The organism is Neoalteromonas facilis (assembly GCF_002807665.1).
Classification (GTDB): Bacteria; Pseudomonadota; Gammaproteobacteria; order Enterobacterales; family Alteromonadaceae; genus Alteromonas_E; species Alteromonas_E facilis.
On sequence record NZ_PEAY01000008.1, the window covers coordinates 1 to 112,351 of the forward strand.

Annotated in this window: 96 protein-coding genes, 1 tRNA gene and 1 rRNA gene; 39 read left to right on the forward strand and 59 right to left on the reverse strand. The window is 44.3% G+C overall.

Going from position 1 to position 112,351, the window contains the following annotated elements; all coding sequences use genetic code 11:
* On the forward strand, positions 1 to 257 hold a 257-nt coding region (locus tag CSH93_RS16650; protein WP_124748995.1), incomplete at its 5' end, for a DUF3718 domain-containing protein.
* Between the two features lie 99 nt (positions 258 to 356).
* On the opposite strand, the gene CSH93_RS16655 is transcribed toward CSH93_RS16650, so the two are convergent.
* The 7 genes from CSH93_RS16655 to arcB all read right to left on the reverse strand — a co-directional run bounded on the left by CSH93_RS16655 (position 357) and on the right by arcB (position 11,662).
* Positions 357 to 3,461 carry a ligand-binding sensor domain-containing diguanylate cyclase gene (locus CSH93_RS16655; protein WP_100644503.1) on the reverse strand — a complete coding sequence of 1,035 codons (3,105 nt, stop codon included), beginning with the start codon at positions 3,459 to 3,461 and terminating at the stop codon, positions 357 to 359.
* A gap of 191 nt (positions 3,462 to 3,652) precedes the next feature.
* Positions 3,653 to 4,990 (reverse strand): S41 family peptidase, encoded by a 1,338-nt coding sequence (locus CSH93_RS16660; RefSeq protein WP_100644504.1) that lies wholly within the window; start codon positions 4,988 to 4,990, stop codon positions 3,653 to 3,655.
* Positions 4,991 to 5,194: 204 nt separating this feature from the next.
* Positions 5,195 to 6,322 (reverse strand): M14 family metallopeptidase, encoded by a 1,128-nt coding sequence (locus CSH93_RS16665; RefSeq protein ID WP_100644505.1) that lies wholly within the window; start codon positions 6,320 to 6,322, stop codon positions 5,195 to 5,197.
* A gap of 7 nt (positions 6,323 to 6,329) precedes the next feature.
* Positions 6,330 to 7,289, reverse strand: coding sequence for a permease (locus tag CSH93_RS16670; RefSeq protein WP_240615640.1), 960 nt, complete (start codon positions 7,287 to 7,289; stop codon positions 6,330 to 6,332).
* A 58-nt stretch (positions 7,290 to 7,347) separates the two neighbouring features.
* The gene (locus tag CSH93_RS16675) at positions 7,348 to 7,638 is read right to left on the reverse strand and encodes an ArsR/SmtB family transcription factor (RefSeq protein WP_100644506.1); all 291 of its coding nucleotides are present in this window, start codon (positions 7,636 to 7,638) and stop codon (positions 7,348 to 7,350) included.
* Positions 7,639 to 7,866: 228 nt separating this feature from the next.
* The gene (gene trpS / locus CSH93_RS16680) at positions 7,867 to 8,889 is read right to left on the reverse strand and encodes a tryptophan--tRNA ligase (protein ID WP_100644507.1); all 1,023 of its coding nucleotides are present in this window, start codon (positions 8,887 to 8,889) and stop codon (positions 7,867 to 7,869) included.
* Positions 8,890 to 9,313: 424 nt separating this feature from the next.
* A complete protein-coding gene (gene arcB, locus CSH93_RS16685; protein ID WP_100644508.1) occupies positions 9,314 to 11,662 on the reverse strand; it encodes an aerobic respiration two-component sensor histidine kinase ArcB in 2,349 nt (782 codons plus the stop codon).
* 642 nt (positions 11,663 to 12,304) lie between these two features.
* Between arcB and gltB the strand changes: the two genes are divergently transcribed.
* Both gltB and CSH93_RS16695 read left to right on the forward strand, forming a co-directional pair.
* Positions 12,305 to 16,771, forward strand: a complete 4,467-nt coding sequence (gltB, locus tag CSH93_RS16690; RefSeq protein ID WP_100644509.1) for a glutamate synthase large subunit — start codon at positions 12,305 to 12,307, stop codon at positions 16,769 to 16,771.
* Positions 16,772 to 16,789: 18 nt separating this feature from the next.
* Entirely contained in the window at positions 16,790 to 18,205 is a 1,416-nt protein-coding gene (locus CSH93_RS16695) for an FAD-dependent oxidoreductase (RefSeq protein WP_100644510.1), read from the forward strand.
* Between the two features lie 17 nt (positions 18,206 to 18,222).
* Here CSH93_RS16695 and CSH93_RS16700 read toward each other — a convergent pair whose 3' ends face one another.
* From CSH93_RS16700 to CSH93_RS16755, 12 genes are all read right to left on the reverse strand, one after another.
* Entirely contained in the window at positions 18,223 to 21,501 is a 3,279-nt protein-coding gene (locus CSH93_RS16700) for a ligand-binding sensor domain-containing protein (protein ID WP_100644511.1), read from the reverse strand.
* Between the two features lie 168 nt (positions 21,502 to 21,669).
* The gene (locus CSH93_RS16705) at positions 21,670 to 21,945 is read right to left on the reverse strand and encodes an HPr family phosphocarrier protein (RefSeq protein WP_100644512.1); all 276 of its coding nucleotides are present in this window, start codon (positions 21,943 to 21,945) and stop codon (positions 21,670 to 21,672) included.
* A 9-nt stretch (positions 21,946 to 21,954) separates the two neighbouring features.
* Positions 21,955 to 22,800, reverse strand: a complete 846-nt coding sequence (rapZ, locus tag CSH93_RS16710) for an RNase adapter RapZ (protein WP_100644513.1) — start codon at positions 22,798 to 22,800, stop codon at positions 21,955 to 21,957.
* A 42-nt stretch (positions 22,801 to 22,842) separates the two neighbouring features.
* On the reverse strand, positions 22,843 to 23,286 hold the full coding sequence (gene ptsN, locus CSH93_RS16715) for a PTS IIA-like nitrogen regulatory protein PtsN (protein ID WP_100644514.1): 444 nt from the start codon (positions 23,284 to 23,286) through the stop codon (positions 22,843 to 22,845).
* Positions 23,287 to 23,329: 43 nt separating this feature from the next.
* Complete coding sequence (hpf, locus tag CSH93_RS16720) at positions 23,330 to 23,617, reverse strand: ribosome hibernation promoting factor (RefSeq protein WP_100644515.1); 288 nt, start codon at positions 23,615 to 23,617, stop codon at positions 23,330 to 23,332.
* Positions 23,618 to 23,643: 26 nt separating this feature from the next.
* On the reverse strand, positions 23,644 to 25,128 hold the full coding sequence (locus tag CSH93_RS16725) for an RNA polymerase factor sigma-54 (protein ID WP_100644516.1): 1,485 nt from the start codon (positions 25,126 to 25,128) through the stop codon (positions 23,644 to 23,646).
* 75 nt (positions 25,129 to 25,203) lie between these two features.
* Positions 25,204 to 25,929: an LPS export ABC transporter ATP-binding protein gene (lptB, locus tag CSH93_RS16730; protein ID WP_100644517.1), complete on the reverse strand. Its 726-nt coding sequence runs from the start codon at positions 25,927 to 25,929 to the stop codon at positions 25,204 to 25,206.
* On the reverse strand, positions 25,929 to 26,453 hold the full coding sequence (gene lptA, locus CSH93_RS16735) for a lipopolysaccharide transport periplasmic protein LptA (protein WP_420807269.1): 525 nt from the start codon (positions 26,451 to 26,453) through the stop codon (positions 25,929 to 25,931). The genes lptB and lptA overlap by 1 nt, the downstream gene beginning before the upstream one ends.
* A 79-nt stretch (positions 26,454 to 26,532) precedes the next feature.
* Positions 26,533 to 27,105 carry an LPS export ABC transporter periplasmic protein LptC gene (lptC, locus tag CSH93_RS16740; protein WP_100644519.1) on the reverse strand — a complete coding sequence of 191 codons (573 nt, stop codon included), beginning with the start codon at positions 27,103 to 27,105 and terminating at the stop codon, positions 26,533 to 26,535.
* Complete coding sequence (gene kdsC, locus CSH93_RS16745) at positions 27,102 to 27,647, reverse strand: 3-deoxy-manno-octulosonate-8-phosphatase KdsC (RefSeq protein WP_100644520.1); 546 nt, start codon at positions 27,645 to 27,647, stop codon at positions 27,102 to 27,104. The genes lptC and kdsC overlap by 4 nt, the downstream gene beginning before the upstream one ends.
* Positions 27,647 to 28,612 (reverse strand): KpsF/GutQ family sugar-phosphate isomerase, encoded by a 966-nt coding sequence (locus CSH93_RS16750; protein WP_276307710.1) that lies wholly within the window; start codon positions 28,610 to 28,612, stop codon positions 27,647 to 27,649. The genes kdsC and CSH93_RS16750 overlap by 1 nt, the downstream gene beginning before the upstream one ends.
* A 2-nt stretch (positions 28,613 to 28,614) precedes the next feature.
* Positions 28,615 to 29,571 carry a calcium/sodium antiporter gene (locus CSH93_RS16755; protein WP_100644521.1) on the reverse strand — a complete coding sequence of 319 codons (957 nt, stop codon included), beginning with the start codon at positions 29,569 to 29,571 and terminating at the stop codon, positions 28,615 to 28,617.
* A 337-nt stretch (positions 29,572 to 29,908) separates the two neighbouring features.
* On the opposite strand from CSH93_RS16755, the gene CSH93_RS16760 reads away from it, so the two are divergent.
* The 7 genes from CSH93_RS16760 to murA are packed head-to-tail and all read left to right on the forward strand — an operon-like array spanning position 29,909 to position 34,504.
* Entirely contained in the window at positions 29,909 to 30,709 is an 801-nt protein-coding gene (locus tag CSH93_RS16760; protein WP_100644522.1) for an ATP-binding cassette domain-containing protein, read from the forward strand.
* The gene (mlaE, locus tag CSH93_RS16765) at positions 30,709 to 31,485 is read left to right on the forward strand and encodes a lipid asymmetry maintenance ABC transporter permease subunit MlaE (protein ID WP_100644588.1); all 777 of its coding nucleotides are present in this window, start codon (positions 30,709 to 30,711) and stop codon (positions 31,483 to 31,485) included. The genes CSH93_RS16760 and mlaE overlap by 1 nt, the downstream gene beginning before the upstream one ends.
* An 8-nt stretch (positions 31,486 to 31,493) precedes the next feature.
* A complete protein-coding gene (gene mlaD, locus CSH93_RS16770; RefSeq protein ID WP_100644523.1) occupies positions 31,494 to 31,961 on the forward strand; it encodes an outer membrane lipid asymmetry maintenance protein MlaD in 468 nt (155 codons plus the stop codon).
* A 24-nt stretch (positions 31,962 to 31,985) separates the two neighbouring features.
* Positions 31,986 to 32,624: an MlaC/ttg2D family ABC transporter substrate-binding protein gene (locus CSH93_RS16775; RefSeq protein WP_240615641.1), complete on the forward strand. Its 639-nt coding sequence runs from the start codon at positions 31,986 to 31,988 to the stop codon at positions 32,622 to 32,624.
* 3 nt (positions 32,625 to 32,627) lie between these two features.
* Positions 32,628 to 32,942, forward strand: a complete 315-nt coding sequence (locus tag CSH93_RS16780; RefSeq protein WP_100644524.1) for an STAS domain-containing protein — start codon at positions 32,628 to 32,630, stop codon at positions 32,940 to 32,942.
* Between the two features lie 29 nt (positions 32,943 to 32,971).
* On the forward strand, positions 32,972 to 33,229 hold the full coding sequence (locus CSH93_RS16785; RefSeq protein ID WP_100644525.1) for a BolA family protein: 258 nt from the start codon (positions 32,972 to 32,974) through the stop codon (positions 33,227 to 33,229).
* A 12-nt stretch (positions 33,230 to 33,241) separates the two neighbouring features.
* Positions 33,242 to 34,504 (forward strand): UDP-N-acetylglucosamine 1-carboxyvinyltransferase, encoded by a 1,263-nt coding sequence (murA, locus tag CSH93_RS16790; RefSeq protein ID WP_100644526.1) that lies wholly within the window; start codon positions 33,242 to 33,244, stop codon positions 34,502 to 34,504.
* A 10-nt stretch (positions 34,505 to 34,514) separates the two neighbouring features.
* Here murA and CSH93_RS16795 read toward each other — a convergent pair whose 3' ends face one another.
* On the reverse strand, positions 34,515 to 35,648 hold the full coding sequence (locus CSH93_RS16795) for an HD domain-containing phosphohydrolase (RefSeq protein WP_100644527.1): 1,134 nt from the start codon (positions 35,646 to 35,648) through the stop codon (positions 34,515 to 34,517).
* Between the two features lie 176 nt (positions 35,649 to 35,824).
* Here CSH93_RS16795 and CSH93_RS16800 point away from each other — a divergent pair, with 176 nt between their 5' ends.
* The 3 genes from CSH93_RS16800 (at position 35,825) to CSH93_RS16810 (ending at position 37,904) form a co-directional block, all read left to right on the forward strand.
* Positions 35,825 to 36,550: a 1-acylglycerol-3-phosphate O-acyltransferase gene (locus CSH93_RS16800; RefSeq protein WP_100644590.1), complete on the forward strand. Its 726-nt coding sequence runs from the start codon at positions 35,825 to 35,827 to the stop codon at positions 36,548 to 36,550.
* 34 nt (positions 36,551 to 36,584) lie between these two features.
* A complete protein-coding gene (gene rraB, locus CSH93_RS16805) occupies positions 36,585 to 36,971 on the forward strand; it encodes a ribonuclease E inhibitor RraB (protein ID WP_100644591.1) in 387 nt (128 codons plus the stop codon).
* A 159-nt stretch (positions 36,972 to 37,130) separates the two neighbouring features.
* Complete coding sequence (locus CSH93_RS16810; protein WP_100644528.1) at positions 37,131 to 37,904, forward strand: choice-of-anchor H family protein; 774 nt, start codon at positions 37,131 to 37,133, stop codon at positions 37,902 to 37,904.
* 34 nt (positions 37,905 to 37,938) lie between these two features.
* Here CSH93_RS16810 and CSH93_RS16815 read toward each other — a convergent pair whose 3' ends face one another.
* From CSH93_RS16815 to pepA, 5 genes are all read right to left on the reverse strand, one after another.
* Positions 37,939 to 38,139 (reverse strand): type II toxin-antitoxin system antitoxin, encoded by a 201-nt coding sequence (locus tag CSH93_RS16815; protein ID WP_100644529.1) that lies wholly within the window; start codon positions 38,137 to 38,139, stop codon positions 37,939 to 37,941.
* Positions 38,136 to 39,008, reverse strand: coding sequence for an SPFH domain-containing protein (locus CSH93_RS16820; protein ID WP_100644530.1), 873 nt, complete (start codon positions 39,006 to 39,008; stop codon positions 38,136 to 38,138). The genes CSH93_RS16815 and CSH93_RS16820 overlap by 4 nt, the downstream gene beginning before the upstream one ends.
* 182 nt (positions 39,009 to 39,190) lie before the next feature.
* Complete coding sequence (locus tag CSH93_RS16825) at positions 39,191 to 41,971, reverse strand: valine--tRNA ligase (protein WP_100644531.1); 2,781 nt, start codon at positions 41,969 to 41,971, stop codon at positions 39,191 to 39,193.
* Positions 41,964 to 42,401 (reverse strand): DNA polymerase III subunit chi, encoded by a 438-nt coding sequence (locus CSH93_RS16830; protein WP_100644532.1) that lies wholly within the window; start codon positions 42,399 to 42,401, stop codon positions 41,964 to 41,966. The genes CSH93_RS16825 and CSH93_RS16830 overlap by 8 nt, the downstream gene beginning before the upstream one ends.
* Positions 42,402 to 42,404: 3 nt before the next feature.
* Entirely contained in the window at positions 42,405 to 43,910 is a 1,506-nt protein-coding gene (gene pepA, locus CSH93_RS16835; protein WP_100644533.1) for a leucyl aminopeptidase, read from the reverse strand.
* Between the two features lie 213 nt (positions 43,911 to 44,123).
* Here pepA and lptF point away from each other — a divergent pair, with 213 nt between their 5' ends.
* The gene (lptF, locus tag CSH93_RS16840; protein ID WP_100644534.1) at positions 44,124 to 45,233 is read left to right on the forward strand and encodes an LPS export ABC transporter permease LptF; all 1,110 of its coding nucleotides are present in this window, start codon (positions 44,124 to 44,126) and stop codon (positions 45,231 to 45,233) included.
* Complete coding sequence (gene lptG / locus CSH93_RS16845; RefSeq protein ID WP_100644535.1) at positions 45,233 to 46,294, forward strand: LPS export ABC transporter permease LptG; 1,062 nt, start codon at positions 45,233 to 45,235, stop codon at positions 46,292 to 46,294. The genes lptF and lptG overlap by 1 nt, the downstream gene beginning before the upstream one ends.
* A gap of 5 nt (positions 46,295 to 46,299) precedes the next feature.
* Here the strand turns inward: lptG and CSH93_RS16850 are convergent, their stop codons facing one another.
* Entirely contained in the window at positions 46,300 to 46,806 is a 507-nt protein-coding gene (locus CSH93_RS16850) for an RDD family protein (RefSeq protein ID WP_100644536.1), read from the reverse strand.
* Positions 46,807 to 47,017: 211 nt separating this feature from the next.
* Between CSH93_RS16850 and CSH93_RS16855 the strand changes: the two genes are divergently transcribed.
* From CSH93_RS16855 to CSH93_RS16900, 9 genes are all read left to right on the forward strand, one after another.
* Complete coding sequence (locus CSH93_RS16855; RefSeq protein WP_100644537.1) at positions 47,018 to 47,794, forward strand: type 2 periplasmic-binding domain-containing protein; 777 nt, start codon at positions 47,018 to 47,020, stop codon at positions 47,792 to 47,794.
* Between the two features lie 136 nt (positions 47,795 to 47,930).
* A tRNA-Leu gene (locus tag CSH93_RS16860) sits at positions 47,931 to 48,017 on the forward strand.
* An 835-nt stretch (positions 48,018 to 48,852) separates the two neighbouring features.
* A complete protein-coding gene (gene nhaA, locus CSH93_RS16870) occupies positions 48,853 to 50,229 on the forward strand; it encodes a Na+/H+ antiporter NhaA (protein WP_100644539.1) in 1,377 nt (458 codons plus the stop codon).
* Positions 50,230 to 50,568: 339 nt separating this feature from the next.
* Positions 50,569 to 51,276, forward strand: coding sequence for a Crp/Fnr family transcriptional regulator (locus CSH93_RS16875; RefSeq protein ID WP_100644592.1), 708 nt, complete (start codon positions 50,569 to 50,571; stop codon positions 51,274 to 51,276).
* A gap of 185 nt (positions 51,277 to 51,461) precedes the next feature.
* The gene (locus CSH93_RS16880) at positions 51,462 to 60,095 is read left to right on the forward strand and encodes a glycoside hydrolase family 94 protein (RefSeq protein ID WP_100644540.1); all 8,634 of its coding nucleotides are present in this window, start codon (positions 51,462 to 51,464) and stop codon (positions 60,093 to 60,095) included.
* Positions 60,096 to 60,172: 77 nt separating this feature from the next.
* Positions 60,173 to 60,532: a BON domain-containing protein gene (locus tag CSH93_RS16885; protein WP_124748997.1), complete on the forward strand. Its 360-nt coding sequence runs from the start codon at positions 60,173 to 60,175 to the stop codon at positions 60,530 to 60,532.
* A 41-nt stretch (positions 60,533 to 60,573) separates the two neighbouring features.
* Positions 60,574 to 61,656: an FtsH protease activity modulator HflK gene (gene hflK / locus CSH93_RS16890; RefSeq protein WP_100644542.1), complete on the forward strand. Its 1,083-nt coding sequence runs from the start codon at positions 60,574 to 60,576 to the stop codon at positions 61,654 to 61,656.
* A complete protein-coding gene (hflC, locus tag CSH93_RS16895; RefSeq protein WP_100644543.1) occupies positions 61,653 to 62,675 on the forward strand; it encodes a protease modulator HflC in 1,023 nt (340 codons plus the stop codon). Before hflK ends, hflC begins: the two co-directional genes overlap by 4 nt.
* Positions 62,659 to 63,510, forward strand: a complete 852-nt coding sequence (locus CSH93_RS16900) for a GGDEF domain-containing protein (protein WP_100644544.1) — start codon at positions 62,659 to 62,661, stop codon at positions 63,508 to 63,510. The genes hflC and CSH93_RS16900 overlap by 17 nt, the downstream gene beginning before the upstream one ends.
* Positions 63,511 to 63,868: 358 nt before the next feature.
* On the opposite strand, the gene CSH93_RS16905 is transcribed toward CSH93_RS16900, so the two are convergent.
* From CSH93_RS16905 to CSH93_RS16995, 20 genes are all read right to left on the reverse strand, one after another.
* On the reverse strand, positions 63,869 to 64,771 hold the full coding sequence (locus CSH93_RS16905) for a F0F1 ATP synthase subunit gamma (RefSeq protein ID WP_100644545.1): 903 nt from the start codon (positions 64,769 to 64,771) through the stop codon (positions 63,869 to 63,871).
* Positions 64,768 to 66,363 carry an alternate F1F0 ATPase, F1 subunit alpha gene (locus CSH93_RS16910; RefSeq protein WP_100644546.1) on the reverse strand — a complete coding sequence of 532 codons (1,596 nt, stop codon included), beginning with the start codon at positions 66,361 to 66,363 and terminating at the stop codon, positions 64,768 to 64,770. The genes CSH93_RS16905 and CSH93_RS16910 overlap by 4 nt, the downstream gene beginning before the upstream one ends.
* Complete coding sequence (locus CSH93_RS16915; protein ID WP_100644547.1) at positions 66,360 to 67,163, reverse strand: F0F1 ATP synthase subunit B family protein; 804 nt, start codon at positions 67,161 to 67,163, stop codon at positions 66,360 to 66,362. The genes CSH93_RS16910 and CSH93_RS16915 overlap by 4 nt, the downstream gene beginning before the upstream one ends.
* A gap of 3 nt (positions 67,164 to 67,166) precedes the next feature.
* The gene (locus CSH93_RS16920) at positions 67,167 to 67,448 is read right to left on the reverse strand and encodes a F0F1 ATP synthase subunit C (RefSeq protein WP_100644548.1); all 282 of its coding nucleotides are present in this window, start codon (positions 67,446 to 67,448) and stop codon (positions 67,167 to 67,169) included.
* A gap of 36 nt (positions 67,449 to 67,484) precedes the next feature.
* Complete coding sequence (locus CSH93_RS16925; RefSeq protein WP_100644549.1) at positions 67,485 to 68,189, reverse strand: F0F1 ATP synthase subunit A; 705 nt, start codon at positions 68,187 to 68,189, stop codon at positions 67,485 to 67,487.
* Positions 68,179 to 68,520, reverse strand: coding sequence for an ATP synthase subunit I (locus CSH93_RS16930; protein ID WP_240615642.1), 342 nt, complete (start codon positions 68,518 to 68,520; stop codon positions 68,179 to 68,181). The genes CSH93_RS16925 and CSH93_RS16930 overlap by 11 nt, the downstream gene beginning before the upstream one ends.
* Positions 68,504 to 68,902 (reverse strand): AtpZ/AtpI family protein, encoded by a 399-nt coding sequence (locus tag CSH93_RS16935; RefSeq protein ID WP_100644551.1) that lies wholly within the window; start codon positions 68,900 to 68,902, stop codon positions 68,504 to 68,506. Before CSH93_RS16935 ends, CSH93_RS16930 begins: the two co-directional genes overlap by 17 nt.
* 26 nt (positions 68,903 to 68,928) lie before the next feature.
* Complete coding sequence (locus CSH93_RS16940; RefSeq protein ID WP_100644552.1) at positions 68,929 to 69,318, reverse strand: F0F1 ATP synthase subunit epsilon; 390 nt, start codon at positions 69,316 to 69,318, stop codon at positions 68,929 to 68,931.
* Complete coding sequence (gene atpD, locus CSH93_RS16945) at positions 69,308 to 70,744, reverse strand: F0F1 ATP synthase subunit beta (RefSeq protein WP_100644553.1); 1,437 nt, start codon at positions 70,742 to 70,744, stop codon at positions 69,308 to 69,310. The genes CSH93_RS16940 and atpD overlap by 11 nt, the downstream gene beginning before the upstream one ends.
* Positions 70,744 to 70,935 (reverse strand): hypothetical protein, encoded by a 192-nt coding sequence (locus tag CSH93_RS17850; protein ID WP_124748998.1) that lies wholly within the window; start codon positions 70,933 to 70,935, stop codon positions 70,744 to 70,746. The genes atpD and CSH93_RS17850 overlap by 1 nt, the downstream gene beginning before the upstream one ends.
* Before the next feature lie 5 nt (positions 70,936 to 70,940).
* Positions 70,941 to 71,186, reverse strand: a complete 246-nt coding sequence (locus CSH93_RS16950) for an SHOCT domain-containing protein (protein WP_100644554.1) — start codon at positions 71,184 to 71,186, stop codon at positions 70,941 to 70,943.
* Between the two features lie 269 nt (positions 71,187 to 71,455).
* Entirely contained in the window at positions 71,456 to 72,454 is a 999-nt protein-coding gene (locus tag CSH93_RS18175; RefSeq protein ID WP_240615643.1) for a putative PEP-binding protein, read from the reverse strand.
* Positions 72,394 to 73,866: a phosphoenolpyruvate synthase gene (gene ppsA, locus CSH93_RS18180; RefSeq protein ID WP_240615644.1), complete on the reverse strand. Its 1,473-nt coding sequence runs from the start codon at positions 73,864 to 73,866 to the stop codon at positions 72,394 to 72,396. The genes CSH93_RS18175 and ppsA overlap by 61 nt, the downstream gene beginning before the upstream one ends.
* 87 nt (positions 73,867 to 73,953) lie before the next feature.
* The gene (locus CSH93_RS16960) at positions 73,954 to 74,952 is read right to left on the reverse strand and encodes an NAD(P)/FAD-dependent oxidoreductase (RefSeq protein WP_240615645.1); all 999 of its coding nucleotides are present in this window, start codon (positions 74,950 to 74,952) and stop codon (positions 73,954 to 73,956) included.
* A gap of 186 nt (positions 74,953 to 75,138) precedes the next feature.
* Complete coding sequence (locus CSH93_RS16965) at positions 75,139 to 76,131, reverse strand: efflux RND transporter periplasmic adaptor subunit (RefSeq protein ID WP_100644555.1); 993 nt, start codon at positions 76,129 to 76,131, stop codon at positions 75,139 to 75,141.
* An 87-nt stretch (positions 76,132 to 76,218) separates the two neighbouring features.
* On the reverse strand, positions 76,219 to 76,422 hold the full coding sequence (locus CSH93_RS16970; protein ID WP_100644593.1) for a YgaP family membrane protein: 204 nt from the start codon (positions 76,420 to 76,422) through the stop codon (positions 76,219 to 76,221).
* Between the two features lie 69 nt (positions 76,423 to 76,491).
* Complete coding sequence (locus CSH93_RS16975; protein WP_100644556.1) at positions 76,492 to 77,040, reverse strand: cytochrome b; 549 nt, start codon at positions 77,038 to 77,040, stop codon at positions 76,492 to 76,494.
* A gap of 627 nt (positions 77,041 to 77,667) precedes the next feature.
* Positions 77,668 to 77,982, reverse strand: a complete 315-nt coding sequence (locus CSH93_RS16985; protein WP_100644558.1) for a chaperone modulator CbpM — start codon at positions 77,980 to 77,982, stop codon at positions 77,668 to 77,670.
* 4 nt (positions 77,983 to 77,986) lie between these two features.
* On the reverse strand, positions 77,987 to 78,940 hold the full coding sequence (locus tag CSH93_RS16990; RefSeq protein WP_100644559.1) for a DnaJ C-terminal domain-containing protein: 954 nt from the start codon (positions 78,938 to 78,940) through the stop codon (positions 77,987 to 77,989).
* A gap of 30 nt (positions 78,941 to 78,970) precedes the next feature.
* Complete coding sequence (locus tag CSH93_RS16995) at positions 78,971 to 79,285, reverse strand: DUF1840 domain-containing protein (protein ID WP_100644560.1); 315 nt, start codon at positions 79,283 to 79,285, stop codon at positions 78,971 to 78,973.
* A gap of 498 nt (positions 79,286 to 79,783) precedes the next feature.
* Here CSH93_RS16995 and CSH93_RS17000 point away from each other — a divergent pair, with 498 nt between their 5' ends.
* Positions 79,784 to 80,242, forward strand: a complete 459-nt coding sequence (locus CSH93_RS17000) for a Na+/H+ antiporter NhaA (protein ID WP_164078400.1) — start codon at positions 79,784 to 79,786, stop codon at positions 80,240 to 80,242.
* 26 nt (positions 80,243 to 80,268) lie between these two features.
* On the opposite strand, the gene CSH93_RS17005 is transcribed toward CSH93_RS17000, so the two are convergent.
* Both CSH93_RS17005 and CSH93_RS17010 read right to left on the reverse strand, forming a co-directional pair.
* Positions 80,269 to 80,463 carry a GIY-YIG nuclease family protein gene (locus tag CSH93_RS17005; protein ID WP_164078401.1) on the reverse strand — a complete coding sequence of 65 codons (195 nt, stop codon included), beginning with the start codon at positions 80,461 to 80,463 and terminating at the stop codon, positions 80,269 to 80,271.
* A gap of 244 nt (positions 80,464 to 80,707) precedes the next feature.
* Positions 80,708 to 80,905, reverse strand: coding sequence for a hypothetical protein (locus tag CSH93_RS17010; RefSeq protein WP_124749000.1), 198 nt, complete (start codon positions 80,903 to 80,905; stop codon positions 80,708 to 80,710).
* A 231-nt stretch (positions 80,906 to 81,136) separates the two neighbouring features.
* Between CSH93_RS17010 and CSH93_RS17015 the strand changes: the two genes are divergently transcribed.
* From CSH93_RS17015 to CSH93_RS17040, 6 genes are all read left to right on the forward strand, one after another.
* Positions 81,137 to 82,284 (forward strand): IS3 family transposase gene (locus CSH93_RS17015; RefSeq protein ID WP_100644564.1). Its coding sequence is split into 2 segments (ribosomal slippage): positions 81,137 to 81,383 and positions 81,383 to 82,284, totalling 1,149 coding nucleotides; the frame shifts between segments, so codons are not numbered across the junction.
* A gap of 177 nt (positions 82,285 to 82,461) precedes the next feature.
* On the forward strand, positions 82,462 to 83,172 hold the full coding sequence (locus CSH93_RS17020) for a hypothetical protein (protein WP_124749001.1): 711 nt from the start codon (positions 82,462 to 82,464) through the stop codon (positions 83,170 to 83,172).
* A 138-nt stretch (positions 83,173 to 83,310) separates the two neighbouring features.
* Positions 83,311 to 83,880 carry a hypothetical protein gene (locus tag CSH93_RS17025; protein WP_164078402.1) on the forward strand — a complete coding sequence of 190 codons (570 nt, stop codon included), beginning with the start codon at positions 83,311 to 83,313 and terminating at the stop codon, positions 83,878 to 83,880.
* 427 nt (positions 83,881 to 84,307) lie between these two features.
* Complete coding sequence (locus CSH93_RS17030) at positions 84,308 to 84,799, forward strand: hypothetical protein (protein ID WP_100644567.1); 492 nt, start codon at positions 84,308 to 84,310, stop codon at positions 84,797 to 84,799.
* Between the two features lie 230 nt (positions 84,800 to 85,029).
* Positions 85,030 to 85,653 carry a TetR/AcrR family transcriptional regulator gene (locus CSH93_RS17035; RefSeq protein WP_100644568.1) on the forward strand — a complete coding sequence of 208 codons (624 nt, stop codon included), beginning with the start codon at positions 85,030 to 85,032 and terminating at the stop codon, positions 85,651 to 85,653.
* A gap of 3 nt (positions 85,654 to 85,656) precedes the next feature.
* The gene (locus tag CSH93_RS17040) at positions 85,657 to 87,681 is read left to right on the forward strand and encodes an alpha/beta hydrolase family protein (RefSeq protein WP_100644569.1); all 2,025 of its coding nucleotides are present in this window, start codon (positions 85,657 to 85,659) and stop codon (positions 87,679 to 87,681) included.
* A gap of 50 nt (positions 87,682 to 87,731) precedes the next feature.
* Here CSH93_RS17040 and CSH93_RS17045 read toward each other — a convergent pair whose 3' ends face one another.
* Genes CSH93_RS17045 through CSH93_RS17055 form a run of 3 tightly spaced genes read right to left on the reverse strand, consistent with a single transcriptional unit; the run spans position 87,732 to position 91,434 of the window.
* Complete coding sequence (locus tag CSH93_RS17045; protein WP_100644570.1) at positions 87,732 to 88,733, reverse strand: phosphatase PAP2 family protein; 1,002 nt, start codon at positions 88,731 to 88,733, stop codon at positions 87,732 to 87,734.
* Entirely contained in the window at positions 88,730 to 90,841 is a 2,112-nt protein-coding gene (locus CSH93_RS17050) for a S41 family peptidase (protein WP_100644571.1), read from the reverse strand. The genes CSH93_RS17045 and CSH93_RS17050 overlap by 4 nt, the downstream gene beginning before the upstream one ends.
* A 2-nt stretch (positions 90,842 to 90,843) precedes the next feature.
* Complete coding sequence (locus CSH93_RS17055) at positions 90,844 to 91,434, reverse strand: TetR/AcrR family transcriptional regulator (protein WP_100644572.1); 591 nt, start codon at positions 91,432 to 91,434, stop codon at positions 90,844 to 90,846.
* 455 nt (positions 91,435 to 91,889) lie between these two features.
* On the opposite strand from CSH93_RS17055, the gene CSH93_RS17060 reads away from it, so the two are divergent.
* The 4 genes from CSH93_RS17060 to CSH93_RS17075 all read left to right on the forward strand — a co-directional run bounded on the left by CSH93_RS17060 (position 91,890) and on the right by CSH93_RS17075 (position 96,782).
* A complete protein-coding gene (locus tag CSH93_RS17060; RefSeq protein WP_100644573.1) occupies positions 91,890 to 94,382 on the forward strand; it encodes a bifunctional diguanylate cyclase/phosphodiesterase in 2,493 nt (830 codons plus the stop codon).
* A gap of 122 nt (positions 94,383 to 94,504) precedes the next feature.
* Positions 94,505 to 95,293 carry a lipase family protein gene (locus CSH93_RS17065; RefSeq protein ID WP_100644574.1) on the forward strand — a complete coding sequence of 263 codons (789 nt, stop codon included), beginning with the start codon at positions 94,505 to 94,507 and terminating at the stop codon, positions 95,291 to 95,293.
* Positions 95,294 to 95,420: 127 nt separating this feature from the next.
* A complete protein-coding gene (locus tag CSH93_RS17070) occupies positions 95,421 to 95,885 on the forward strand; it encodes a hypothetical protein (protein WP_100644575.1) in 465 nt (154 codons plus the stop codon).
* A 27-nt stretch (positions 95,886 to 95,912) separates the two neighbouring features.
* Positions 95,913 to 96,782, forward strand: a complete 870-nt coding sequence (locus tag CSH93_RS17075; protein ID WP_100644576.1) for a LysR family transcriptional regulator — start codon at positions 95,913 to 95,915, stop codon at positions 96,780 to 96,782.
* A 55-nt stretch (positions 96,783 to 96,837) separates the two neighbouring features.
* Here CSH93_RS17075 and CSH93_RS17080 read toward each other — a convergent pair whose 3' ends face one another.
* The 4 genes from CSH93_RS17080 to CSH93_RS17095 form a co-directional block, all read right to left on the reverse strand.
* Complete coding sequence (locus CSH93_RS17080) at positions 96,838 to 97,782, reverse strand: substrate-binding periplasmic protein (protein ID WP_100644577.1); 945 nt, start codon at positions 97,780 to 97,782, stop codon at positions 96,838 to 96,840.
* Positions 97,783 to 97,981: 199 nt separating this feature from the next.
* Entirely contained in the window at positions 97,982 to 98,533 is a 552-nt protein-coding gene (locus CSH93_RS17085) for a YkvA family protein (RefSeq protein ID WP_100644578.1), read from the reverse strand.
* A gap of 133 nt (positions 98,534 to 98,666) precedes the next feature.
* Positions 98,667 to 100,625: a tetratricopeptide repeat-containing sulfotransferase family protein gene (locus tag CSH93_RS17090; RefSeq protein ID WP_420807268.1), complete on the reverse strand. Its 1,959-nt coding sequence runs from the start codon at positions 100,623 to 100,625 to the stop codon at positions 98,667 to 98,669.
* A gap of 105 nt (positions 100,626 to 100,730) precedes the next feature.
* On the reverse strand, positions 100,731 to 103,388 hold the full coding sequence (locus CSH93_RS17095; RefSeq protein ID WP_100644580.1) for a TonB-dependent receptor: 2,658 nt from the start codon (positions 103,386 to 103,388) through the stop codon (positions 100,731 to 100,733).
* 297 nt (positions 103,389 to 103,685) lie between these two features.
* Here CSH93_RS17095 and CSH93_RS17100 point away from each other — a divergent pair, with 297 nt between their 5' ends.
* Both CSH93_RS17100 and CSH93_RS17105 read left to right on the forward strand, forming a co-directional pair.
* The gene (locus CSH93_RS17100) at positions 103,686 to 105,653 is read left to right on the forward strand and encodes a BCCT family transporter (RefSeq protein ID WP_100644581.1); all 1,968 of its coding nucleotides are present in this window, start codon (positions 103,686 to 103,688) and stop codon (positions 105,651 to 105,653) included.
* 47 nt (positions 105,654 to 105,700) lie between these two features.
* Positions 105,701 to 106,183, forward strand: coding sequence for a MarR family winged helix-turn-helix transcriptional regulator (locus tag CSH93_RS17105; protein WP_100644582.1), 483 nt, complete (start codon positions 105,701 to 105,703; stop codon positions 106,181 to 106,183).
* Between the two features lie 22 nt (positions 106,184 to 106,205).
* Here the strand turns inward: CSH93_RS17105 and CSH93_RS17110 are convergent, their stop codons facing one another.
* The 3 genes from CSH93_RS17110 to CSH93_RS17120 form a co-directional block, all read right to left on the reverse strand.
* The gene (locus CSH93_RS17110; RefSeq protein ID WP_240615646.1) at positions 106,206 to 106,667 is read right to left on the reverse strand and encodes a hypothetical protein; all 462 of its coding nucleotides are present in this window, start codon (positions 106,665 to 106,667) and stop codon (positions 106,206 to 106,208) included.
* The gene (locus tag CSH93_RS17115; protein WP_100644583.1) at positions 106,654 to 107,679 is read right to left on the reverse strand and encodes a patatin-like phospholipase family protein; all 1,026 of its coding nucleotides are present in this window, start codon (positions 107,677 to 107,679) and stop codon (positions 106,654 to 106,656) included. The genes CSH93_RS17110 and CSH93_RS17115 overlap by 14 nt, the downstream gene beginning before the upstream one ends.
* A 94-nt stretch (positions 107,680 to 107,773) precedes the next feature.
* Positions 107,774 to 108,802 (reverse strand): MBL fold metallo-hydrolase, encoded by a 1,029-nt coding sequence (locus CSH93_RS17120; protein WP_240615647.1) that lies wholly within the window; start codon positions 108,800 to 108,802, stop codon positions 107,774 to 107,776.
* A gap of 229 nt (positions 108,803 to 109,031) precedes the next feature.
* Here CSH93_RS17120 and CSH93_RS17125 point away from each other — a divergent pair, with 229 nt between their 5' ends.
* Positions 109,032 to 110,870, forward strand: coding sequence for a tetratricopeptide repeat-containing diguanylate cyclase (locus tag CSH93_RS17125; protein WP_100644584.1), 1,839 nt, complete (start codon positions 109,032 to 109,034; stop codon positions 110,868 to 110,870).
* A gap of 225 nt (positions 110,871 to 111,095) precedes the next feature.
* Positions 111,096 to 111,797 (forward strand): 2OG-Fe(II) oxygenase family protein, encoded by a 702-nt coding sequence (locus tag CSH93_RS17130; protein WP_164078403.1) that lies wholly within the window; start codon positions 111,096 to 111,098, stop codon positions 111,795 to 111,797.
* 431 nt (positions 111,798 to 112,228) lie between these two features.
* Here CSH93_RS17130 and rrf read toward each other — a convergent pair.
* A 5S ribosomal RNA gene (rrf, locus tag CSH93_RS17135) occupies positions 112,229 to 112,344 on the reverse strand.
* Positions 112,345 to 112,351: the final 7 nt, after the last annotated feature.

Genomic DNA, 112,351 nt, shown 5'->3' on the forward strand with positions numbered 1-112,351 from the left:
AGAAAATGAAAATGGTTCAGTCTGATTACAACCTTCGTTTATCTGACTACTACACAGGTGTTTCTTGTGGCGGTAACAGCCTTATCCGTACGGCTATCCTTAACAACGCGGTTGAAGCCGGTGAGTTGTTAGTGAAGAAAATGCCTAAGAGCGCGTTAAACGAGCCAGAAGCTGACGGTAAAACACTTCAGGCGTGGATCACTGAGCAAGGCCTTGCTGCTAACCCAGTAGCGTCTGTTCTAGCTGAGCGTATCTAAGAACTCATATTGGTGACCTAACGACACCAAACAAAAGGGCTCCTTCGGGAGCCCTTTTTTGTTTCTAATGTCATCGATTCGGCAATCATAAAGACACATTTATTTCATGCGTTTTTCTATTTTTGCATATCCAAAGACAAGCGTTTGGTCTTGTTGAATTCGCGTTAATACATCGGCATCTGCGTCACGCGTCAACGCGGTAACACCTATCCATGTATCACGATTGTTATTCTTTGCCGCATATAATGCTGCATCAGCAACACCAATCGTATCTTCCCAATTGAGAGCGAGATAGTCATGCTGCGCCAGTGGATAAGCACTATAGCCGATGGAACACGTTACACTTTTTACTTCACCACCTTTAATAGGGTAACGTTCGCCTCCAATCGCGTCGATGACACGTTCAGCAAGGATCGTCGCCTCATGACGAGATGTGTTGTGCACTACAACAAGAAACTCTTCTCCGCCCCAGCGAATAAGATAGTCAATTTCTCTAAACACTCGTCTCAAGCGGTTGCTGGTTTCTATGAGAACTTGATCACCAATTTGATGCCCATAGGTGTCATTGATGGACTTAAAGTGATCGATGTCGATTAAGAAAAATAATATATCGGCACTGTTATCAGGCTGAATATCATTCTTTGTACAATCCGCATAGTAACGATCTAACTTAGCGATATCTCGCTCAATATGTTGTGATAAAAAGCGGCGATTGTGTAACCCCGTCAATGCATCCGTCAAACTCGCCTCTCGCAATGCTTCAGCCTGTTGGTTCAGGGTTTTATTGGCTTTTACCAATTCAGCAGTACGATCAGCGACACGCTGCTCGAGTATCAACTGACGTTGTCTTAGCTGTTTGACCAAGAACCTATGCACAAACAAAGCAGCCATGATGATTAGAATAAGCCCAATGCCCTTAGCCAACCATGTTTGATGCCATGCAGGCGGTATCATTAATCGTCTTTCAAGCCCGTTTTCCTGCCAAGTTAAGCCATCATCGGAATACTGAACTTCAAATGTATAGGCACCCGGTGATAATTGCGTAAAGGTTGCTACCCGATGCTCTGCATCTGTTATTGACCAGTTGTTATCAAAGCCTTTCAGTCGGTAGCGATATTTCAACTTTTTGGGGGACAAATAATCCAGCGCTGTAAACTCAATTGATACGCGTTTAACTAAAGCCGGTAAGGGGATGCCTTGGATTAGTAATGATAGTGACTGGTGTGCTTGTTCATCTGTGCTGATATTCACATTGGTCAGTATGATTGGCACTGCTGCAGGCGCCATCGCAAGACTATCTGCATCAATTAGCGTGAGGCCATTTGCGCCACCAAATACCATCACCCCTTCTAGCGTTTTCGTCCCAGCGCCTCGGCGGAATGGTCGATTGATGGCACTAGCCTCATCAACGACATATTCGACATCTAGCGTGTCTATGTTAACCGCGATAATGTTCTTAGACGTACTGGCAAATACATAACCCTGGGTTTCACCCGCTATCGCTTCCACCCTGCCACCCGATTGGTCAACGCTGACATCGATATGTTGCCAACCTTGGGCACCACGATAAACGAATAAACCAGCGTCACTCGTACCTACCCATACTTGAGACTGGCTGTCGATAAACAAGGTTGCGACAAATTGCTCGTTCAATAATGCTGGCGCATTGGGGGCTGGCTCGACAACGGTTTTGGCAGTGATTGGAAGTTCAACCGCATATAACCCACGCCAAGTGCCCACCCACAATCTATCGTCAGTCGCCAACAACGATGCAACCCGCCTTTCATGAGGTGCCGTCGAAAGTAGGTTTCTAGCCGTTTGGCTTGTCGTATTAAACGCCCATAAACCATCGGTCCCCCCCACCCAAACCGTATCACCCGTTTGCGCAAATGCACTTGAATATTTGGCGACAGGGCGACCTGGAATTTCTACCGGCCGATGTTCGCCAGAGTCTGTGTTAACCATTACAGAGCTAAAATTACTAGACGCAAACACGCTAGCGTCACCTGATGCGACTAGGGTTTCGATAGGATCACTGCCATCATCCCATAATTGAACGCTCTGACCCGTTGTCGGTAACAATCGCTCTACACCACTACTGCCAGTTCCAACAATTAAATTACTACCTATTGCCCGCACAGAATTGACTTGACGCTTCGCCAGACCAGTATCAGTTCCTAACCCGCCTAAAATGCGTTTAATACCTTTATTCCTGATGTCGTACAACTGCAATGCCGTATTAACGCCCATCCATACCAAACCGCGAGAATCGGTCATCAATGCCCATACATTGTCGTGCGCCAAACCAGACGGATGTAGTGCATTAAAGCGCGACTGTCTGAATGATTTTGTATTCAAATCAAGCTTAATCAAGCCTTTGCCAAATGTGCCAAGCAGAACTGTTGAACTATCCACTTGAGTGATGGAATAAATCCACGGCTGCGAGCCGCTCGCCAAACTAATGTGCTCAAAGCTGCCTCGCTTGGTTTGCTCAAAGAGCCCCTGACTTGCCGTACCTACCAATAAAGATTGAGGATCGCTTGAGGTAATAGCGCTGATCCGAACATTTGGCGGGAATCCTTCAGCTGCAACTAACGCTGCGCTAGAGGTTGTAACATCGAGTTGCAGCAGCCCTTTCCCTGTACCAACCCAAAGTGTGCCATCCTTGACAAAAAGCGCATGGATCCTCGCATCAAAAGGCAACACTAATGCCTGCAGTGAGTTTTGCTCATGCGAGTATTGATAGAGCTCACGGTCTGTAGCAATGAACACGGTTTGCTCTGTCGTCGAAATTTCCTGCACAGATAAGTGCGACGAGGTACCGTCGATCACGGGTATCAATTGACGAGTTCCGGCCTTAAGCGTATACAACCCCCTACTCGTGCCAACCCACAATTGCCCTTGATGATCAGCATGAACGCGTTGTATCTGTGGGCTTGGGTTTTCATCGGCATCCGCATCGAATGACGCGCGAACCGCTGTGTGCGAATCCCACCGCCACAGGCCATTGTCTGAGACAAACCAGATAAACCCTTGGCCATCTTCTGCAAGCGACACGATATCTCCATCGACGCCTACCGTATTTTTGAGCGGAGAATGATAAATAGGGTGTTCAAATAGTGAAGAGGCGTGAACAGTATTATCTAGGAATAAACCGTTTAGCGTAAAACACACTAGGAGTGTGAATAGCGATAAGATCCTCATGCTCTTCTCATAGTTAAAGTGTTCTTAATCGGGTCGAACGCCGATAACAATTAGGGAGCGTAGAGTATAGTTTTGCGCCGATTGATGCAATCTAAATGGCCTTTTGAGGGTCACTCCAAATGAGTGGACCCACAATGTGAAAGGCTAATTGATCAAGGGGTTTTCACGCCGTTATGCTAGTGATTCGGTGATTAATCACTACTTCGCGCATTCTGACTATACCTTCCATCATCGGAAACCCCTTGAATAGCGACCACTTTGCCATTTTCAGTGATTATTTTAATGCGGAAATCATCCTTTCCTTCAAGCCCAAACAACTGTTCATTGATAGGGAACAATGGATATTTTTTATTCCCATTGCGCTGATAGTATAGTTCGCCACTCTCATAAGTAAGTGTTCTTACACCATACTGCCCAGCGTATTGCTGCAGCAAATTTTCAGCAATCGCCGGTCTTTTAGATTTCGCTTTTATTAAGCCTAAATACCACTCGTTTATAGCGTTATCGCCTCTACCTTGAGCTATTTGCGCTTCTAAAGCCATGATATGTGCGGTCTGAAGTGCTGTATCAGCATCCTGCTCTATATGCGGCTTAACACCTACCGCCTCCCAATTACTTCCCGTAATCGGGTTTATAGAACGGGCCGTAGGGACCCAAACCAAAAATCTATCGTTCGCGATTTCCCGGCCGCCAGGGTGGGCTCCACCACCTGTAGTTTCACCAATGATGGTTGCACGCTGTAAATGCTTGAGGGTGTATGCGAAGTCTTCAGCTGCGGAAAACGAACTTCTGCTGGTTAGTACGAAGACGTCAATATCTGGCCGTCTTTTTCCAGGCACCATGGGCAAACTCCAATACTGCTTAATAGAGTCTAATTCCCGTTTATAGATATCGTTCAAGTGAACCGGCTCCTCATCCAACAAGTAGCTTATTAGAAACTGGACCATCGAAGGTGAGCCGCCACCATTGTTTCGCACATCAAAAATAAGACTGTCAGTGTTTTCAACAAATGACATTGCTGCTATGGCTGCACTTTTAGCATCTTCGGGGAAATCAAAACGCCGAAGATCAATGTAACCAACATTTCCATCTAAGATTGAGACTTGCCTGAAACCATGGTTTTTAGCACGTCTATTTAACTTTTCTTTCTTTTCTAATTCAGGGTCAATGATTTGAAACTCCTGCGCCCTGAGTTGTTCGACGCGTTGAGGATCAAAATAGACTCTAAGATGGCGGTCATGACTTACGGACTGAATATCATGCGTAAATTGCTGTGCTAATTCTTTCGCGTTGTCGAACCTATTGTATGCCCCTTCTTGCAGTTTAGTGGTTAGAACGTTGCGGATTTGTTTCGATACATCAGGAAATACATACTTTGCTTCCAATAGCTCACTGACCGCATCGACAAGCAAAGCAGGCTCATTTTCTTGCAGATTTTCGTCATAAACAGAAGCCCTACTTTCTGTACTCGAAGTTAATAGAAAGCCTATTAATAATAAACACTTAAGAATGTTGACTGGTGAATGCATTGTCACGTTGTCTTTCCTTTTGCGACTTTTATAGTGGAGGTTTTAGGGTTCGATATTGCCTATTCAAACAGGTTTTGCGTGTAGCCTTTTGGGCTTGGCATGGAGCTAGAGCCTGTTGTGCGATAAACGCATCATAATCCATCATTTGTGAAGCTGATGTCGTCACCAGTACAGGCTAGGTTACTCTCACCAAAGCAAACTATTTCAATTGCTATTGCGTTTGAAGTGATCAGCAAGAGATTGCACCAAGTTTTGACCGAGCTCACGGCACGCGTGGTGATCCCAAGCTTCGCCTTGCGGTCTATTCTGTAGTGGCTTGAATGACGCTTCTAACAACAAAGACACCGCATCAAACGCTTGCGCAACATAAGTAGTGGCGGTTTTACCTTGGCTACAGCTAGATGTACCACAGCCACTTGTGCATGAATTGGCGTAGGTCGCATAGTCATACGCCAACTGAAAGTGAGGTTCGAGCTTGGCCAAGCGCTGTTTAAAGACCTCGCCCTCATCACCTGAACCAAACGACATAATGAAGTTATACGGTATTGATTCGTCTCCATGAATATCAACGAAGAAATCTACTCCATATTCGCTCATCGCTTGTTGGACAGCAAATACTTCGGGACACGACTCAACAGAGGGCTCTGACCAACACCGATTTAGGTTCTTACCTAGCGCGTTGGTTCTATGATTGCCTATTTGGCTCCCATCGGGGTTCATGTTCATGACCACGAACACATTCGCAACGTCGAAGAGTGACGCAAATTGCCCCTTGTTGCTCAGAGCATGTGTAATTCCCTCCGATATCCACTGTGCCATCGACTCGCCTGGATGCTGCCGCGCGATTAACCACACATTCTTTTTGTGCGGTGCAATGTCTCCAATAGTAAGCAAATTAAGGTTATTGCCACTGGCAGTAGTAACCAAACTATTCATATGGATATGCGATTGCTCTAACAATCGCTTTTCCTGCTGCGCCTGGCGATTCAGTGGATAAGGAACAAAATACGCGTAATAAGTCGTCGTTGATGTTGCATCGTGCTCAATGGAAAGTGACTCACCATCGAACCTAGTAGCTACAGTGAACCAATGTTCATTGTCGTAGGAGACGAATACCTCATAACCATCCCAAGCATTCTGAAAACTCACTTGCCCTGCATTCAGGAGCGCAATATGGTGAGCTGTTGGTTGGCTGGTTTCTAATGAGAAATAAAACCATTGCCGAGTACACGATTGATTGTCTTTAGGGATCTTCAGCTTAATATTGCTGGCGATCTCTGCTTGCACCACCTCAATAGCACCACCACAAAATTCACTATTAATTCTCATCATTATTCCCCTAGACCAGAAGCTCAATCACAAAGCCACTGATACATGCAGTTGCGAAAACGGTAAAAACAAAAGCACCGAGTAACTGCCAGTGGAATAGCCGCTTTAACATGATCATTTCGGGTAAGCTCGCTCCCGCGCCGGCAATAGTAAGCGACATGACTGACCCCAAACTCATGCCTTTACCGACCAAAGAAGCAGCTATCGGTAACATCGTCGACGCTCTGACATAGAGAAAAACGCCAATCAGTGCAGACAGTGGGATAAGGACAACAACACTGAAGGTTGTTAGAGCGGAGAAAAACGCCGTTGGGACAAACCCATGTAAGGCTGCACCTACAGCCACACCTAGGATCATGTAAGGCAACATGGACCTTAACTGAGTAAAGGTTTCCATACTGAGTTGCTTGAATACCCTAGCTTTGTTTTTGCTTGGCGTTGGAGTACAGCAAGATGACGGCTGAATATTCGCCTCTTCTTTTTTCACCACATCACCACAAGAAGCTCCTTGGCACGTGTCGGCATTATCAAATAGCTCCTGTTTTACATACTTATCGAAACGAAGATGCTGTAACACATTGCCGGCCAGCGCGGCCATGCCGATGGCAAAAAAGGAATAAATTAGAGTAACTTTTATGCCAAAGGTCACCCAAAACAAACTCACAATAAATGGATTTATCAACGGTGAAGTAAACAAAAAGGCCATCACAGGTCCAAATTGAGCTTTTGCTTTTAACAGTCCAATAAGCATTGGAATTGTCGAGCAGCTACAAAACGGCGTGACCGCTCCGAGCGAAATTGCAGTTGTATAGCCTTTATTGCCAGACAATAACTGCTTAACCTTTTGAGCCGGTAAAAAGTAATTGACGATGCTGACAACAAAACTGATCAGCACAAATAAAACTGCCAGCTCGGCTAAGGTACTTATGAAGAAGCTCAACGCTTCCTCGAATTGGTTTGACACATTCATAAAACCACCATTTAAAACCATAATTCTAGATATATCGAAATATAAAATCCAAAAAAAACTAATCACCTTCTTTGCAGCATTCTTCCGTAAGAAAAGCGACTAGATTATCTAATTCCTTATATTGTGCGTTACAACGAAGCACTCGACCCTCTCTGGTCTGTGTTAATAGGCCCACTCTCACCAACCGAGATATGTGGTGGGAAAGTGTGGAAGCAGGCACTGACAACTTCTCTTGAATAGCGGACACAGGCAAACCAGCACTACCGGCCTTGACTAAGGTACGATAGATTTCCAATCGAGTAACATGTCCTAACTCAGCGAGCTGAGCTGCTGCTTTATCTATTTTCATAGTGCGGCACTATATGCGGAAGAATACGCACTGTCAACAATATTTCTAGAATCATGGAATTGTTTTACACTCTAAGCAAAAACGTCGAGTCTTACAGTGGAGCGCGCATTTGCCATAACCAGATCGTTTCGACTGTACTTGCGTGGTTTAAACCGAATCCATTTATAGCAACGGCTACTAGAGATTCGGCACAGAACCTCTAGAAACTAGCTGTTGAACGCAAGCAATTCAAAACACATTCAAACCAAAAACATCTTTAACATTAAGCAGTACTTGCGCTGTCTTTTCTCTTGAGATTTGGCTTCCCTTGATCAAAACATCCACTAGCTGAGCTTTATCATTGAGAAACTCTGCTCTCTTCTCTCTTATTGGTCGAAGCATGTCCTGCAAACACTCTTCCAGCACTTTTTTCGTTGTACCGTCACCAAGACCTCCACGCTGATAATGCTCTTTTAATTGACGGATATAGCCATCATCAGGATGAAAAGCATCAAGATAGGTAAAGACAACATTTCCTTCGATTTTACCGGGGTCGTCAACCCTCAGGTGATTTGGATCGGTATACATTGATTTTACCGCAGCAGAGATCTCCTTTTCAGTCGCTCCTAGGTTAATGGTGTTGCCCATTGACTTAGACATCTTACTTTTTCCATCCGTACTCGGAAGCCGCGATGCATTACTCAGCATCGGCCTGCACTCATTCAGAACTGTACGTCCTGCTAACGAGTTGACCTTTCTTACTATCTCATTGGTTTGTTCAAGCATCGGGAACTGGTCTTCCCCAACAGGCACCAGAGAAGCATTAAAGCCTGTAATATCAGCAGCTTGAGATATGGGGTATGTTAAAAAGCCGGCGGGGATGGATCGTTCCAATCCTTTGTTTTGGATTTCACTTTTAACCGTCGGGTTGCGTTCTAACCGACTGATGGTAACCAGATTACTGTAATACATCGTCAACTCTGCAAGGGCGGGAAGTTGTGATTGAAGGCAAATCGTTGTTTCCGATGGATCGATACCAACAGCAAGGTAATCAGCAACAACATTTAAAATGTTGGATGATACCTTTTTCGGATTGTGAGCATTATCGGTAAGCCCCTGCATATCAGCGACAAGAACGGTCTGCTCGTGAATTGTTTGTAAAGCTACGCGTTGCTTCAAAGAACCAACATAATGACCGAGATGTAATGGGCCTGTTGCCCTATCGCCGGTCAAAATAACCTCTGCTTTTTCAGCATTTTGCTTTGTGTTCATGGGTGTATCTCCTAGTTAAAATAGATCGCTACTGGAGATACAAAAAGAAATTACAGTCTTAGCTACCGTCCAGCAGCTTAAGAATGTAAGAATTCCGTGCCGCTCTAAACAGAGCGCCACCAGAAGAATGATGATGTAGGCGTTGAAATGTATTTCATGCGGGTAATCTAACGATAATCCTTTAGAAACTCAACTCTCAACAACGGATTACCACTAGAAAATCTTTTGTAAAACATGGCTGTTAGACGACTGAGTGAACAATCAAGCAAGGTGCTAAACACCAAAACGCCGAATCAGTGATTTAAATCCACCGATTGAACTGACAGTCATACGTCGCTTATCGACTCCTTGAGTTAGGAAGCTGAGCAATAGCCTTTAAGAAGTCAGAACACTATTGCTCAGAACGCTTTTTGAGCTTCAGGCGTTAATCCTCGATCGTCTGCTCGTTCAGCCAATCAGTAAGCATCACCATATCTTTCTGCACGGCTTCCTGTAATTCTTCAACCCAGTCCTGAACATTCTGCCACCATGCTGGATGGTCGCCTTGTTGGATTTGATTGGCAATGCGCTGAACGCGCGCTAAACCAACAGAACCTGCAGCGCCTTTGATTTTGTGAGCTTGCGCACACACTTCAGACTTTTCGTCCGCACTCAAACTTAATTGCAAAATTTCCATGTACTCAGGCATTTTCTCCTGAAAGACTTTCACACTGGTTCTAACCATGTCTTCACCAATGGTATCAACCAACATTTGCAACAAGTCGAGATCCAATACGTTGCCCAGATCTTTGCTGGGTTTGGCTGGCGCTGATTCTTTTTGTGGAGCCGACGGTGAATAGTCAAACAGCGCATTAAAGACTTCAATAACCCGGCTTTTCTTCAATGGCTTGGCAATGATGTCGTCCATGCCGTTTTCCAGATATTCTTCACGCTTTTTAATCACGTTTGCGGTTAACGCTACGATGGGCGTTTGCATCACCAAATCTTCATCATGCAGGGTTTTAGCGACTTCAAAACCATTCATATCAGGCAATTGAATATCCAACAATATAAGGTCATAAGTATTCGCGCGCGCTTTATCTATCGCTTCTTGCCCGGTCATCGCAACATCCACATGCTGACCTAACTTTTCAAGTAAGGCTTTGGCGACCATAACATTCAACTCGATGTCTTCAACCAGCAGGATTTTGAGGTTATTTACTTTTAACGATTCTAATTGCACAGGACGCGTGGAGATTGCCACTGGCAACTCAACTTCAAAGCGAGAGCCCTTACCTACTTCTGAGCTAACAGTGATTTTACCTTTCATTAAATCAACCATTTGCTTACAAATGGCTAAGCCAATACCGGTTCCTGTTGCGGTTTGGTGATCGGGGTGGTCAACTTGATAATACATCGCAAAGATCTTATCGAGCTCTTCTTGCGGTATTCCGACGCCCGTATCTTTCACCACAAATTTAACTAGTGACACACCTTCTTCTGGTCGTGTGGCAGATACCGTTAAGCTGACCTGTCCACGAGGGGTGAATTTTACTGCGTTGAACATGATGTTCCATAATACTTGCCTTAACCGCGTGCCATCCACTTCAATAAGCGAAGGCAAAGGTTCCACGATATCCCACACAAAATCTAAACCTTTATCAGCGGCGAGTAACCGAATGATACTGCCTAACTCATCAGTGAATTCATGCAGCGAAACCGTCTTTAGCGACAGTTCAAGTTTATCGCGGTCTAATCTGTCGAGATCAATAATGTCGTTAAAAATATTGCCTAACGTAATGGCGCTGGCGTAGATAGTACTGACCCAGTTGAACTGCTCTTTACTCAATTCAGTGTCACGCAACATGCGACTCAAACCCACAATCCCGTTCAATGGTGTACGCAGTTCATGGCTGATTGTCGCGATAAAACGTGTTTTATCCTTACTGGCTTTCGCCGCCTTGCTCTCGGCTTGTTTACGCTCGGTCATGTCGCGACCAAATGCCAGCAGGCCCAAACGGTTGCCGTCGTTATCGAAAAACGGCACTTTACGCATTTCGAAATAGCGATGGCGACCATCGGCGAAACGCAGCCACAGTTCTTCGGTAATACTCGCATTACTCTCAAGTACTTCATGATCACTGGCGACAACCTGTCGTGCGAGATCTTCTTCGTAAACATCGTGAGGCGTTAAGCCAAGCAATTCATCTTGGGTTTTGCCGGTGAGTTGTTCTGCAACTCGGTTACAGCCAGCAAAACGTCCCTCTTCGTTGCGGTAGTAAATCAAATCCGGCGACGCATCTATAATAGAGCGCAATAGCGTAGATAAGCGGCGAGCTTGTAATTCTTGCTCTGACTTATCTTTGATCTCTTTTTCCAATTCTACGAATACACTTTCACGTTCTAACTGAGCTGCTTTGCGTTGCTCAATTTCGTGATTCAATTTGCGGATATTGTGTTGCAGCTCGCGATTAAGAAATACATCTTCTTCGCGTAACTTTTCCATTTGCTCTACTAACTCTTTCAAGTGGGTTCTGGAATGCTCTAAGTGTTTAACCAACTCGCTGAAGAAATAGAGCACCCACGGCGCACTTAACATGGTAAGAATAATGGCACTAATAAAGTCATCTGGCTCTATTGAACTATTTAAGCTCACGCGAATGATATACGAGCCGCCGAGAGTAAAAGCGAGGCTGGCTAAGACGAAAAGTACACTTAATTTAATGGTGCCAATACGCTCTACAAATTGGGCAAAACGAATGGCCCAGGCATCTTTTGGTGATTCTTCTTGCATGTCGGTTAATGTTGCCGATTAACGATGCACGCATATTAGCAGTTTGATCGCTAAGTTGTGCAATATTCGTCTGTGAATTGTTGTTTTTACCGTCATGCTGGAAATATTTGCGCAGTAGAAAGGCGTGGTCATAGTGAGTGACAACAGCGCTGTTGACCAAAAGAATAAATATTTGAATAAACCTACCCAAAGTGAATATTTATTCACAATTAAAAACAAATTTGAAATTCACCACAAGTTTGTAAACAGTTTGTTAATAGAGATTTTACCGGTCTAAATTTTCACCAATTCAAGCTAAATTAGTTGCAGTAGCAACTGTTTAAAAATAGCAATAACCCATTGTTATTAATAATGATTAATAAACAAAACAGACTATAAGCCGTGTATTTGAGAATCTCCAATTGATTTTCATGGCTGACACGGGTATTTTGTTTCGTCCGCAAATAATAAAAATGAATAAAAATGCGGATCGGTAGGGCCTGTATCCTCATAAGAACAACGACAGTTACGAAATAATAAGCACGCAGTTGAGCCTCAGCCACTATATTTGGAGTAGTGTCCAATAGTGTGCTGTGGTGTTTCGCTGTATCTGCCACCTTGCATTGCCTGATATACGCAAGGAACAGCAATAGGAGTTTAGGAATGAGTTTATATAATCCTGCTGACTCACGGGATAACTGTGGTTTTGGCCTTATCGCTCACGTTGAAGGTGAAGCCAGTCATCGCTTAATAACCACGGCCATTGAAGGTCTTGATCGCATGCAACACCGCGGCGGTATCGCTGCGGATGGGAAAACGGGAGACGGTTGCGGCCTTTTATTACAGAAGCCTGACTCCTTTTTCCAAGCTATCGCGAAAGACAATGATTGGCGACTAAGCAAAAAATACGGTGTTGGCACTATCTTCTTCAGCCAAGATGCCGACAAGCAAGCAAAAGCCCGTAGCGTTATTGAACAAGAACTGATTAAAGAAACGCTGGCCGTTGTCGGCTGGCGAGTTGTGCCAGTTGATCACAGTGTACTAGGTGATCTGGCGAAAACCGGTGTGCCACATATTGAGCAAGTATTTGTGAATGCTCCTCCGGGCTGGCGTAAGCGTGATTTAGAAAGACGCTTATTTATGGTGCGCCGTCGCGTTGAAAAACAACTTGTCGATGATCCCGATTTTTACGTCGCCTGTTTATCTGCATTGGTTACCATCTATAAAGGCTTGGTTATGCCGTGTGATTTGCCAAAGTTCTATTTGGATTTGGCCGATCCGCGTATGGAAAGTGCAATTTGCGTTTTCCACCAGCGTTTTTCAACCAATACCCTGCCAAAGTGGCCACTTGCTCAACCATTTCGCTTCCTCGCTCACAACGGTGAAATCAATACCATTAAGGGTAACCGTGACTGGGCCAGAGCGCGTACGGCCAAATTTGCTACTCCACTCATTCCAGACTTAAATGATGCTGCGCCTTTCGTTAATACAGAGGGCTCAGACTCAAGTTCATTGGATAACATGCTTGAACTGTTTCTTGCGGGCGGGATGGATTTATTCCGTGCCATGCGCTTGTTGGTGCCGCCGGCCTATCAAAACAACAAAACCATGGATCCAGAGCTGCGCGCTTTTTACGAGTTTAACTCAATGCATATGGAGCCTTGGGATGGTCCTGCGGGCATCGTATTAACCAACGGGCGTCACGTTGCCTGTAATCTTGATAGAAACGGTTTACGCCCTGCACGCTATGTCATCACTGATGATGGTTTTATTACGCTTGCCTCTGAAGTCGGTATTTGGGATTACGCCCCAGAGTCGGTGTTAGAGAAAGGCCGTGTAGGTCCCGGCGAAATGCTCGCGGTCGATACTTATACCGGCAAGATCATGCGCTCAAATGAAATCGATGAAGACCTTAAAGGCCGTCATCCTTATCAAGAATGGCTTAACAAACATATTCGCCGCTTAACCCCCATTGAACAAATGGATTCAGGGCTAATCGGTAAGCGTGTTTTTGATGATGAAGCGATTGCGACCTATCACAAACTGTTCAATTACAGTTATGAAGAAATCCAGCAGGTTATTAAGGTTCTCGCGAAAGATGGTCAAGAAGCCGTAGGCTCGATGGGAGATGACACGCCAATGGCCGTCATGTCTTCCAAACACCGCACGTTATATGACTATTTCCGGCAACAATTTGCGCAAGTCACGAACCCACCGATTGATTCGTTACGTGAAAACCACGTTATGTCATTGGCGACCTGTATTGGCCGAGAGCAAAACGTGTTCAGCGAAACCAGCGGTTATGCTGATCGGGTTCTGTTTGAATCACCGGTACTGATGTATACGGATTTAAAACAGCTACGGGAATTTAACCCAGAGCACTATTACTCTGAAATTGTCGACCTTAACTACGCTCCTGAAGAAGGCTTAAGACAAGCGATAGAACGCGTTTGCGGCGAAGTCGAATACCTTGTAAAACAGAAACATGCGGCGTTTGTGATCTTGTCCGACAGACACATTAAGCCAAACCGTATTCCTATCCCTGCAGCCATGGCTGTAGGCGCGGTGCACCAGCGTCTCGTTGCAAAGCAATTACGTTGTGATGCGAATATCGTCGTTGAAACCGCCAGTGCACGCGACCCCCACCATTTTGCCGTGCTGATTGGATTGGGTGCCACAGCCATTTATCCGTTCCTTGCCTATGAGACCATTGAGCAAATGGCGGAGTTTGAGGAATTCAATATACCGGTGCTAGAAGCCGTATTGAATTACCGCAAAGGGATCAATAAAGGCCTCTATAAGATCATGTCGAAAATGGGCATCAGCACTGTCGCCAGCTACCGAAGCTCCAAGTTGTTTGAAGCGGTGGGTATCAATCGTAATGTTATGGACATGTGCTTTAAAGGCGTGACCAGCCGTATTCAAGGCGCAAGTTTTGAAGACTTTGAGCAAGACACGCTCAACTTAAGTCGTATTGCATGGCTTAAACGTAAGAAGCTGTCTCATGGCGGTTTGCTCAAATATGTTCATGATGGCGAATACCATGCCTACAACCCGGACGTTGTGCAGTCTCTACAAAAAGCGGTTAAAACCGGCAGTTATGAAGACTATAAGGTGTATTCTGGCCTAGTAAATGAGAGAGCGCCGGCGCATTTGCGCGATCTACTTGGGTTAACCAGCGACCTTCCTCCTGTTGATATTGACACCGTAGAACCAGCCGAAAACCTTTACCCTCGCTTTGACTCAGCGGCGATGTCTATTGGGGCATTAAGCCCTGAAGCACATGAAGCACTCGCGATTGCAATGAACCGCTTGGGCGGCAATTCAAACTCGGGCGAAGGCGGTGAAGATCCCGCACGTTTCAACACCGAACGAAACTCAAGAATAAAACAGGTCGCTTCAGGTCGCTTTGGCGTTACCCCCCATTACTTGGTAAATGCCAGCGTTATCCAAATCAAAGTTGCACAAGGGGCAAAACCGGGAGAAGGCGGCCAATTGCCTGGAGATAAAGTCAATCAATACATCGCAGAGCTAAGATACTCCGTGCCGGGTGTGACGCTTATTTCGCCACCACCCCATCATGACATTTACTCTATTGAGGATTTAGCGCAGCTTATTTTTGACTTAAAACAGGTCAATCCAGACGCGTTAATATCCGTTAAGTTGGTATCTGAACCAGGAGTAGGCACTATTGCCACTGGCGTAGCAAAGGCGTACGCAGATCTGATCACAATATCAGGCTATGACGGCGGTACAGGCGCAAGCCCACTGACTTCGGTTAAGTACGCTGGCAGTCCTTTTGAATTGGGCTTGTCTGAGTCGCAGCAAGCACTCGTCGAGAATGGCTTACGGCATAAAGTGCGTGTGCAAACTGACGGCGGTTTGAAAACCGGATTAGACGTTGTCAAAGGGGCTATTTTAGGTGCTGAAAGTTTCGGTTTCGGCACTGGTCCTATGGTCGCGTTAGGGTGCAAGTACCTGCGTATATGTCACCTAAACAATTGTGCGACCGGTGTTGCGACGCAAGATGAAAAGTTACGTGACAACTATTTCATCGGCTTGCCTGAGATGGTGATGAATTACTTTAAATTTGTCGCTCAAGAAGTACGTGAGATCCTTGCTCAACTGGGGGTCACTAAACTCGATGATGTGATCGGGCGTACCGAATTCTTAAAAGTTCTTGATGGCCATACTGCCAAGCAGAATAAGCTCGATTTACAGCCCCTGTTGGCCAAGCCATCGGCAGGTGAACATACGCGCCTATTTTGTTCTGAAACAACCAATGCGCCATTAGATAAAGGACTGCTCAATCAACAAATATTGAGCGATTGCCAAAAAGCGATCGAAACACGCTCCGGCGTGAATCTAGAATACGCTATTCGCAATACCGACCGCAGTGTGGGCGCAACCCTATCGGGTGCGATTGCGCGCGTTTATGGCAACGACGGACTATCGGATTCCCCCATAAAAATAACCTTACGCGGCACCAGTGGCCAAAGCTTTGGTGTGTGGAATGCGGGAGGCGTGCATATGCACCTGATTGGTGACGCCAATGACTATGTCGGTAAAGGTATGGCCGGCGGTAAGCTGGTGATCAATCCTCCTCGCGGTATCAAATTCAATCCATTTGAAAGTGCCATTATGGGAAATACCTGCTTATACGGTGCGACCGGCGGTAAGCTTTTCGCAGCGGGTCGTGCAGGCGAACGTTTTGGCGTGCGAAATTCAGGCGCGATAGCGGTTGTGGAAGGTATTGGTGACAACGGTTGTGAATATATGACCGGCGGGATTGTTGCTGTATTAGGTAGTATTGGTGTTAACTTTGGCGCCGGTATGACCGGTGGGTTTGCCTACTTATATGATGCTCATAACGATATTAATGCGCGTCTTAACAGCGAACTAGTTGAAGCACTTCCGGTCGAGCAAAAAGGGATCCTAACTGAACACTTGCGTGGTCTTATCGATCAACACTATGAGGAAACAGGCAGTGAACATGCACTTCACCTGTTAACCAACTTCAGCGAAGAAGTGGCTAAGTTCCGCCTTGTTAAACCGAAAACCAGTGATGTGAAGAATCTACTCGGGCACATAAGCCGCTCGACGTCAGAACTTCAATTGCAAGCGCAGTAGTGTAAGGAAGTATTAGATATGGCAAAAAACGTATATCAATTTGTAGACGTCGAAAGAATTGATCCACCGAAAAAGCCGATACTGGTGCGCAAAGAAGACTTTGGTGAGATATATCAACCATTGACCCAGTCGCAAACCGAAGGTCAGGCCGATCGTTGTCTTGATTGTGGTAACCCTTATTGTGAGTGGAAGTGTCCAGTACACAACTACATTCCACAATGGCTTAGTTTAGCCAATGAAGGCCGTATTTTAGAGGCTGCCGAGCTGTCGCACAAAACCAACAGCTTACCCGAAGTCTGTGGACGCGTGTGCCCTCAGGATAGACTTTGCGAGGGCGCGTGTACGCTTAACGATGACTTTGGTGCCGTCACCATCGGCAGTATTGAAAAATACATCACTGACACCGCGTTTAAAATGGGTTGGCGCCCCGATATGTCGGGTGTTACATGGACCGACAAAAAGGTCGCTATTGTTGGCGCAGGTCCTGCTGGATTAGCCTGTGCGGACATCCTTGTGCGTAACGGCGTGAAGCCTATTGTGTTTGACAAGTACCCTGAAATTGGCGGTTTATTAACGTTTGGTATCCCATCCTTCAAGTTGGAAAAGGATGTGGTTAAGTTGCGCCGTGAAATCTTTACCGAGATGGGTGTGGAGTTTGTCCTCAATACTGAAATTGGCAAAGACATTCCATTTCAACAACTGATCGATGAATACGATGCAGTGTTCCTTGGCATGGGCACTTACAAAGCAATGGAAGGTGGCTTCGACAATGAAGAAGCGCCAGGCGTTTACAAAGCACTGCCGTTCTTAATTGCCAATATCAATCGCCTCATGGGGCTAGAAAAAAGCCCTGATGAATTTATTGATATGAAAGGTAAACACGTCGTCGTACTCGGTGGTGGTGATACTACGATGGACTGTGTACGCACCTCTATTCGTCAAGGCGCTAGTAAGGTTACTTGTGCATATCGCCGTGATGAAGACAGCATGCCAGGCTCTCGACGCGAGGTAGTTAACGCCAAAGAAGAAGGCGTTGAATTCCAGTTTAATTTACAGCCACTGGATATAGCGGTTGACGAACACGGTAACACCATTGGCGTTAAAGTCGTTCGTACTGAAATGGGCCCAGCAGACGCGCAAGGAAGACGCCGTCCAGTCGAAGTTGAAGGTTCAGAACATATTCTGGAAGCTGATGCGGTCATCATTGCCTTTGGTTTCCAACCCAGTCCAGCCAGCTGGTTTGCCGATTTTGGCATTATCTTAGATGAAAAAGGACGCGTTCGAGCTCCCGCGAATGGACAGTTCCCATTCCAAACCTCTAACCCTCACGTGTTTTCAGGCGGAGACATGGTTAGAGGAAGTGATCTTGTGGTCACCGCAATTGATGAAGGCCGCAAGGCTGCTGAAGGCATTCTAGACTATATCGGCGTTTAGTAGTCGACGAGGCGCCTCTAGCGGGGCGCCTCTTCATCAATATTGGCGGCAAATTCACACACGAATAATGTTCCCCTCGGGCGGTTATCCAGTATTTGAATACTCCCCCCAAGACGAATTGTGACAACATTCGCCACAATCTGTAAACCAAGCCCTATATTTCCAGCTTGCCGACGCGTAGTGAAGAATGGTTTAAAAACTTTTTCTTTCATTTCATCACTTACGCCAATGCCATTGTCACTAAATTGCAATTGCACCGTGTTCCCTTGCGTTAGCACTTCAATCGCAACCTCAGGTGATGCTATACCATCAAATGCATGCTCTATGGCGTTGAGCGCAAACTGGGTAATTAACTGGGCGATCGCCCCGGGGTAGGTTGTCACTAACAAAGATTTATCACAACGAATAGACCACTTCACACCCGCTCGTTCCAGAGTTGGGGCTAAATTGATCATCACTTCATGCAAGTAGTTTGACAAATTGATAGCGCGTTTGGTTTGTGAAATTTGATCGGTTGATAAGTTCTTAAAGCTGTTAATCAAATTACCGGCTTTTTCCAAATTGGTCGATATCAGAGAAGCCCCTTCAACGATGCTTCTGAGTGTCCGCTCAAAATGCGTACGGGTGATGCTGTTTTGCTGAAATTGTCGAATTAACGCTTCGCTGTCATCATGGATCAAAGACGACGCTGTAACCGCTATACCAACCGGCGTATTGATCTCATGCGCCACGCCCACAACAAGTGACGTTAGAGACGCATTCTTCTCAGACTCAATTAGCTTTGTTTCCGCATTAATCAGCGCCTCACTGCGCCGCTTAACTTCTTGCTCAAGTAATTCATTGCTAGCTTGTAGTGCCGCTAACCGCCATCGACTCCACGCGCCAAAAAGAGCGACCATTACCAACACATAGCTCACAAGGGCGGTCACACTGAGCCACCAAGGTCGCTCGATAGTAAACGCAAAGGAGGCAACGTTTTCGCCGCTAATGCCTTTCCCCACACTCATAACCTGAAACTCATAATCCCCCGGCGATAAACCAGAGTAACTGACGCGAGATTGTTCAGAAGGCTCGAACCAGTTGTCCTTATGGCCTAGTAGTCGATATGAGTATTCCGCGTTAATGTTTGAGAGTAAATTTAGGTCGGCAAACTGGAAGGTAATATCCTTGACTGAATGCGGATAAATATAATCACTTTGTTCTGCATTTGATGAAAATAATATGTCATCTTCATCAATGGTCACATGACTTATCATAATTTTTGATTCGACTTGGGTATCTGATAAGGCCGATGTTCTTATGCGAGAGAATCCGCTAATACCACCAAAATACAGATCGCCATCGTTCCCGGAAAAACCAGACTTCATTACAAACTGAGCGCCGTGCAAGCCATGCTTGGTTGTATAATGTTCAAGCGCAGTGCGTTGGACATTGAGCTGATAGATACCGTTTGCCGTGCTAAACCATATATTATTATTTTTGTCAGCCAGCACACGCTTCACAGCGAGATTAGCGAGTCGCTCATCTTGGGGGAAATAGCGAAATGTATTAGAAATATCGTCCAGTTCATTCAGCTTATTATCTGTTGCGACCCAAAGTGTACTGTCATTGTCCAACGTGATATCAACAATATTGCTACTGTTGAGATCGCCGTCACCACCTGCCCGGTAATGCAAATGCTTTTCACTGTCTAAACGAAACCGGACAACCCCAACGCCCATCACCCCAATGGTGACAAAGTTATGCTGATCTTCTGCAATAGCTGAAACAGCGGATTCAGGCAATTGTGGCACATGCTCTTCCAGATAGACGGGCTGTGTCGTTCTGCCATCAAACACAAAAAGCCCATTGTGCGATGTCCCAATCCATATGTAGCCATCGGTGCTTTGGTACAGGGATTCAACCAAGTAACGTTGCTCCGAAGGAAACGTGCTTTGCATATCTTCAAACGAGTTGGAATACAGCGGCCGTCGGAACAACCCTTTATTACTGGCTACCCATAAGTGTCCCCCCTTGTCTTCAATCATGGCGATAACTAAGCCAATATCAGGATCAACCATTTTGGGCCTACTATCGTCGGGTGCCATTTTTAACAACCCCTGCGTCGACCCTATCCATAGATTTCGTTTGGAATCCTCAAGAAGCGCATGGACTCGCCCAATCGGCTGCGCCACATCATCAGGATGCCCAAACTCTTTGAACCCTGTAATGGATTCACCGATAAAAGAAATTTTGATGAGCCCTGATGGACGGGAGGCAACCCAAAGCACACCATTTTCGTCAAAGAGAATATCGCGAATGTCATCATGTGGCAGCAATGCGGTGCGACCGCCATTCACAAGGGGCACAAACTCCCGCTTCACCACATCAAATAGATACAGTCCTGATAGAGTGCCTATCCACAATTGATCGTTATGCCCTCTCACCAAGCTCGTAACGCGCGTATCGGTTTGATTGGTGGTGTTAAAGCTCTCTACCATTTCGCATCGCTCACGCGATTGTGTGAATTCACAGATACCACTTTCCGTACCAACCCAGAATTCGCCTCTAGGTGTAACTAACAACCGCCTGACGCGCTGTTGATACAATAAACTATCGCGCGGGAGGATCGTGTTATATCGAGTAACCTCAACGTCATTGTTAACCCTAATTCGGTCCAAACCAAACCCAGTCGCCAACCAAATGCTGCCATCGGTTTCCTCGGCGAAATGCCAGACACGATTATGACTAATTGTGGCCTTATCACTTGCACTGTGAACAAAGGTTGTGATCTGCTGGGAGACAGGATCGAACATCGATGCCCCGCCACCATTGGTGCCAATCCAAACTCTCCCTGAACTATCCTCAAAGAAAACTTGTACCATGTCACTATTAATTCGCTGGCTAGGCTCTGATGTTGTTGCAAAATGATGTTCTAGACGGAGCTGATTGTCGTAAACATAAACACCAAAACCCCAAGTTCCAACCCAGATCCGTTGTCGGCTATCAATGAAGATATTGCTGTTGTTGCGCGTCGCAACTTCTGTTCCTTGCGGGTCGCGGTCGGAAAAGTTATCGAAAATAATGCCATTAAAACGGGATAAACCATTTGGCGTACCCAACCATAGATAGCCTTGCTGATCTCTAGCAATGCTAAACACGGTGCTATCAGGCAGACCTGATTTTATGGAGTAACGCTCGACATCAAAGAAAAAGGGATTGGCAAGTACTAATGATGGCTTAATGACAATTGCTGTGCACAGCAGTAGAAAGCGCCACGCCTTGTTAAGCGTATTGTACAAACAACTGGCTGCCATGAAATGAACCACCTCACGCGTTATTTAGTTAAAGCTAAAAACTGAATAAGTGCACTAGTAGTTCCGTTGAGAGTGCCGCGAACGTCTCCGGTCTCTTGTTTAGGATAGATCAACTATGGGAATTTGAATAGTAATTCCAATTACATAGGTTAATGCGCGAAAAAAATATTACTCTTGCTCATTAAACTTACCATCGATGAGATCTTTAATGGCAACAAAAGCGGCTTCCGCATCTTCGCCTTCACACACGATTGTGACCGTTTCGCCTTGATGACTCTCTAACATCATCAGTCCGAGTACGCTGTTTGCATCAGCACTTTTATCATCTTTGTGTAACGTTATTGAGGCGTCAAATTGATTGGCTAAGGTGACTAGCTGCGTCGCTGCTCTAGCATGCAGTCCTAGTTTATTCACAATCGTGACTTGTTGCTCTACTCTCGCCATGTCGATTCCTTAGCGATTTAATTCACGGTGGCGAATTTGCACATCGGGATGAATATCTTGGAAGGTTTTAGCCAAACATTCAGTGACATAAACCGAACGATGCTGCCCGCCGGTACAGCCAATGGCTACGGTTACATAACTGCGATTATTTCGCTCTAAATGCGGTAACCAAGTAGATATCAAATTTTGAATCTGCCAGACAAACTTTGTCACGATTGGCTGTGAACCTAAAAACTGCTCTACTGCTGAATCTAACCCTGTTAGATGTTTAAGGTCTGGCTCCCAATGCGGATTCGGTAAGAAGCGTGCATCAAAAACATAATCAGCATCCTTGGGGATACCATACTTAAAACCAAAGCTTTCAAACACCAAAACCAAACGAGAACTCTTTTTACCCAGCACTCGCTCTCTGATTAATTCCGCCAATTGGTGCACTGATAATTTATCGGTGTCTAGATATAAGTCTGCGCGCTCAGCAACAGGTGCTAATAGTTGTTTCTCAGCCGTGATGGCATCGGCTAGCGAGCGATTTTCTTTTGACAAGGGGTGCAATCTACGCGTTTCACTGAAACGTTTTATGAGTTCATCATCACTGGCATCGAGATAAATGATGTTCATGTCCCATGCATCGGGCAAGTAATTTAATATTTCGACCAATTCAGTCGGATCTTTGGGCAGGTTACGCACATCAATGCTGACGGCAACCAGATCATAATCGTCGACGACAGCATGTGTAAGCGTAGGCAAAAGATTAACGGGTATGTTGTCTACGCAGTAATATCCCAAATCTTCCAAAGCGCGAAGCGCAATCGATTTACCTGAACCGCTGCGTCCACTGACGATTATCAATTTCATACGAGTTGTCTTGTTTTTGAGCTTGGTCGAGTGATATCCATTCTAGGACAATGCCTGAAGAATCTCATCACTTGTTTGTGCTTTTCTAATAAGCTTCACACGATCTTTATCCGCCAGCTTGCCGGCAACACTCGCTAATGTCTGTAGGTGCCCTTCAGCTTGCTCTTCCGGTACCAGTAGTGCGAAGAAAATATCAACCGGCTTGTCATCAATGGCATCAAAGTCAATTGCCGGTTCGCTGGTAACAACGATCGCCATGACCTTATGCAAACCTGCAAGTCTGCCATGTGGGATAGCAATGCCGTTGCCAATACCTGTGCTGCCCATACGCTCTCTCTGCATCAGAGCCGCCAGCACCGTATCTTGTTTAATGTCGGGAATATTATCAGCAGCCAATTGACTGATGATTTCTAAAATTCGCTTTTTGCTATTGCACTGAACCGCACATTGCGTGCGGTTCGTGCTCAGAATTGTTTCAAGATTCATAGAATACTAAATACCTATTTGCTCCTTAGGAGCGGTACGTCATTTAGTGCTTTTTAAGCTTTTCCTTGTGACGTATAACCTGACGATCAAGCTTATCAATCATGCTGTCAATCGCTGCATACATATCTGTATCTTCAGAAGAAGCAAAGATCTCGGCACCACTGAGATGAACCGTGGCTTCTGCTTTCTGATTCAGTTTTTCGACATTTAAGATAACGTGTACATTGGAAATATGATCAAAGTGCCTTTCTAACTTTGAAAACTTGGTATCAACATAATTACGCAAAGAATCAGTGATATCGACGTGATGACCAGTTAAGTTAATTTGCATATATCGTCTTCCTTCTTGTTAGAGCTCTACAATAAACTCTTACGTTGATTTGACGGGGGAATCGCTAGCGATTCACGGTATTTTGCTATTGTCCGACGGGCCACTTGTATACCTTGGTCCGCCAACAATTGAGCAATCTTGCTATCACTCAGTGGTTTGCTGGGTTTCTCAGCCGCCACGAGTTTTTTAATCAGTGCTCGAATGGCCGTTGACGAGCACTCACCACCACCATCGGTGGCTACGTGACTGGAGAAAAAGTATTTCAATTCAAAAATCCCTCTAGGGGTATGCATATACTTCTGTGTTGTCACGCGAGAAATTGTCGATTCGTGCATGTCTACCATTTCAGCAACATCATTCAACACCATTGGCTTCATCATTTCAGGGCCATGCTCAAAAAAACCAATCTGTTGTTGCACAATACAGTTTGCCACTTTCAGCAAGGTGTCGTTACGACTTTCCAAACTTTTAATAAACCACTTCGCTTCTTGCATGTGAGAACGAATAAACTGCGAATCACTGCTGTTTCGGGCATTTCGACTCATCGCTGCATACTGCTGATTAATACTTAGTTTGGGCAAACTGTCAGGATTCAACTCCACATGCCAGCGTCCATTCTTTTTCGCCACCGAAACATCGGGAATAACGTACTCTGGTTCCTTCGTGATCAGAGCACTACCTGGGCGCGGATTTAATGTTTGCAACAAACGTAATGCTTCACGCAGTTCGTCTTCTTTTAGTCTGCTTTTGCGCATTAAAGTTCGGTAATCTTTACTGCTAATCAGATCAGAAAATTCGATTAATATCTGTTTCGCTTCTTCAATCCAAGGCGTCTCTGGCGCAAACTGGTTTAATTGCACAAGTAAACATTCTTGCGGCGTTCTGGAGCCTGAACCGATGGGATCGAACATTTGTATGCGCTTAAGCACACATAGCACTTCATCTTCTTCGATTTGCTCTTCACTGATATCGTCGTCATTAACACTGGCGAGAATATCTTCGATAGTACAGGTCAGATAGCCCGATTCATCGATCGAATCAATAATGGCAATCGCTATCGCCCTATCTACCTCACTGAAAGGTGTCAGGTCCATCTGCCACAGCAAATGGTCTTGGATATTGTCGGTTGTCTCACCTTGAAAAACTTGGTCATCATCGTTACTCGATGACATAGGAGCAGGTGCAGACGATGCACTGTAGTATTCATCCCAAGTGCTGTCGATCGGCAGTTCATCGGGCAGGTCATTCTTTTCTAGCGCATCACCACTTTCGATAGAGTCATCGCTGGTTAAGCTGGATAATTCATCTTTTTCTTTTGTATTGGTTTGAAGATCGCTGTTGCTATCCGGTTCATGGCCTTCTTCAAGTTCCAACAGAGGGTTTGAATCTAACGCTTCTTGAATTTCAGTTTGCAGATCTAAGGTCGACAGTTGCAACAACTTAATTGCCTGCTGCAATTGAGGTGTCATTGTAAGTTGTTGACTGAATTTAAGCTGTAACGAGGGCTTCATTTATTGCTCTTTACTTCCCGCATCTATTTTTATTGTTTAACGCTTCGTTAATGACAGTGGTGACCTTTAGTTTAACTATAGCCTGAATTGCTCACCGAGGTATACATCTCTCACTTTTTGATTCGACAAAACTTCATCTGCTGTACCAGAAGCAATCAGCTCTCCATGGCTCACTATGTAAGCTTTTTCACATACATCAAGGGTTTCACGCACGTTGTGATCAGTGATCAATACGCCTATTCCGCGCTCGCACAAATGCTGAATAATTTTCTTTATATCATTCACAGAAATCGGATCGACGCCGGCAAAAGGCTCATCCAGTAAGATAAATTGAGGGTTTGCTGCCAACGCTCGCGCTATCTCGACGCGCCTACGTTCACCACCAGAGAGACTCATGCCTAAACTATTACGGATATGATTAATGTTAAACTCATCCAACAGCGCATCAGCTTCTTGTTCACGCTGTAAGGTCGACAATTCTTTACGCGTTTGCAAGATCGCCATGATATTTTCGAGCACCGTCAGCTTTCGGAAAATAGACGCTTCTTGCGGCAAGTAGCCAATGCCTTGTCGCGCTCTTTCATGCATAGGTAGCAAGGTCAGTTCGGACTGATCGATAAAGATCCGGCCATGGTCAAGCGGTACTAATCCAACGATCATGTAAAATGTAGTTGTTTTTCCTGCACCATTTGGGCCCAATAGACCAACGATTTGCCCGCTGTCTACCGTTAAACTAACGTCTCTAACGACCTGTCTTGATTTATATGACTTAGCTAAATGCTGCGCTGTCAAAGTAGCCATTAACGCGGTTCATCCTGTTCTTGTTGCTCTGATTCGTCTGATGAATCGTCCTGTAAATCCTTAAAGGCCTCTGGTCGGAAAACCGTTGTTACGCGACGCTCTTCGTCACCCTCATTGCTCTGCGCTAACAACTGCTCTTTCTCCATATCAAATTGGATAAGATCACCTTGCACCATACTACTATCTCTTATCAGTTGAGCGTCACCGTCAAGGGTAATCGCGCGTGATATCACAGCATATGTAATCGTATTGGCACGAGCGGTTACGCGGCTACCATCATCCATACTTTGTGAATAAACTGCTGGCGTGCCGCGCGCAATAAAGACTTCTCGCCCCTCACCGTCGGTTGCAATCACTTCGACTTCCTGCGCATGAATTTCCATCGAGCCTTGTGTGATGTGCACATCTTCTTTAAAAATTGAGGTCTTGTTTTTTCCATCGACAAACTGTGACTTCGCATCTACGGTGATGGGCTGATTAAAGTCAGATTCACCTGCCAACACAGCCCCACTGCTAAGCAACATTACGCACACGCCGATTTGCTTTAAGTAGGTCTTAATAGAATGCCCAGCAAGGCTATAAAATAGATGTTTACACGGCATGTTAGTTAGCCTTATTCGATGGAGAGTAAATAGTTTGCACATGTTGCTGCAATTCATAGGTCTTTAAGTTCAGGTCAGCTTCGAGACCATCACTTTCTATTTGATAGTCTTCGCCGACAATAGTGACCGCCTGATCGGATGTCATTATTTTAGTCTCTAAGTTTATTTGAAGGAACTCTGTCGAGATTGTTTTTACAAACTCTTCCTGACTCAGACTTTGAATTATCACGTTTCGTTCCAGCTGAATACGATTATCATCATACAAGGTGCCTTCATCAGCCGTTACACGCCATGGTGTCTGATCATCTTCCATGTAAATGGTATATTGCGGCTGCTTGAAATAGACAAACCCAAGCTGTTCATAGTGTTCCATTTCTTGTGCGAATATTCTGTGGCTCAGCTGACCATCATTGTCATATAACGCACTGCGTAAATTTTTAGCTTGATAGGTGGGTTGGTAAATATCTTCTTCAGACCCCACGGTTTCCGGTGACTCATCTTTAAGCCAAGTTGGAATATACGTCGCTAACGCAAGAATAAATAGGGCCGATATGCTGTACCCCAGTCGATTCATATGCTGGCCCCAGCAATATTGTCCAGCGCATCATGCACTTGCAAGAACACATCACACACTTCTCTTACAGCACCAAACCCACCCCGTTGGGTTGTTATCCAATCCGCCTTTTGTAAGACGAGTGGATGAGCATCTTGTACGGCAATAGAAGTACCCGCTAACGAGAACATACCCAAATCAGGTACATCATCACCTATCGTGGCGACAGATTCGGGTGCTAGATTGATTTCATCCAGCAATGCGGATAGTGCGCTGTACTTATCTTCTTTACCTTGCAGAATATAATTGGTCTTTAGCGCCGTCATGCGATCCTGAACAATAGCCGAGTTGCGCCCCGTTATTACTGCCGTTTGGAGCCCTATTGATTGAAGGGCCTTAAACCCAAATCCATCACGCGTATGAAATGCTTTTAGTTCTTCCCCTGCGTTACCGAGATAAATACGCCCATCAGAAAAAACACCGTCTATATCACACACCAATAGTTTGATTTTACTTAACGCAGTATAGAGTGATTCCGGCATATCGCCGTAAAGTGTTTGCATTACAGCACTCCTGCAAGCAGAAGCATGTGCATGTTAAATGCTCCCACCGGTTTACGCGCTTCATCCACCACAAACATAGCGCTTATCTTGTGCTGTTCCATGAGGTTCAAAGCGTTCACCGCCAATGTATGGGGTGACACCGTGATGCTGTCTTTGGTCATCACCTCACCCACATGAGTGCTGTGAATATCAATACGTGCATCTAAAATACGCCGTAAGTCACCGTCGGTAAAAATACCAATAAGCGCGCCGCTTTCATCCTGAACACCCGTCATGCCCAACCCCTTTTGCGATATTTCAAGTAAAGCAGCTGAAATACTTTGTTGAGGATCAACCAACGGCAATTGAGACGCTGTGGCCATAATATCACTGACACCCAACAGCAATTTTCTGCCTAAACTGCCGCCGGGATGTGATAGAGCGAAATCATCTGAAGTAAAACCTTTAGCATCGAGCAAGGCAACCGCCAACGCGTCGCCCATCACCAATGTTACGGTTGTACTCGTTGTGGGGGCTAAACCGAGTGAACATGCTTCTTCACTAACACTGATATCCAACACTACATCTGCGTGTTTGGCTAACGTACTTTCACGATTATTTGTCATTGCAATAATCGGAATCTGAAGACGCTTAACGACCGGCAAAATACTGATCAGCTCGGTCGATTCACCGGAATTCGAAATGGCCAATAACACATCGTTTTTAGCCAACATCCCCAAGTCGCCATGATTCGCTTCGCCCGGGTGCATAAAAAATGATGGTGTACCTGTACTTGACAACGTCGCGGCGATCTTGTGGCCTATATGGCCGGATTTACCCATGCCGCTTACCACAACTTTGCCTGTACACGCCATGCATAACTCACACGCTTGCACAAATTCCTGATCAATGCGCTGACTTAAAGCACTCATCTCTCGTTGTTCAATCGCGACGACCCGTTTTCCGGATCCAATAAAATCAGCCATGTTTATCCAAATAACACCCATTGATAGGCAAAGAAAGCAGCAACAAACGATAAGGCTTCTAATCGATTAATGCGGCGTCGCCCGAGTAAATCAAAACTGTACACGATCAGTAAAACCGTCAATCCGAGCATGACATATATGTCTCGATTCGCTGCTGCAGGATCCAACATACCGGGTGCAAGTAAACCTGGCATTGCCAACACGCCAAGTAAGTTAAATATGTTTGAACCAACGATGTTGCCCATTGCCAAGTCATGTTCATTTTTCATCACGCCGGCCACGCTAGCCGCAAGTTCAGGCAAACTAGTACCAAGCGCTATAACCGTCAAACCAATAACCAATTGACTGACCCCAAGGTACTCCGCAATGCTGGTTGCTGACGCGATAATAAAGTGTGCACTGGCTGGTAACAAGGCCATGCCGAGAATAATCCACAGCCAAGCAACTAAATTAGGTACCCCCTTGGGAATTTCATCCTCTGTTTCGTGATGAATAGGGTCGCTCTTTTTGGTCATGAGCGATAGATAGGCCATGCCAAGTAACACGATGACTAAACCGATCGAAAGGCTTATCCCTTCTACCCGAGTCAGTTCTCCGTCATATATGAACCATGACGCGAGCAAGCATATTGCCAATAATATCGGCATTTCACGTTTTACGGTCAGAGAACTTACGATAATTGGCTTGATCAACGCTGTAACCCCTAACACCAAGGCGATGTTAGTGATATTTGAACCTAACGCATTGCCTACTGCTGTATCTCGGTTGCCACTTAGCGATGCAATAACAGACACAACGATTTCAGGTGCAGATGAGCCCATCGCGACAATCGTTAGACCAATCATCATAGGCGAAACCCCACTATTTCTTGCTAATGCTGATGCTCCGTAGACAAAACGGTCTGCAGCCCAGCTTAAAACAGCAATACCAATGATAAAAATAACGACGTTGGTTAACATTAATGCCCAATGCGGTCTTTAAGAATACCGCACATGATCGCAAAAATTTAACGGGCTGCCTAGACCGTGTTGATTAAGACCAATTATTTTTTCGATAAAACGCAACTCTTTTCAGTTTTCTGCGGTCAGTATGGGTATAATGCATCCCAGACTTAGTCTGGCTTAAAAGGAATCGCCAGCACTATTGATACAGTTCGAATTTTTTGGATATAAGTTGTTACTTTTTAACTTTGCGCTGACAACTTGAAAATCGGTAAAATATCACAACATTGTCGAATCACCTTTTTCACAGAACGACAATCGCAACACAATAGCCATTCAAATGACCAAGGCGGATATGGAAAATTTAGTCTCGATCGACAATATGACATTCAAACGTGGTGATAGAACCATTTATGATGGCATAACGTTGCAAGTGCCTCGTGGTAAAATAACTGCTGTCATGGGGCCCAGCGGGATCGGTAAAACCACATTATTAAAACTGATAGGCGGACAACTGACGCCTGCGTCAGGTACCGTTGAGTTCGACGGTAAGAACGTACACGCATTATCGCGCAGTAAACTGTTCGAGTTACGCCGTGATATGAGTATGTTGTTTCAAAGCGGCGCATTGTTCACCAATATTTCGGTATTCGACAATGTGGCATTTCCGTTGCGAGAACATACCCATCTGTCTGAATCAGTAATCGAAACACTCGTCGCACTCAAATTACAGGCGGTAGGATTGCGCGGTGCCGCGCATTTAATGCCAGCTGAATTATCTGGCGGAATGGCGCGCAGAGCTGCATTAGCAAGAGCTATTGCACTGGATCCCAAATTAATCATGTTCGACGAACCGTTCGCAGGACAAGATCCGATATCCATGGGCGTTTTGGTTAAGTTGATCCGCGCATTGAATGACTCGTTAGGTGTCACCAGTATCGTTGTTACACACGATGTTACTGAAGTGCTTACCATTGCTGACTATGTCTACATTCTTGCGGAACAACGCATCATAGGTGAAGGCACTCCCGAACAAATCCGTCAGAGTGATTCTGATTTAGTACAACAGTTTTTGCAGGGTAAAGCTGACGGACCTGTACCGTTTCACTTTAAGGCGCAAAGTTTGGAAGAACAATTATTCGGAGGCCACGCGTGATCAACTGGATCGCCGGCGTTGGCGGCAACACGATTTCAAAGGCGGCTGCAATTGGTCGCGCTGGATTGATGTTATTTGGTGCGATTGTCGCCCTACCTCAATTCAAAAATATTCGTCTGACCATCCAGCAAATATACGTTGTGGGTGTTCAGTCTTTGTTAATTATTATTGTGTCAGGATTATTTATCGGCATGGTAATGGCGCTGCAAGGTTATACCATTTTGGTTGATTATGGTGCCGAAGGTAGTTTAGGACCCATGGTCGCGCTTTCACTACTGCGTGAACTTGGGCCTGTCGTAACAGCGCTCTTGTTTGCTGGACGAGCGGGTTCGGCTTTAACAGCCGAAATCGGCCTGATGAAAGCTACCGAACAGCTCAGTAGCTTAGAGATGATGGCGGTAGATCCATTGCGACGCGTCGTAGCACCTCGATTCTGGGCGGGTATTATTTCCATGCCGATGCTGGCGCTGATTTTCAGTGCTGTTGGCATTTTGGGCGGGCATGCTGTCGGGGTCGATTGGTTAGGTGTGGATGCAGGCAGTTATTGGTCAATTATGCAATCGACCGTTGAATGGGGCGAAGATGTTGTAAACGGCATCATCAAGAGTCTGGTATTTGCATTGGTTGTGACGTGGATTGCAATCTTTAAAGGTTACGATGCAGTTCCGACGTCAGAAGGAATTAGTAAGGCAACAACAGAAACGGTCGTTTTTAGTTCGTTGGCCGTATTAGGTTTAGATTTTGTGCTAACTGCACTGATGTTTGGCATTGAGTAGGAGAAAAAATGACAACGCGCAAAACAGAAATACTTGTTGGACTGTTTGTATTGTTGACTATTGCAGCATTGTTGTTGTTGGGGTTAAAAGTCGCCAATCAGGGCATGCAAGCCAGTGGTGAAACGTACGTATTAAAAGCTAAATTTGATAATATTGGTGGCTTGAAAGAGCGTTCAGCCGTCAAGGTGGGAGGCGTCACTATTGGTCGTGTCGAATCGATTAATTTAGATTCCGAAGACTTCACCCCAGTGGTAACGCTGACCATTAGTAAAGATTACAGCAACTTCCCTGAAACCAGCTCAGTAGCGATTCTGACGTCGGGGCTTTTAGGTGAACAATATGTTGGTTTGCAGCCAGGCTTTTCGTTTGGCGATATTGAAAACCTTGAAGACGGTGACTTTATTGAAGACACCAAGTCAGCACTGGTACTCGAAGACCTTATCGGACAATTTTTATTCAGTCGAGACAGTGAATAGTCATTTAAATTAGGAGAAATTATTGTGAGAAATTGGTTATTGGGACTATTCGCCGCTAGCCTACTTTGTGTATCAACCGCGCGTGCTGAGATTGAGTCTACAGACCCTTACGTCATGGTTCAAAGTGTAGCGGTAAAAACTTTTGACCGCATCAAGCGCGAGCAAAGTGAAATAGAGCAAGAGCCTGAGAAGCTGCGCGTGATCATGAAAGAAGAGTTGGTGCCTTACATCGATTACAAATATGCAGCGTTTATGGTGTTAGGCAAGCATTTCCGCTCAGTACCGAAAGAGAAGCTAAATGAATACGTTTCAGTGTTTAGAGAGTATTTGATCACCAGCTACGCCATTGCAATGGGCTATTACGACAATCAAGAAGTGATTTTTGAACCGTCAAGCGATTGGAAAGACAAAAAGACGGTAACGGTAAGAGCTGTTATTAAAGATGACGTGCGTCCAGATATCAATGTTGCATTTAAAGTTACCAAGAACAAAAACACTAACGAATGGCGAGCATACGATATGATCGCAGAGGGTATCAGTGTGGTTGACAGCAAACGCAGCGAATTTGAAGGCATTTTACGTCAAGACGGCATCGATAAAGTGATTGAGATCATGCGCAATTCCATCGATAAACCGATTGTTTTACAAACAAAAGAAAGTTAATTAATGACGCCTTTTAGCACTTCTCTTAATGATAGTGGCAGCATGAATGTGACGGGTGACTTGACCATGTACACCATTGAAAAAGATTGGTGGAAAAGCGCCAGCCGTCACGACCTTGATGCATTGAAAAAACAGTCAAATTTAACTATTTGCTTATCCGATATAGCGCGCATAGACAGCGCAGGCCTTGCTTGGCTTCTTAATCTCATTCGAGATGCCAAGCGTGCAGGTTTGTCGATTAAATTGCAAAATCCTCCCAAAGAATTGCTAAATCTGGCAAAAATCAGCGACGCATCATCGCTTTTGCCGTTAGAATAGCGTTACTGAAAATCGTGCACTGAGATCGAATGACAAACGAACAAATCGAACTTTTACTGAAATCAGCACTCAACCTTTCTGAAGTACATGTGCAAAGCGATGGATCTCACGTGAGAGTTATTGCTGTCAGCGATGTATTCGACGATATGTCGAGGGTAAAGAAACAACAATATGTTTATGCCCCATTGAAAGATATGATTGCTGACGGTAGCCTTCACGCGGTAACAATTAAAACATTCAATACGGAACAGTGGCGACGCGAGCGTATGCTCCATATGCCCGGCTAAGAAAAATATTCGATGGATAAATTGGTAATTAAAAAGAGCCCTCCGCTACAAGGCGAAGTGGTTATATCTGGCGCCAAAAACGCCGCTCTCCCACTCCTTATCACCTGTCTGTTAACTGACGAAGCATGCACCTTCACCAATGTGCCTGATTTACGCGACATTAATACCAGTTTAGCCTTGCTGGCTGAGTTGGGCGTGACAGTGAATCGAGGCTCTGGCAGTGTTGAGTTAAACGCAAGCACTTTGAGTTCAATAACAGCATCATATGAATTGGTTCGTACTATGCGAGCGTCAATTCTCGTGTTAGGGCCATTGCTGGCGAAGCACGGCAAAGCCAATGTATCGTTACCCGGTGGTTGTGCCATCGGTGCTCGCCCAGTCAATCTGCACTTAGCCGGCCTAGAAAAAATGGGAGCCAACATCGTTGTTGACGAAGGTTATATTCGCGCAACCGTTGATGGACGCTTAAAAGGCGCACGTATCTTTATGGATATCGTAAGTGTCGGTGCGACTGAAAACCTTATGATGGCAGCAGCATTAGCCGATGGTGAAACTATTCTAGAAAATGCTGCACGCGAACCAGAAATCGTAGATTTGGCCGTATGCCTCAATCGCATGGGAGCGAAAATTGAAGGCGCCGGTACCGATAACATTCGAATACAAGGTGTAGAAACATTACACGGTGGCACTCATCGAGTACTGCCCGACCGTATCGAAACCGGAACATTTTTGGTCGCAGCGGCGGCAAGTGGCGGTAAAGTTCGTTGTTTGAATGCGGCGCCTGATACGCTTGACGCGGTTATCGATAAGCTAGAACAGGCAGGCGCTAACATTACGATAGGTGATGATTGGATTGAATTGGACATGTCTGGGAAACACCCCAAAGCGGTAAGCCTCAAAACGGCACCACACCCGGGCTTCCCTACCGATATGCAAGCACAATTCGTGACTTTGAATTGCATCGCTGAAGGCACAGGCGTGATCAGTGAAACCATTTTCGAAAATCGTTTTATGCATGTACCCGAATTGCACCGCATGGGTGCCGATATTTCGTTAGAAGGTAACAGCGCAGTATCCAAAGGTAATTCACAATTGCGCGGCGCGCCGGTGATGGCAACCGATTTACGCGCATCAGCAAGTCTTGTTATTGCAGGGTTGCTAGCAGAAGGTGAAACTACCGTTAATCGTATTTACCATCTCGACAGAGGCTATGAATCGATTGAAAAGAAACTACGCGGATTAGGTGCAAATATAGAGCGCGTTACTGCAGAGTAACGCGCAACCATTATTTAGTCAGTAGCGCTGTCATCGCCTGGTTGAAGATGCGCAACCATTTAACGCTAAATTGCCCTTTTGCCTGACGATTAATTTCTATCACGGCTTCCTTTTTTGACAAATGATCCGTGCCGTTGTGCGCACGGGAGTGGGTCATCGCATCATAAGTGTCAAGGATTGCGAGTAACTTGGCACCATCGCACATATCCGCTTCTTTGATGCCCAGAGGGTAACCACTGCCATCCACCCGCTCGTGATGCTGCATAACAATTTTACGCGCACCATCCCACAATTCTAAATGTTCGAGCAAACGTGAGCTCTTGTAGACGTGAGAGCGCATTAAATTAAATTCTATATCGCTATATTTCTCGGTTTTATGCAGCAACTTCAGCGGCATAAAAGCCATGCCGAAATCATGTACATAGCAGGCTACCGCTAACTGTTCAGGATCTATTTGATTACCCGATGACTGATTGACATAGCTAGCAAGCTTGGCGATCCGGTCTCCACGGCCTTCCCAATAATCGGAACGGCGTTCAATAGCCTTCATTAGATCACGAAAGAATAAAATGTCTTGTTGTTTCTCTGTACTGAGGTCTTTGGGAATACCCGTGTTGAGAATGCTACCAGTGACCTTTTCAGCGATAGGCTTGCCTGAATCGCTAACCGCAATATCTAGATTCGGATTGAGCAGCAAAACCGCTTTGGTTAGCAATGCTTCATGTTGATTCTTATTCTCAGGCTCAATTTGACCAATTGCGTCGACTAATTGAGTATGCAATTCCTCATCATACTCTGCTCGACCTTTTTCCATACAGCCTTCAACAAAGGTCTTAACCATATCCATGGTAATAAGTACCAAATCACTCATGGTGCTGGTGTAATCAATTTGGCCCTTGCGCAAATAATCTAGTAAATCTTCAACATGCTGCAACAGCGGGATCATGGGAGAGAAACTCACCAAACCGAGATCACCTTTAATGGTATGTACCGAGCGAAACAACGCGCGTTGAAGTTCGTTATCAGTGGGTCGCAATTCAAGCTCTATTAGCGTCTGTTCACTCGCTTCATAGAGTTCTTGAATTTCTTCCATTAAATCGCCAAGAATTTCATCATCCAGTTCTTCAGGCGTAAATACTTGCATTGTCGAGATTTTCCTCACGCAGTGATCGGTATCACATCAATATCGACCGGTACAATTTAACACTTTAGCACAGGATCAGAATGAAGGAGCAAATGGAGGTATGAGGAGTAACAATTTCACTTTAGATTTTGCCAAAGTTGCGTATACTTCCGCGCAAAAACAATTTGAGCGTACACGTGTTAGCTGTTTTTAGATGTTTGATCATTTTTGTCTATTTTATCCTGATCAATATTTTCCTTATTCTTGCCTGTTTAGTTAGGCCTTTTCATCGCAATAATGTGCACCTTGCCGGGCAAGTGTATAGCACCATGTCTCGATTAGTTGGCGTTAAGGTTGTGGTACGCGTATCACCTGACATAAAACAGGACCAACCGTATATATTCATCGCAAATCATCAAAATAGTTATGACTTGCTTACCATCTGTAAAGCGGCATTGCCGGGTGTCGTCACCGTCGGTAAAAAGAGCCTTAAGTGGATACCTATTTTCGGTCAACTCTATTGGCTGACTGGAAATATCATGATTGATCGTAAAAACTCAGGAAGAGCACGTGACACCTTGACACAGACGGCCGAAAAAATCCGTGAACGCCGTTTGTCAGTTTGGTTCTTTCCCGAGGGTACTCGTTCTTACGGTCGAGGGTTGCTTCCGTTTAAAACTGGTGCATTTCGCTTAGCGCTCGATACACACACGCCAATTTCTTTGGTCTGTGCTAGCAATACACACAAATCCATTAAGCTCAACCGTTGGAACAACGGCACTGTGCTGATTGATATCCTAGCCCCTATCGAACTCGACTCATCTAAAAGTGCAAAAGAGTGGGCAGAGGTTTGCCATGCCCAAATGCAAGCCCATCTGGAAAAGTTGACGGATGAGGTCGCGTTGCTGGACGCAAAGGAGTAAACTAAGGGTATTCCTAATCGCGGTGAAATTAAGCATGGATTTAGAACAAGAACGTCAAGAGTGGTACGCATTTAATCAAGAGACTATCGACGCCCTGCGTGAAGATGGCAGTCAAATGGATGCGACCTACACTGTTGAACATCATTTTGCTTGTGCTGATTTTGATAAACTTGAAAAAGCTGCTGTAGATGTTTTTAAGGCTGAGTTTGAAGTGTCAGATGCTGAAGAACTGGTGTTAGATGATGGCGGTACTATCTTCTGTTTTGACGCTGTAATTGAACGTAAGCTTGAGCGTCCTATTCTAGACAAAGACACCGACACTCTTTTGGGTATCGCTGAAAAACACGGTGTTCATTATGACGGTTGGGGTACCTACTACATAGGTGAAGACGGCGAGGAAAACCCAACTCTAAACGACTAGCTAAAAGACTAGCCAATAGTTTAGTTACCGCGCCTAGACAACGCTTTGCTAATTGTCGCTCACAGCGGTTAAGTTAATTCAGATAGCTTTCAGTTTTGGTTCAGCTTAATTGCGGCACACTCTGTACTGTAAACAATAATCAGTGCAGGGAGAACCGCGATGATGAACCACATCAATACGGCTTTAAAGATAGCCGCAATATTTTTTCCATTTGCGACAGTAAGTGCACAGGCAGAAACTCCCATCCCCGTTGTTAAAAGCGCCGAGTTTCAGTTTGGCCAACCTTTTGCGTCACCTCAAAGAGTTGTTGCCAGCAATAAAATGGCAACCCTCGACGGTAGCAATCTACCCGTACCATTGACGGTTAAAAATACACAGCTTGCGGAAAAAAAGTGGCCTTCGAAAAATAGAGAGTCACAGGGGTTTATCGACGCCAATAGTGACTTTTGGATCTACGATAGCTGGACCACTCTCTCGCATGACTACGATTATGACGGCTACTACTCTAAATTAACGGTTGAGTTTGACGCTGACACAGTCTTCAGCCGAGCTTATGTTTACGCTGTTATTTACTTGGGCATCGACGGCGTTTTTGATGCCATTCATACCACATCAGTATTTGCCATTGATGGCGATTCAAGCAACGACAGTTTTGTTGTAGAAAGCGAACTAGTGAGTGGCTTTCCGAGCAACGACTATGAAGTACTGATTGAGCTGTATGACGCAGACTACGACGAATTTATTGCCTTCTCAGACGGTCTAGATGATGAGGACCTCGCGTTTACGCCATTGGAAAGTGAAGAGTATGAGGTTGTAACAGAAACTCGCGTCGTTATTGTCGATGAACATGGAGGCAGTACATCGCTGCTCAGCGTCATTATATTGTTGGCTTTAACTTTTACGCGCGCTCTGCTCAAGCGGGAAACACACTAAAGCAGAGCCGCTAGGAGTGAGTTATCTCACTCCTTTAGGCCGAGTCAGATGAGTCTGACTCTTCGATATCTATCGTAACCCGTTCGACAAGTTTGACTCGGCCATTTTTCACCAACGCATCTCTTAGTACGAATTCAATTTGAGCGTTTAGACTGCGCAAATCGTCATCAGCCCATCGCTGCATAGCAGCCAATACTTTTTCGTTAATGCGTAGCGGAAAAGCTTTTTTACTCATGAATACAAAGAACCTGTATTAATAACCGGTTGGGTATTTTTATCACCGCATAGTACGACCATTAAATTGCTTACCATAGCCGCTTTACGCTCTTCATCCAGTTCTACAACCTGCTTTTCACTGAGCTTTTCTAGCGCCATTTCGACCATACTGACAGCCCCTTCAACGATACGACCTCGAGCGGCTATGATAGCGGCTGCTTGTTGGCGCTGCAGCATTGCACTGGCAATTTCTTGAGCGTAGGCTAAGTGACTGATGCGTGCTTCATGTACCGTTATCCCAGCCCGTCCAAGACGATCTTGTATTTCAGCTGATAAACGGTTGGCAATTTCAATCGGGTGGCTGCGCAATGCAATTTCAGCTTCGTCATCATCACGTGGATCATAAGGGTAACTGCTGGCTAAATTACGCAATGCAGACTCACTTTGAATCGTTACATAGCTTTCATAGTCATCCACTTCGAACACAGCTTCTGCGGTATCCGTAACGGACCAAACAACAACTGTAGCAATCTCAATGGGATTACCCTGATTGTCATTGACCTTTATTTTAGCACTCTCAAAATTACGTATACGCAAGGAAATGGCTTTGCGCATAAATAGTGGAATCGTCCAACGCAAACCTGAGCGCTTCTCTGTGCCGACATACGCGCCAAACAACGTGAGTACTTTACCTTGATTCGGTTGCACCATAAAAAAACCACCCCAGCACGCAAGCACTAAAACGAGCAACAGGATCTTACTAAACTCTGTTACATCCAACGGTACTGTGTTGCTTTGCACCCATAACGCTAACACAACGGTTAACCCTGCTAATACTAAAGCACTGATATAACCATTAAACGATAATGCCTTTTTCTCGACGATCATAAATACCTCCTTTTGATATCACTTTGATATCAATTTAGTTTGAAGTTAGATAAAAGTCAAAGCAATTTTTCAAGGAAATCGAAGCTTGAAAAGATAAATACCAACGAATAAACGACACGGTGAAAACAAAAAAGCCTCTGAGTTTTTACATCAGAGGCTTTTTAATGAAGGTGTGAGCAACATTAAAGTGCTTCAATCGTCCTTTGTTGTTCTTGAAGCTTTTCTAATTGCTGAGTCGCCTCAGCTAATTTTTGCTTTTCTTTCTCTATTACCGCCTCAGGCGCTTTGCTGACAAACTTTTCATTCGATAGCTTACCTTGCGTCCGCGCTGCGTCTTTTTCGATTTTGTCGATGGCTTTTGCGATGCGCGCTAGCTCAGCATCTTTATCGATTAACCCTGCCATTGGAATAAGCACTTCCATTTCGCCCACAATAGCACTGGCAGAAGCAGGAGCTTCTTCCCCTTTCGCCAAGACTTTAATGGACTCTAGTTTAGCCATACGGGTTAAATACAAATCCATTGACTTGGCACGTAGCAGATCTTGCTCACTGGCATTTCTCAACATCACAGATAATGGTTTGTTCGGTGAAATATCCATTTCTCCGCGAATGTTACGAATACCTACGATAACTTTCTTCAGCCATTCAACATCATTGAGTACATCCTCATCAACGCCTTGTTGAGGCATCTGAGGGAATGCTTGCACCATAATGCTCGCGTTACCGCTATCTAAGACATCGGTTAATGGCGCTACGCGCTGCCATATCGTTTCCGTGATAAATGGCATCATCGGGTGTAGCAGACGCATTAACTGTTCAAGTACATTGACCAAAGTGTAACGCGTACCGCGTTTTTGCGCTTCACTGCTTTCATCACTGTTTAATACCGGTTTGGTCAACTCTAGATACCAGTCACAGAACTGATTCCAGGTAAATTCATACAATGCTTGAGCGGCTATATCAAAACGATATTGTTCGAGCGCCTGCTCAAAGTCAGCTACTGTTTGATAAAAGCGAGCCCAAATCCAACGATCAGCCATACTCAGTTCCATCTGCTCACTGCTAACACCTTTCCCTGTATCTTCAGTCTCAGTGTTCATCAAAACGAAACGAGAGGCATTCCAAATCTTGTTGCAGAAGTTTCGATAACCTTCCACACGCCCCATATCAAAATTGATATCACGGCTGGTTGACGCCATTGCGGCAAACGTGAAGCGAAGTGCATCAGTCCCGTAACCGGCAATCCCTTCAGGGAATTGTTGGCGAGTACGTTTAGCAATTTTTTCGGCCTTCTGCGGTTGCATCATGCCACCGGTACGTTTCTCTACCAGTGCATCGAGGCTTATGCCATCAATCAAATCGATAGGATCTAGCACGTTCCCTTTCGACTTAGACATCTTGTCACCTTGCTCATCGCGAATGAGACCAGTGATATAAATATCTTTAAACGGGATTTTGCCCGTGAACTTTTTCGTCATCATGATCATTCTGGCAACCCAGAAGAAAATGATATCGAACCCTGTCACTAGCACGGAGCTAGGTACAAACGTTTCTAATTCAGGGGTCTTTTGTGGCCAGCCCATCGTCGCAAATGGCCACAACGCAGAAGAGAACCAGGTATCCAAAACATCATCGTCTTGACGTAATGCTACGCTGTCGCTTAAACCGTTTTCAGCACGTACTGTTTCTTCATTTTCACCAACGTAGAAGTTCCCCTCTTCGTCATACCATGCTGGGATGCGGTGCCCCCACCATAATTGACGTGAAATACACCAATCTTGAATATTGTGCATCCACTGGTAGTAAGTCTTGTTCCAATTCTCAGGAACAAAACGAATCTCACCTGATTCAACCGCCTCAATTGCTGGCTTGGCAAGAGACTCAACGGCAACATACCATTGGTCCGTGAGGTAAGGTTCGATCACCGCACCAGAACGGTCTCCACGTGGTACTTTCAATGTGTGAGGTTCAATCTTAACCAATACGCCGCTGGCTTCTAAGTCTGCAACAATTTGTTTACGCGCATCAAAGCGGTCTAAGCCACGGTAGGCCTCTGGCACGTCTTCGTTTAGCTTGGCGTCATCAGTTAAAATGTTGATCATCGGCAACGAGTGGCGCTTACCCATGTCGTAGTCATTAAAATCGTGTGCTGGCGTAATTTTAACGCAGCCCGTACCAAACTCTTGATCAACGTAATCATCAGCAATGACCGGGATCAATCGACCCGTAATCGGCAATTTGATTTCCTTGCCAATAAATGACTGATAACGCTCATCATCAGGGTGAACCGCAACAGCTGTGTCACCCAGCATGGTTTCAGGACGTGTTGTTGCAACGACTAACTCACCACTACCGTCGGCCAATGGATAACGCATATGCCACATATGGCCAGCTTCTTCTTCATTGAGCACTTCCAGATCAGACACTGCAGTGTGTAAGACAGGATCCCAATTTACCAAGCGCTTACCACGGTAAATGAGGCCTTCTTTGTACAAATCGACAAAGACTTTGCTCACGGCCTTGGATAAATTTTCATCCATGGTGAACACTTCACGATCCCAATCAGTTGAGGTGCCAAGACGGCGCATTTGCTGACTGATAGTACCGCCAGATTCTGCTTTCCACTCCCAGACCTTCTCAATAAATGCTTCTCGGCCTAGATCGTGACGGCTTAAACCTTTTGCATCCAGTTGGCGCTCTACTACCATTTGTGTCGCGATGCCTGCATGGTCAGTACCGCACTGCCATAAGGTATTGTCACCTTTCATTCGATGATATCGCGTTAAGGTATCCATAATCGTATGCTGAAACGCGTGCCCCATATGCAGGCTGCCGGTTACATTTGGTGGTGGTAATAAAATACAGTAAGGGTCGCCAGAACCCGACGGTTTGAAATAACCATTTTCTTCCCATTCTGCGTAACAACTTTGTTCGATCGCACTGGGGTTAAAGGTTTTATCCATTATTTATCTCTTTTGAAAATTGCTTAAATTGCATTGTGCAGCCTGCTTGTTGATACTGCTTGTAGCGTTCTCTTGCCGCTTGCTTACCGCTATCGTCAGTGGGAACAAAATCGATCACCTGCTTAAGAGGTCGTTGAAGAGGCAATACGTCCCCAGCGAGGTTAATCGCAACAGCTTTTGTTTCACTCACGGGTGGCCAGGTAATCGTCACTGGTGTGCCATTGGCAGGCCCTTCACCGCGCAAATTATGCGGTATAAACGCATCGTTAGGCTGTCGCCACAAATGTTCGTCCCACGCTTCTGCTGATGCCTTGTCTTTACATATCAAAACCAAGGGTTGACGCGCACGGTAACACTCAACAACAAGTGGCGTTACCGCTTCGAATAAATCGTCGCTATCAAGCTGATAGAAGGTTGCACTTACATTCATCGATTAGTCTTCTGTCTTAATGCCTGCACGATTAAGTAAGAACTGAGTCAACATCGGCACTGGACGCCCACTTGCGCCTTTATCTTTACCAGAAGACCAGGCTGTACCTGCGATATCCAAGTGTGCCCAATTATATTTCTTGGTAAAACGAGACAAGAAACAAGCCGCAGTGATAGTTCCGGCTGGACGCCCGCCTAAATTCGACATATCCGCAAAGGGGCTTTCAATTTGCTCTTGGTATTCATCCCACAATGGCAAGCGCCATGCTCGGTCAGCACTTTGCTCCGACGCATTGACTAACTCGTGCGCCAATGGGTTGTGCGGACTCATCACGCCGGTGGCATGCTTACCAAGCGCAATGACACAGGCGCCAGTGAGAGTCGCCACATCGATAACGGTTTCAGGTGAAAAACGCTCTACGTAGGTTAGGGCATCACATAATACCAAGCGCCCTTCAGCGTCAGTATTCAATACTTCAACCGTCTGACCTGACATTGTAGTTAAAATATCGCCTGGGCGATAAGAGCGGCCGTCAGGCATATTTTCACAGCCAGCTAAAACCCCAATGATATTCAGAGGTAAGTTTAATTCCGCGACCGTGTGCATAACACCAAATACTGACGCAGCACCACACATGTCGTATTTCATTTCATCCATACCATCACCTGGTTTCAATGAAATACCACCACTATCAAAGGTCAGGCCTTTACCGACTAGCACGATAGGCGCAGCATCTTTATCGCCACCTTGGTGGTGCAAGATGCTCATCATAGATTCGTTTTCGGAACCTCGCCCAACGGCCAAGTAAGTATGCATACCAAGCGCTTCCATTTGCGCTTCGTCAACTTTTTCCGCCGTTAGCGACTCGTACTTTTCAGCCATTGCTTCTGCTTGCTGCCACAAATAACCTGGATTACAGATATTGGGAGGCATATTAGCAACGTCTCGTGCACTGCTAGACCCTGTTGCAATCGCGAGTCCATGCTCTAATGCGCGTTCGCCGATGGGTAACTCTTTACGTGTTGGTACGTTGAATACGATTTTACGTAACGGACGGCGCAGCTCACCTTTTTTGGTTTTTAATTGCAAGAAGGTGTACAGGGAGTCCTGAGTTGCTTCGACTGCTTGACGCACTTTCCAATAGACATCACGACCTTTGACGTGAAGATCTGACAGATAGCAAACAGCTTCCATCGAACCGGTTTCGTTCAATGTACGAATGGTCTTGGCAATGATTTGCTTATATTGGCGCTCATCTAATTCACGCTCTTTACCACAACCTACCAATAGCACACGTTCGCTTAACACGTTTGGTACATGATGTAAGAGCAGCATCTGGCCGGCCTTTCCTTCCAGATCTCCGCGTCGCAGTAAGCTGCTAATGTAGCCTTCGCTGATTTCATCCAACTGTTCGGCGACAGGGCTTAATCGTCTTGGTTCATATACACCCACAACGATACATGCACTTCTCTGCTTTTCCGGGCTACCACTTTTTACACTAAATTCCATAATAATCTCTCGTTCAACAAACCGGTTATTTAGGGCCAAACTGTCAATTTTATTTAATTTGAATTAACCTTTGTCTGTTGCTTGTGATTTAATACGCGGGCAATTGAATGCGTAATCGTTTGACCGCTGGTCGACAAAACTTGTCAAAACACTGAGTTTACTGAAATCTGTGACTGCTTTCACTAAAAATCCAAGTTTACGTGTATCTAACTGATGCTTATTTTCCGTTATTTACTTAAAGAAAGTCTTAAATCCCAACTGGCTATTTTCTTCGTGTTAATGGCAATTTTTATTACCTTGCGCTTCGTCCGCGTATTGGGTGATGCATCTGATGGCGACATCCCAGCCAGTCTAGTGGTCGGTTTCCTTGCGCTGTATAGCCCAGTACTGGCGTCTTTAGTCCTCCCCATTAGTGTATTTCTGGGCATCATGCTGGCGTATGGGCGATTGTACGTCGACAGTGAGATGACTGTGATGAAAGCCTGTGGGATCAGTGAATGGTACGTCACGCGCGTAATGTTAGTCTTGTCGATATTGATGATGGTGATCACCGCCGTCATCACCCTATGGCTTGCCCCACTGTCCGCTGAAAGTGAGTACCAACTTCGCGACAAAGCTGCCACAGAAGGCGGTATTGCAGCCCTAATCCCTGGTAGATTTCAGCAGACAGGAAACGACAAAGCCGTCATATTTGTGCATGAAATAGATTCAGAGAATGAAAAACCACTGCAACGCATATTCCTGGCACAACACAAACAAGCGCCTGAAGGAAAGCCTCAGGTACACGTTGTATATGCTGATGCTGGCAGTATTAACGTTTCTCCGAATGGTGCGCAAAACTTGATCTTAAACGAAGGTAATCAATACGAGGGTAGTGTTGAAAGTAACAACTATCGTATTGTTTCATTTGATGAATACCAAATTCAAATCAGTGAAAAAGCGCCTACGGAGTCGAGTCGAAAAATGGTCGCAGTACCTACGCTTGATTTACTGCAGGATGGTTCTATTGAGGCCATTGCTGAATTCCAATGGCGAATTGCAATACCGCTATCACTGCCTTTTTTAGTGCTTATCGCCGTTCCGCTATCATCGGTTGACCCACGACAGGGCCGTTTCGGCAAAATGTTTCCCGCTATTCTGCTGTATCTTGGCTATTTCTTGCTGCTGCTCGCCAGCCGACGAGTGTTAGAGGATGGCAAGATCCCTGTACAAATTGGCTTGTGGTGGGTTCATGCGGTTATGTTGGTCATCGGGATTGCGTTGATCGCCCGTGATAGAAAATCAGGCACATGGTTACGCTCCTTATTGTGGAGGCGCAGCTGATGTTTAAGATCCTCGATTGGTATATTGCCAGAACACTCCTTGGTACTGTGTCTATTACCTTGTCAGTCTTGTTGGGGTTAAGTGCCCTAATAAAATTTGTTGAACAATTGCGTAAGATTGGTGAGGGTGAATATGACATGACCATTGCCCTCGTCTACGTTTTACTGAGCCTGCCTAGAGATTTAGAGCAATTTTTCCCGATGGCAACACTGCTTGGTGGGTTAATAGGCATGGGATTGTTGGCCAGCAATTCCGAATTAGTGGTGATGCAAGCAGCAGGGCAAAGCCGGTGGAATATCATCAGTTCAGCGATGAAATCTTGTGTGCTGATGATCATTGTGGTGATGTCAGTAGGTGAATTTGTAACGCCTGCAAGTGAAGCCAAAGCAAAAGAAATCAGAACAGAAGCGATATCCGGGGGTAGCCTTTTTTCCTCAGATCAATTGGTTTGGGCAAAAGACGGGGATAATTTCGTCAGTATTGGCCAGGTAGTGTCGCGCGACTTACTGAGAGATGTTGTGATTTATTGGTTCGATGGCTCGGCCAATTTACGCCAACTGACCTATGCTAAAGAAGCCACTTACGATGAAGAACGCTGGCAACTGATTAATGTTAACCACACATATTTTAGTGAACAAAATATTCGTCAGGATAGTGCCCCCGTATTGGATTGGTCTTCAACCTTAACACCAGACAAACTCGGCGTTGTTGCTGTTAAGCCAGAAGCACTATCAATCAGAGGTTTAGTGGATTATGTCACTTATCTAACCAATAACGACCAAGATCCCGCTCGTTATGAACTAGCGCTTTGGCGTAAAATAATGCAACCCGTTTCAGTGTCAGTAATGTTGCTGATGGCCCTAAGCTTTATTTTCGGGCCATTGCGCAGCGTTACCATGGGTGCACGCATCATTATGGGTGTATTAACTGGCTTTGCCTTTTTTATTACCAACGAAGTGTTTGGGCCGCTTAGTTTAGTGTACCAACTCCCACCTATATTGGGGGCATTGTTGCCTAGCTGCGTTTTCGTCGGCATGGCGGCATTTATGCTACGGCGCTAGTGACGCTACCAAGACTTATGATCGTTTTGTGTTTTGCTTAACTGGATCACTTCTATATTGGACAGTCTATCTTGCAACGCTAGCTTGTTTTTAAAGTCTAAGAGTACCAAGATTGTTCCCAACCCACCTAACGACGTTAGCAAGCGAATAATGAGTCGGCCATACCCAACCGGCTTGTCGTCCATGGCAAATAAGCGTAAACGCCACGCACGCATGCCTAAGGTTTGTCCACCGTGTTTCCAAAACCACAAGAAAAACGCAATCACCCAAATTCCCACCCAGCACTGAACAATGCTCTTGTACAGTAAAGACTGTTGCATGAAAGCGTTAAACTGCATATCTGCAGGCCCTTGAATAACGCCATTTTGATATAGCACAAGAAGCAGAATAATGATGATAAGTGCTGCACACATTCCCACTGCAACGGCCACTAATCCGTCGTAAACGATTGCGGCTAGACGCTTAAAGAATCCCGCTCGTTTCATGTTTTTTGAAACTTCTGTTTCTGTCATTTAACTACTCTGTTTCCTTGAAAACTCGCAGGGCCTGCTCCGCGCAAAAAATGAGGTCTGTTGATTGAAATCACAAAATCAATCAAGACGCATTTCTATTTTGCGCTAAACTTAATACATTCTGGCGATTAGGTCGACGATTAATGGTTCTTGGAAACCAGTACTTCATTAACCTTCCAGTAGTTGATTGGCTTACACGGGATCCCTATTGATGTCTCAACGTTTGTATTCGTTTGGATTCATACTGCTATTAATGATTGCGCTTAGCCCGTTAAAGCAAGCCTTTGCTGATGACGATCCAAAAGTCTATCTTGTCGGTATTGAGGATGTAGATTACCTGCCTTTTTTCACTCAGTCGGCGGAACACAGTAAACATACCTTCATCACTGATGTACTCAATTTATTCGCCGAAGAACAAGGGATTAAATTCGAATTCGTCTATTTGCCCATCTCCCGTTTTCCTGATTGGTACGACAGTGCAAACATAGACTTTCGTGTACCCGATAATGCGCTCTGGTCCACCCGTCATTCAGACCTCGTGTACAGTGACAGTATTGTCAACCTTCACATCGACTTAGTTGTTTTGCCTGATAATCAAGCCAAGCAGTTTGGTGAATTTGAACGAGTAGGCAGTGTAAATGGGTTTACTCCAAGCCCTCAGTGGAAAAAGCGCCTTGAGCAAAATAGTGCAAACTTTGTCTATGACAATTCAGTCAAAATCCTCGTTCAACTTTTACAACGAGGTTTAGTGGATTGCCTCGATATCAATCTTGCCGTCGCCAGATATTATGGAAAACAGCTAGGCTATCCCGATCAAGCATTTGTCGTTGCTAACGATACGCCGGATGAAAGTTTCAGTTATCACCTTTCAACCAGAAAGCATGGCGACAAAATAAAGCTATTCAATCAGTTCTTAAAAGATGAGAAAAGCAAGATTGACTCAATAAAACGCGAATATGGCATATCTGATCATGTCGCAATGAAATAGTGCTTTTGCCCAGCTTGTTTAACTTTTGTTCAGCTGATTCAACAAAGTGTCATAAAAATCTTGCACCGAGATTTAAGCTGGTTATAATGCGCAACCTGACTCGGCAATACGCCGGTTCAGCGGTATGGTTACCAATGCCAGAGTGGCGGAATTGGTAGACGCAGCGGATTCAAAATCCGCCGCCCGAGAGGGTGTGCCGGTTCAAGTCCGGCCTCTGGTACCAAACCATAAAACAACCGACGAAAGTCGGTTTTTTGTGCACGTAAATAATCAGACTCCACCCCATACACGGCGCTTCGGCATTCGTGTATTTTTCATTAAAACACGCTCCCCTTGGACAATCGTTAGCTCAATTTCCTTTGTATCTTTAAAAAAGCGAATAATTATCAACTTATGTTTGCTATCGAACACACACTAACAATCAGTTGAGGCAGACTGTCAACACACTAATACCTTCAGGGGGTTGCCGTAATGGCAAATACCTATGATAAACATCAACAATACCTACACAATACAGAACGAAACTCATAGTGAGATAATCAGCATTTTAACGCCGCTTGCTAGCCCCTACTGGCCAAAAGCTCTGGCAAACCCTAGTGAAAAAGCTGATCTATTGGGATTTTTACCTTTACCCTTAGCCCTTCGTCATGACAAACACTATAGCTACCAGCAAAATGAGTCGGGAAACCAACATCGCAGCGTTAATCTGCATTGGCCCAAAGCATCAGTTTTTTTTACGTAAGTAACCACCACAGCAAATAGCTTGTACTTTGTAGTCGTTTTAATTTTTGGCAATGTCAGATTAATGCATTACGCAATGAGTTTTCGCGAATCCAAACTGCGTTTCCTCTCGCCGCGAACAACGTTCGCGACACATCTGCGATACTGACGGAATTGTATGATCGGACTTTTATATAAAGTATAAATTTAGGATTTATCGCACTACGAAAACTATCTCTCACGCTATGTTATTACAAAGGGCAAAAATACTAAGTGCTTCTTATCGCTAAAATTTATTGTTTTTTCAATGATAGACTTGTCTCAGGAGACTGATACTGATGAAGATAAAAGCGCTTGCTAAACTACTACTTGAAGAAAACAGAGGAAATGCAGAGCAATTACCTAAATCTCTCATAGACTGGCTCACTCAACCACTCGGCCGTTTCTTTAAAATAGAGGCAGTTGCAGGGATAATGCTACTCACATTTACTCTGCTAGCGCTGTATTTGGCTAATTCGGAATTTAGTTCACAATTTGCAGCGCTATGGAAAGTTTCTGTAGGTTTCTCTGTTGGTAACTTCACATTTACTCGTTCACTGCACGCATGGATAAACGATGCAGGTATGACGTTTTTTTTCTTTCTCATCGCTCTAGAACTAAAGCGTGAACTGGTTTTAGGAGAACTACGTAAACCGCGACTTGCATTGCTATCTGTTTCAGCTGCAGCGGGTGGTATGATAATACCGGCAACTATCTATCTTTTCTTGCAGTTCGGGGAAACCGGTCAGAACGGTTGGGGAACGGTTATGGCAACTGACACAGCTTTCGTTATTGGTTGTTTGGCATTACTAGGTAAACGCATTCCGAAGAGTCTTCGCGTCTTTATGTTGTCGTTGGCCATTGTTGACGACCTCGGTGCAATTATCGTTGTTGCGCTGGGATATGGAAACGCCCTCAACTGGTTTTTTTTGGGTTATGCATTAATTGGCTTTGTCGTCATTAAATTTATGTCTTCACTAGGCGTCCGAAGTCTGCCTTTGTTTTTCGCTGTTGGTTTTATAATCTGGTTGTTGATTGATACTACAGGTATTCATCCAACCGTCACTGGTGTAATTCTCGGTCTGATGACGCCTACGTCACGATGGGTAAGTGACAGCAAACTACATGATATCGTGAGTGCGATATGGAGTCCGCTAGCTAAGAAGTATAAGAACAATACACTTTTGCATACCCGACTATTAAAAACTGCCGAGGCCGCTGCTCGTGAAGCCCTGTCACCAGTAGAGCGATTAGAAATTTTACTCCATCCTTGGGTGGGGTTTGTAGTGATGCCAATGTTTGCATTCGCAAATGCGGGAATTCCATTGAATAATCAGGACATGCCAATGTCGATTTTACTGGCTGTATTCTTTAGTTTTATACTCGGTAAACCCGCTGGAATTTGTCTGTTTAGCTGGGTTGCTATACAAACTAAATTGGCAGAACGACCTGCAGATTTGACCTGGGGGTTAATTTTTGCAGGCAGCATTTTAGCCGGGATTGGTTTCACAATGGCAATTTTTATTGCAAATCTTGCATATGAATCTGAGCAAATCAATGCCGCAAAATCAGGCGTTCTTACTGCTTCATTATTTTCCTCTTTTGTGGGTATTGCACTGTTAATCTTTATTACAAGAAAAAATAAAACCGCGAGAACTCAGACACGTAGACTTTAAGTAATCAAACTTCCCTACTCCTGATAACATATTGATTTATCAACATTCATATACAGTACGGATAGTATGGTCTATCATTTTACTGCTTAAAGATTGGTACTAATTTAGTCGCGATATCACGTTTATTCAAATTTGCACCATTTAATTGTTCTAATGCTGAACCACAGCAACATAAATGCTGCACTTCACTATACTTATCTAAATTAGGTACGTCCTTTGTTCGCTAACGCACAGAAGTAAAGATAATAAATGGCTAGTCTGAACTCAAAAATGATACTTTCCTGTAGCATGGCGCAGGTCTTGAAGGCGAAACAGAGAGTTATTAAGGAACGTGTACTCATGATTAAATGCAATAACACCCTCTTGTCAGCACTTCTTTCAGTCTTACCTGAACAATGTGAAAGAAAATTAGAGTTGATTCCCCTCAAGCTGGGTCAAGTGTTATACGAATCGGGCGAAGCGCTACAATATGTTTACTTCCCAGTTGATGCCATAGTTTCTTTACTTTTCGAAATGTCAGATGGCTCATCTGCTGAGATTTCAGTTGTAGGAAATGAAGGAATTGTAGGCGTTGCTGTTTTTTTAGGCGGAGGTAGTACACCGAGTCGCGCGATTGTGCAAAGTCAAGGGAAGGCATATCGCGTTTCCGCAAGCTTAATTAAGCAGGTCTTTAACAATGATGCCACTGCACGTATTCTTCTGCTACGCTATACGCTTTCACTTATTACTCAGATGTCCCAAACTGCGGTGTGTAACCGACATCACTCGATAGTACAACAGCTCTGCCGCTGGATTTTGCTCTCACTAGACCGTTTGCCCAATAACAATTTAGTCATGACGCAAGAACTCATAGCAAATATGTTAGGCGTTCGAAGGGAGGGTGTAACGGAAGCGGCGGGCAAACTCCAAAAAGCAGGGGTAATAACCTACAAACGAGGACACATCACAGTTATAGACCGCCCAAAATTAGAAGACATGTGCTGCGAATGCTACAAAGTGGTAAAGGAGGAATCAGACAGATTAGAAGCCTTCCCCATTAAATGTTAGTAGCAAAAAAATTAATTAATAAGACTTTTTTCGATGTATGTGCTTAAACGCACAGATAAACACATCATCTAAAGGCTTAATAGTTAGGCAATACACAATGTGCCTAATGCATTTAACGCAGCAGAAAACAAAGTAACAATGCGTTTTTAGGTATTCCGTGAAATTACCTAAAAGGAAGTATTGTTATGCTGCTCACTTTTCTCCCTACCTCTTCGTCAAATACCACGTGGGAAAACATTCCTATTCGCAAATATACTTATAGCACAGAGCGCTTGGGTAATTACGCAGAGGCGTTGGCTAAACATCACAAGATCACTACAAAACTAACGTGTGTACCTTCACTTTATAAACGGCTTGAAGATAATGCACTGACACTTGAGCAATTGGTATCGAAAAGCAATTCACATAAACGCGATAGCAAAGACTCGCCTAAAGGTATTGACTGGTTGCTGGACAATTATCATGTGGTCGATACACAGATTTGGCAAACCACGTTAGACCTACCAGAACGAACTTACAATAAACTGCCTCACCTCGCGGTTGGAAAATTAGCCGGTTATGCCAGAATATTAGCCATAGCATGGCACTATTTAGAGCATACTGACTGCCACTTTACTATGCAAAGCTTTTGCCACTTTATTTCCTGTTACCAGCACACTGAAATCTTGAATATATCAGAGCTGTGGTCACTTCCTAGCGTGATGAAGATTGTGCTTATTGAAAATCTGAGCCGCTTATCCAAAGCTCAAATGGATAATCACTTTTCACATAATAAAGCTAATAGTACGGCAGATAATGTACTAGCAAAACCGGAAAACGCGGCCACATCATCGCAATTTACACCGCCGAACCTAAGCAACTATTCACCAAGTGCAAATGTTACTTTTTTAGCACAACTGGCAAGACGCTTACGAGGAAAAGATCCAGAAAAGTACCCTTTACTTCGTTGGCTTAACCAACAACTGTCCCAAGAAAGTAAGTCTGTTGACACCATCATTCAACAAGTATCTCTTGAACAAAGTGTAGTAAGCGAAACCATGAGCAATATCATCAACAGCTTGAGACTGTTGGGAGAACTTGATTGGAAAGTCCCTTTCGAGCAGTTAAGCCATGTTGATAATCGGCTGCGCACCTACTCGGCTTATGCAGACATGGATTTTAGCACGCGCAATCTATATCGCAGCAATATAGAAAGGCTAGCCTCTGGTTCTGAATTAACCGAATGTGAAATTGTTGACGCCTCTCTAGCGCGCGCTAAAGCCTTGAGTATTGACCAAACCATCAAGTCTGAAAAACGTCGCATTGCCGATCCTGGCTACCACCTGTTCGGCGATGGTCACCGCCAGTTTGAAAAAGACATTAATTATAAACCATCGATAATAGAGCGAATACGCTTCGCGTTAGGAGAGTGCGGCACCAAGGTTTATGTAGGGCTTATCATTTCATTAAGTGTTTTGTTACTCGTTCTTTTTATTCTTTTGCTATTTGTTTTTAATTTCTCGTTTTTGCTTCAAATTATTTTATCGCTGCTTGCACTCATCCCCATCGGCGAGGTGTCAGTGCTTTTAATAAATCAAGTTATTATACATTTTGTGCATACTGATCCTTTACCCGGTCTTTCGCTAAGGACCGGCGTGCCAAACGCCAACAGAACTTTCGTAGTTATACCGTCCCTATTATCTAACAAAGCAGGCGTTGACAAACTTACTTACCAGCTTGAAATGCACTATTTAACCTGTATCGATGATAACGTTAGCTTTGGGCTTTTATTGGATGGAGTTGATGCCACAAGCCAAGCATTATCGAGCGATAAAATGCATTTACTGCGCATTAGTGAACGAATTGCAGCACTCAATAAAAAATACCCAGGCTTTCGAAACCGCAATCGATTTTATCTGTTGTATCGAAAGCGCATGTTCAATCGTCACGAGCAGACGTGGATGGCCTGGGAACGAAAAAGAGGGAAGTTACACGAACTCAATCGTCTTTTAAGGGGAGCGACAGATACTACTTTTACGCCTGTTGATTCCGGTCAAATAGACATTCCTGAGTATATTAAATATGTGGTGACCTTAGATGAAGACACGCAGTTAACACGCGGCGTTATTAAAAAATTAATAGGTAAAATGGCTCACCCGCTTAACACACCGTTACTAGACAGGAGAGAGCGCAGGGTTGTTAAAGGGCATGGCATTTTACAACCTAAAGTTACCCCATTAATGCCAAGCAATGGTAACGGCTCTTGGTATCAATTCATCTTCTCAAGCCCAGGAGGAATAGACCCATATGTTTCCAGTAGCTCAGATGTGTATCAAGATTTGTATGACGAAGGCTCTTACACCGGAAAGGGTATTTACGATATTGATGCATTTGAGAGTGCGCTGAAATCTCGTGTACCTGCTAACAAACTATTGAGTCATGACTTATTTGAAGGGATATTTGCACGGGCGGGCTTTGCCTGTGATATAGAAGTATTGGAAAGCTACCCCCGCAGTTACCATGCCGATATTAACCGCCTTCACCGATGGACAAGAGGTGATTGGCAACTGCTTCCGTGGCTACTGGGCATAATAAATGGCACAGGTAAGATACCTATGCTTGGTCAATGGAAAATTATAGATAATTTACGTCGTTCACTGGTACAACCTTGTCTTTTTACAACGCTGATTTTGTCTTTTTTCTTTCCTTTACATCAAGCTTTATTGCTCTGGACACTGGTGTTTAGCATATTGGCGGCACCTTTTATTATTCACTTGTCACTGCTTTTTGTTTCATATCGAAGAAGCCAAGGCAGAATAGTCACGCACTTAAAAATGTGGCTGTCAGACGGGTTGCTGTCTTTTATTAACTATTTTTTTATTCTTGCGTTCCTCCCCGATAAAAGCGTTAAAATTCTAGACGCATTAGCAAGAACGTTTATGAGAATGGCGTTTACCCAAAACCACCTTTTACAGTGGGTATCGTCAGATGAAATTGAACGCACGCATAAACCCTCTTTAGTGAACTACTACAAGCTCATGAGCACAAGTGTTGGCTTGGTGTTGTTTGCTTCAATTTCGACGCTTTTATACTCAGCCACCCACTTTTTCACGACATTACCTTTCGTGCTGCTTTGGTTCCTCGCTCCTGCGATGGCGTGGCTGTTGAGCCAGCCAAATGTTCGCCCTTACCTACATCTTAGCGAAAATAGGCAAACTACCCTTCGCCTTATTGCACGCAGAACGTGGCGATTTTTCGATGAGTTTGTTACGTCTGATGACAATATGCTGCCACCGGACAACTTTCAGCAGCTGCCCGAAGCGAAAACAGCGCACCGAACATCGCCCACTAATATCGGGCTATATTTACTATCGGTAGCAAGTGCTAAGGATTTTGGCTGGGTAGGACTTGTTGAAGCGACCGAAAAACTTGAAGCAACCTTGGAAACACTCGGCAAGCTTGAAAAGCACGAAGGACACTTACTGAATTGGTATAACACACAAACACTTCAACCATTACACCCTAAATATGTTTCTTCTGTTGATAGTGGTAACTTAGCCGGGCATCTCATTGCGCTGGCGAACACCCTAGAAGCTTGGCGAGAGCAAATTGAACAGCGTGTTGAGCCGAATATTAAACAGGCACTTCATGATAATTTAATACTGCTAGACGCAGCTATTATCAACGCTGAGCCAACACAAAAAAATTATCCCCACTGCCGAGTTGAAATACTCAACTTGCTAAATTTATTGGAAGATGAAAACAGTAATGCTGCTTATGATTTAATCAGCGTAGAGAAATCCCTTCATGCACTTCTGCCATTACTGACTAGCAACGTAACATCAATCGACGCAAATGTTCATTACTGGTTACAAAACACAATTAGTCGTATAGAGGCTTCAAAACAAGACAAGCAGATCCTATCTGTTGGCCAAGCTAATCTTAAAGCACGGTTTGAGCGCCTAGCTTCTAATGCCCGCTCATTTGCAATGGGCATGAACTTCCACTTCTTATTTAACCAAGAAAAGGTCTTACTAAGCATCGGGTATTCTGTTGATAATGATACTTTAGATACTGGGTGCTATGACTTGCTAGGTTCTGAAGCGCGTTTGGCTAGCCTGTTTGCCATTGCCAAAAACGACATTCCTTCAGAGCACTGGTTTCACTTGGGTCGCACAGCATCACCTGTTGGATTCAGCGCAGCGCTGCTATCGTGGTCAGGTTCGATGTTTGAGTACCTCATGCCATCTTTAATTATACGGGCACCTTTTGGCAGCCTGATTGCCAATACAAACAACATGGCTGTAGTTCAACAACAGCTTTATGGCAAGTACCTTAAGATTCCCTGGGGTCTTTCTGAGTCGGCATTTAACGCACGAGACTTAGAATTTAACTATCAATACTCAAGTTTTGGTGTGCCTAGCTTAGGGCTTAAACGTGGGCTTGCCGACAGTATTGTGGTGTCCCCTTATTCAAGCGGTCTTGCCGCGATGGTAGATCCCAACAGCGCAGTAAAAAACTTTAAAAAACTGGAGTCATTAGGGTGTTTAGGACCATATGGTTTCTTTGAAGCCATCGATTTCACACCCTCAAGACAGCCAAAAAACGCTAAACACACGGTTATCGAAAGCTATATGGCTCATCACCAGGGAATGATCATCGTCGCTATCAATAATACATTGAACAATGGCGTTATGCGCAATCGATTTCACAATGAGCCAATGATTGGCGCCTGTGAATCGCTACTTCAAGAGCGTATCCCCCGTAATGTATCACTTAAACGTCCTCTAACTCAGGAGGATAGCGTTGTGCAAAATCTCTCACTCTCTAAATCCACATCACGGGTATTTAGTCCGCATAAAAACGGCCAAAGACAAACAAATATGCTGTCAAACGGCAGATATACTGCAATGGTAACCTCAGCAGGTTGTGGTTATAGCGTGTGGAAAAATATAGCGATCACACGCTGGAGTGGCGATACCACTACTGACGATGACGGCATGTTTTTCTTTGTTCACGACGTAAAATCGAAACATACCTACTCGCCGACAATACAACCGTTGCGCGCTGAAAGCAGCGAATATTGTAGCAGATACACGGCCGAATTTGCCGAAGACTATGCCCGCTATGAAGCAACAAGCGATGAAATGAAAAGCACTATAGACGTAGTTGTTACTAGTGACAGCGATGGTGAGGCTCGTCAGCTTAAAATTATCAACACATCGCTTACCACAAAACCGGTTGTTGTAACGTCGTTTAATGCGCTAGCGCTGGCGCCAAGGAAAGCTGATAGCGCTCACCCTGCTTTTTCTAAAATGTTTGTACAAACAAGTATGCTTAAAGAGCGCAACGCACTCATTGCAACAAGACGGAAACGTGCGCCTGAAGAACTTGAAATATGGGTTGCTAATTTCGCTGTCGTGAGCGACCAAGTAGTTAATGAGTTCGAGTTTGATACGAGTAGGCTGACCTTTATTGGCAGAGGTAAGACGGTACACAATGCAAATGGAAATAAAGTTTTACACAAAGGTCTCAACAGGCTTGGCAGTTCGCTCGGCGCGGTTATCGACCCGGTATTTGTATTAAGACATCACATTGATATTCCTGCAGGAAAACAAGTAACGATAACCTACTGGCTATTAGTCGCATCTTCTCGTAAAAGTTTACTGTCTCTTATCGACCAACACGCCGATACATATTCATTTGACCGTGCTAAAACCATGGCGTGGACACAATCTCAAGTCTTACTAAGCCACCTTGGTATAGATAATGATGAAACTGCAACCTTCCAAAAAATCGCAACACAGTTGCTTTACATAGACACCAGACCCTCGCATCAAAAGGACTTGCCCTTGCCGGTAAAAAATATCAAACATTTGTTGTGGCAAGAGGGCATATCTGGCGACCTACCTATTGTGGTAATGCGAATATGTGACAGTAGTGATATCAAACATGTAGAGCAATTATTGCGTGCACACGAGTATTGGAAATTAAAAATGCTGTATGTGGATATAGTGATCATCAATGAACAGCGTTCGACCTATTTTCACAGCTTACAAGACGCTATTGAAACCGCGGTGCGCTGCAGTCAATCGCCTGTTTATCACTCAGAAGAACACACCGGCCCTGCACACTGCTATGTACATGTACTGCGTTATGATCAAATCTCAACTGATTTGCTTAATACCGTAACGCATGCGGCCAGACTGGTGATCAACGCGCGCAATGGAGATTTAGCAACACAATGTCATCACCTTGTTGAGACAGACCTTATAGGTAAAACACACGCTAAAGAAAACGTTCAAAAACAATCGCGATATATGACGCCATCAACGTTAAATAAAACAGATGTTTCCAGTCTTTCTTTTTTCAATGGTACAGGTGGATTTGATACCAAGAACAACGAATACGTTATTCAATTAAGCGGCGGTCGCACTCCTCCTGCGCCTTGGATAAACATTATCGCCAATGAAAATTTCGGTTTTCAAATTGGTGAGGATGGAAACGGTTACACATGGGCTCAAAACAGCCGAGATAATCAGTTAACCCCTTGGTACAATGACCCAGTTTGTAATCCATGTGTAGACAATTTGTATGTGAGAGATGAGGATACACTCGCGTTAAGCAGTGCCTCAAACCAACCTATTCAAGATGGCGGAGAATACGAAGTGAGCCATGGTTGGGGTTATAGTGTATTTTCACACCATGCCGATCACCTTTACATGGAATCAACCCATACCGTAGTACAAAACGCTCCAGTAAAAATGGTCCGCCTGTCGATTAAAAACACGGGCAAACATGAACGCAAGGTATCGATTACCAGTTATATTGAGTGGGTACTAGGTAACGATAAATATGAAAGCGGGCCCTTTTTAACCACCACCTTTGAGCAATACTTTCAGGCAATAACATTGTCCAATCCATTTTCGACTGAATTTTCTGAAAGTGAGGCATTTGTGATGCTTCAAAGTGAACTGGATGAATGGACCACAGACCGCACAGAATTCCTTGGGCAATATGGGAGTCCAAGTCACCCCGCTGCTTTAGCACATAATCAGCCGATGAAAAAGCGTTTGGGGCAATGTTTTGATATCTGTTCGGCCATGCAAACTAAGCTCACTATTCAGCCTAATGCGTCACAAGATGTCGTGCTGGTTTTTGGCTACGCAAGCAACCATGACCACGCTCTAAGTTTAATCAAACGCTATAAACACGCCACTTTTGACGTTGTACTACAACAGAATAAAGCATATTGGCTACGTCTGCTCACACATGTTCAGGTAGATACCCCTGACAAAGCGACTAACCTGTTATTAAACGGCTGGTTAAACTATCAAACAATGAGTAGCCGAATTTTAGCGCGTTGCGGATTTTATCAGGCCAGCGGCGCATTTGGATTTCGCGACCAATTGCAAGATGGTATGTCGATGCTATGGCACAGTCCCAAACGCGTGCGAGAACACATTTTGCACGCTGCGTCCCGGCAGTTTAAAGAGGGGGATGTTCAACATTGGTGGCTTCCACTTTCAGGGCGAGGAGTAAGAACTCATATTTCTGATGACAGAATATGGTTAGTCGTAGCAGCTACGCATTACGCAAAGAACACACAAGACCAAGACATTTGGCAAGTACAAATACCTTTCCTAGAAGGACCACTTTTAGATTCATCAACACATGATGCTTTTTTCATGCCAAATAGCAGCGATGATACTGCCAGCCTGTTAGAGCATTGTATCTTGTCGATTAACGCTACGCTTGCTGCCAGAGGTAAACATGGCTTGCCGCTTATTGGCACCGGTGACTGGAACGACGGCATGAACGGAATTGGTAAGCTGGGCGAAGGAGAGAGCGTATGGCTAGGCTGGTTTACCCTCTTTGCCATTGACCAGATATTTGCACTTCAATCTTCTTATTGTAAGCAAAAGCTAATACCTTATAAAGAGCGATGGCAACAGGCTTCGCGAGAAATATCTCACGCTATCGAACAACATGCCTGGGATGGTGAATGGTACCGCAGAGCCGTATTTGATAATGGTATCTGGCTTGGCTCTCAGCTTAATGATGAATGCAAAATTGACGCTATTTGTCAGTCGTGGGCAGTACTGTCTAATCACTCGTGCGCCAACAGAGCCGACAAAGCTATGACAATGGCGTCTCAGTATCTTGTAAGGAAAGAGTTAGGCTTAGCGCTGCTATTTACTCCTCCTTTCGAGAAAACTATTTTAGAGCCGGGCTATATAAAAGGCTATCCAGCAGGTTTCCGGGAAAATGGAGGGCAATACACCCACGCGGCCGTCTGGACAGTAATGGCACTGTGTAAACAAGCAAAATCAGATCAGGCATTAGAGCTCTTTTCCATGCTAAATCCCATCAATCACACACTTAATGAAGCGCATTGCGCCAAATACAAAGTTGAGCCCTACGTTATGGCGGCAGACGTCTACTCTGTGCCTCCCCACTGCGGAAGAGGTGGTTGGACCTGGTATACAGGCGCCGCAGGTTTAATGTATCAAGCAGGGCTCTCTTCCCTATTAGGAATAGAAAAGCGGGGCAAATCATTGGAAATAACACCACGGTTACCGTCACAGTGGGATCGCTACAGCGTAACGATAGACATGGATAACGCACACTATGTGATAGAGGTTATTAGAAACATACAGAAGGCAAGAAATGTCAATGATGATAAAGCATCTCGCACGCTTGGCGGGCGAGAAACCTCACCAAATTTGAATCAACAGTGGGACGTTTATATCGACGAAGAGAAGCATAACTTCACCACAAATATCGCGTTCCCAATGTTAGCAGGCAAACATCATGTCAGAATTTTAATAAAAGGCTAGATAATGTGGTGAAGCGCACAGATGCGCTCAATACAGGGGGTATATTAGTGAAAGGCTTTATATTGAAGGACAAAATAATGACGCGATTTCACGTATTTTTCACCTCTGTCGTTTTAGCGACACTGCTATCGGGATGCAACAAGCAAGCAAATGATAGCGACAAAGTGCCACCTTCGACTGTGATTGATTTGCCTTTAAAACAAACGTCCCCCTCACCTTATAAACTGGAAGATTTGACACAGGAGATTCGCGCGACACTCAACACGTTGGGCATGAGTGTTGCCAATAACATCACCGTAAATACGGTCAGTAACAATGTGACTCTTGCTGGAACGGTAATGTCTGAAAAGCAAAAACAAATGGTGTTAAATGCTGTTCGAGAAATTGAGGGCATTAATCTCATTACCGACGAAATTATGGTGGTTCCGATAGATTAGCACTTCACTTCGAAATCGCCACAATGAACAGGAGAATAAAAATGCAGATTCAGATAAACAGCCCACCAAACACCCCTTGGGGGAGCGGTCAAACCGGCGGTCCTCCGCCTGATGTGGACAAAGAAGTAAAGCAGTTGTTCGATAAACTTAAAAACTTCTTACCCGGCGGAAGTCCAAAAGCTTTTATAAGTGTCGTTTTGCTTTTGTTCACTATTTTTATGGTATGGAACCTTTTTTATACCGTGCCAAGCGACTCTATTGCGGTGGTCCAACGCTTTGGTAAATTGCATGCTCAAAAAGATCCCGGCTTGCATCTAAAGATACCTTTTGGGGTAGACACAGTTCACATCGTACCTGCGAAGCGTCAATTAAAACAGGAATTTGGCTTTGCTACCGCAGCCGCTACAAATCCTGACCAAGGCTCGAGAGGTGACTATGCACTTAGGGAAACCCAAATGGTTACGGGCGACTTAAATGCTGCGCTTGTAGAATGGGTTGTGCAATACCGTATTGCAACCCCCATTGACTACCTGTTCCAAGTACGCGACCCCAGTGAAACGCTGCGCTATATTTCTGAATCTGTCATGCGAGAGGTAGTCGGAGACAGAACAGTGGACGAAGTAATAACAATAGGTAGGCAAGAGATTGAATTTCAATCTTTGGAACGCCTTAGAGAGATAGCACAAACCTATGCTATGGGTATTGCTATCGACCAAGTACAGCTAAAAAACATCAACCCGCCCTCGCCGGTTCAAGCATCATTTAATGAAGTGAACCAGGCACAACAAGAAAAAGAGCGACTCATCAACGAAGCCAGAAGGGAATACAACAGAGTGATCCCGCTCGCAGAAGGCGAAAAAGATCAAAGAATACGTGAAGCAGATGGTTACCGCTTACAGCGCGTTAATGAAGCACAAGGAGATGTGAGCCGCTTTAATGCACTTTTGGTGGAATACCAAATGGCACCCGAAGTAACTCAGCGCAGGATATACATTGAACACCTTGAACGCCTGCTTCCTAGTATAAAGCATACCTATTTATTAGACGGAGATAAGGGGTCGGTTTTACCAATCATGAACCTCAGTTCAGAAAACTCGGTTGTTCTGGGGGAGGAAAGAAAATGACTAAAAAACGAATCTCGATTTTGCCTTTTTTGGTTCTGTTTGTCTTTGCAGGCTGGATTACTAGCCACACATTTTTTACGGTAAGCGAGACCGAGCAAGTCATTATCACGCAATTCGGTAAGCCAATGGGTACGCCCATAACTGAGGCGGGTCTCAAAGTAAAAATCCCCTTTATCCAAACCGTAAACTCTATTGATAAACGCATATTAGAATGGGATGGTCCTCCTTCCGATATGCCAACCAAAGATAAGCTTTACATATCGGTTGACTTATTTGCCCGCTGGCGCATTGTCGAGCCTCTGCAGTATTTTTTGCGCTTGAAAGATGAAAGAAGTGCGCAGTCACGACTCGACGACATTTTAGGAAGTGAAACGCGTAATGCCGTCGCTAAACACAAACTAATAGAAATTATACGTACAACAAAACTCAGGGTGCCTGAAAGAGACGCGCTACTCAATGACGTTGAGAAAAGGCTAAATATGGGTAATTTGGTGCCCATCGTAAAGGGGCGAAAAGTAATTGAGAAAGAAATCTTTGAAGCCGCAGCGGAAAAAATCAAGGTTTTTGGTATAGAGTTGCTCGACATTCAGTTTAAACGCATTAATTACAACACCAGTGTACGCCCTAAGATTTATGACCGGATGATAAGCGAACGACGTCAAATCGCTGAACGCTTTCTTTCTGAAGGCAATGGCGAGTCTGCAAGAATAAGAGGCAATAGAGAACGTGAGTTAAAACGTATTCGCTCCGAGGCCTATCGACAAGTTGAAGATATAAGGGGGAAAGCAGATGCTCAAGCTGCCAGCATTTACGCTGCGGCCTATAACCAAAGCCCAGCATCGCGTGACTTCTATGTATTTACCCGAACGCTGTCGGCGTATGAAACGCTACTAAATAAAAACACGACACTGCTTCTTTCCACTGACAGTGAAATATTCCAATTATTAAAAGAAGCACCACTTGCAATAAAAACGCAACCTGACTTTACTACGGATACTAGCGGTGAAGACGATCTTTAACATTTTGGAAGAGAAGCATTATGTGTGGATATGGGTAACCTGTATCACTTTTGTATGTGTTATTTCCGTGGTCAATAATCAATTTCTCACCACTGTTTCGTTAGAGCCTCTTCTTTTGCTACCAGTGGTGATTGCCAGTTGGTATGGCAACTTAATTACCGGTTTATCTGTGTCATTTATTTCGGCACTTGCTATCATTGTATCTTACGATCGAGCTTCGCTTGCTATTCCAAGCACTGACGCGGTATGTACGGCCCTAGTTTACTTGTCGGCACTATGTATTTTAAGCATATTAATCAATAACTTTAGTAACGTTTTTAAAGTTGAAGAGGCAGCCGCCGAGCATGACCACCTAACTGGTTTGTTAAACACTCGCGGGCTGACTTCATTACTAGAAGAAGAGATCGCGCGAACCAGACGTTACAGACACCCCTTCACAGTTGCTTATATCGATATTGATAACTTTAAGACCATCAATGACACAAAAGGCCATTATGGAGGCGACGTCATACTGTGCAAACTAGCGAAAATTATAACCAAATCATTTAGAGAAAGTGATTACATTGGCCGGATTGGTGGCGATGAATTTGTGTGTTTATTGCCTGAAACAAAACAGCCAGATGCTAAAGTTGTATTTGACAAGCTACACAAGAATTTAGACACGGCATTTCGTAACGAAGATATTACCGTTACCTTTAGTATAGGCGTTGTTACGTTCGAATCTGCCCCTCCAAGTACGCAAACGGCACTGGCATTAGTCGACAGTGTCATGTACCGCGTTAAGAAACTAAACAAGAACGACGCCGCGTTTCAGGTTTACTCTTCAACGTCTTAATAGAATTTTGTTTATCAATAATTAGGCTTGATACAAAAAAGAATAGCTTGCGAAAGTTATTGTGAGCTTGGCCTGAAGCAGGCATGCGATCATGCAAAGAATTTACAAAGGTTCTTTTTATCTCTTTAAATAATTGAGTTTTAAAGATTAAAACATACGCTATCTTTTCAAAATCCGCCGCCTTTACGGGTGTGCCGGTTCAAGTCCGGCCTCTGGTACCACTTTAGATGATGCAACAACAAACGGCCCAACAAACCGACGTAAGTCGGTTTTTTTGTGTCTGAAGCAGAGACCTAAAGCAGCAATAAAACAAGAAAATTTCTTTGAAGAAAAATAACTTCTTGTGCGCAAGCACCCCTTATTTTTCTGCTTTGCAGTTGCTAAACAATTCATAACCAGCCAATAAATCACTGAGTTCTTCATCGATTGAGTTTTGTCGCAACTGATGAAATTCTTGTCCTAGATTTTGTAGTTGCTCGTCGATATTTTTCTCTGCACGTTGCATCGCTGTAAGGCGGCTGGCATTCTCACTGGAAAGCGATTCAGCACATGCGCGGTAAAGGGAAATAAATATATATTCGCGAATTAGCGCGCCCATAGTCTCGGTGCTGCTACACAGAATTTCTGGGAGGATTTTCGTCGGCCAGGGCATGCTTGCCATTTTGTGTTGCCATTGCCGATCTAAGGGTAGCAATCGTTGCGATACGGGTCGGTATTGCGCCATGGTTACCGGCTGGTTGTGAAATATGTAAAGCTGTGTATTTTCGTGGAACAAGCCACTAGTTTCACTTTCTATTTGAATTTTTCTGACTAAACCAGTAATTGCATTTATATTAGTTGGCACTGCAAACCCTTGCACTATGTTAAGTCCCCTATCCAAAATCCGAGCAGATATTCGTTCACCGACTACAAAAACTTGAGGATTAACTGCCAGTTTCGCAAGGGTTTTAACCGCAAAATCTGCTACGTCTTCATTGAACTGGCCGACTAATCCTTGGTCTGATCCAAATACAATGGCACTAACACGGTCATTGCATCCTTCCGCCCTGCTCCTACTAATTGGTAATATTGCTGAATGACTGGAACGCAGGCTGGCGCTTAACCCCAATTCAACGGTTCGATAATAATGAGCCAATGCACCAACAGAACTTTCGTATTGGCTAATACTCGCAGCAGCAAGCGCTTTCATTGTGCGTACCACACCTTTTAAATCGCTTGCATTGTTAATCTTGTGGCGTAGGTTAGCTGAGGTGTTACTCATAAATCTGGCAACTTGTTTTCAGTTTCGAACTTTTTAAGGGTTGTTTCAGCGAGTTTAATGATGATGTTGTTATCTTCATCACTTAATGTTGCTGCTGAGTTGAACCGTGCACATAGTTCTTTTGGCAAATTAACAACCTCTTCACCAAGGGCTTTTTGCACCGCTGTCATTTGCTCTAGTGGCACCGCATCAAATAATCCTGAAGTCAGTGCAAGCAATACGGTAATTTGTTCTGGTACTGGAATAGGTGAGGATTCGGGTTGACGAAGGCAGGCGCGAATACGACGACCATGCACTATGGTTTGCTGTGTATCTTCATCCAAACGCGCGCCAAAGCGCGCAAAAGATTCTAGTTCTTCAAATTGCGCATAAGCGAGTTTTAGATCGCCGGCTACATTACGAAACGCTGCCCGCTGCGCTTTGCCTCCCACGCGTGAAACTGATTTACCTACGTCTACCGCAGGCAATACGCCTAATTCGAATAATGATGGAGATAAGTATATCTGCCCATCAGTGATAGAAATCAAATTAGTAGGGATATAAGCCGAAATGTTTTGTGCCTCGGTCTCAATAATGGGAAATGCAGTAAGTGAACCGCCGCCACGTTCTTCGGATAAATGTGTTGCGCGCTCAAGTAAGCGAGAATGAATATAAAAAATATCCCCAGGAAATGCTTCACGTCCAGGCGGTCGACGCAACAATAGAGAAAGTTCACGATAGGCTCGAGCGTGTTTAGTTAAATCATCGTAAACAATCAACACATCTCGTCCCTTTTCCATAAAAAATTCCGCGAGGCTTGTTGCAGCGTAGGGCGCAATATACTGCAAACCAGCGGGTTCATTACCTTCGGTTACCATCACAACTGTGTAAGACATGGCTCCTTTCTCTTGAAGCACAGCCAACGTTTTTGCCACTGTAGAAGCCCGTTGCCCAATAGCACAATAAACACACAACACATTCTGCTCTCGCTGATTGAGAATAGTGTCGATTGCAATCGCCGTCTTGCCTGTTTGTCGGTCACCTAGTATTAGTTCCCTTTGACCTCGCCCAACCGGGATCATTGCATCAATAACAATGAGTCCAGTTTGTAGTGGTATGGTGACAGGAGCCCGATCCATAATGGCGGCAGCAGGCCGTTCAATTGGTAAGCGCGTGTCCGTTTCAATAGCACCTCCATTATCTAATGGCCGTCCAAGAGGATTAATTACACGCCCCAATAATTCATCGCCAACGGCTACATCTATTACTCGCCCACTGCGACGAACTTCATCACCTACATGTAAATGAGAGTAATCCCCTAGCAAAACCACGCCAATTTCATCCGCATCTACATTAAAGGCAATACCCAATATATCTCCAGGAAAATAAAGTAATTCTTCAACCACCACACTAGGCAGGCCCACTACTTCTGCTATTCCTGTGGCCACCTTGGTTATGATACCCACTTCATAACCTGCTAATTTTGGATTAAAAGCTTCGCGGGCTTGTTGCATGTTGACAAACAAATTATCGAATATGCTTTGAAGATTATTTAATTCTGTGATGTTAACTTTCGGTTTGGAGATAAACTGGCGTTCAATTTGACTACTCATGATTGTTCAGACTGAGTCACTGAGTTAACGAAATTGCTTTTTTCTTGTATAAATTCATCAACAACTTGCTCTAAGGATTGCAAATAACCAGCGATATTCCAGGCTATTTTTTGTCCATTTGCACTGATTTCAATGCCACTAATCAGATCCGCACTGGTTTTATATTTTAGGGCAATGTCAACGTCAAATGTTTGTTCAAGGGCAGTTTTAATTGCTTTACGTTGTACTAAAGATAATTTGAATGCACTGCTTAATACAACTGGCTCGGAGCTGGCTAATGCCTTCAATGCTTCGGATAATAACGCTTTGGGTGACTTTTCCAGTTTTGACAAACGACGTTTAAATTCTTCAACCACTTGTTGCTCCAAACTCGTTGTCGCCATATCTTTTAAGGTCTTTGTGGCGATAGCGTAGACTTCCTGACTAGCCTTACGGCTCAGACTTTTCTTAAAGTTTTGCGCTTCTTTCAGTAGTCTTTGCTGATGTTTAAGACTCAAATCTTCGGCGCTGTTTTGCGCCTCTTCCACTAGTTTTTGTCGTTCTTGGTCAGCTGCGTCAACAGCTTGCTGCAACAATTTTTCTCGCTGCTGCTCAAAAATTTGATTTTTGTGTTCAAAGCTATCGCGCTCAATTTTTGCTTGATTTTGTTTTTCGGCCGCATCAGCAAACTCCTCAGTAATCCGCTGCTCACGGGCATCAATAGCGTTTAATATTGGCTGGTACAAAAAGCGCTTCAACAACCACACCAAAATTAAAAAATTAATGGCTTGTGCTGCCACGGTGAACCAATCAATCAACATGGTTCAATGCCCTGCCGCCTGGGCGATAGCATAATTCCAGAATGGATTGGCAAATATAAGGATCATAGACACCACAAAACAGTAAATCGCCGTAGATTCAATCATCGCCAAACCCACAAATAGCGTACGGGTTATGGTTGCAGAAGCGTCAGGCTGTTGTGCTAATGCACTTAATGCAGTTGCCACTGCGCGTCCTTCACCTAAGGCCGGACCTAAGCAGCCGAAGCCAGTAGTAATTCCTGCAATAACTATCGACGCCACTGCAATCATTGTCATGCTTTCCATATCGTCTCCAAAGTGTATTGTTGAGGTGGAAAAAAGTTAAATTTGCGCAGGCTTGACATCAGACTGAACGTTGAGTTGCTGCAATCGCGTCGCTGCTGCAATGTACACCGCTGCGAGAATGCTAAATATATAAGCTTGCACTAAGCCAGTTAGTAGCCCAAGCGCCGTCATCATAATGGGAAAAACGAAGGGAGTAATGGTTAACAAAATTCCAATAATCATGGTGCCACTCATCATGTTACCAAACAAACGTATCGCCAATGCTAAGGTGCGAGATAGTTCGCTGATGATATTAAAGGGCAACATAATGACGGTAGGAGCCATGTAAGATTTCAGGTAATTGCCCATGCCCTGCTCGGCAATACCAAAAATAGGTACGGCAATAAACACACTAAGCGCAAGTGCTGTGGTGGTTGAAAGCGATGCAGTTGGCGGCTCGTAACCAGGAATAATGGTACACAAACTGGCGACAACTAAAAACAAAAACAAGGTACCGAGAAAACCTAAATATTTGTGAGTATTTTGAAGCCCCACCTCCTTTATTTGATTCTCGATACCGGTGACAATAATTTCTAAACAGTTTTGCCACCGAGAACGCTGCAGGTCTTTCGATAGGTTTTTAGTAATTAACACTGAACCAAGCGTTAACACAAACATTAAACACCAAGTAAATGCAATGGTCGCGTTGATCTTTACAAATCCCTGCTGCCAATAGATTAATTCATCTGGACTAAGGTGCATGATGCGACCTTGGTGCTGAACTAATTGTTCCCGTTATTGCTAGTGTTTTTGAGCGATTGTTCATTCTGCCAATTAATAATCTAGCGAATACAAATCCAAACAAACAAACCAATAGACCTTGTAACGGTGTTCCACCTAATTCATAGCTGAGCACTAGATAAAAACCAATGAGAGTCAACCCCATACGCAAGAGTAAACTGGTTAGCAGCCATAAAGCCGGATGCGCAGACAGCACAACTTTTTGTATTGTCCACCACAAGCCTCCAAAAAAGACTCCACCCATCAATGCACCAAAGCACCAAACAAGTAATAAACTAACGATTTGGTTCACTTTTATGAACCTCCGTATTTTTATTTACAGCGCTTTCGTCTTCTTTTTGTTCATCTCTAATGGCAAGGTCCTCTTTAACTATCCAATGCCAAGCATTCAAACAGCCCATTGTAAGACCGGCCATTAACAAGGCTAGCGTCCATGAGCGTTGATCGGGATATTGCCTATCTAAATAGATACCGAGAGTCGCACCAAGTAGAGTGGGTATGGTTATTGACCAGCCAATCAGCCCAATCATGCCCAAACCAAACCATACTCTTTGAGAACCACTACGCCTGGCTTTTTGTTTACGGGCCGCTTTTTTATCTACTATTTTTGCAAATGAAGAGTTGGCTAGCGAAGTATCTGCGTCAGTGGTTTCTTGCCTTTTATGATCATTCATTTTGTTTATCATCACAGACTGACATTTCAGCCCTCCTGAAACTTGGCAAAGCGGTGAAGAAAACTGCTTTCCAATTTGGCCATAACAGCACTCACTTGCTGTGCTTGCTCACTTTTGCGAAGAAAGTCCTGTTGCACAGTTTTGCGCAATAAACTTAGATCTTGGCCAACTATGGCGCTGCGAACGGATATTAATACCTCAAGTCCAGTTTTAACCAACACCCCCTCATCCACGGCTACAAACACTTCAATACCTTCACGTGTTGAAAAAGTCAGAATACCAGGCGTGAGTGGTGCCACGCAGTCGCGGCGATGTGGCAGTAGTCCAAAAGCCCCCTGTTTTGTTTCGAAAATGATTTCGCTAACATCCGTTTGATCCAAAAACACTTGATTAGGCAACAACAGCTTAAGGTGCATGACGATTTTCTGCGGCGGTTACGTGGTTTGTTTTCGCTTCATCTATGTTACCAATCATGTACAGAGCGCTCTCAGGGTAATCGTTAAACTCATCTGCAAGAATACGTTCACAGCCTTCTAGCGCATCGGCGAGGCTAACCAATTTGCCTTTGTGTCCGGTAAATTGCTCGGTGGTAAAAAATGGTTGGGTTAAAAATCGTTCTAAGCGCCGTGCACGGCTGACCACCGCCCTATCTTCTGGTAACAGTTGTTCCAATCCAAGCATAGCAATAATGTCTTTGAGTTCAGTATATTGCGCCAAAGTGCTTCGTACTTGCTGTGCCAGTTGGTAATGTCGTTCTCCTACTATGCCGACAGTGGCCATCTTAGAGTTTGATTGCAATGGATCTATGGCTGGAAATAGTCCTTCGCTGGCGCGTTTTCTCGATAACACAATTGATGCTGATAGATGCGAGAAGGTATGTACCGCAGCCGGATCGGTAAAATCATCGGCTGGTACATACACCGCCTGAATAGAGGTAATGGCACCATTATTGGTATTGGCTATGCGCTCTTCTAAACCGGCTAACTCTGTGCTCATGGTTGGTTGATAGCCCAGTCGTGAAGGCATTTTTCCCATCAAGCCAGACACTTCAGAGCCTGCTTGAATAAAACGAAAAATATTATCGATTAACAACAGCACATCATGATGCTCGTCATCTCGAAAGTACTCAGCCATGGTTAAAGCAGCCTGCCCGACACGAAAGCGACTGCCAGATGGTTCGTTCATTTGTGCGAACACCATGGCCATATTGGGCAAAACGCCGGCACTTTGCATTTCACGATAAAGCTCTTCTCCCTCACGACACCGCTCACCAATACCACAAAATATACTGACACCTTTGTGTTTCCCCACCATATTGTGGATCATTTCTGTCAGTAGCACGGTTTTGCCCACCCCTGCTCCGCCAAATAACCCTGCTTTGCCGCCGCGTTCAAGAGGTACTAAAACATCGATAATCTTGATACCGGTCTCAAATATTTCGGACTGTGTAGAACGTTGAGATAAGCTTGGGGGTTGGCGATGTACCGAGCGCCATTCAACATCGACCAATGGACCACCACGGTCAATACTATTGCCAAACACATCGAACATGCGTGATAAAATATCTTTGCCAACTGGGGCTAATAAAGGCCCGCCACTGTCCTCTACTCGCATGCCTCGTGATAAACCTTGGGTAGGCGTTAACGCAATACAGCGAACATAATGAGCACCACTTTGCTCTAGTACCTCTATGACCAATTGATTGCTATCACCCGATGATAGAATCGAATGAATAGGCGGCAAATGTGACTCAAAATAAACGTCAACCACGCTGCCTCTTATGGCCGTTACCTCACCATAATTTGCCTCGATGTTGTTTTTCTTTTTGGCCAAAGCACTCATTATTGTGATATCCACTGCCAATCTCTTATTTCAGGCAGATCTCGATCATTTTTATAGATATAGCGCTTGTGCTCTATTAATTTGACATTTAGCAATTGTTTAAGGGCGGGGCCTTTTTCACTCGCTTGGCAAGCCCACCAGTAATCATCCATTAGACATAATTGTTCCCTTGTTAGCTGCTTAATAGACATAGTTATTAGTTTTCCGTAGTGGTAGATATATCCTGTCTCATCCTAGTAAACTCTTTCTGATCGATTTCTCCGAGGGCATAACGTTCATTGAGGATATCTAAAGCGGTCTTGTGATAACGGGTAAAATAACGACGATAAGTACGGTAGCTATAACCCCAGTAACCCAGATTTAAAAGCAACAAAAACCACACGCCAAACCATAAGAACCAACCCCATCCTAAATACCACTCGTGCCAATATGTGTGTTCCATTTTATTTTCCTTAACTAATCATAAGCGACCACTTGACTAACATTATAAGATCATGAACATGGGAGGGGTCTGTGCGTTAACGTACTTAGCGCTGACATGATGTATAAATGGCTAAAATTTATTAAAACGCCTAATCGCGCGTTTTAAGACGGAAGTAAAGACGATATCAATTCTATGAGAAACACGTGTCTACCCAACCCGTGAAGCGATTGTCCAGGTTAAAGGTGCAGCTCTGTCCATGCCTTATCATCAATTAATCCGTCATGACCTTACTTACTCGCTGTACGATTTTTTGTTTCTGCCAAATTGATATTGGCGATACCTTTTATCAACGCGTCTGGATTGAAGGAAATACTGTTAATGCCGCAATCAACTAAAAACTGTGAGTACTCTGGATAATCGCTGGGTGCCTGACCACATAAACCAATTTTGACACCTGCTGTTTTGGCTTTTTCAATCGCCATTTTTATGAGTTGCATTACAGTTGGTTCAAACGGAGAAAAGATATCGCTAAGCAACTCAGAATCTCTGTCGGCACCTAGTGTTAATTGGGTTAGGTCGTTTGAGCCAATTGAAAAGCCATCAAAATATTTGGCAAACTCCTCTGCTTGCAAAGCATTACTTGGAATTTCTAGCATCATGTATAATTCCAGTCCATTTTTTCCTCGTACTAAGCCGTTGTCGTGCATTACATCGATTACCTTTGTCGCTTCCTTTACCGTTCGCACAAAGGGCAACATCAGTTTAATATTGCTAAACCCCATGTCTTCACGCACTAACTTCATCGCAGCACATTCCAAGGTAAAGGCCTCTTTATATAGAGGATGGGAATAGCGTGAAGCGCCTCTAAAACCAATCATGGGGTTTTGTTCATTTGGCTCAAAGTTAGTGCCACCAATTAAACCAGCGTATTCATTTGATTTAAAATCACTCATTCTGACAATCACATCTTTAGGATAAAATGACGCAGCAATTTTGGCAGTAGCCTCTGCCAATTTATAAATGAAGTAGTCTTTTTTATTGGGGAAATGGTGAGTAAGAATTTCTATTTGTTTTTTGACTTCAGGTTCTTTTAATTGCTCAAAATGATATAACGCCATAGGGTGAATCTTAATGGAATTGTTGATAATAAACTCCATACGCATCAGACCAACTCCATTATTAGGAAATCGCGCATAACGAAAAGCCTTATCGGGATCAGCCAGAATCAACATAACCTGGGTTTCAGGCAGGGTGATTTTGAGGTGTCTATCTCTTGTTCGTCCCACGTCCCTTTGCCTTTATAAACAAAACCCGTTTCACCTTCGGCAGTGGAAACACTCACTTCCTGACCGTCGGAAATTAAGTCAGTCCCATTGCCCGTGCCTACGATCGCTACAGCACCAACTTCGCGAGCGACAATAGCCGCATGAGAGGTTCTACCGCCTTGGTCTGTAATTATGCCGGCCGCTTTTTTAAGAATCGGGTCCCAGTCAGGATCCGTTCTACCCGTGACTAATATCTCCCCCTCTTTCAGTTTATTGATATCTTTGGGTGAGGCTAGGATCCTTGCGATACCTGAGGTAATGCTGTTGCCCAAGCCGATACCCTGACAAATTAATTCCCCCTTTTGTTGCATTTGATATTCTTTAAACTGTCTGGTGTGGATGTTTTGGCTGTGAACGGTTTCAGGGCGTGCCTGAACAATAAATATTTGCTGAGTGTTACCATCCTTTGCCAATTCAATGTCCATGTGCCTTTGGTAATGTTGCTGAATAATCACAGCCCAACGGGTCAATTGAACAACCTCGTCATCATTAAGAATATATGTTTGTCTTTTCGCAAGGCTAGTATCGAAATTAACGATGGCGTCTTCCGGCTTAAGTATCTCCGACTCTTTTTTGTCGGCATACACCATAGTAAGTTCCTTACTACCTAACTTTCTTGAGATAATCGCTTGTTTTACTTTGCCGATAAACGGCTTATATACCAAAAATTCGTCCGTGTTGACGCTGCCCTGCACCACATTTTCTCCCAGCCCCCAAGCGCCTGACACGAGTGCAACCTTGTCAAACCCGGTATCTGGGTCGAGCGTAAACATGACGCCTGCACAAGCTTTGTCTGAGCGCACCATAATCTGAACACCAATAGAGAGGGCTACTTTCATATGCTCGAAACCGTTATCGACCCTGTACTTTATCGCTCTGTCGGTAAACAGGGAGGCATAACAACGGTGGCAGGCTGCAATCAGATTTTCTTCGCCCTGCACATTCAAATAGGATTCTTGTTGACCAGCAAAACTAGCATTAGGCAGATCTTCAGCCGTTGCACTACTGCGCACTGCCAATGAAATTGCAGTGCCGGCTCTCTGTTCTAACTGCTTGTAGGCTGTGACTATTTCTTCACTCAAGGCTTTAGGAAAGGCGGCATCCAGCAGAAGTTGCCTTACTTTTGCACCCACTTCTATAAGGTTGTTAAATGTTTTAAGGTCAAGTAGCGCAAGGGTAGTCGCCAGTTTAGGCGCAAGATTGTTGGCATGTATAAAAGCCCAATATCCATCACTGGTCACCGCAAAACCGTCGGGGACTTTGATGCCTTTGGATGACAGTTCTGAAAACATCTCTCCCAATGAAGCATTTTTCCCGCCAACCAGCGCTAGGTCTGTTAAATGTATCTCTGAAAAATCTTTTATCTGTTTCATGTTATTTATAAGGTTCCTGTTGTCCAGGGGAAGCAAGAAATCAAAAGTGAGCCATCGAGGGCTCAGATACTTGCTGATGATTACGCGCTAGGTTTCGTCGGTTTTATCTTCTTTGGGCTCGATTAAATGCACTATGCCTAAGGCCTTTAATATATATCTTTCATAAACTGGTGAAGTTGAACCGTGGCGAATTTTGTAAAGGAAATATTTCTCAAAGGCGATCTTGGCTAAATGCACCCATTTGCCTTTTGAATACCAAGTTGTATTGCGAGGTGGGATTTGTGGCAATGCCACAAAAGCCAATCCAGTATCCCCCATGTCAGCTAGACATATTGCATTCCAGGTAGTTCTTGCGGTTGCCGACTGGCCAGCGATATCTGCAGCAATATTCTCAACAATAGCCGTCAACATAGACTCTATCATGTAGCCAGTTTTAGGGGCCCCCGTTGGAACTGGCGTTTTTTCAATGGGTGGAATAGCCACGCACAAGCCAGCTGAAAAGATATTGGGATACGTCTTGGTGCGCTGAAATTCATCAATCAATACAAAGCCACGTGGATTACATAAACCTTCAACCTTGGCTACCACATCAACCCCTTTAAACGCAGGTAACATCATTGCCAATTGAAATGGAACATCATGGCTAAATTCAACTTCACCTTTGCGATTTAACTCATCGCAATGTAAAAGGTTTTTATCAACACTGTGAGTTTTGGCATTGGTGATCCAAGCGATATCTCGGTCGCGAAATTCGGACTCCAACATGCCCTTTGAATCGCCTACACCGCCTAGTCCTAAATGACCGATATAGGGCTCACTGGTGACAAAAGTAATAGGTACTCGATGGCGTATTTTACGTTTTCGCAAATCGGAATCGAGGATAAATGCAAACTCATAGGCTGGTCCAAAACAACTGGCGCCGGGCATCGCTCCTACAACGATAGGACCTGGATTTTTTAGAAAATCCTGATACGCTTCATGCGCCTGTTTAGCATGGTTTACAGTACAAATTGATTGGGTGTGGGCATTCGGCCCAGCCCCAGGAATGTCATCAAAAGCCAAAGCGGGACCGGTGGTAATAATCAAATAGTCGTAGTCAATTGCGAGCGCGCTGAATGTAAGGCTACCCAGCCAGAAAAACTGGTTTTAGCGCTCAAGGTGTGAGCTCCCTTTTGCGGGGCTAGCGATAACGCTTTTTGAGAGCATAGTTACGGCGGCAACAGGGTCTGTGGCGACTAACTCGCCTTCACTCAAGCCAGCTAACACCTCCAGCTAATGAGCATAAATTGCACCTGGCCGAATTTGTCGTAACACAGGTTTACCTTGCTGTAATATGTATATGGCTGTGACTTCGGAGCGATAAACCACACTACTCAGGGGGATCAATAAACGCTGCGTTTCGCCCACGGTAAAAAGGACTTTTACAAATTCACCAGGACGAAATTCATAGGAGTCTGGTGCTATGAGATCTTGTTTGCTAAGCGCTTGTTCACTCAAAACTTGCGACAATTCTAAACGAGCACGCACGGTGTTGGTAGCAGGATCTGCACTGGGATATAAAATCAGTTTGGACGGTGTAATTCCGTTAGTCAGGATGTTTTCTGCATTCCGTACTATGCTTGCCAAGTCTAGTTTACGCACTTTTTTAGCGATACTTTGTGGCAGGTCAACTTCAACACGTAAGGCAATGGGATCATAACCTGACAACAATAAGGTGCCCGGTTGCACTAATTCACCGGGCTCTACCAAACGTGCTCTTACAATGCCGTCAAATGGTGCTTTAACCGCCGTATGAGATAGCTCTTCCTTCGCGGTTTTAATCGCTGCCTGGGCGTTGCTCACTTTTGCTTTAGCTACACTGAGCCGCGCATTAGCTTTATCCATTTCAGTTTTAGCAACAAAATCGCTCGCAAATAAATTTTTAATACGTTGAAATTCAAACATTTCTGCAACGAGATTAGATTTAGCTTCAGCGACGTTGGCTTCCGCTTGGGTTAATCCAGCTCGTTGTTCCGTGTTAACAATAGTAAGGATCACGGTGCCGGCAACCACAAAGTCACCAATATCAACATTAATATCTTCAATTCGCCCACTGGTTTGGGCAGAAACTGTTGCCTGATGAATCGCTTCAATGCGGCCGTCAAAACTGCGCTGCTCTGGCATGGTCCGTAGTTTAGCCGTTACGAATTGCAGTTCTGAAAAGGCTAGTTGTGACTGACCCAATAAAACAAATACGAGTAATAATGCAGTCGATTTGCGTGCCATTGAGCTCTCCTAATCACTTTCTGCTTTCTTAGTCAAATGCCTTGAGTACCGCATACCAATCCTTTATAGAGATTGGTATAAGTCATATTAATCAAAGGCTGGTTTTGACTGCCCGCCCATTTTCTTCAAAACAATGGCTAATGGGCAAAATCCTGTAAATGACGACTGCAATAGGTTAAGTCCGACAAAGGCAGTTAGCCACAACCAGTAAACACTATGTAATTGCGACAGCAACAAACTAATTAACACGACAAGTCCTGCAAATCGAAAAATCCAGCGATCAATATTCATGATAAACACCTCTTTAAAATTACTCATAATTTGCAAAGGGAATGAATCCTCTACACGTTAAGGCTTAATTTAGTGCCGCCTCGGCAACATGCGTAACAGCACATTGTCTTGTCGGATGTAGTGGTGAAACAATGCAGCCATTGCGTGTAAGCCAATAAGATAGTAACCAGCAGTACCAATTAATCCATGGATCTCTTCAAGCTGTTTCGCCAGTTCTTTATCGGTATTGAGCAATGCGAAGAACTCAAACCCCCAGAAGGGTATCGTTGAGCCTTCGGCACTCAATACAGACCATCCTAGTACTGGCATAACGAACATGAATAGATACAGGGTAAACTCGACGCTATTGGCCGTTACTCTTTGCCATAGCGGTAGTGACGGGATGATTGGCTGGGTCGGAGTAGTAACACGCGCCAACAGTCTTAACCACAATAGGCAAAAAACCGATAGTCCTAGCATAAAATGCCATGTTTTTAATGCTGCACGCGGTTCACTTCCCCGCGGAAAAACTTCCCGTAATTCGATGCAGGCAAAGACTCCTACGAGCATAATCAACATAATCCAATGCATCGCCATTAATAACGAGCCGTAACGACTATGTTTTTTGTCTAAGTTCATGTATTTCTAATTAATGATACTTGCTCAGCGTTGGAGGCAAAATTAACAGAATATTTAGGAATGCTCTGTGCGCTGGCAAACAGAGGAGAAAAGATTAGTTAGTTGCTGCTTGTCTTAAACGACTGACATAAGCGGGCGCAGTTATCATTAAATTCGTATTTAGAAAGCAAAATGCTCGTTTTGACGATGCTTATGTCTGCAATCGAACATATGTTACTTCATAGTTAGGTTAGTCTGGCAACTATCTAATCACCCACAATGGCTTTTCGTTATTCGAGGTAGCCAAATATGAACATAATCAATATCTGGACTCTGCTCGATAAGCGCTTAACTGTTAACAACGATGCGCTTGAACCAGTGATTAATCGTTACTGGCCTAAAACAGTCGTTAGTGATAGGAATGTTTGTACGAATTGCCGCATACCCAACCTAAACAGATTAATCTATAAATATAAGCTGTGTGGGTTGCAGCAACAAGAGTTAGAGTTTACCCACAATACGCTGAATAAGTACTGGCCAAAAGCTCTGGTCTCTTCGGTTAATGACAAAACATGATATTGCTAACCCGACGGGCTTTCTTGCAGGACTATCACGAGTGAATGCCACAGGCATTTTTCTAGCTGAACATTAACCGGACTGTACCCGCAATCGTGCTTCTAGCTGATCAATACGCTCTAGCAGTTCAAGCGCCAAAGCAGCGCCTTCCAGGTTAACCCCCAAATCGCGCTGTAAATTCAGCGTGATTCGCGTGCGTTTAACGCTGGCTGCGGTAAAAGACCAGTGCCGGCCCTGCTGGCCGGTGGGCTCTAAAATCCCCTGTTCCACCAGCAGCTCAATGTGTTCAGCCTCAACTGCGCAACACCGGCATAACTCGGCCAGCGTAAAGGTAGCCTGCTCATCGATCACTTCAACCGATGGCGTTAAAAGCGGATTCTTTTCCATAGGCTTAGACTATCCCCATTGTAGCGCGCGGATCAAATCCGAGCAGCTCTTTCATTTTCTCATACAACGCCTTGGCCTCATCACTGTCAGCAGGCGGTAAGACAATTTGCACAACGACGTAAAAGTCGCCCGGTTGTTTCCCTGGTAGTCCCCGCCCCTTTAGGCGTAGTTTTTTTCCCTGCTTGGAATTAGCCGGGATCGTGAGTTCAATATTTCCCGATGGCACCGGCACTGGTACTGTCGCACCCAGTGCCGCCTCCCATGGCGCAACGGGCAAATCCAGGTAAATATCACCGCCATCAATGCGGTACACCGGATGCTCATGAAACGCTATTTCCAAATACAGATCGCCAGACTTCCCGCCCTCCTGACAAGGCTCACCCTGCCCGGCAAGCCGGATTTGCTGACCCGCACGAATACCTTTAGGAATACGAATATTCAGTGTCCGCTCGCGGCTGATGACATGCCCGTCATCCGTCAGTGTCGGCATCCGCAGTGACACCGAGCGTATCGCACCATTGACACTGTCTTTAAGGTTTATAAATACCTTGGCATGATGATCTTCACCTCGCATTCTTGAGGTTCGACGTTTTCCCGTGTGGCTGGCTTGTCCGAATTCGCGGCCAAATAACTCCTCAAAAAAGTCACTGTATGCTCCAGCATCGCCAGCCGTATAGCCGCCGCCTCGAAATTCAAAGCCACTGTCCCAGTCAGGAGGCCGACGAAAGTCCTGGCCGCTTTTCCATTTTCTGCCCAGTTGATCGTAGGCGGCGCGTTTCTCGGGATCCTTTAACACTTCGTACGCCTCCCCGATAAGCTTGAATTGTGATTCAGCATCGGTCTCCTTACTCACGTCAGGATGATACTTCCTGCCAAGCTTGCGATAAGCCAGTTTGATCTCTTGCTGAGTAGCGTCACGCGCAACTCCCATGATTTCATAGTAATCTTTGTATTCCATCACCCTGTCCTGCCATTCATTAGCGCACGCCTAGCTAACACTGTCCCACATCACGTAACACTGCTCACCGATTGCCGCATTAAGCAATTCAATCAACGGCAAAGCCCTACGTGTCAGACTTACTCCTGGCTCGTCACTTTCTTCGTCGTGCACAGCGTCTTTCTCCTCAAACTGGCTTTCAGCGTTAAGCGCTGCTTGCAGACTTGTTAATGCTGCCGGCACATCATCGGCACGTATAGCGCCAGGCACTTTACCGCTGTGTCCCATGAACTTGAGTAACTGCACAGCCACATCACCAAACATTGTGATGTTTGCGTGAGCAGGGCAGGAAAAAATCACTAGCATAGTAACCTCCTAATTGACCGCGCACCGGCGGCCTCGTGGCGATAGCGCTTAAAAACTGAGTTGTTGCGATGATATTGGCCAGACAACGGCCATAGGCTCGATTGGTGTGGATAATATCCCCATAATGCCTTTATACAGCGCCGCAAGACGAAGGGTATACTTTGAGTATAGCAGATACCGCTTTGTTCAACGGAAAATATAGCTTGTCTGCAATTTGCCAAAAGTAACAGGTAAGCACACTGTTACGGCACTCGCACCCAGACATTGTCTAAACGTTTATCCTACTGTTCGCGTTACTGCGCGAATCATTCCACTGTATGTATGCTTTAAAACTTACCGAACGGGCGTGCAGGAGCGACTGCCGTATAACAGCTTAGATTACTATTTTGCGCTAATAAGTGTGCCAACGCACAGAAGCGCCCCCCAAGCTTAATAATGTAACTTACACTATCAACAATCGCGTAAGGCCACTATCAATGATTGATGGGAGTTTCGTGCATGAAAGTGAAAAAACTAGTCCGAACATTACTCGCTGACCAACGCGGAAATCCGGAGCAGTTGCCAAAGTCACCCATTGACTGGTTGACGCATCCACCTGCACGCTTTTTTAAAATGGAAGCGTTGGCAGGATTGGTGCTGCTTTTTGCACTGTTGGCGCTCTATCTCGCAAACTCCTCATTGAGTGCACAGTATATAGCGCTTTGGCAAGTTCAGATTGGTATTCAACTCGGCTCGGTTTCCATTGAGCATACTTTGCATGCCTGGATAAATGATGGCGTTATGACATTATTTTTCTTTTTGATTGCGCTAGAACTTAAGCGTGAGATGGTATTGGGAGAATTGCACACACCAAAGCTTGCCATTCTATCGGTGTCTGCGGCATTCGGCGGAATGGTAGTGCCTGCATGCGTCTATCTCGTTTTGCAGAATATTAACGACTTCCTAAATCACACTTAATGGTAAAAAGAACCACTCTTTAGGCCTTACCATATGCCAAAACGGTCAGGGATCTGAATGTCTGCTTGAGCTTCTTTGGAAAATGCGTGAAGAAACTTCTCGGTGGCCTGAAGGTTCATATTGTAAAGTGTGAACTCGGCAACGACCTCCACGTCTGCAAGGAGGTAGGTCGCGTCCTTTGCAGCGTTAGCGACTCTTTTCTTAACATCTGAGGTCGTCACGCCAATTTTGTGCAGATAATCACGAGATTGGCTATCGAAGGCTCTTCTGATTTTGAGCGCAGCACGTAAACGATACCTGTTTAGTAAAGTGGAGAGTCCTCTTCAACAAAAAGCGGTCCTGAATCTTTTGGGACTATGGCTCTGGCTGATTTGTCTTTGTAAAGCGCGGCACCGAATGACCGAAGGAGCAAGTTACTTTCCATTCCATTTGAATAAACTACTCGCATACGCGCATTATGATGCCCTATACGACGCTCATGTTTTTCGCCCATTTCAGCACATAAGCGGTTAGGCCAGATAAGATAAATGCCTGACCTTTTTGTATCTCTGCCATACCTTTGATACCCGTTGTTTCCAATGTACCGTCGTCAAGTTCCTTTTGAATTTTCACGAACAAAGGCTTGAATGAGTCAAAGTCCATGCATTTTTTGCGAGTTGCCATGTCAGCACTTGCAGTCTGGCTTTTTGTTCCGACGGTCACATGCTTTAAATTGAAAAATATCGTCATCATCGGCAAGTAAGTCACTCGACAAGACATCATCTATTGATAATTCAGCTTTTTTTTCACCAGACTATTTAGTACCTAGTAAGCCTTCTGTATCAAAATGAATCGACACTAATTTCCTAGACACCTCTTAGTTAGATAAACTAACTAAAAATACAAAGGTGTTTTATGAGCGGAAAACGCTATCCAGAAGAATTCAAAATCGAAGCGGTTAAACAAGTAGTTGATCGCGGCCATTCAATATCTGACGTTGCCAAACGTTTAGATGTCACAACGCATAGCCTTTATGCCTGGGTCAAAAAATACGGCCCTGATTCTAAACAACATAACGAATTAAGTGACGCACAGGCGGAAATCAGACGGCTACAAAAGGAGTTGAAGCGGACGACAGAAGAGCGTGACCTGTTGAAAAAAGCCGCGGCATACTTCGCAAAGGAGTCCGACTGAGGTATGCCTTTATCAAAGAAAACTCGGACAATTGGCCTGTTCGTTGGCTCTGTAGAATGTTCGATGTTCATCCGAGCGGATATTACGCATGGAACAAACAGCCTCACTCGAAGCGAGCTAAAGCCAATCAACCGCTTACTGGTTTGATCAAACAATTCTGGCTGGAGTCAGGTGGTGTGTATGGCTATCGCAAGGTTCACTCTGATTTACGTGATATTGGCGAAAAATGTGGTGTTAATCGCGTCTATCGACTGATGCGAGATGAAGGATTAAAAGCGCAAGTTGGATATAGAAAACCACGTCATCGCTCTGGTGAGAACCATATTGTTGTGCCAAATCGATTGCAGCGCCAATTCAATCCTGAATCGCCAGATCAATCGTGGGTGACAGATATTACTCATATCCGAACTCATGAAGGTTGGCTTTATTTAGCTGTGGTTGTTGACTTGTTCTCACGTAAAGTTATTGGCTGGTCGATGCAATCGAGGATCACGAAGGAGATTGTATTAGACGCAATACTAATGGCTGTATGGCGACGAAACCCGAAGAAAGTAGTGACAGTTCACTCAGATCAAGGCAGTCAATACACAAGCCATGATTGGCAGCACTTCCTAAAGGTTAATGGACTTGAAGGTAGCATGAGCCGGAGAGGCAACTGCCATGACAATGCGGTTGCGGAGAGCTTCTTCCAATTACTGAAACGCGAACGAGTTAAACGAAAAATCTATTCAACCAGAGACGATGCCAGAAGTGATATTTTCGATTACATAGAGATGTTTTGTAACAACAAACGAAAACATGGTTCCAATGATCTGCTTTCGCCAGTAGAGTATGAAAAGCGACATCAAGAACGACTGAGAAGTGTCTAGTTTATTGGTGTCGATTCAATCTTAGTCATACAAAACGCTTAATACATTTGCTAGATGTAATACTCCATCATCAAAAAAGTAAAAACAAACCATTACGGCTGATTGTTACACTATGTTACCCAGCAGGGTAGGAGAAGAAAGTATGATCGATTTGAAATTAATTGAATGGAGCTTTCTATGTCAACTACAAACTACTTTTCAGATAATCGCGCAGCAAGAATATTAGCCAGCCTAATGCTGATTCAAATGGCCATGGGCCTGATTTTGAACTTTTATTTTCTTAAACCAATATTGCGTTTTGACGGTTCAGCTACTTCTGAAGAACTAGCTTTCATTTTGGGTTGTGCGACGTTAGTAGCTTTACTTATAAGCTCACTTAATTTGATTTTCGCTCTGTTGCTGCCAAAAGAGAGGGTGATTGAACATACTGAGATATTTGTCACTATCATTGTTTTTGCTACCGCTGGGATTACACTTTGTGCCGTTGAGTACGCTAGGCTCGCAGAATATGTAACCTTCTTAACATCTACCGATTTTATCAATAACGCATCAAATGATTCGATGTTAACGCCCTTAAAAGAAATGCTTGCCACGGGGCGAAATGAAGCGCACTTCATTTCCATATTTATTTCTAGCTTCAGTTTGATTTTTTTCTATGGCTTGATGCTGAGAGCCAAAATGCTTCCATCTCTTCTGGCCGGCTTTGCTTTGATGACAGTAGTGTTGCAGCTTATTGCGGTAAGCCACACTTTCTTTGCATTATCGATTCCCAATATTATTCAGGCTCCCCTTGCTCTTACTCAGCTTATTGTTCCTATTTACTTAATCCTTTTCGGATTCCGAAGTATTCAAGTAAGTAGCACAAACAATACCGAACAATTTAGCTAGGACGAGAGGTCTCAATTTATGTTTTCCTCGCTACTCATATTTCATATATTTTCGGGGGCCGTAGCTCTTTTAGCTGGGTATTCAGTGATTGTAATTAAGAAAGGAGGAACCGCTCACAAATACCTAGGCAGGAGCTATGTGATCGCAATGCTTGCACTTGGTTTGACCGGTACATTCATCGCAGTTTCGAGAGAAGTACCTCTATCAATTCTGAATGGATTGGTACTTTGTTACTTCGTGTTGTCCGCCCTAAATCTCATGTGGCAACCTCCAAGAAACACCAATGTTTGGGATAAAATACTATTCGCTTTTGTTCTTCTGATAACGTCGGGGTTTGCTTGGTTTGCCTATCAGGCAAGTAAGGTAGAAGGAGGGCAGTTGGGCGGATTTGGTATTCAAGCTTATCTGGTTTTCGGCAGCGTCATGCTCTTTTGTTGCATTGGTGATGCTCGCTATTTGAAGCGTGGTGGACTGAATGGAAAGAGTCGATTAGTCAGACATTTATGGCGTATGTTTTTCCCATTATTAATGTCCACTGCCGCTTTTTTCCTAGGTCAGACACGACATCTCCCTGAGGCATTGCAGAATATTGGATATTTACTGGCACCGGTCGTTATTGTACTCGGCACAATGATTTATTGGATTCTAAAATTAAGGACAAATACGTTGGCACATGAGGCTGTTGGTCATCAACATGCAGAGCAGTAAAGCGGAAATGGAATTTTAGATGTGCAAAGAATTTGCAAAGTCTCTTTTCGCACTTATAACTTGTTGATTTATTCAAACTAAAATAGACGCAAACTTTTCAAAATCCGCCGCCCGTGAGGGCGTACCGGCCGCATAACCGGTAAATCAAGCCCGGCCTCTGGTACCAAACCATAAAACAACCGACGCAAGTCGGTTTTTTTGTGCCCTGTGAAAGCACACCCGAGGGTGTACCGGCCGCATAACCGGTGAATCAAGCCCGGCCTTAAAGCTAAGAAAAAGGATATTGAGCTTTTCATTTTCTGTCTTAGCAATCAGCCTTCTTCGTTAAAAATATCGAAAAAACACGTTCGTATTCACGATCCCGGACGAATGAACGTTCATCCGGTCTTAACATTAGCGCTCAAATTCACAACAAAGAGACTATCCAATGATGAAAAAAATGTCGATTCAGGCTGCCGCGCTCACGATTATGCTTTCCTACCCAGCGTTGTGCTATGCAAGCGTAAAACCGGACATCATTCACTTCCCTGCCGAATATGAGTTACTGAATGATCAATTAAGCCAACAGTGCACCCGTCTTGAATCAAGGAAAATTGAACCTGCTGAAATTCCGGATACAAAGATTTCACAAGTTCAATTAGACTGTCACGGTTTTCAATTTGAAGGTAAATCTCGTCTTGCGGAGTTTGTATTTCGCGATGGACTTCTGGTGTTGGTCTGGATATTAACCGATAAGTCTGAAGAGGCCAGCTTCGAAAAAAAATTCATTGCTGAATACGGACGACCCAGCCATCAAAAGGCTGATTTTACAGCATTCACATCCAGCCATTCCGCCCTCAGGAAAGATAAGCCAGAAGTACTCTTCTACAGCCCCGCAGTAGCGCCGTTATTTGAGGCCTGGTTTTCGAATCAAGGTTAACTAACGCCAGCAAGGAGTTAGTAGATTTAACTCCTTGTTTAAATTAGCCGAAAGGTAATGCCAACTGTATTACACGGAATTCATTACAAACTTCACACTCTTTTTAACAAAGAATAAAAAACAATTTGAAACATTTACTTAGTGAGTATTTGTTGACACCGATTCTATTCAATTAATAATAGAATCCGAATTCTATTTCTGATTTCAATTTATTTATACTGAGAGTAGCAATGAAAACACAGCAGCTAAGAAGCCAGAAGACGAAAGAGAAAATACTATGTGCTGCAGAAAAGTTACTGTTAGAGAGCCCCTTTGAAGAACTGACAATTCCTAAAGTGCTCTGCTTGTGTAAAGTATCAGTTGGAGGGTTCTATGGCAGATTTGCCTCAAGAGATGAGTTATTAGAAGAAATTTATGAACGCTATCGACAGCGGCGCGATGTGAGGCTCAATCAGCTTACTAAACTGAATAATACAGCCGATATTCCACTAAAAGATCGCGTGAAAATAGTGGCGCAGGGGTTTGTCGATCTTCACTTAAGTGAAGCCGGTATATTAAGAAACTTCCTTGTGAATCACTGGCTAATTTCGGGTAAAAAGCCAAGTAATAAAGTCACACAAGAAATATCGAATCATATTTCACAATTATCACTATTCATCGCTCAACAAGATTTCCCGCTTCCCCAACAGCACGAACGAATACAGACCTGTATACGCTATCTCGTTTCATTGAGTAAAGATCATATCGTCATTACGCCTTCGTCTGTTGCCCAGATAAAAAACATTAACCGTAAACAATTGATCTCAGACATCTCATCCATGACTTGCGCACTCATAGAACAAATAAAGGACTAAGTAATGTATCCGAACCGATTAACCTATGTTGTACTCTTTTTTAACGCATTGTGCTGTTTAGTCACGGCACCGATTTTCGCCGAACAAACGCTCATTCCCAGAGTTGAATTCTATAGCAATGACAATGCTTGGGATGCCCAAATTAACGCGAATGCAAGCTTTTATGCCTATGAAGCCCCCTATCAAAACAAGCCATCTATTTGGTTGATAGGTATACAAGACCATGACAAAACCAAGAATGCTAAGCCGCTGATGTTGGGAGATAAATTTCGTTTTCGCTACTTCAAATGGTCACTTCACCCCGATTATCTTTTGATTTTCGCTGACAACTCAGGGGATGAGCGCTGGCGCTTATACAGTTTGAACATTAAAACAAACGCATTGACTCCATTGTCCCCAGGCGAAGGACAGCGCGCTCAGCTAGTCGGTTTCGACTACGACAATGTTGGGGAAATCATTGTTGCTCATAATAAGCGAGTGCCTGAATACAATGATGTTTATCGGGTGAATGTAAGCACAGGCCAAGAAAAACTAATCTATCAAAACGATTCTCAATATGCGGATTTCTATGTGTCTAACTCGGGCAAACTCACTTTAGCGAATAAGCGAGATCCCGAAACAGATGACTTCACCCTTGAGAGGCCTAAAGGGCTGTTACATCCAACGGATAAAGCACAGCCGCTTTTTCATGTGCCATTCGAAGACAATCGCTCATTTCGCTTCTTACAATTTTCCCAAGATGAGCAGTTTTTCTATGTGTTAAGTGCAGCCAACAGAGACACCGCAGCCCTGCTAAAAGTGAGCTATAAAACAGGTGAATATGAAACGATTGCACGTTCAGATAAAGCTGACATAAAAGAGGTCATTTTTGATCCAACAACCCAAACTCCGCTGCTTTATGCCATCGATTACACTTCGCGCGAATGGGTCGCTATAGAGAACAATAAAGCCGCACTAGCGGAAAAGTTAAGCCATGATTTTAAAGGCCGAGTTGACATTGTATCGACCAGCATAACGGGCAACTACTCAACGATTTACATATCCGGTAAAGCCGCTTCTTACTATGCACTACTAAACCACCAAACGGCTGAAACGCGTCGCTTAGTCAATGCCTACCCCCAATTGGCTAAATATTCCTTCTCCGAAAAAGTGGCTTTCACCATGAAGACCCGCGACGGCAAGACTCAAACAGGCACTTTTGTTGCCGCTCATGGCAGTGATAAGGATCAAGACGGCTACCCTGATACTCCGACTCCCATGATCATCATGGCGCACGGTGGGCCATGGGACCAATCTCGTCCAGGGTTTGATACCTGGCAGCAATGGCTGGCGAATCGCGGCTATTCAGTAATTTCTCCAAATTTCAGAGCCTCTACAGGCCTTGGAAAAGACTGGCTGAATCAAGGTAATCGAGAATGGGGAGGCGTGATCCAGAATGATATCGTGGATGCCGTGAACTGGGCCATCGAAATGGGTTACGCACAAAAAGATAAAATAGGCTCTATGGGAGCCTCCTTTGGCGGTTACGTGTCTTTGCGTCTATTGACTGATACACCAGACTTACTCGCCTGTGGTGTATCGACTTCTGCTAGCCCCAACCTGATTTCGTTGTACAACGCTTTGCCTGAGTATTGGGCAGCATTTAAGCGGGAATACTTGATCCGTGTAGGGGACGCAACGACGGAGGCAGGCCGAGCATTACTAAAATCGCACTCTCCACTGTTTTATGCCGACAACATCACGAAGCCTTTGCTTATTTTTCATGGCGAACACGACAGCCGGGTCGATATTTCAGAGCCGCAACAGATAGTCGATGCGATGTTGAAAAATAAGCAAGATGTCACCTTCGCTGTATCAAAACAATCTGGACATGGCTCCGCCGATCCTGATGCAGAGCTTGCCTATCAGGCTATCGTGGAAAAGTTCTTTGCCAAATGCCTTGGCGGAAGATACGAACGATTCAATGCTGAATTGCCGCAAGAATCTATCGAAATAAGAGCTGGAGGCGCGTTCTTTTTAGAGCCGTGAAGGGTATAACAAAAAAAGCCACACAATTGTGTGGCTTTATACATGCGAGGTTAAGCCGGTGAGTTTATTTTATGTCGGGGTAACCAAAAGTTTCCGAGATAAGTAGACAATGCACCATAAAATACCCAGTATCCTGCGGCAAAACTGAATACCATATTGAATAACCATTCGCTAACACGCGAATCCGCGGAACCAGCTAAATTTGGACGTAACACAGCCATAATAACAATCATTCCGGCAAGCCCAATAACGGCCAACATTATTTTGTGCCATACGCTGACTAGAGACAAATCATACTCGCCACTACTAACATATTTTTTATAGCCAATTGCGGCGCCTACAAATAGACCTGCAGCTAGCGTAATCCCGCCACCCGCTAATCGATGTGCCGGTACCATTTTGTATTCTAAATATTGCAAAGGGATCTGGTAATGACTGTGGAGCCAGAACGCAATACCTATTGCGACGTACATTGCGCCAACAAAGCCAACTGCAATCACTCCCAATTTCGCAACACTTGCGTTTAAGAAAGTAGCTGTCAGTCTATCTTTAAAACGTTGTACCAGCATAAGAACTATAATGCCTTGCAGAACCCCTAACAGCATATGATCCGGTGCCATTGAAGCATGATACATCTTGGACAGACTGGTCAATAACACAAAAGGAATACCAACAATTAACGTCCAACGTTTACGCGTTTGTAAAAATAAAGCCCCCCAAAACACGGTCGCAAATGAGGCATAGCCACCTGGACTACTGTAGAGACTTGTCACAGCATCCAATGGCAGCAACGCATCACTAAGCCAAAAGGGTCTTGGTTGTGCAAGTACCACTTTTAAAATATCGCCCAGCATTATTTCAAACATCATGAGTAAGAAAAGCGGGCCCAGCAGCCGAGGGGATACTAACCAGAACAGCAGTGGCATTAAAAAGACCATCGCCAACTCAGCTTTTACAAAAAGTGAAAGCACATCCATCAGGCCACCAATAGAGCCCTGATGGCTTTGCAACATTAAGATAAAATCTACGCCGAATGATTGTATGGTATTCATTGAGGCATCTCCTGTTGTAAACGGTACATCATGTCTGATGCCGTGGTATTGTTCGGATTAAGCTCAAGTGCTCGGTTAAAACTGAATATGCTTGATAAAATGTCTCCCGATCTAAATTGGGCCATTCCTAATCGACTCCACGCATACGTGTTGTCTTCATTGAACCAACGGATATATTCAAATATCGCTGCGGCTTTGGCGGGCTCCCCATTGTTGTAGAAACCATATCCATATACGCGATAGAAAATTTCGCCACCCGCTTGTAAGTACGCATACTCAGGAGCTTGCTTGAGTAACTTAACGCCATCTTCGATTTCGCTAACATCGTCACTGTAAAATAGCGAGAAAGGCATTTTGTAGTCGCTTCCGACCTTTGTTAGTTGAATATCTTTGCCTGCCCAATCCAGCGCTAACTCTCCATCAACCGTTTCGATTGATAAATTTCTTAGGTGTGGATGCATTCCCCCACGGGCCTCATACAAGGGTACGAACAATCTATTGAGTGAAACTCGAGAAAAATCGTCAACGCGAAGCTGAACTTGACCTTCAGGCGTTCTATCAAACCAAACTAGCTGACCATCATCAGTAAGATAACGGTTTGCCGTTGGTATCTCCGTTAGCGCAACTAAGCCTAATTGTTGATCGCCATGAATGATTTCCAGAGCAGGGTCTCGTTGTTGCACATAGTCATCATAGGTATAGCGAACCGGGATATGAGGCTTAACAGTATCGCTAGTGTCTTCTTTAAAGCTGCCACGCCATGTGACGCGGGAAATTGCCCCCCAAATACCCGAATGCCTGAGCGTGAATCCTTTGCTATCGCCATAATGGTTTGCACCTTGCCCGGTTGGTTCTCCAACAAAAATCGCATTGGTTTGGCGTTCAAGTAATGAAACAAAATTAGCGGCAGCTGAATATGTGCGCCCCGAAATCAACACATACAGTTTTCCATGTTGATTGACGACATTACTGTTACGTATAACTTCAACCAGGTGTCTGGTTTTAAAGTTATCCCCACCACGATTTTGGCGTAAATCAATGACCACTTTTTCAATCGATTTCTCTGCAAACTGACGTTTCAGATAGTTCGCAAAATCTTCCACACTGAAGCGATTATCATCCTGCAATTCGTTGATATTCACATAGTAAGCTTGTGAATCTTCGTCATATCGCGTCCAAAAGTGGGTAGTAAACATGTTGTGTACATATGGACTATCGCTTGTTTCCTTACTACGAGAGAAATACATCATTGCCCACTGGTAATAAGGCTCTGCTTTTACCGTTTGCTGTGAGCGCACTCCATCCTTTTCGAGAGTCAATATTACATCTTCATTCACAGCTTTCACGCTAACCTCTTCGAGAAGCTCCGCCATTGCACCGTAAAGTGCAAAACGGTCCCACTTATTACCGACGCTCTCCGCACCAATATATGGCTCTACCTTCGAAAAGACGTCTTCAATTGGCACATCATTGACAGCGATAACCTTACTATTTTTGAGATCGGTTAAATGCCTACCCGCTTCGACAATGACCACGCTGTCAGATAATTTATGCATGATGATCGGCAATATATGAAAGTCGATAGCAGGCTGTGGAGGAATAATTGAATGCCCATCATTGATTTGAGCAAGTAAGTGCATAAAAGCTAACTTAATTTTGGTATCACTCCATCCCGCTTCAATACCTGAGCGAATCTCTTTCACTTGTTCGTCAAAGGTACGCTCATCAACCAACGCCATAGCGTTTGGGTGAAGGGTTTTAATATTCGACGCTAACTGATCTAAATCTTGTTGCCACTCAGTTCCGGTTAAACTTTGTAGTGAAGATGGAGATACCAAAACACGATAATCCCAAAGTAAGATCACTGCTAAAAAAGGAAGTAGAAAGCTAAAAAAGAACAAGGTCTTTGCTTGTTTATGCCTGCCTATTGCATTGCTGCTTTTACCCAACCAAAGAAGGTAGCCTGCAGTTATTGCCACTAAAAGAATGGTAAGTGACCAGAATTTCAAACCATACGGGTTGGGCAATAATTGATACACCCCAAAAGCCGCTAAGATGATCAGTAAGGGCATGACCAAGTACCCTGTTACACGAAAAATGGTAGCCATCGTTATTTCTCCCCTTTAATCGCGTTCAATAGAAAGGTGGCGCGCCTAGATATTTCTGTTTCTGGGTTAAACTCTTCTTCAGAAAATGCCCACTCATGTGCCGTCGCAGTCAATGCAGCAAGCAATAAAGGCACTAAGACATCAACTTCTGTTTGGCTTGCAAACTCACCATTTTGAATGCCTAAATTAACTTGCTCAGTAAGCGCCGCGACGATATCAGCGTCTAGTTTCAATTCTAAATCTCGTAACTCTTTATGATGGGGTGATATGCGACATACTGCGTGAAACAGCGATTCATCTTTGCGAGCGTGACGAAATAAAGACAAACAAATCTTGAGTATGTTGTCTGTTGCGCAATCACCGTATGAGCCTCTGCAATCACTCAGTGCATCAGCCGTAATTAACGTGATGTAACGCACTAGCACCGCTTCTTTCGTCGGGAAATGATTAAAAAAAGTACCTTTTGCAACACCAGCCGCGTCACAGATTTTATTGACACTGGTGGTGTCATAACCTAGCTCTTGAAACAACGAAATTGACGTTTCATACAAATGATCAGCCAACTCTTCTTTTTGCTTTGCTCTCCAATTCATACACCAACACCTTTAAATGACCATGGTCATATTATGTGATCGGTTTATTAAATGTTCAACTCATATTTCATTTTCTCTCTACACAGCCATACTAGGCGGATGAATTTATTAGCTTTTTAGTTTTTGCAACGCAAATTTATGCATGAATTACAGCAGCACATCAGTGGTAGGTGTAAATCCGTATATATCGCGAAGCGAAAAATTGAATATTTGATTTACATCACCAAACTTTCATTTATCCGCCATCCATTGCCATTCGGCAGACTAATCAATTCGCTTTTCTCATTTTTTCACGCTAGGCTGATGCATACTTTCCCTTAGATTTGGGATATTTTTGTTGTTTAGTCCTTTAAGACTGATTGAAACAATAAGCGGTGATCAGAAAATGATTTCGCGAGTCTTCTTGAGAATAGGAGTTATGAGCTAGCACTAGCTCTAGGTGGTGACATTGATCGATGAGTACAAGCATTAAACACTCTGTAGGCTCCCTAAAACAGTTTTACCTCGGCAGCATGATCTTGCTTACCGGTTGCGCCATCATTGCATCACTATTTTTCTCAGCCAATGTATCCTTTCTCAATCAACAGTACTTAATACTTCACCTCAGTTCTGAGCTGATTTCGACCTTCACATTTGCTGCGATTGTTGTAGTAGTGTGCATTCAACCGAGTAAATATCGTCCGCCTCAAGCAAACGTTTTGGTTTTTGGCTTAACCCTTGTCGCTATTCTTGATTACTATCACGGCGTGTCGTATGCCGGCATGCCACCGTTAGTGACCGACACATCAACTGAAAAGGCTATATTCTTTTGGTTTACCGGCAGAACAGCAGAACTAATGACCTTTGCCCTGCTGCTTGTAAATACTCAATTAAAAGGCAAAACGCGTTATTGGTTGGTCGCTGCAGGCATTACTTGTTGTGCGGTTATTTATGTCGGGAATTATCATCTGGAGTGGTTTCCTAGATTATTTGAAATCGGGCAAGGGGTTACGCCCTTTAAGTCAATATATGAGTCTGCTCTCACGGCGGTTAGTTTACTGCTTGCGGCTTTATTCTGCTATAAAGGACTCAAAGCTGACGAAGCAGAATCTATATATTTATCGCTTGCAGCCTACAGCATGGCAATATGTTCATTCCTAATCATTAATTATGATTCGCCATCACAACTTAACATACTAACGGCACATGCATTTAAGATCGTTGCTGCTGTGGTCATTTTTCGCTCTATATTCGTCGAAGAAATGCGCTTACCTTACGACGTTATCCGACAAGAAAAGTCTGAAAAGCTCAAGGCACTACAAGAAACCAAAGAGCTGCAACAAGCGCTTGATCAACATGCCATTGTCGCGGTAACAGACGTACATGGTGTGATTGAAAGTGTAAATGACAAGTTCTGTGAGATTTCGCAATATTCGCGTGAAGAGTTAATTGGCAAAACACACAAGTTAATTAATTCAGGTCACCATCCGAAATCATTTTTTAGGGATTTGTGGGAAACCATATCTAATGGTGAACCTTGGGAAGGTGAAGTATGCAATCGCGCTAAGGACGGAAGTTTATATTGGGTCAGTACAACCATAGTGCCGTTGCTCGACAAAGCGCAAAAGCCCACAAAGTATATTGCTATTCGCGCTGATATCACGGGACGCAAAGAAGCTGAATTGGCCGCTATACGGCTTGCCAACTTTGATGAATTAACCAATTTACCCAATCGTCAACAACTTAAAGATACGCTAAACGCTTGCTATAACCACATACCAGAGAGTCGGGGGTATCATGCACTCTTGCTAATTGATTTGGATGATTTTCGCGTATTCAATGATAGCCTTGGCCACCATATTGGTGATGCACTGCTACTCAGCGTTGCTGCAAGATTAGAAACCAATATATCAACGCCTCACTTTCTCGCACGTCTAGGCGCTGATGAGTTTGCGGTGATCCTCTGGTCGCTGAATGATGACAAGACCAAGGCGTCGCATGCGGCCCAAAAATTTGCCGAGATCATCAATGAAACCATAAAAAAACCTATATCGACAGGTAAGAGCAACGTTAACTTAACGGCTAGCCTTGGCATTAGTTTGTTTGATGATCATCAAGGCGAATTTACTGAGGTTTATAAACGAGCTGACATGGCGCTCTACCACGCAAAAAGACTAGGCAAAAATAATCACAGCTTTTATGAAAAGGAACTGGAAGATAACCTTGAGAAGAGGGCTAAATTAACTCAGGCACTAAGCTCTGCACTGCTGAATAGCGAGTTCCAAATTTATTATCAACCCATCTTTGACAAAGACCGAAAAAAGACAGGTTACGAAGCCCTATTACGATGGACAAACGAACATTTAGGTTTCGTATCTCCAGTAGATTTTATTCCTGTAGCCGAAGAAACGCGCTCTATTATTCCTATAGGCCATTGGGTATTAACTCAGGCCTGCGAATTGGTCGCTTCTTGGGCCTCTATCCCTGAGCGTCAGGCCTTAACGATTGCAGTAAACGTTAGCTCTGTGCAATTCAACGATGCGGGTTTTATACCGATGGTACAAAATATTATTGCCGAAACAGGGGCTGACCCAAGCCGCATTAAAATGGAAATCACCGAAAGTTTGATGCTAGCCAATGACGACGCTTTGCATGAAAAAATGCAGGCTATTGCACAACTCGGATTTGAACTATCTCTTGACGATTTTGGAACAGGCTTCTCGTCATTAAGCTACATCACACGTTTCCCCATCGAAACGATCAAAATAGATAAGTGCTTCGTTGATAAAATGTTAGTGAGCTCTGAAGACAATTCCGTGGTAACGGCCATCGTTAACTTAGCCAAAGGGCTAAATAAGCAAGTCGTCGCTGAAGGGGTGGAGACAGAAGAGCAGCTGCAACACCTCATTGAGCTAGGTTGTGATTTTTATCAAGGGTACTTGCTCGGAAAACCAAGCCCAGAGCTTTAACGCACTATCACGTTAGCCCCCATGAAACGCCTATTCTAACATTGCATCTGTCATCAGACTGTAAAGTCGAATGATTATGTTAGTAGTACCCTTGCCAAATTGTGCCTGTAACTGCTCCTTAAATGAAAAAGCTCAAGCGCTATCAATACGAACGTTACGCCATTTTGTGTCAACTAGCCTACCCCGATAGCACAGTACAATATAACGACGTCCTATCGCCATTTCATGAACGCCAATTACACGACAGTAACGGTAGGATGAGTGTAAGGATTTTGTGGATGGACAATAAGAAAGAGGTCATCATTGTCTTTCGAGGGTCGCAAGGTTGGCAGGATTGGCTGGCTAACTTTTTCTGTTTACCGAGTAAAATTGAACAAGTCGATCGTCACTTTTACATCCATTGGGCCTTTAAAAGGTTATTAAACAACCCCGCGTATGCAGACAGTGAAAAACGCGAACGGCCTCGTTCACTGAGGAAATTACTCATTGATGAGTTGGAGCCTCTAAGACAACAAGGCAAACGCTTTTCCTTTATCGGACATTCCTCTGGCGGCGCAATTGCTACGCTGATGGCGGATTACTATGAACGGTTATATACCAAAACCGTGAAACGTGTAGTCACTTTTGGCCAACCGGCTGTCGGTAGCCTATCTTGGTCTAAATATTATACATTGCATCGCAAAACCTATCGTATTTGTTGTGATCTCGATATCGTCACCTTTATGCCGCCTTTTCCCTACTACTTTTGGCATGTGGGCAAGATGCTGTGGTTACATGATGACCAAATATATGAAAACACACCCACTCATATTCGCTTCCTGAAATCACTGCAAAGTTGGATGTTAAGGCCTTTTACTTATCACTTAATGCGCAAATACATTCGCAATAAAACGCTGTTTGATGAGCACTAGTTATAAGTGAAATGAATTATTCACCTTTATTGCTGGCGCAAAATCGCAACGATACAATCACATAATAATCCACTGAAAATTTAAATTTGCTTGTTAGACTCTAAAAAAACACTTGGAGCAACCTAATATGAGAGCAGCCATTCTATTCATTATCTTTACTTTCAGCACCCCATTAATGGCGGAAACAGAAAAGTCAAAAATCCACAAATTATTCGACAGCTACATGAGTAAATATAATCACTACCTTAAAACCGGAGCCTTACCAAAGAGCCCTCTACTCTACACCGACACTCTCATGTTGATGTCATCGAGCTCAAAACCGAGCGTGATCACACAAACGCAACTGAATGAACAAGTCCAGGTTTTCTTATCGCGTTTGAAAAACGATGGTGTCGATCACGTAAAGTGGGGCAAAGTGAACATTCATTTTCTCGATAAAAATATCGCGTTGGTGAGTAACATCGCCGAACGCTATACGTCTTCTGGTGAATTGTTTAACCGAGTTGGCGCGAGCTATTACGTCTATCTAATTGAAGGAGAATGGAAAATATCCGCGTTTGCTGTACATGATGCTAAAAACACCTTACTTTAATCTGATAGGAACTATTGTGTTGTAGGCATGAAAAACTGGGACGACTTTCAACTGCTGCTGGCATTAAAACGCGCCAATACACTGCGAGGCGCCGCCAAAATATTAGGGGTAAATCACTCTACCGTATCTCGTAGGCTTAACAACTTACATCAACGCTTTAATCAAGCGATATGTCGGTTCTCACACGGGCGCGTAACCTTTACTGAATTAGGTCTACAACTTGTTCGTGCTGCAGAAGATATGGATACATGCTTAGCGTCCCATCTAGATCAGATACAGTCTTCAATTAAACAATTAAATCAACAAGTTAACTTATCCATACCGCCGGCTATTCTGCAGTTTGTTTTAATGCAGGAATTACACGAATTTCAGGCTCGCAATCCTGAGCTTACGCTATCGATTAATGCCACCTACACGCTCTCTGACCTCGAAAAATCAGAAGCAGATGTGGTCATCCGCGCTTCTGCCTATCCCGATGAACATTTAGTGGGTCATCGATTATATCCAATTTCGCTTGGCTACTTTGCGCACAAGGACTATTTCAACAAACACACAAATGAAGAAGTCTGTTGGATAACTGCCAATACGACGAAAAGACCCTCTTGGCTCAGCGATACCCCTTTTCCAAACGCTCCGCTTTCGCTGTCGATTGGAGATTTAGTCATGCGCCATCAAGCCGCTTCCGATGGAATGGGAATGATCAGAGGCGCACACTACATTGCGAGATGCTTCCCTAATTTAGTAGAGTTTGCTCAGGCTCGAGAACATTATGCCGACTTATGGATCTTGACTCACCCAACCAAGAAACAGCAACCAAACGTTAAGCGACTCATCCGTTTTTTATTACAGGCAATGCGCGGTAAGCAAAATTTAATCGACTGCACGAAGTCGCACTGAGCACAAACCGCCCTGAGAAATTTATTGCATTAGACTCGGCGGATAACTATCGCAATCACTGGTTTTGCGTGTTCGCGGCGATTTGTAAACTTGGGAAGAGGATCCGCTTTTCCAACACTTGATTCACATCTGAAGGAATATCTGAATTACGTAACTGAAATTTACGCCGTTTATCTAAATCCAGATTTTCATAGCGATGACTAAAATACTCTTCAAAAATCTTCGCAAACGCTCCCGATACAATGATTTCATCGAAACCAGCGTTTAACGTTTCAAATAACTTGGGCTGTCGGTCCGAGACGTACAACAAGTAATAACTTGGATATATCAACGCGAGTTGAGGCTCAATGATGATATTCCGGTCAGCCACCTTTCGTTGTTCAAATTCGATAGTCATAGCAGAGCGAGGGAAATAGTCAGCAAATCCAGAGCCTATGGCACGCACCATGTTGTCATAATCCAGCTCTCCGCTCACCGTAAGCCCGTTCTGCATGAGAATACGTGTGTCAGACCATGATTTATGCTGAACCCCAACAAGCTCAGATAGCGCCTCTAACGTGTCTACATTTTTAAAACGGTCTTGATTGCTAGCGTTTATCAGTAACAAACGTATGCCATGTAATCCTTGATAAAGTGGAATAGCTATATAATTGATGGTATCTAGATACTCTCTCGTGGCAGGTAACCACGTCATATCGATTTCAGGATCCTTTCCGAGCAGAACGAGAGTCCGCTTGGTGTTCGTTGGCAACGGGTAATAGTCAAATTCAGCACCGACACCTTGAGTTGCGAGTGCACGACTTACCAGATCTTGAACATAATGATTCGCATCCGGCCGATTGGCATAATTAGGCAATACGATAGTGTATTTTTCAGCTGATTCCGCAGCATGTGTTTCTGACTGTCCAGAAACACCAACTAAAACCGCAATCGGCATAACCAGCAGCGTGCCTTTAAACAGTTTTAAAACAGCGGAAGTAAACGTCAACGTTTCACCCATCAATGTTCGGCTAATGCAATTGGCTGCATCATAGCATTTAAGGTATAAGCTTTCTCTAAGTTATAGTTAAAGTTTCCTGAAGCGGCAACTTTATTGCCGTTTGAGGGACTAGGTAAGGCAAAAGAAAAACCCGAAGCATGCTTCGGGTTTTTAAAAAATCAGTCGTAGAACTTTAACGTCCTACCCGTTGCTACGTTCATTACATAATGCGAGAAAATACGCGACGACGGCCAGAAGTAGACTTGTTACGACGTAAGCGCGAACGCAGCTCGCTGCGCTTTCCTTCAAGCCACGTTTCACGATCGACTGTTGAGTCACCACCACGACGGTTGGTTTCCGTGATGCGATATGCGCAAAATGCTTGATAAGCTTCTAGATCTTCAGACAAATCTCTAATAACCAACTCGATCATAATAGCATCATCCAAGTAACCTAACCCTGGGATGCTATCGGGCACCAAATCATGCGGCTCAGCAAAGTAAGCAAGAGATGTCAGTACTTCAATACGCTCATCTTCTGGCATCTGCCAATCTTCATCTTGTACGGCTTGGATCAACATTTCCAATGAAACCAAACGCTTGGCTACAAAATCAGGTACTCGCGCTTGCTCCATTTCTACACACATTTCCTGTGCACGTTTGATAATTGTTTCTGCAGGTAAGCTTTTTGCCTTATCAATCGCAGCGGTCATCAAGTTCTTGAAGTGCTCTAAATCACTTTCATTGAGTTCAATATTGATATCTAACGACATGCCTGTTTCCCTTTTTCTTATAAATTCTCAAACGCTAAGCATATGCCATATCTTTATCAGATTACAGGCACTACGCGACAAAATTTAAAGCCTTGCAACGAATATCAACTGCCTACTAGCAAAAAATGCCTTATTACCCCTGATTACTGCGACCATTCAATACGTCTTGCAGCGGTAATAGAAACTCCTCATAGTGCTTCCATTGCTCTATTCCACTGCGATAAATCGGCTGGCGGACTTGCTCAGAGCTCGGCGTTTTTATCAATCGTTTAGTTTTATGAAATTCTACACACCCAGATTCAAACGGTAGGTTACAGAATTCTAAAATACGGCGAACCTGCACTTCGAGATCGTTCACTACATCTTCGTGCTGCACACGCAACACAAAACCTGGCAATACTTCATCCCAGTGATCCATGAGCTTCTCATATGCTCGATAATAACGGCCTATACTATCGAGCCCATAAGTAAACTCCTGACCTTCGCCAAATAACTGTTTATAGCCGCTAAAACAGCATGCCATTGCATGTCGACGTGCATCAATCACTTTGGCGTTGGGCAAAATTAACTTTATTAATCCAATATGCAGAAAGTTATTGGGCATTTTATCAATAAAGTAGGCGGCCCCAGCACGATAGACTTTTGTATCACTAATATACTGAGCTCCGAACTTTGCCAGCCATTCAGGTGACAAATCAGGCAACCGCTTGGGGTATTGATTGTTTCTGCCCTGCAAGCGTGATGCAAGACCTAGTATGTTATGCAGTTCCATGGTGCCATCTACCATAGAATGGCTAGCCAGTATCTGTTCCAGTAAAGTCGACCCGGCTCGTGGTAGCCCGACAATAAAAATAGGATCAGCGTGTTGATCGCCAGCATCAGCAAAACGCTTAAACAGTGCAGGCGTGCACGTTTCAATTTGTGCTTCTACCTGTTGCTCGAAGATAGCGGGTGAATAGTTAATCTGTTCCTGCTTAAGTCGATTCCCACACGTGTAGTGCTCAAATGATTCAGCGTAAGCAGCGCGATCCTCAAATGCTTTACCTAACGCAAAATGCAGATGAATTCGGTCATCAGTTTCAATATCGCGTCGCTCCAATTGGCGTTGCATGAGTGCCATTTCATCATCACTAAACTGATACGTTTTAGTATTGGCTAAACTCCAATATGCATCGCCAAATTCTGGTCTTAATGAGTATGCGAGTTTGTATTGAGCGACACTGTCAGAAATTTGCCCTAGTGCTTTTAGTGCGTGCCCCAGTAGCAGCGCCGTTCCAGCGGTTTGATTTTGACTAAACAGATGTTGATAAATAGGGATTGCTTCTTCCACCCTGCCGACGCCCACCAGCGCGCTAGCGCGCGCGGTTTCGATAGCTGGGTGTTCAGGGTGAGACTCCAGTAAACGGTTCGCCACTCCTAATGCCTGAGAGAATTTTCCCATTTTGCTCAATAGTTTCAAATACTCAAGGCCGGCCCCTAAATGCTCTTTATGCAATTCTAAACAGGTTTCAAGAAGAAACTCAGCTTCATTGTAGACTTTGGATTTAATACCCAATTCAGCTAACAACAACATGGCTTCTGCGTGTGTTTTATCTGTTTGCAAATACCGCCGGCATAACTGATCAGCCAACTGTAGCTGACCTTCATACATTAAGTCTCTTGCTTGTAATATGGGGCTGGGTAACTGACTCAAATGTGCCACTTGCTGTTGCGCTATTTGCGCCGCTTGCGTGTTTCCCATTTGTTGATACAAACCAACTAAGGCCCGCCAACTCGCCAACAATGCGGGATTTCGTTTTGTCGCCTGATAAAAATTAATAGCGGCATTGGGCGTATCATTCAGTGCCTGATATACATACCCAAGCTCCTGATAGGCTCGAGCATACTCAGAATTATCAGCTAAGAGGGTAGTGGCACACTGTATCGCTTGTTCATATTTCCCGGAAAGACGCTTGGCTACCACTAAAAAATAGCGCAATTCATCCACACCTTGAGCATTCGTTTCGTTTTGCAGTGCATGCTCGGCCTTTTTAATAGCATCCTCGAATTGCCCTCTAGCGATCGCTTGCTTTATTTCAACGGTTTGACTCACAGTGTTTCTTTTCCTATCCAACATTGCAGATTAATACTACCGAACTTCTAGTAAAAATAGAAAAGGCAAGCTAATGCTTGCCTTTCAGTTTAGGAGCGAAGTTGGTTAGTAAAAGTCATATGACAGACGAACGCCGATAGTGCGAGGGCGATTCGTAACCACTTTCGGGGTGAACTGCTGATTATCAATATACAGAGTCGCATTTTCATCGGTTAAATTGTCGATGTAGAGCTCTGCTTTCCACTCATTGTTAGTAATACCAAACGCTATATTTGCAATAGCGTAGCTATCTTGAATATATCGTCCGCCTCTAAACGCCTGTCCATTGGAATCGGTGTAAGTCACCCCCTCATAAACAGCCGCTTCCTGTTGGATCGACAAGCCCGTTCCCGCGCCATAGACAAGTTGCGTCGTGTCTTCTAAAACATAAGCATCCATTTTCATACTGGCCAAGCGGTCACCGGTATAGGCGATCGAGCCATTTACGTATCCAGTTAGGCCATCGGGCAGCTCATAGAAATATTGAGCCCGTAAATTACCCGAAAAACTTGCTGAGTAAGGTAGTTCGCTACCAACTCCCGGTGCGATCCCTTGCAGCTCTGGATTGATACGCGTTAATTCAGTATCGAGCATACTAAATGATGCATTTACAACTAAATCATCTGTTGCTAGCCATGTAATGTCAGCATCTAGCCCTTTTATTTCTGCATCACCCACATTGTCAGTAAATACCAAAAAGCTGATATTGGTAGGGTCGAATCGAGAGGTCTGTAGATCCGTCACCTCTGAATAATAGGCGGTTGCATTTATCCTCAATATCCCATCAAGGAAATCACCTTTCATGCCTATTTCATAGTTGTCTAATGTATCAGTCAGTGAATAAACAGGAATGCGGAAGCCTTCAAAAGCACCATTCTGATTAGTTGCTTGTCCGCCACCAACCCGGTTAGTAACCGGCGGCCTAAATCCTTCGGAGTAAGTCGTAAAGAGCAGAAGATCCTTACTAACTTGCCAGTCCAAAGACGCTTTAAAGATAATGTCATCAACGGTTAACACACCATCGTCATCAAGCAATCCGACTTCAAGTTGACCATTTGCGATTGCCTGCTGGATTAATGCAGGGTCCTCGCCGACTGCTGCAAGCTCATTCGGGTCTAAAGTGCCAAAGGCACGGATCCGTCGAGTAACATCTACAGTGGTTGTCGAACCTCTAAAGATATCTTCTATTTCGTACCAACGCGCGCCGAAAGACGCTGTTACTGTATCGGTTAAATCGTATTCCAACTGTCCAAATACGGCCAATTGATTGATTTCATGAGTGACGTCATTTACAAAACTGACTTCTGACTCAAAAGGCCCACCATTACTGTTAATACCTTCGGTACCAACCGTTGTTCTGGCTAAACTAGAAAAGAAGCCTAAATCGGTATTTCCTAACTGAAATTTACCAACCGAGGCAACTTCTTGTTCGTCATAGAAAACACCAGCTGTAATGCGCCAGTCATTGTCAGATGATGTGTTTATTCTAAACTCGTGGGTCAAGCGCTTGGTATTTGTATCTTCTTTATAGAATTTCGTCGGATCTAAGCAACGTTCATCGGCTGGGGTTGCAGCCTCATAATGGTTACACACATAGTAGGCAGCAAATAATCCACCGTTGGTATATCCTGTATAATCGATTGTTGAGTCAATTTGTCTGTCTAAGTAGCCCCCCGTATACACAACATCCAACTTTTCTAAACGACCTTCAAGCGTCCAGGTAGTTAAACCAAATTCGTCCTCATTATCTTCTGGGACGAAGCGGTTTACAGACGATTCGCCATCTAGGTTCGGGTCGTAGGCAAACACACCTTCAGTAGATAAGATTTGCTCTGTGTGTTGAACCAACAGCTTCCACTGGTCATCAAAAATGTATGACAGACCAAAGCGAGCACCAGAATATACTGCATCGTTAAAATCTTCCTCGACCAGAGCATCGTTATTCGGGGCTTCGACTGGCGTATTAGCCGGGTCGCTTAGAACCCCTCCTGAAATACGGTCGATAACAACAGCACTTCCCCCATAACCGCCGTTACTGGGATCATTGAGAATGTTGTCAATCCATCCACCTTGACGCTCATTATACGCGGCAACGCGAACCGCTAAGTCGTCAGTCAGAGCAAAGTTCATAAATGCTTCAACAGTGTTACTCATTTCCCCACCTTTGGTGAACGCGAAATTAGTATCAACACCCGCAGAAAAGCCCAGATGATCGGGCTTTTTAGTTATCAAACGTACCGTACCTGACTGAGAGCTTGCACCAAAAAGAGTACCTTGAGGTCCAGGCAATACCTCAACCCGCTCCATATCTGTCGCGAAAATATCCAGGTTTCGCCCCTGCATACTCACGGGTTGCTCGTCTAAATAGAAAGCAACTGAAGGTTGTAACGCTTGTACCGAAGAAACAGCGATACTGGTTTGAGTGGTAGCGGCACCACGAATATAGATTTCGTTTTGCCCAGGGCCCGTGCCCTGAAACACTACATTGGGTAAGAACTCGACGTAGTCTTGAAAATTATCAACGCCCAGATTTTCCAGCGCTTCGCCATTTAACGCCGTAACTGACACAGGAATTTCCTGAATAGATTCTGTTCTCTTCGTTGCGGTAACTTCGATAGTTTCTATTTGCGCCTTCCCCGGCACAGCTGGTGCTGAATCCTGAGAATATGCAGGCATAGCCGCCAGTGCACTCACGATTGCACAGCTCAACTTCGATCGGTTCATGTGTGTTTACCTTGGTTGTAGTGATTATAATTTGTATACGATTCTTATAGAGTAGTTAAAAACCGCCCATTAAGTTCAATACTAATTAAATTATTACCACAAAAAGCCATTAAAGATCCATTTTGAGTGAATTTTGATTAGGCTTCGCATTATTTTTACATCGTGCTCTAGCTAATAGAAATGATATTTAAATGTTATGCTGAATTACCTATACTGGTGAACATTGACCGTCTAAACTTGCCAATTACCCACTCGTGATTTGCTAACGGATGAAATACCTAAGTCTTAGGAGTATCTGTGGAAAAGCCCTCTGAGAGTTTTTTGAATAGCCGTGTTTTCTATCCTGCATCTGGCGCTATCGCTATCCTTCTTGCCTTTGCCTTTTTGTTTCCACAAATAGCCAATCATGCGTTCGATATCGTCCAGACCACCATCGTAGAAAACGGTAGTTGGTACTATGTACTAACGGTAGCCGTTATATTAATACTCGTATCGTATCTGGGGCTATCCAAATACGGTGCCATTCGTCTAGGTCCTGATCACGCAGTGCCTGACTACTCATTTACCACATGGCTATCAATGCTGTTTGCCGCCGGAATGGGCATCGGCTTGATGTTTTTCGGGGTGGCAGAACCCCTCATGCACTATTTGGCGCCTCCAACCGCAGAAGTTGGCAGTGTAGAGGCGGTTAAGGAGGCCATGAAAACGACGTTCTTCCATTGGGGCGTTCATGCCTGGGCAATCTATGCAATCGTAGCACTTGTGCTAGCGTATTTTAGTTTCCGTCATCGTTTGCCTTTAACGCTGCGCTCGGCTCTATACCCCTTTATTGGGGACAAGATTCACGGCTGGACTGGCCACATCGTCGATATTTTTGCCGTTATCAGTACCATATTTGGTGTCTCCACCTCACTCGGACTGGGTGCCTCTCAAATTAACTCTGGTTTAAACTATCTCTTTGGATTGGAGGTTAACAATACCAACCAAATCATATTAATGGCTGGCATTATTGCGATTGCTATAGTGTCTGTTGTATCGGGACTGGACAAAGGAATACGCCGCCTGTCTGAAACCAACATGATACTCGCCATCTTACTATTGGCCTTTATTCTCATTCTGGGTCCCACGGTATTTTTGTTAAAAGCTTATTTGCAAAACATCGGTGCGTATTTGTCAGACATCGTGCGCAATACTTTCAATTTATTCACCTATGAACCTACTGACTGGATTGGCGGCTGGACCATATTTTATTGGGGGTGGTGGCTAGCGTGGGCACCTTTTGTAGGGCTATTTATTGCGCGTATTTCACGTGGGCGCACTATTCGTGAATTTGTTGTGGGCGTTTTGCTCGTTCCAACGGCCTTTACCCTATTTTGGATGACTGTTTTCGGGAATACCGCGATAGACCTTGTCCATTCTCAAGGGATGCAAGAGTTGGCCATCATGGTCAATCAAAACACATCCGTTGCATTATTCGTATTTTTAGAACATTTCCCTTTCTCAGATGTATTGATATTTTTAGCGATCATCATGGTTGTTATCTTTTTCGTGACATCGTGTGACTCTGGGGCAATGGTTGTTGATATGCTGTGTTCTAACGGCAACAATAATACGCCGGTTTGGCAACGTATTTATTGGACTGTCGGCGTCGGAGTTGTTGCCGCCATATTACTCGCCGCAGGAGGCCTATCCGCGTTACAAACCATGACCATCGCCTCAGCGTTGCCATTTGCTATCGTGTTGACGCTTTCCATGTTCGGTCTGATTAAAGCACTTCGCGTGGAAGGATTTAAACGCGAGAGCTTGCAATTAAATACGATCCCCTTACAACCAACAGAGAGTGCAACGGCATGGCGGGAAAGACTGCACAATATTGTCGATTACCCCAATAAGCGAGCAGTAGACAAATACATTTCATCAACAATAAAAGCCGCCTTCAATGCGGTATCTACAGAGCTCGCAACTCACCATATTGAGGCCAAGATATCCAGCACAGAACATGGTTTATCGCTCTCCGTTCAGCATGGAGAAGAACAGGATTTTGTCTATGCCGTATATCGACGTAAACATGCCCAGCCTGAATTTGTAACACCTGAAACAGAAAGCATAGACAGCCATGATGAACAATCATATTATCGTGCCGAAGTTCATCTGCAAGAAGGTGGCCAAGACTACGACATCATGGGATGGTCAAAGCTTGCAGTAATTAATGACATTATTGAGCATTATCACAAGCACCTTCATTTCTTACACATGCTGAGATAATAAAAGGTGAGTAGTGCACAATAGCTGTCTGACGAGACGATACCACTATGCAAAAAGATGAAGAACTGTTAGTCGCACTGCGTCGTGTCATTCGCGCGATCGATATGCGCTCAAAACAGCTTAGTCGTGACGTTGGCCTGACGGGACCTCAACTTCTGGTCATGCAAAATATTGGAAAACAGCCCGGGATTATGGTGCGTCAAGTGGCTGAAAACATAAACCTGAGCCCCGCTACGGTTACCAGCATTCTTGATCGATTAGAAACCAAACAGCTTGTACAACGCGTGCGCAGTACCGAAGATAAACGTAAAGTTGGCCTATTCTTAACCGAAGCAGGTCAAACGATATTGCTCGATGCCCCGCTACCTTTTCAGGAGCATTTCATCAATCGATTCTCGCAATTAAAAGAATGGGAACAGAGCCAAATGGTTGCCACTATGCAACGTATCGCAAGCATGATGGACGCAGAAGATATTGATGCTTCACCACTGCTTGAAGTGGGTAGTTTGGCCGACAAAGCTACTTTATAAGTAAGCCTCACTTTAACCGCGGCTAAAAGCGGTTGTCTTGAAAAAAACGGTTTACGTAGTCTAGGTCAAAACCATACTTGGTTTGGTCTAGGCTTTGAATGGCATCTTCAATTGCAGAATAGAAGCGAAATTCAACGTCGGCTTTTGCATAGGCTTCTTGCAACTGAGCTTTGATGGTATGCCTGATATCAGAGTCGATAATGGCAATTGCCAGCTCTTCCAAACCAATCTGTCTTCGAATAACGGTGTGTTTTGTAAAAGAATCAAAAGTCGACGGCGGCATGAGACTTTCACCGTAAATACAACTGATTTGGGCCCATGGCTTACTGTGATCGAATTGTTCTATATAACCTGCCATATCCCGAGAGCCGGTTTTCATGGTTAGGTCATTCCATGGCCCTCTTCCGGCAAACAATAACAATTGTCCACTGCGCCGCGTGACGAATTCACCATGATGTTGAAAGGCATAATTATCCGAAGACAATAGGTTCTCCTGTTTTAACATCAATACGATCCAAAGAGTCGCCTTGATATTGTTCTAACATCAGATCGACAACCGCTTGACCATATTGTTCAAACCAAAAATCGCCCATTCGTTTCAGTTTGTCAATATTGCTTTCACTGATGTCATCCATCGCGTCATCGGGAGGAAAATCAAGGCCCGGCTGGTTACGCAACTGCGAATTAACCCGAATGTAATTGCCATTTGGGATCATCGTGATTGCTTGATAACCCACCACCATTTCATCAGATAAAATGTCTATAATGTTGCCCTTAGTCATCCACTGAATAGAGCCCCAGTGTTGAGAGTCTGGACCATTTATCTTACGCGTCCTAAAGCCAGTACCGACCGATATCACCCTTAATTTATCAAACGGCAATGAACGCCACACTCTCCGGGCCTCAGCGATAGCACACATTGTAGGGTTGTTCGCCACAACGCCTCCATCTATCAACCAGTGGGCAAATTCATTTTCCAGCATCTTCAAAGAGGTAGTCGGGAAGTAAGTCGGTGCAGCACTTGATGCATCTGCTACATCCGCTGACTTTAAATGCAAATAATCTTCTTTGGTAGATTTGATCACGAAAGGACGTCGGCTTTCTATGCCATAGGAGACACACAGCACATGTTTGTCCTGATGTACGTCACCAATACGCGCATCAGCGAAGTTTTGCTGCAAAACATCTCTTTTACGATCAGCAGCATATTTGGGCGCATTCAGACCATCAAATTCCAAAAATCCGCGGTTTTCAGAAAAGATTTTTTTTGCATTTTCGACACTGTACAACTGATTGATATCAGTCATCGACAAAGAAGTGGTTGCTAGTGCTAACGCTATAATACTGCCAGTACTGGTACCTGCATAGAAATCTATGCAATCCCTTATGCGCACATGTGCTTGATCCCACAAAGCGTGTTCAATGTTAGATAAAAACTGCGTGGTAGCAGCGCCCCGAATTCCGCCGCCATCCAAAGACAATATTAGCTTACTCATGGAAATCCTTTACCGTTAGCTAACTGATTCGCTAAAGCATAGCGCACACAGACAAAAGTACCAGCAGTGCTATTAAGTCCCTTTTGCACATCGCTTATGTTTTCCGTACATATTGATAAACCCCATCATCATCCAAGTACCGGTGAATACGACCATCAAAAACCAGGTAATTTAAATGCGCGATGCCTTCTGCTACCGCAAAAAACATAGCTTGATTGGTCAATTCACGGGAAAACAATATGGGTAAACACTCCACAACTGTTCTCGGTGTTTCGCAATGGGTAAGTAAATTTTCAATATGAGAAAGATGATGACTGGTCAGTTCATCTATACGCTCATGCAAACCAACAAAAGGCATCCTGTGGGAAGGTAACACAAATGTATCTTTTGGCAGTGCCTTAAAGGTTTGCAGCGTTGTTAGGTAAAGATGCAAGGGGTTGGCATCAGGTTCAGTGCTATATACGCCAATATTCGGCGATATTTGCGGCAAAATATGGTCGCCGGAAACAAGTATATTTTGCGCTTCGTTAAACAAACAGACATGTTCCGGTGAATGGCCTCTGCCGACCATCACGTGCCAATCAAACTCACCAATTTGAATACATTGACCATGTTCCAGGCGATGAAAGCTTGTAGGGATAGGACTGACTGCGCTGGCAAAGCCTGAACGATTGGATATCGCTCGCACTATATACTCTTCAGACAATCCGCAGCGATGAAGGAATTGATGTTCGACCCATTCAGATGCGCCTTGAGAGCCTGCCCGAATACTACGGGCTGAAAAATATTCCGCACCGCTCATCATCAACGGAATATGAAACTTCTCAGTTAACCAACCTGCATTGCCAATATGATCAGGATGCATGTGCGTCACAATGACACGTGAAATCCGAATACCATAGTGTTCCAGCAATTCTAACCATATGTCTTTAGTTGCCTTGGTATGGATACCGGTATCAATCAAAACATAATCATTACCGTCTTGGATCAAATACAAATTGATGTGATCTAATTCAAACGGCAGGGGCATACGCAGCCAGTAAATCCCCGTAGCAACTTCACACAAATTACCACTTTCAGGTGCAATCATATTATCAAGCAACGTGAACCAACTTGTTATCAAATGAACCCATGCCCTATCAAATCAGAAAACACAGAAATAACAATTCACACTTGTTGATTCAGAACTATTGATTGGATTTATTGCTTGCTTTACCGTAATGCAGCTATTCTTTTGTAATACCGGTCTCAATCAACCCTAAAGCAGGCATGCACAATTGCAGAGTAAACCGTACTTTATAATCGCGTTATTTTGCCTATGGATAACGTCGTGTTCCCATTCCGCTTTGGCGATGAATGACACGTCCGCGCAAATAAAAGAACCGCTCTACACTGATTGGCCGGCAGAAATTAAGACACAGTTGGAAGCACTGGATGCGGATCCGCGCCCCGTAATCACTGACACACTAAATCATTTAAAGGCGCTGGATAACGACGCTTCAAACTCCGCGACATCAAGAGCTGAATGGTTATATGTGTTAAGCCAAGCGTATTACGCTCAAGTAAAACCCGATCAAGCGTTGTGGCACGCTGATCAGGGATTAACGTTAACAAATAAAGCCGCTCAACCTTGGCTGTACAATCAATTGCTGTTGGCTAAAGCCAACGCATTCGATTTAGCGGGAACGGCAGAAAGAGGTTTACCGTTAGTCAATGAAGTACTGGCATGGGCGCAAGAGAAACAAGATATGCCGTTGCTGCAAAACGCAATGATCAGTAAGGGCCTATTGGATCTTACATTAGGTGACAACAACTCTGCGCTCAATCAATTGCAAACAGCCGAGCATTTATCCGACTTTCCAGGAACTTATGATAAAGGCCACATTGCTTCATATATCGCATTAGTATACGAATACAGAGGCGACAATACTGAGGCCATCGACTACTTTAATCACGCATCAGAATACTACCGCACAAACGAGAAGTGGTTACAACTGAGTAACACCACCTACGGGCTGGGAAGAGCCTACATAGCACTCGGTAATTTGTCTGAAGGAAAGAAGGAACTGGAGGAGTCGCTCGCACTCTCAATACAAATTAGCGATAGTCAGGGCGAGGCTTACACTCTTAAAGAATTAGCCTCGTTATATGCGACGCAAGGCGATCTCGCACAAGCCAGAACATTTTTGAAGCAGTCTATTGATATCTTTTCCACCACTTACAATCCTTACATGATGTTAAACACCCATATGATCCTGACTGAATTAGCTATTCAAGAAGGCGATTATGAGCAGGCCCTTGCTGCCGTTGAAAAAGCCTTAAGTTACGTCACCGGCGAATCTATGCGCCCTCACCAACTAGATGGCCAAATGCTGAAAGCACGCATTCTAGCGTTGATGAAGCGTTTTGAAGAAGCATACGAATTACTGGCGCGTTCAGAAAAAGAAGCGCAATTATATCGTCAGCAACAAAGTGAGTCTGAATTTCAGCGCATGCGTACAGCCTTTCAGTTGGATAAACAAGAAGCCAACAATGCACTTTTAAGCGCCGAGAATGAACGCCAAATTGCATTAATTATGGCTAAAAACCAAGGCCAGTTGCTCTGGGCTGTCAGTACTATTTTTGTGGTGATATTGTGCGTGATATTGCTCATTCTTTACTACAACGGTAAACGCAGCAAGGCGCGCTTTGAAAGACTGGCCCACCATGATTCACTAACCGGCCTATACTCTCGCCATTTTGTGCTAGAGAGCCTAGAAAACCTTTTATCTCAAGCGCAGCGGCATAAAGAGCCATTATCTGTGGCGATGATAGATATTGATTTTTTTAAACAGTTAAACGACACCTACGGTCACAGTGCTGGAGATGCCGTATTAAGTCGCTTTGCAACCGTCGCTGACGACACGTTCAGGGACTCCGATATTTTAGGGCGTATTGGCGGCGAAGAATTCTTATTCATATTTCCTCGAACAACGGCGGAAGATACGGCATACCGTATGGAGTCATTTGCGCAAATCGTACAGAAGATCCCCAAGCGATTACAATTACCGGAGTGGGAGCTTACCCTCTCTATAGGTATTTACAGCGTCGAACAGAATTCCACAGTTGAAAGTATCCTTCATCGTTCTGATGAAGGTTTATACCAAGCTAAAAACAGTGGTCGCAACAAAATAGTGATTGTTAACACTTAGCCGTTTTGCCTTTTTCATTTTTGCCGTTAAGAATACGATACCTGCTCTTTTAGCTCTGCACATATTAAAACCTACGACCTTACTTTTTAGCGCGCTGACACAAACGTGGAATAATGATCCGGAAATATGAAATATCCTGAAAATCCGCAGAGTATAAATTTGGTTCCATTTACCCAAGTTTGATAAAGTACCGTCTTCCTAAATCAATAACTAATAATGGTCAAAATGAGCTTTAGTTTTAATACCCAATTCGACTTTGCGGCTAGCAAGACCGCATATCAACAGGACAACCGTGCAAAAATAGAAAATCTATTCGAAGACCAACAGGCTAATGCTCTTCATCAGGTATTAGGCCACGAGCTCCAATACGACATCGCGATTACCCACAACAACCAATACATGAATATTACCCAAGCTGAGTGGGAAGCTTTTGACCAGAAGAAGCGTCAAGAGTTTTTAGCGCAAGCACAAAGCAATGCAACCAAAGGAATTGGTTTTATTTACGGTCAGCGTAAGGTGAGCAAAGCCAGTGAAAATGCGACACTCAGGGATTTATATACGTGGCTAAATAGCGAAAAAACACTTCAGTGGATTAGAGATATTAGTGGGCACGAAGACATCGTCGCTGCCAGCGCTCAAGCAACACAATATTACCCTGGCCACTTTTTAACCCGCCACAATGATATACAGGAAATTGAACAACGCCGTGTATCTTTCGTTATAAATGTGACACCACAGTGGCATCCGGATTGGGGTGGATTATTACAATTCTTCGAAGAAGACGGTACTCCCCGTGACGCATGGGCGCCGGGTTTCAATAGTTTGCACCTATTCGATGTTAAGCATATTCAAAGCGTGACTTTTGTGGCCCCCTATGCGGGAGCACCTAGATTATCAGTGAACGGTTGGTTTACAGCCAAGCCATAGTAACTCAGCACCGTATAAAAATAATTAAATGGGCAAACGCCCATTTAATTATTGATCAGATCGCCATAGTAGGTCGTGATCATCCAACGACCTAGCAATAAGCATCCTCTTGAGATTTAACTAACCTCTCACCTGCTGCTATCGTTCAATCAGAAATTGAACAACTGTCTAACTTAAGATCTTTGTATATTGACCTAGCAACCGAGTTGAGGCTTTGTGCCCCAATGATTGGTCGGCTATCACATTGAACTGAAGCCGGTTAACTGCCAAGCTCTGCGTCGCTCGTCTAAATCACAGCGCATGGAAGAGCAGGCTGTAGTAACCCAGCCAGAGGATGTATTGCTACTACTAAACTTTTGCAGAACGACTTTTTAATGCCTTAGAAAGTAAAAAAGCCCCTCTCTTACGAGAAGGGCTTTTTAGAATTGGGAGTCTGGCGATGTGCTACTCTCACATGGGGAAACCCCACACTACCATCGCCGCTAACGTGTTTCACTTCTGAGTTCGGAATGGATTCAGGTGGTGCCACGTCGCTATTGTCGCCAGACATAAAC

Excerpts from the sequence above, each read along its gene's own strand:
- CSH93_RS16655 (WP_100644503.1), bottom strand. The coding sequence starts at position 3,461 with ATGAGGATCTTATCGCTATTCACACTCCTAGTGTGTTTTACGCTAAAC.
- CSH93_RS16660 (WP_100644504.1), bottom strand. The coding sequence starts at position 4,990 with ATGCATTCACCAGTCAACATTCTTAAGTGTTTATTATTAATAGGCTTT.
- CSH93_RS16665 (WP_100644505.1), bottom strand. The coding sequence starts at position 6,322 with ATGATGAGAATTAATAGTGAATTTTGTGGTGGTGCTATTGAGGTGGTG.
- CSH93_RS16670 (WP_240615640.1), bottom strand. The coding sequence starts at position 7,289 with ATGAATGTGTCAAACCAATTCGAGGAAGCGTTGAGCTTCTTCATAAGT.
- CSH93_RS16675 (WP_100644506.1), bottom strand. The coding sequence starts at position 7,638 with ATGAAAATAGATAAAGCAGCAGCTCAGCTCGCTGAGTTAGGACATGTT.
- trpS (WP_100644507.1), bottom strand. The coding sequence starts at position 8,889 with ATGAACACAAAGCAAAATGCTGAAAAAGCAGAGGTTATTTTGACCGGC.
- arcB (WP_100644508.1), bottom strand. The coding sequence starts at position 11,662 with ATGCAAGAAGAATCACCAAAAGATGCCTGGGCCATTCGTTTTGCCCAA.
- gltB (WP_100644509.1), top strand. The coding sequence starts at position 12,305 with ATGAGTTTATATAATCCTGCTGACTCACGGGATAACTGTGGTTTTGGC.
- CSH93_RS16695 (WP_100644510.1), top strand. The coding sequence starts at position 16,790 with ATGGCAAAAAACGTATATCAATTTGTAGACGTCGAAAGAATTGATCCA.
- CSH93_RS16700 (WP_100644511.1), bottom strand. The coding sequence starts at position 21,501 with ATGGCAGCCAGTTGTTTGTACAATACGCTTAACAAGGCGTGGCGCTTT.
- CSH93_RS16705 (WP_100644512.1), bottom strand. The coding sequence starts at position 21,945 with ATGGCGAGAGTAGAGCAACAAGTCACGATTGTGAATAAACTAGGACTG.
- rapZ (WP_100644513.1), bottom strand. The coding sequence starts at position 22,800 with ATGAAATTGATAATCGTCAGTGGACGCAGCGGTTCAGGTAAATCGATT.
- ptsN (WP_100644514.1), bottom strand. The coding sequence starts at position 23,286 with ATGAATCTTGAAACAATTCTGAGCACGAACCGCACGCAATGTGCGGTT.
- hpf (WP_100644515.1), bottom strand. The coding sequence starts at position 23,617 with ATGCAAATTAACTTAACTGGTCATCACGTCGATATCACTGATTCTTTG.
- CSH93_RS16725 (WP_100644516.1), bottom strand. The coding sequence starts at position 25,128 with ATGAAGCCCTCGTTACAGCTTAAATTCAGTCAACAACTTACAATGACA.
- lptB (WP_100644517.1), bottom strand. The coding sequence starts at position 25,929 with ATGGCTACTTTGACAGCGCAGCATTTAGCTAAGTCATATAAATCAAGA.
- lptA (WP_420807269.1), bottom strand. The coding sequence starts at position 26,453 with ATGTTGCTTAGCAGTGGGGCTGTGTTGGCAGGTGAATCTGACTTTAAT.
- lptC (WP_100644519.1), bottom strand. The coding sequence starts at position 27,105 with ATGAATCGACTGGGGTACAGCATATCGGCCCTATTTATTCTTGCGTTA.
- kdsC (WP_100644520.1), bottom strand. The coding sequence starts at position 27,647 with ATGCAAACACTTTACGGCGATATGCCGGAATCACTCTATACTGCGTTA.
- CSH93_RS16750 (WP_276307710.1), bottom strand. The coding sequence starts at position 28,612 with ATGGCTGATTTTATTGGATCCGGAAAACGGGTCGTCGCGATTGAACAA.
- CSH93_RS16755 (WP_100644521.1), bottom strand. The coding sequence starts at position 29,571 with ATGTTAACCAACGTCGTTATTTTTATCATTGGTATTGCTGTTTTAAGC.
- CSH93_RS16760 (WP_100644522.1), top strand. The coding sequence starts at position 29,909 with ATGGAAAATTTAGTCTCGATCGACAATATGACATTCAAACGTGGTGAT.
- mlaD (WP_100644523.1), top strand. The coding sequence starts at position 31,494 with ATGACAACGCGCAAAACAGAAATACTTGTTGGACTGTTTGTATTGTTG.
- CSH93_RS16780 (WP_100644524.1), top strand. The coding sequence starts at position 32,628 with ATGACGCCTTTTAGCACTTCTCTTAATGATAGTGGCAGCATGAATGTG.
- CSH93_RS16785 (WP_100644525.1), top strand. The coding sequence starts at position 32,972 with ATGACAAACGAACAAATCGAACTTTTACTGAAATCAGCACTCAACCTT.
- murA (WP_100644526.1), top strand. The coding sequence starts at position 33,242 with ATGGATAAATTGGTAATTAAAAAGAGCCCTCCGCTACAAGGCGAAGTG.
- CSH93_RS16795 (WP_100644527.1), bottom strand. The coding sequence starts at position 35,648 with ATGCAAGTATTTACGCCTGAAGAACTGGATGATGAAATTCTTGGCGAT.
- rraB (WP_100644591.1), top strand. The coding sequence starts at position 36,585 with ATGGATTTAGAACAAGAACGTCAAGAGTGGTACGCATTTAATCAAGAG.
- CSH93_RS16810 (WP_100644528.1), top strand. The coding sequence starts at position 37,131 with ATGATGAACCACATCAATACGGCTTTAAAGATAGCCGCAATATTTTTT.
- CSH93_RS16815 (WP_100644529.1), bottom strand. The coding sequence starts at position 38,139 with ATGAGTAAAAAAGCTTTTCCGCTACGCATTAACGAAAAAGTATTGGCT.
- CSH93_RS16820 (WP_100644530.1), bottom strand. The coding sequence starts at position 39,008 with ATGATCGTCGAGAAAAAGGCATTATCGTTTAATGGTTATATCAGTGCT.
- CSH93_RS16825 (WP_100644531.1), bottom strand. The coding sequence starts at position 41,971 with ATGGATAAAACCTTTAACCCCAGTGCGATCGAACAAAGTTGTTACGCA.
- CSH93_RS16830 (WP_100644532.1), bottom strand. The coding sequence starts at position 42,401 with ATGAATGTAAGTGCAACCTTCTATCAGCTTGATAGCGACGATTTATTC.
- pepA (WP_100644533.1), bottom strand. The coding sequence starts at position 43,910 with ATGGAATTTAGTGTAAAAAGTGGTAGCCCGGAAAAGCAGAGAAGTGCA.
- lptF (WP_100644534.1), top strand. The coding sequence starts at position 44,124 with ATGCTTATTTTCCGTTATTTACTTAAAGAAAGTCTTAAATCCCAACTG.
- lptG (WP_100644535.1), top strand. The coding sequence starts at position 45,233 with ATGTTTAAGATCCTCGATTGGTATATTGCCAGAACACTCCTTGGTACT.
- CSH93_RS16850 (WP_100644536.1), bottom strand. The coding sequence starts at position 46,806 with ATGACAGAAACAGAAGTTTCAAAAAACATGAAACGAGCGGGATTCTTT.
- CSH93_RS16855 (WP_100644537.1), top strand. The coding sequence starts at position 47,018 with ATGTCTCAACGTTTGTATTCGTTTGGATTCATACTGCTATTAATGATT.
- nhaA (WP_100644539.1), top strand. The coding sequence starts at position 48,853 with ATGAAGATAAAAGCGCTTGCTAAACTACTACTTGAAGAAAACAGAGGA.
- CSH93_RS16875 (WP_100644592.1), top strand. The coding sequence starts at position 50,569 with ATGATTAAATGCAATAACACCCTCTTGTCAGCACTTCTTTCAGTCTTA.
- CSH93_RS16880 (WP_100644540.1), top strand. The coding sequence starts at position 51,462 with ATGCTGCTCACTTTTCTCCCTACCTCTTCGTCAAATACCACGTGGGAA.
- CSH93_RS16885 (WP_124748997.1), top strand. The coding sequence starts at position 60,173 with ATGACGCGATTTCACGTATTTTTCACCTCTGTCGTTTTAGCGACACTG.
- hflK (WP_100644542.1), top strand. The coding sequence starts at position 60,574 with ATGCAGATTCAGATAAACAGCCCACCAAACACCCCTTGGGGGAGCGGT.
- hflC (WP_100644543.1), top strand. The coding sequence starts at position 61,653 with ATGACTAAAAAACGAATCTCGATTTTGCCTTTTTTGGTTCTGTTTGTC.
- CSH93_RS16905 (WP_100644545.1), bottom strand. The coding sequence starts at position 64,771 with ATGAGTAACACCTCAGCTAACCTACGCCACAAGATTAACAATGCAAGC.
- CSH93_RS16910 (WP_100644546.1), bottom strand. The coding sequence starts at position 66,363 with ATGAGTAGTCAAATTGAACGCCAGTTTATCTCCAAACCGAAAGTTAAC.
- CSH93_RS16915 (WP_100644547.1), bottom strand. The coding sequence starts at position 67,163 with ATGTTGATTGATTGGTTCACCGTGGCAGCACAAGCCATTAATTTTTTA.
- CSH93_RS16920 (WP_100644548.1), bottom strand. The coding sequence starts at position 67,448 with ATGGAAAGCATGACAATGATTGCAGTGGCGTCGATAGTTATTGCAGGA.
- CSH93_RS16925 (WP_100644549.1), bottom strand. The coding sequence starts at position 68,189 with ATGCACCTTAGTCCAGATGAATTAATCTATTGGCAGCAGGGATTTGTA.
- CSH93_RS16935 (WP_100644551.1), bottom strand. The coding sequence starts at position 68,902 with ATGAATGATCATAAAAGGCAAGAAACCACTGACGCAGATACTTCGCTA.
- CSH93_RS16940 (WP_100644552.1), bottom strand. The coding sequence starts at position 69,318 with ATGCACCTTAAGCTGTTGTTGCCTAATCAAGTGTTTTTGGATCAAACG.
- atpD (WP_100644553.1), bottom strand. The coding sequence starts at position 70,744 with ATGAGTGCTTTGGCCAAAAAGAAAAACAACATCGAGGCAAATTATGGT.
- CSH93_RS17850 (WP_124748998.1), bottom strand. The coding sequence starts at position 70,935 with ATGTCTATTAAGCAGCTAACAAGGGAACAATTATGTCTAATGGATGAT.
- CSH93_RS16950 (WP_100644554.1), bottom strand. The coding sequence starts at position 71,186 with ATGGAACACACATATTGGCACGAGTGGTATTTAGGATGGGGTTGGTTC.
- ppsA (WP_240615644.1), bottom strand. The coding sequence starts at position 73,866 with ATGAAACAGATAAAAGATTTTTCAGAGATACATTTAACAGACCTAGCG.
- CSH93_RS16965 (WP_100644555.1), bottom strand. The coding sequence starts at position 76,131 with ATGGCACGCAAATCGACTGCATTATTACTCGTATTTGTTTTATTGGGT.
- CSH93_RS16970 (WP_100644593.1), bottom strand. The coding sequence starts at position 76,422 with ATGAATATTGATCGCTGGATTTTTCGATTTGCAGGACTTGTCGTGTTA.
- CSH93_RS16975 (WP_100644556.1), bottom strand. The coding sequence starts at position 77,040 with ATGAACTTAGACAAAAAACATAGTCGTTACGGCTCGTTATTAATGGCG.
- CSH93_RS16985 (WP_100644558.1), bottom strand. The coding sequence starts at position 77,982 with ATGGAAAAGAATCCGCTTTTAACGCCATCGGTTGAAGTGATCGATGAG.
- CSH93_RS16990 (WP_100644559.1), bottom strand. The coding sequence starts at position 78,940 with ATGGAATACAAAGATTACTATGAAATCATGGGAGTTGCGCGTGACGCT.
- CSH93_RS16995 (WP_100644560.1), bottom strand. The coding sequence starts at position 79,285 with ATGCTAGTGATTTTTTCCTGCCCTGCTCACGCAAACATCACAATGTTT.
- CSH93_RS17000 (WP_164078400.1), top strand. The coding sequence starts at position 79,784 with ATGAAAGTGAAAAAACTAGTCCGAACATTACTCGCTGACCAACGCGGA.
- CSH93_RS17010 (WP_124749000.1), bottom strand. The coding sequence starts at position 80,905 with ATGGCAACTCGCAAAAAATGCATGGACTTTGACTCATTCAAGCCTTTG.
- CSH93_RS17020 (WP_124749001.1), top strand. The coding sequence starts at position 82,462 with ATGTCAACTACAAACTACTTTTCAGATAATCGCGCAGCAAGAATATTA.
- CSH93_RS17030 (WP_100644567.1), top strand. The coding sequence starts at position 84,308 with ATGATGAAAAAAATGTCGATTCAGGCTGCCGCGCTCACGATTATGCTT.
- CSH93_RS17035 (WP_100644568.1), top strand. The coding sequence starts at position 85,030 with ATGAAAACACAGCAGCTAAGAAGCCAGAAGACGAAAGAGAAAATACTA.
- CSH93_RS17040 (WP_100644569.1), top strand. The coding sequence starts at position 85,657 with ATGTATCCGAACCGATTAACCTATGTTGTACTCTTTTTTAACGCATTG.
- CSH93_RS17045 (WP_100644570.1), bottom strand. The coding sequence starts at position 88,733 with ATGAATACCATACAATCATTCGGCGTAGATTTTATCTTAATGTTGCAA.
- CSH93_RS17050 (WP_100644571.1), bottom strand. The coding sequence starts at position 90,841 with ATGGCTACCATTTTTCGTGTAACAGGGTACTTGGTCATGCCCTTACTG.
- CSH93_RS17055 (WP_100644572.1), bottom strand. The coding sequence starts at position 91,434 with ATGAATTGGAGAGCAAAGCAAAAAGAAGAGTTGGCTGATCATTTGTAT.
- CSH93_RS17060 (WP_100644573.1), top strand. The coding sequence starts at position 91,890 with ATGAGTACAAGCATTAAACACTCTGTAGGCTCCCTAAAACAGTTTTAC.
- CSH93_RS17065 (WP_100644574.1), top strand. The coding sequence starts at position 94,505 with ATGAAAAAGCTCAAGCGCTATCAATACGAACGTTACGCCATTTTGTGT.
- CSH93_RS17070 (WP_100644575.1), top strand. The coding sequence starts at position 95,421 with ATGAGAGCAGCCATTCTATTCATTATCTTTACTTTCAGCACCCCATTA.
- CSH93_RS17075 (WP_100644576.1), top strand. The coding sequence starts at position 95,913 with ATGAAAAACTGGGACGACTTTCAACTGCTGCTGGCATTAAAACGCGCC.
- CSH93_RS17080 (WP_100644577.1), bottom strand. The coding sequence starts at position 97,782 with ATGGGTGAAACGTTGACGTTTACTTCCGCTGTTTTAAAACTGTTTAAA.
- CSH93_RS17085 (WP_100644578.1), bottom strand. The coding sequence starts at position 98,533 with ATGTCGTTAGATATCAATATTGAACTCAATGAAAGTGATTTAGAGCAC.
- CSH93_RS17095 (WP_100644580.1), bottom strand. The coding sequence starts at position 103,388 with ATGAACCGATCGAAGTTGAGCTGTGCAATCGTGAGTGCACTGGCGGCT.
- CSH93_RS17105 (WP_100644582.1), top strand. The coding sequence starts at position 105,701 with ATGCAAAAAGATGAAGAACTGTTAGTCGCACTGCGTCGTGTCATTCGC.
- CSH93_RS17115 (WP_100644583.1), bottom strand. The coding sequence starts at position 107,679 with ATGAGTAAGCTAATATTGTCTTTGGATGGCGGCGGAATTCGGGGCGCT.
- CSH93_RS17125 (WP_100644584.1), top strand. The coding sequence starts at position 109,032 with ATGAATGACACGTCCGCGCAAATAAAAGAACCGCTCTACACTGATTGG.
- CSH93_RS17130 (WP_164078403.1), top strand. The coding sequence starts at position 111,096 with ATGAGCTTTAGTTTTAATACCCAATTCGACTTTGCGGCTAGCAAGACC.